At 72.3% G+C, this 114,072-nt stretch carries 103 protein-coding genes, 1 pseudogene and 1 riboswitch (1 of these 105 only partly in view); of the genes and pseudogenes, 67 read left to right on the top strand and 37 right to left on the bottom strand.

What is annotated here, in order from left to right:
- The 27 genes from BCL76_RS19675 to BCL76_RS19545 form a co-directional block, all read left to right on the top strand.
- Positions 1-577: the 3' portion of a thiamine pyrophosphate-binding protein gene (locus tag BCL76_RS19675; RefSeq protein WP_109780806.1), read on the top strand. The gene continues 1,070 nt to the left of window position 1, outside the view; the window shows 577 of its 1,647 coding nt (coding positions 1,071-1,647); its start codon lies off the left edge, out of view; the stop codon is at positions 575-577.
- Positions 578-624: 47 nt separating this feature from the next.
- Positions 625-1,059: a nuclear transport factor 2 family protein gene (locus BCL76_RS19670; protein ID WP_109780805.1), complete on the top strand. Its 435-nt coding sequence runs from the start codon at positions 625-627 to the stop codon at positions 1,057-1,059.
- 29 nt (positions 1,060-1,088) lie between these two features.
- The gene (locus tag BCL76_RS19665; protein ID WP_109780804.1) at positions 1,089-1,544 is read left to right on the top strand and encodes a nuclear transport factor 2 family protein; all 456 of its coding nucleotides are present in this window, start codon (positions 1,089-1,091) and stop codon (positions 1,542-1,544) included.
- Between the two features lie 21 nt (positions 1,545-1,565).
- Entirely contained in the window at positions 1,566-1,949 is a 384-nt protein-coding gene (locus BCL76_RS19660) for a nuclear transport factor 2 family protein (protein WP_309136856.1), read from the top strand.
- Positions 1,950-1,962: 13 nt separating this feature from the next.
- On the top strand, positions 1,963-3,588 hold the full coding sequence (locus BCL76_RS19655; RefSeq protein WP_109780802.1) for a GMC family oxidoreductase: 1,626 nt from the start codon (positions 1,963-1,965) through the stop codon (positions 3,586-3,588).
- Positions 3,581-4,192 (top strand): DJ-1/PfpI family protein, encoded by a 612-nt coding sequence (locus tag BCL76_RS19650; protein WP_109780801.1) that lies wholly within the window; start codon positions 3,581-3,583, stop codon positions 4,190-4,192. Before BCL76_RS19655 ends, BCL76_RS19650 begins: the two co-directional genes overlap by 8 nt.
- Positions 4,192-4,629, top strand: coding sequence for a VOC family protein (locus tag BCL76_RS19645; protein ID WP_109780800.1), 438 nt, complete (start codon positions 4,192-4,194; stop codon positions 4,627-4,629). The genes BCL76_RS19650 and BCL76_RS19645 overlap by 1 nt, the downstream gene beginning before the upstream one ends.
- 3 nt (positions 4,630-4,632) lie before the next feature.
- Positions 4,633-6,450, top strand: a complete 1,818-nt coding sequence (locus BCL76_RS19640) for an AGE family epimerase/isomerase (protein WP_109780799.1) — start codon at positions 4,633-4,635, stop codon at positions 6,448-6,450.
- Positions 6,451-6,487: 37 nt separating this feature from the next.
- Entirely contained in the window at positions 6,488-6,838 is a 351-nt protein-coding gene (locus BCL76_RS19635; protein ID WP_030008823.1) for an STAS domain-containing protein, read from the top strand.
- Positions 6,835-8,973 (top strand): glycogen debranching protein GlgX, encoded by a 2,139-nt coding sequence (gene glgX / locus BCL76_RS19630; protein WP_258309804.1) that lies wholly within the window; start codon positions 6,835-6,837, stop codon positions 8,971-8,973. The genes BCL76_RS19635 and glgX overlap by 4 nt, the downstream gene beginning before the upstream one ends.
- 16 nt (positions 8,974-8,989) lie before the next feature.
- Entirely contained in the window at positions 8,990-9,301 is a 312-nt protein-coding gene (locus tag BCL76_RS19625) for an STAS domain-containing protein (RefSeq protein WP_030769266.1), read from the top strand.
- Between the two features lie 14 nt (positions 9,302-9,315).
- Positions 9,316-9,771 (top strand): ATP-binding protein, encoded by a 456-nt coding sequence (locus tag BCL76_RS19620; RefSeq protein WP_109781035.1) that lies wholly within the window; start codon positions 9,316-9,318, stop codon positions 9,769-9,771.
- A complete protein-coding gene (locus tag BCL76_RS19615) occupies positions 9,753-11,012 on the top strand; it encodes a PP2C family protein-serine/threonine phosphatase (RefSeq protein ID WP_109780798.1) in 1,260 nt (419 codons plus the stop codon). The genes BCL76_RS19620 and BCL76_RS19615 overlap by 19 nt, the downstream gene beginning before the upstream one ends.
- Positions 11,013-11,768, top strand: coding sequence for a MinD/ParA family ATP-binding protein (locus tag BCL76_RS19610; RefSeq protein ID WP_109780797.1), 756 nt, complete (start codon positions 11,013-11,015; stop codon positions 11,766-11,768).
- A gap of 70 nt (positions 11,769-11,838) precedes the next feature.
- Positions 11,839-12,579: a type 1 glutamine amidotransferase domain-containing protein gene (locus BCL76_RS19605; RefSeq protein ID WP_109780796.1), complete on the top strand. Its 741-nt coding sequence runs from the start codon at positions 11,839-11,841 to the stop codon at positions 12,577-12,579.
- A 33-nt stretch (positions 12,580-12,612) separates the two neighbouring features.
- A complete protein-coding gene (locus BCL76_RS19600; protein WP_109780795.1) occupies positions 12,613-14,097 on the top strand; it encodes an aldehyde dehydrogenase family protein in 1,485 nt (494 codons plus the stop codon).
- On the top strand, positions 14,034-14,792 hold the full coding sequence (locus BCL76_RS19595) for an NADPH-dependent F420 reductase (RefSeq protein ID WP_219933966.1): 759 nt from the start codon (positions 14,034-14,036) through the stop codon (positions 14,790-14,792). Before BCL76_RS19600 ends, BCL76_RS19595 begins: the two co-directional genes overlap by 64 nt.
- Positions 14,777-15,307: a (2Fe-2S)-binding protein gene (locus BCL76_RS19590; RefSeq protein WP_109780793.1), complete on the top strand. Its 531-nt coding sequence runs from the start codon at positions 14,777-14,779 to the stop codon at positions 15,305-15,307. Before BCL76_RS19595 ends, BCL76_RS19590 begins: the two co-directional genes overlap by 16 nt.
- Before the next feature lie 5 nt (positions 15,308-15,312).
- Positions 15,313-17,718 carry a xanthine dehydrogenase family protein molybdopterin-binding subunit gene (locus BCL76_RS19585; protein ID WP_109780792.1) on the top strand — a complete coding sequence of 802 codons (2,406 nt, stop codon included), beginning with the start codon at positions 15,313-15,315 and terminating at the stop codon, positions 17,716-17,718.
- Positions 17,715-18,548 carry an FAD binding domain-containing protein gene (locus BCL76_RS19580; RefSeq protein WP_109780791.1) on the top strand — a complete coding sequence of 278 codons (834 nt, stop codon included), beginning with the start codon at positions 17,715-17,717 and terminating at the stop codon, positions 18,546-18,548. The genes BCL76_RS19585 and BCL76_RS19580 overlap by 4 nt, the downstream gene beginning before the upstream one ends.
- A gap of 74 nt (positions 18,549-18,622) precedes the next feature.
- Entirely contained in the window at positions 18,623-19,879 is a 1,257-nt protein-coding gene (locus BCL76_RS19575; protein WP_109780790.1) for an MFS transporter, read from the top strand.
- The gene (locus BCL76_RS19570; protein ID WP_109780789.1) at positions 19,876-21,402 is read left to right on the top strand and encodes an ATP-binding protein; all 1,527 of its coding nucleotides are present in this window, start codon (positions 19,876-19,878) and stop codon (positions 21,400-21,402) included. Before BCL76_RS19575 ends, BCL76_RS19570 begins: the two co-directional genes overlap by 4 nt.
- 12 nt (positions 21,403-21,414) lie before the next feature.
- The gene (locus tag BCL76_RS19565) at positions 21,415-21,756 is read left to right on the top strand and encodes a nuclear transport factor 2 family protein (protein WP_109780788.1); all 342 of its coding nucleotides are present in this window, start codon (positions 21,415-21,417) and stop codon (positions 21,754-21,756) included.
- A gap of 115 nt (positions 21,757-21,871) precedes the next feature.
- Positions 21,872-22,519 (top strand): TMEM175 family protein, encoded by a 648-nt coding sequence (locus BCL76_RS19560; protein WP_258309803.1) that lies wholly within the window; start codon positions 21,872-21,874, stop codon positions 22,517-22,519.
- 72 nt (positions 22,520-22,591) lie between these two features.
- Entirely contained in the window at positions 22,592-23,902 is a 1,311-nt protein-coding gene (locus BCL76_RS19555) for an IS701 family transposase (protein ID WP_109780787.1), read from the top strand.
- Positions 23,902-25,053 (top strand): XdhC family protein, encoded by a 1,152-nt coding sequence (locus BCL76_RS19550; protein ID WP_109780786.1) that lies wholly within the window; start codon positions 23,902-23,904, stop codon positions 25,051-25,053. Before BCL76_RS19555 ends, BCL76_RS19550 begins: the two co-directional genes overlap by 1 nt.
- 145 nt (positions 25,054-25,198) lie before the next feature.
- Positions 25,199-26,641 carry a GuaB1 family IMP dehydrogenase-related protein gene (locus BCL76_RS19545; protein ID WP_181382629.1) on the top strand — a complete coding sequence of 481 codons (1,443 nt, stop codon included), beginning with the start codon at positions 25,199-25,201 and terminating at the stop codon, positions 26,639-26,641.
- Positions 26,642-26,716: 75 nt separating this feature from the next.
- Here BCL76_RS19545 and BCL76_RS19540 read toward each other — a convergent pair whose 3' ends face one another.
- The 6 genes from BCL76_RS19540 to BCL76_RS19515 form a co-directional block, all read right to left on the bottom strand.
- The gene (locus tag BCL76_RS19540; RefSeq protein ID WP_109780784.1) at positions 26,717-27,958 is read right to left on the bottom strand and encodes a sensor histidine kinase; all 1,242 of its coding nucleotides are present in this window, start codon (positions 27,956-27,958) and stop codon (positions 26,717-26,719) included.
- On the bottom strand, positions 27,955-29,685 hold the full coding sequence (locus tag BCL76_RS19535) for a sodium/solute symporter (RefSeq protein WP_109780783.1): 1,731 nt from the start codon (positions 29,683-29,685) through the stop codon (positions 27,955-27,957). The genes BCL76_RS19540 and BCL76_RS19535 overlap by 4 nt, the downstream gene beginning before the upstream one ends.
- A 117-nt stretch (positions 29,686-29,802) precedes the next feature.
- Positions 29,803-30,078, bottom strand: coding sequence for a hypothetical protein (locus tag BCL76_RS19530; protein WP_109780782.1), 276 nt, complete (start codon positions 30,076-30,078; stop codon positions 29,803-29,805).
- Between the two features lie 205 nt (positions 30,079-30,283).
- Complete coding sequence (locus BCL76_RS19525) at positions 30,284-31,132, bottom strand: LytR/AlgR family response regulator transcription factor (RefSeq protein WP_109780781.1); 849 nt, start codon at positions 31,130-31,132, stop codon at positions 30,284-30,286.
- A gap of 139 nt (positions 31,133-31,271) precedes the next feature.
- On the bottom strand, positions 31,272-32,300 hold the full coding sequence (locus tag BCL76_RS19520) for an SCO0930 family lipoprotein (protein WP_109781033.1): 1,029 nt from the start codon (positions 32,298-32,300) through the stop codon (positions 31,272-31,274).
- Between the two features lie 116 nt (positions 32,301-32,416).
- Entirely contained in the window at positions 32,417-33,442 is a 1,026-nt protein-coding gene (locus BCL76_RS19515) for a GDSL-type esterase/lipase family protein (RefSeq protein ID WP_258309822.1), read from the bottom strand.
- Positions 33,443-34,045: 603 nt separating this feature from the next.
- On the opposite strand from BCL76_RS19515, the gene BCL76_RS19510 reads away from it, so the two are divergent.
- A complete protein-coding gene (locus tag BCL76_RS19510) occupies positions 34,046-35,536 on the top strand; it encodes an amino acid permease (RefSeq protein WP_109780780.1) in 1,491 nt (496 codons plus the stop codon).
- A gap of 10 nt (positions 35,537-35,546) precedes the next feature.
- Entirely contained in the window at positions 35,547-36,002 is a 456-nt protein-coding gene (locus BCL76_RS19505) for an Lrp/AsnC family transcriptional regulator (RefSeq protein WP_007262967.1), read from the top strand.
- Positions 36,003-36,038: 36 nt separating this feature from the next.
- On the opposite strand, the gene BCL76_RS19500 is transcribed toward BCL76_RS19505, so the two are convergent.
- Complete coding sequence (locus BCL76_RS19500) at positions 36,039-36,749, bottom strand: GNAT family N-acetyltransferase (RefSeq protein ID WP_109780779.1); 711 nt, start codon at positions 36,747-36,749, stop codon at positions 36,039-36,041.
- 397 nt (positions 36,750-37,146) lie between these two features.
- Between BCL76_RS19500 and BCL76_RS19495 the strand changes: the two genes are divergently transcribed.
- From BCL76_RS19495 to BCL76_RS19485, 3 genes are all read left to right on the top strand, one after another.
- Positions 37,147-37,560 carry a hypothetical protein gene (locus BCL76_RS19495; protein ID WP_109780778.1) on the top strand — a complete coding sequence of 138 codons (414 nt, stop codon included), beginning with the start codon at positions 37,147-37,149 and terminating at the stop codon, positions 37,558-37,560.
- A 213-nt stretch (positions 37,561-37,773) separates the two neighbouring features.
- Entirely contained in the window at positions 37,774-38,574 is an 801-nt protein-coding gene (locus BCL76_RS19490; RefSeq protein ID WP_109780777.1) for a carbon-nitrogen hydrolase family protein, read from the top strand.
- Between the two features lie 43 nt (positions 38,575-38,617).
- The gene (locus tag BCL76_RS19485; protein ID WP_030769331.1) at positions 38,618-40,315 is read left to right on the top strand and encodes a flavin monoamine oxidase family protein; all 1,698 of its coding nucleotides are present in this window, start codon (positions 38,618-38,620) and stop codon (positions 40,313-40,315) included.
- 67 nt (positions 40,316-40,382) lie between these two features.
- Here the strand turns inward: BCL76_RS19485 and BCL76_RS19480 are convergent, their stop codons facing one another.
- The 5 genes from BCL76_RS19480 to BCL76_RS19460 form a co-directional block, all read right to left on the bottom strand.
- The gene (locus BCL76_RS19480) at positions 40,383-40,964 is read right to left on the bottom strand and encodes a hypothetical protein (RefSeq protein ID WP_109780776.1); all 582 of its coding nucleotides are present in this window, start codon (positions 40,962-40,964) and stop codon (positions 40,383-40,385) included.
- Between the two features lie 64 nt (positions 40,965-41,028).
- A complete protein-coding gene (locus tag BCL76_RS19475) occupies positions 41,029-41,301 on the bottom strand; it encodes a hypothetical protein (protein ID WP_109780775.1) in 273 nt (90 codons plus the stop codon).
- Positions 41,302-41,397: 96 nt separating this feature from the next.
- Positions 41,398-42,039 (bottom strand): DUF5995 family protein, encoded by a 642-nt coding sequence (locus tag BCL76_RS19470; RefSeq protein ID WP_030769338.1) that lies wholly within the window; start codon positions 42,037-42,039, stop codon positions 41,398-41,400.
- Between the two features lie 75 nt (positions 42,040-42,114).
- Entirely contained in the window at positions 42,115-43,518 is a 1,404-nt protein-coding gene (locus BCL76_RS19465; protein WP_109780774.1) for a uracil-xanthine permease family protein, read from the bottom strand.
- Between the two features lie 95 nt (positions 43,519-43,613).
- Entirely contained in the window at positions 43,614-44,861 is a 1,248-nt protein-coding gene (locus BCL76_RS19460) for an MFS transporter (protein WP_109780773.1), read from the bottom strand.
- 55 nt (positions 44,862-44,916) lie between these two features.
- Between BCL76_RS19460 and BCL76_RS19455 the strand changes: the two genes are divergently transcribed.
- Entirely contained in the window at positions 44,917-46,074 is a 1,158-nt protein-coding gene (locus BCL76_RS19455) for an ROK family transcriptional regulator (protein WP_109780772.1), read from the top strand.
- 37 nt (positions 46,075-46,111) lie between these two features.
- Here the strand turns inward: BCL76_RS19455 and BCL76_RS19450 are convergent, their stop codons facing one another.
- The 3 genes from BCL76_RS19450 to BCL76_RS19440 all read right to left on the bottom strand — a co-directional run bounded on the left by BCL76_RS19450 (position 46,112) and on the right by BCL76_RS19440 (position 50,322).
- Positions 46,112-46,876: an SDR family oxidoreductase gene (locus tag BCL76_RS19450; protein WP_109780771.1), complete on the bottom strand. Its 765-nt coding sequence runs from the start codon at positions 46,874-46,876 to the stop codon at positions 46,112-46,114.
- Positions 46,877-46,930: 54 nt separating this feature from the next.
- Entirely contained in the window at positions 46,931-47,833 is a 903-nt protein-coding gene (locus BCL76_RS19445; RefSeq protein WP_258309800.1) for an RNA polymerase sigma-70 factor, read from the bottom strand.
- A gap of 101 nt (positions 47,834-47,934) precedes the next feature.
- On the bottom strand, positions 47,935-50,322 hold the full coding sequence (locus BCL76_RS19440) for a chitinase C-terminal domain-containing protein (protein ID WP_109780769.1): 2,388 nt from the start codon (positions 50,320-50,322) through the stop codon (positions 47,935-47,937).
- Positions 50,323-50,609: 287 nt separating this feature from the next.
- Positions 50,610-50,740: riboswitch (FMN riboswitch) on the top strand.
- 149 nt (positions 50,741-50,889) lie between these two features.
- On the opposite strand from BCL76_RS19440, the gene ribD reads away from it, so the two are divergent.
- From ribD to BCL76_RS39020, 11 genes are all read left to right on the top strand, one after another.
- Entirely contained in the window at positions 50,890-52,038 is a 1,149-nt protein-coding gene (gene ribD / locus BCL76_RS19435) for a bifunctional diaminohydroxyphosphoribosylaminopyrimidine deaminase/5-amino-6-(5-phosphoribosylamino)uracil reductase RibD (RefSeq protein WP_109780768.1), read from the top strand.
- Entirely contained in the window at positions 52,039-52,662 is a 624-nt protein-coding gene (locus BCL76_RS19430) for a riboflavin synthase (RefSeq protein WP_109780767.1), read from the top strand.
- Positions 52,659-53,315 carry a nicotinamide mononucleotide transporter family protein gene (locus tag BCL76_RS19425; RefSeq protein ID WP_109780766.1) on the top strand — a complete coding sequence of 219 codons (657 nt, stop codon included), beginning with the start codon at positions 52,659-52,661 and terminating at the stop codon, positions 53,313-53,315. Before BCL76_RS19430 ends, BCL76_RS19425 begins: the two co-directional genes overlap by 4 nt.
- Positions 53,312-54,601 (top strand): bifunctional 3,4-dihydroxy-2-butanone-4-phosphate synthase/GTP cyclohydrolase II, encoded by a 1,290-nt coding sequence (locus BCL76_RS19420; protein ID WP_109780765.1) that lies wholly within the window; start codon positions 53,312-53,314, stop codon positions 54,599-54,601. The genes BCL76_RS19425 and BCL76_RS19420 overlap by 4 nt, the downstream gene beginning before the upstream one ends.
- Positions 54,602-54,663: 62 nt before the next feature.
- Positions 54,664-55,149: a 6,7-dimethyl-8-ribityllumazine synthase gene (gene ribH, locus BCL76_RS19415; protein ID WP_007262951.1), complete on the top strand. Its 486-nt coding sequence runs from the start codon at positions 54,664-54,666 to the stop codon at positions 55,147-55,149.
- Between the two features lie 35 nt (positions 55,150-55,184).
- Positions 55,185-55,466, top strand: a complete 282-nt coding sequence (locus tag BCL76_RS19410; RefSeq protein ID WP_030774590.1) for a phosphoribosyl-ATP diphosphatase — start codon at positions 55,185-55,187, stop codon at positions 55,464-55,466.
- 55 nt (positions 55,467-55,521) lie between these two features.
- Positions 55,522-56,370 (top strand): ATP phosphoribosyltransferase, encoded by an 849-nt coding sequence (gene hisG, locus BCL76_RS19405; protein WP_109780764.1) that lies wholly within the window; start codon positions 55,522-55,524, stop codon positions 56,368-56,370.
- Positions 56,371-56,439: 69 nt separating this feature from the next.
- Positions 56,440-56,904, top strand: a complete 465-nt coding sequence (locus BCL76_RS19400) for a PH domain-containing protein (RefSeq protein ID WP_109780763.1) — start codon at positions 56,440-56,442, stop codon at positions 56,902-56,904.
- Positions 56,905-57,103: 199 nt separating this feature from the next.
- Positions 57,104-58,498 (top strand): hemolysin family protein, encoded by a 1,395-nt coding sequence (locus tag BCL76_RS19395; RefSeq protein ID WP_109780762.1) that lies wholly within the window; start codon positions 57,104-57,106, stop codon positions 58,496-58,498.
- Positions 58,495-59,535: a hemolysin family protein gene (locus BCL76_RS19390; RefSeq protein ID WP_109780761.1), complete on the top strand. Its 1,041-nt coding sequence runs from the start codon at positions 58,495-58,497 to the stop codon at positions 59,533-59,535. The genes BCL76_RS19395 and BCL76_RS19390 overlap by 4 nt, the downstream gene beginning before the upstream one ends.
- 57 nt (positions 59,536-59,592) lie before the next feature.
- Positions 59,593-59,733: a hypothetical protein gene (locus BCL76_RS39020; protein WP_181382628.1), complete on the top strand. Its 141-nt coding sequence runs from the start codon at positions 59,593-59,595 to the stop codon at positions 59,731-59,733.
- Positions 59,734-59,800: 67 nt separating this feature from the next.
- Here the strand turns inward: BCL76_RS39020 and BCL76_RS19380 are convergent, their stop codons facing one another.
- On the bottom strand, positions 59,801-61,720 hold the full coding sequence (locus tag BCL76_RS19380; RefSeq protein ID WP_109781031.1) for an AAA family ATPase: 1,920 nt from the start codon (positions 61,718-61,720) through the stop codon (positions 59,801-59,803).
- A gap of 378 nt (positions 61,721-62,098) precedes the next feature.
- Positions 62,099-62,731 (bottom strand): uridine kinase family protein, encoded by a 633-nt coding sequence (locus BCL76_RS19375; RefSeq protein ID WP_109780759.1) that lies wholly within the window; start codon positions 62,729-62,731, stop codon positions 62,099-62,101.
- Positions 62,732-62,857: 126 nt separating this feature from the next.
- Between BCL76_RS19375 and BCL76_RS19370 the strand changes: the two genes are divergently transcribed.
- The 6 genes from BCL76_RS19370 (at position 62,858) to BCL76_RS19335 (ending at position 71,474) form a co-directional block, all read left to right on the top strand.
- Positions 62,858-64,240, top strand: coding sequence for a peptidase C39 family protein (locus BCL76_RS19370; RefSeq protein WP_109780758.1), 1,383 nt, complete (start codon positions 62,858-62,860; stop codon positions 64,238-64,240).
- Between the two features lie 107 nt (positions 64,241-64,347).
- A complete protein-coding gene (locus BCL76_RS19365; protein ID WP_109780757.1) occupies positions 64,348-64,776 on the top strand; it encodes an SPW repeat protein in 429 nt (142 codons plus the stop codon).
- A 204-nt stretch (positions 64,777-64,980) separates the two neighbouring features.
- A complete protein-coding gene (locus tag BCL76_RS19360; protein WP_106982965.1) occupies positions 64,981-65,133 on the top strand; it encodes an SCO1431 family membrane protein in 153 nt (50 codons plus the stop codon).
- Positions 65,134-65,651: 518 nt separating this feature from the next.
- The gene (locus BCL76_RS19355) at positions 65,652-66,824 is read left to right on the top strand and encodes an acyl-CoA dehydrogenase (protein WP_109780756.1); all 1,173 of its coding nucleotides are present in this window, start codon (positions 65,652-65,654) and stop codon (positions 66,822-66,824) included.
- A 2,379-nt stretch (positions 66,825-69,203) separates the two neighbouring features.
- The gene (locus BCL76_RS19340; RefSeq protein ID WP_109780754.1) at positions 69,204-70,337 is read left to right on the top strand and encodes a hypothetical protein; all 1,134 of its coding nucleotides are present in this window, start codon (positions 69,204-69,206) and stop codon (positions 70,335-70,337) included.
- Positions 70,338-70,382: 45 nt separating this feature from the next.
- Positions 70,383-71,474 carry a phosphotransferase family protein gene (locus BCL76_RS19335; RefSeq protein ID WP_109780753.1) on the top strand — a complete coding sequence of 364 codons (1,092 nt, stop codon included), beginning with the start codon at positions 70,383-70,385 and terminating at the stop codon, positions 71,472-71,474.
- Positions 71,475-71,490: 16 nt separating this feature from the next.
- Here BCL76_RS19335 and BCL76_RS19330 read toward each other — a convergent pair whose 3' ends face one another.
- Positions 71,491-71,970 carry a hypothetical protein gene (locus tag BCL76_RS19330; RefSeq protein ID WP_109780752.1) on the bottom strand — a complete coding sequence of 160 codons (480 nt, stop codon included), beginning with the start codon at positions 71,968-71,970 and terminating at the stop codon, positions 71,491-71,493.
- 217 nt (positions 71,971-72,187) lie between these two features.
- Between BCL76_RS19330 and BCL76_RS19325 the strand changes: the two genes are divergently transcribed.
- The 4 genes from BCL76_RS19325 (at position 72,188) to fxsA (ending at position 76,067) form a co-directional block, all read left to right on the top strand.
- A complete protein-coding gene (locus tag BCL76_RS19325) occupies positions 72,188-72,628 on the top strand; it encodes an Lrp/AsnC family transcriptional regulator (RefSeq protein WP_030011705.1) in 441 nt (146 codons plus the stop codon).
- Positions 72,629-72,689: 61 nt separating this feature from the next.
- Positions 72,690-74,315, top strand: coding sequence for an amidohydrolase (locus BCL76_RS19320; RefSeq protein WP_109780751.1), 1,626 nt, complete (start codon positions 72,690-72,692; stop codon positions 74,313-74,315).
- Positions 74,316-74,591: 276 nt separating this feature from the next.
- Positions 74,592-75,425, top strand: coding sequence for a polyprenol monophosphomannose synthase (locus BCL76_RS19315; RefSeq protein ID WP_109780750.1), 834 nt, complete (start codon positions 74,592-74,594; stop codon positions 75,423-75,425).
- A gap of 69 nt (positions 75,426-75,494) precedes the next feature.
- A complete protein-coding gene (fxsA, locus tag BCL76_RS19310) occupies positions 75,495-76,067 on the top strand; it encodes an FxsA family membrane protein (RefSeq protein WP_109780749.1) in 573 nt (190 codons plus the stop codon).
- 102 nt (positions 76,068-76,169) lie between these two features.
- Here the strand turns inward: fxsA and BCL76_RS19305 are convergent, their stop codons facing one another.
- The 3 genes from BCL76_RS19305 to BCL76_RS19295 form a co-directional block, all read right to left on the bottom strand.
- Positions 76,170-76,544 carry an RNA polymerase-binding protein RbpA gene (locus BCL76_RS19305; protein ID WP_007262928.1) on the bottom strand — a complete coding sequence of 125 codons (375 nt, stop codon included), beginning with the start codon at positions 76,542-76,544 and terminating at the stop codon, positions 76,170-76,172.
- A gap of 313 nt (positions 76,545-76,857) precedes the next feature.
- The gene (locus BCL76_RS19300; RefSeq protein ID WP_109780748.1) at positions 76,858-78,258 is read right to left on the bottom strand and encodes an MFS transporter; all 1,401 of its coding nucleotides are present in this window, start codon (positions 78,256-78,258) and stop codon (positions 76,858-76,860) included.
- 67 nt (positions 78,259-78,325) lie between these two features.
- Positions 78,326-79,096 (bottom strand): glycerophosphodiester phosphodiesterase family protein, encoded by a 771-nt coding sequence (locus BCL76_RS19295; RefSeq protein WP_109780747.1) that lies wholly within the window; start codon positions 79,094-79,096, stop codon positions 78,326-78,328.
- Between the two features lie 226 nt (positions 79,097-79,322).
- Between BCL76_RS19295 and BCL76_RS19290 the strand changes: the two genes are divergently transcribed.
- Complete coding sequence (locus tag BCL76_RS19290; RefSeq protein ID WP_109780746.1) at positions 79,323-80,825, top strand: SCO1417 family MocR-like transcription factor; 1,503 nt, start codon at positions 79,323-79,325, stop codon at positions 80,823-80,825.
- A gap of 34 nt (positions 80,826-80,859) precedes the next feature.
- Here the strand turns inward: BCL76_RS19290 and BCL76_RS19285 are convergent, their stop codons facing one another.
- Entirely contained in the window at positions 80,860-82,449 is a 1,590-nt protein-coding gene (locus BCL76_RS19285) for an ATP-binding protein (RefSeq protein WP_109780745.1), read from the bottom strand.
- A 69-nt stretch (positions 82,450-82,518) separates the two neighbouring features.
- Positions 82,519-82,713 carry a hypothetical protein gene (locus tag BCL76_RS19280; protein WP_030031218.1) on the bottom strand — a complete coding sequence of 65 codons (195 nt, stop codon included), beginning with the start codon at positions 82,711-82,713 and terminating at the stop codon, positions 82,519-82,521.
- A gap of 329 nt (positions 82,714-83,042) precedes the next feature.
- On the opposite strand from BCL76_RS19280, the gene BCL76_RS19275 reads away from it, so the two are divergent.
- Both BCL76_RS19275 and BCL76_RS19270 read left to right on the top strand, forming a co-directional pair.
- Complete coding sequence (locus BCL76_RS19275) at positions 83,043-83,465, top strand: ankyrin repeat domain-containing protein (protein WP_109780744.1); 423 nt, start codon at positions 83,043-83,045, stop codon at positions 83,463-83,465.
- Between the two features lie 332 nt (positions 83,466-83,797).
- On the top strand, positions 83,798-85,195 hold the full coding sequence (locus BCL76_RS19270) for a hypothetical protein (RefSeq protein ID WP_109780743.1): 1,398 nt from the start codon (positions 83,798-83,800) through the stop codon (positions 85,193-85,195).
- Positions 85,196-85,390: 195 nt separating this feature from the next.
- Here BCL76_RS19270 and BCL76_RS19265 read toward each other — a convergent pair whose 3' ends face one another.
- Genes BCL76_RS19265 through BCL76_RS19255 form a run of 3 tightly spaced genes read right to left on the bottom strand, consistent with a single transcriptional unit; the run spans position 85,391 to position 87,715 of the window.
- A complete protein-coding gene (locus BCL76_RS19265; protein ID WP_258309799.1) occupies positions 85,391-86,278 on the bottom strand; it encodes a biotin-dependent carboxyltransferase family protein in 888 nt (295 codons plus the stop codon).
- Positions 86,271-86,951: a 5-oxoprolinase subunit B family protein gene (locus tag BCL76_RS19260; RefSeq protein WP_109780742.1), complete on the bottom strand. Its 681-nt coding sequence runs from the start codon at positions 86,949-86,951 to the stop codon at positions 86,271-86,273. The genes BCL76_RS19265 and BCL76_RS19260 overlap by 8 nt, the downstream gene beginning before the upstream one ends.
- Complete coding sequence (locus BCL76_RS19255) at positions 86,948-87,715, bottom strand: LamB/YcsF family protein (RefSeq protein WP_109781029.1); 768 nt, start codon at positions 87,713-87,715, stop codon at positions 86,948-86,950. The genes BCL76_RS19260 and BCL76_RS19255 overlap by 4 nt, the downstream gene beginning before the upstream one ends.
- 126 nt (positions 87,716-87,841) lie before the next feature.
- On the opposite strand from BCL76_RS19255, the gene BCL76_RS19250 reads away from it, so the two are divergent.
- The 3 genes from BCL76_RS19250 to BCL76_RS19240 all read left to right on the top strand — a co-directional run bounded on the left by BCL76_RS19250 (position 87,842) and on the right by BCL76_RS19240 (position 95,336).
- On the top strand, positions 87,842-89,347 hold the full coding sequence (locus BCL76_RS19250; protein ID WP_258309798.1) for a hypothetical protein: 1,506 nt from the start codon (positions 87,842-87,844) through the stop codon (positions 89,345-89,347).
- A gap of 295 nt (positions 89,348-89,642) precedes the next feature.
- Entirely contained in the window at positions 89,643-90,545 is a 903-nt protein-coding gene (locus BCL76_RS19245; RefSeq protein WP_109780740.1) for a hypothetical protein, read from the top strand.
- 75 nt (positions 90,546-90,620) lie between these two features.
- The gene (locus BCL76_RS19240) at positions 90,621-95,336 is read left to right on the top strand and encodes a hypothetical protein (protein ID WP_109780739.1); all 4,716 of its coding nucleotides are present in this window, start codon (positions 90,621-90,623) and stop codon (positions 95,334-95,336) included.
- 538 nt (positions 95,337-95,874) lie between these two features.
- Here the strand turns inward: BCL76_RS19240 and BCL76_RS39015 are convergent.
- On the bottom strand, positions 95,875-96,324 hold the full coding sequence (locus BCL76_RS39015; protein ID WP_181382627.1) for a hypothetical protein: 450 nt from the start codon (positions 96,322-96,324) through the stop codon (positions 95,875-95,877).
- A gap of 432 nt (positions 96,325-96,756) precedes the next feature.
- On the opposite strand from BCL76_RS39015, the gene BCL76_RS19230 reads away from it, so the two are divergent.
- Genes BCL76_RS19230 through BCL76_RS19215 form a run of 4 tightly spaced genes read left to right on the top strand, consistent with a single transcriptional unit; the run spans position 96,757 to position 101,125 of the window.
- A complete protein-coding gene (locus tag BCL76_RS19230) occupies positions 96,757-99,579 on the top strand; it encodes a nitrate- and nitrite sensing domain-containing protein (protein ID WP_109780738.1) in 2,823 nt (940 codons plus the stop codon).
- On the top strand, positions 99,576-100,013 hold the full coding sequence (locus tag BCL76_RS19225) for a roadblock/LC7 domain-containing protein (RefSeq protein ID WP_030016314.1): 438 nt from the start codon (positions 99,576-99,578) through the stop codon (positions 100,011-100,013). Before BCL76_RS19230 ends, BCL76_RS19225 begins: the two co-directional genes overlap by 4 nt.
- Before the next feature lie 10 nt (positions 100,014-100,023).
- Positions 100,024-100,518 carry a DUF742 domain-containing protein gene (locus BCL76_RS19220; RefSeq protein ID WP_258309797.1) on the top strand — a complete coding sequence of 165 codons (495 nt, stop codon included), beginning with the start codon at positions 100,024-100,026 and terminating at the stop codon, positions 100,516-100,518.
- On the top strand, positions 100,499-101,125 hold the full coding sequence (locus tag BCL76_RS19215) for a GTP-binding protein (RefSeq protein WP_030016310.1): 627 nt from the start codon (positions 100,499-100,501) through the stop codon (positions 101,123-101,125). The genes BCL76_RS19220 and BCL76_RS19215 overlap by 20 nt, the downstream gene beginning before the upstream one ends.
- A gap of 145 nt (positions 101,126-101,270) precedes the next feature.
- On the opposite strand, the gene BCL76_RS19210 is transcribed toward BCL76_RS19215, so the two are convergent.
- From BCL76_RS19210 to BCL76_RS19200, 3 genes and pseudogenes are all read right to left on the bottom strand, one after another.
- Positions 101,271-102,467, bottom strand: coding sequence for a lipid-transfer protein (locus BCL76_RS19210; RefSeq protein ID WP_109780737.1), 1,197 nt, complete (start codon positions 102,465-102,467; stop codon positions 101,271-101,273).
- Positions 102,468-102,643: 176 nt separating this feature from the next.
- A pseudogene (locus BCL76_RS19205) lies at positions 102,644-103,048 on the bottom strand (Zn-ribbon domain-containing OB-fold protein); the annotation flags it as partial.
- 35 nt (positions 103,049-103,083) lie between these two features.
- Entirely contained in the window at positions 103,084-103,452 is a 369-nt protein-coding gene (locus BCL76_RS19200) for a DUF962 domain-containing protein (protein WP_109780735.1), read from the bottom strand.
- A gap of 109 nt (positions 103,453-103,561) precedes the next feature.
- Between BCL76_RS19200 and BCL76_RS19195 the strand changes: the two genes are divergently transcribed.
- Positions 103,562-104,071, top strand: a complete 510-nt coding sequence (locus BCL76_RS19195) for an NUDIX domain-containing protein (protein WP_109780734.1) — start codon at positions 103,562-103,564, stop codon at positions 104,069-104,071.
- A 77-nt stretch (positions 104,072-104,148) separates the two neighbouring features.
- Here the strand turns inward: BCL76_RS19195 and BCL76_RS19190 are convergent, their stop codons facing one another.
- The 4 genes from BCL76_RS19190 to BCL76_RS19175 form a co-directional block, all read right to left on the bottom strand.
- Positions 104,149-104,586 carry an SRPBCC family protein gene (locus tag BCL76_RS19190; RefSeq protein WP_109780733.1) on the bottom strand — a complete coding sequence of 146 codons (438 nt, stop codon included), beginning with the start codon at positions 104,584-104,586 and terminating at the stop codon, positions 104,149-104,151.
- A gap of 22 nt (positions 104,587-104,608) precedes the next feature.
- Positions 104,609-104,953 carry an ArsR/SmtB family transcription factor gene (locus BCL76_RS19185; RefSeq protein ID WP_109780732.1) on the bottom strand — a complete coding sequence of 115 codons (345 nt, stop codon included), beginning with the start codon at positions 104,951-104,953 and terminating at the stop codon, positions 104,609-104,611.
- Positions 104,950-105,432 (bottom strand): SRPBCC domain-containing protein, encoded by a 483-nt coding sequence (locus tag BCL76_RS19180; RefSeq protein ID WP_109780731.1) that lies wholly within the window; start codon positions 105,430-105,432, stop codon positions 104,950-104,952. The genes BCL76_RS19185 and BCL76_RS19180 overlap by 4 nt, the downstream gene beginning before the upstream one ends.
- A 162-nt stretch (positions 105,433-105,594) precedes the next feature.
- Positions 105,595-107,943 (bottom strand): glycoside hydrolase family 31 protein, encoded by a 2,349-nt coding sequence (locus BCL76_RS19175; protein WP_109780730.1) that lies wholly within the window; start codon positions 107,941-107,943, stop codon positions 105,595-105,597.
- Between the two features lie 221 nt (positions 107,944-108,164).
- On the opposite strand from BCL76_RS19175, the gene BCL76_RS19170 reads away from it, so the two are divergent.
- Together BCL76_RS19170 and BCL76_RS19165 are read left to right on the top strand one after the other, a co-directional pair.
- Positions 108,165-110,153, top strand: a complete 1,989-nt coding sequence (locus BCL76_RS19170) for an acetoacetate--CoA ligase (RefSeq protein WP_109780729.1) — start codon at positions 108,165-108,167, stop codon at positions 110,151-110,153.
- Positions 110,154-110,216: 63 nt separating this feature from the next.
- Positions 110,217-111,188, top strand: a complete 972-nt coding sequence (locus BCL76_RS19165; protein ID WP_258309796.1) for a hypothetical protein — start codon at positions 110,217-110,219, stop codon at positions 111,186-111,188.
- Positions 111,189-111,278: 90 nt separating this feature from the next.
- On the opposite strand, the gene ptsP is transcribed toward BCL76_RS19165, so the two are convergent.
- The 3 genes from ptsP to BCL76_RS39410 form a co-directional block, all read right to left on the bottom strand.
- Positions 111,279-112,949 (bottom strand): phosphoenolpyruvate--protein phosphotransferase, encoded by a 1,671-nt coding sequence (gene ptsP, locus BCL76_RS19160; RefSeq protein ID WP_109780728.1) that lies wholly within the window; start codon positions 112,947-112,949, stop codon positions 111,279-111,281.
- A 74-nt stretch (positions 112,950-113,023) separates the two neighbouring features.
- The gene (locus tag BCL76_RS19155) at positions 113,024-113,473 is read right to left on the bottom strand and encodes a PTS sugar transporter subunit IIA (protein ID WP_109780727.1); all 450 of its coding nucleotides are present in this window, start codon (positions 113,471-113,473) and stop codon (positions 113,024-113,026) included.
- A 341-nt stretch (positions 113,474-113,814) separates the two neighbouring features.
- Positions 113,815-114,072 (bottom strand): hypothetical protein (locus BCL76_RS39410; RefSeq protein ID WP_219933965.1); only part of this gene is annotated, 258 nt, incomplete at its 5' end.

The raw sequence follows: 114,072 nt of genomic DNA, 5'->3' as shown, positions 1-114,072 counted from the left end.
GGCGCGCTCGGCGGGGTCGGCGCCGGACGACGGCACGCCGATGGCCGTCTTCCTCAAGACCCTGGCCGAGCGCACCGGCGGGGACCTGATCGTCTTCGACGAGGCGCTGACCACCTCGCCGCTGGTCACCCGGTACCTGCCGGCGGAGCGCCCCGGCGACTACCACCTCACGCGGGGCGGCTCGCTCGGCGTGGGCTTCCCGGGCGCGGTCGGGGCCAAGCTGGCCCGGCCGGAGCGTCTGGTGGTCGGCTTCGCGGGCGACGGCGGGTCCATGTACACCTACCAGGCGCTGTGGACGGCGGCCCGGCACGGCATCGACGCCAAGTTCGTGGTGTGCAACAACCGCAAGTACCGGCTGCTGGACGACAACATCGCCCAGTACTGGCGGGAGCGGGACATCCCGGAGCACGGCTTCCCGGGTTCCTTCGACCTCTCCCACCCCGAGATCGACTTCGCCGGGCTGGCCCGGTCGCTCGGCGCCGGCGGGATGCGGGTGGAGAAGCCGGACGAGGCGGTCGCCGCCGTGGGCCGGATGCTGTCCCACCCCGGGCCGTTCCTCGTCGACATCCAGATCTGATCCGAGAGCCATCCGACGCAAGCCCCGTACGGACAGGAGGAGACCGCATGCCCGCCGAGCGGCAGCTGACCGAGGAAGCGATCCGCAGTTTCGCCGAGAACTGGTACGTGGCGCTGGACCAGCACGTGGGGCTGGACGACGTCCTCGCCCTGATCACCGAGGACCTGGAGTTCAAGGTCCCCGAGGACACCTTCCTCGGGCACGCGGGATTCGGCCGCTGGTACGAGGCCGTCACCCACCGCTTCTTCGACGAGGTGCACACCGTCACGAAGGTGGAGCCCGTCATCGAGGGCGACCGGGCGGTCGTCCGGGTCCTCGTCAACTGGCAGGCCAAGATCTGGGACCCGCCGGGCGCCCGCAGTCAGTGGCTCGGCTTCGACGCCGACCAGACCTGGACGGTCGTGGCCGGTCCCGACGGACCGCTGATCAAGCAGTACACCGTCAACGACCTGGCGCCGATGCCCGGTTCCGGCTCGCTCTGAGCACGGGCGCCGACGAAGGAGAAGCGACGATGACCGAAGTGACACGGGAGCGGGTCGAGGCGGCCTACGCCGCCCTCGGCTCCGGCGACCGGACGCGCATCCTGCGGTACTACTCCGAGGACCTGCGGTGGCTGGTGCCGGGCAACCACCCGCTGGCCGGCTGGTACGAGAGCCTGGACGCCTTCCTGGAGCTGATGGGGCAGACCCACAAGCTCACGGGCGGCACCTTCCGGATGGACATCCAGGCGGTCCTCGTCGGCGAGGACTGCAGCGCCGACGTGTGCCGCAACGTGGCCCTGCGGGACGGCGCGGACGAGACCAGCACCTCCCCGTACGAGCGGATGGACTACCCGGTCTTCCACTTCATGCGGTGGCGCGGCGGCCGGATCGTCGAGGGCCGGGACGGTCTCTTCGGGGACTCGGCGACCGCCTTCAGCCAGTTCTGGGCGCCGTTCGCGCCGGACGGAACCCGTAGGGACCGATAGACCGACAGGGGGATGAGCGCGATGGACCGACACGAGAGCCACACCGAGATCCTTCGGAAGTACTACGAGTACGCCAACGCCGGTGACTGGGACCGCTGGTGCGACCTGTTCGCCGACGACCAGGTGATGGACGAGCAGCTGGCCGGCCACATCGAGGGCCTGGAGGTCCTGCGCTCGATGATGAAGGGCATGGGCACGATGTACCGGGTCTTCCGCAACGAGCCCCTGCACTTCGTCGTCGACGGGGAGAAGGCCGCGGCCGTCTCGCACCTGACCGCCGTCAGCGCCTCCGGCGAGCCCATCGAGGCCGAGGTCATGAACTTCTTCCGGATCGTCGACGGAAAGATCGCCTACATGGCGAACTACCACGACACGGTCCCCTTCCAGGTGCTGAGCCAGGACTGAGGGGAGCGCGGTCATGGCTGCAGAACAAGCAGAGGAATACGACTACGTCATCGTGGGCTCCGGCACCGCTGGCAGCGTGCTGGCGGACCGGCTCTCCGAGGACCCGGACGTCTCCGTCCTCGTCCTGGAGGCCGGCGGCTCCCGCATCCCGCCCGAGGTGGACGACCCGTCCTCCTGGTACAAGCTCCTCGGCGGGCCGGTGGACTGGGGCTACACCAGCACCCCGCAGCCCGGGCTCGACGGCCGCCGTACCTACGAACCGCGCGGCAAGGCCCCCGGCGGCAGCAGCAACCTCTACATCATGATGCACATCCGGGGCCACGCCTCGGACTTCGACAACTGGGCCTACCAGGGCGCCGCCGGCTGGTCCTACGAGGACGTGCTGCCCTACTTCGCCCTGCTGGAGGGCCAGGAGGACGTCACCGCCACCACCACCGGCACCCGCGGTCCGCAGCGGATCACCAACGCTGGGCGGCACGGCCCCAACCCGGTCTCCCGGGCCTTCATCGACGCCGCCGTCGAGCTGGGCCACCAGGAGATCGAGGACTTCAACACCGACGGACCGCGGCGCGGCCTCTTCGGCACCGGCTGGCACCACCTCGACGTGGCCGACGGCCGCCGCCAAGGCGTCCTCGCCGCCTACCTGGAGCCGGCCCTGCGGCGCCCCAACCTGACCCTGCGGACCGACGCGCAGAGCACCCGGCTGCTCCTCGACGGCGACACCTGCACGGGCGTCGAGTACGTCCAGCTCCGGGCTCCCGCCACGCTTTCGGACGACGCCCCGGGCCGGACCGTCCGGGACGGCCACAGCAGCGTCGCGGCGCCCGGGCCGCACACCGTACGGGCCCGCCGCGAGGTGATCGTGGCGGCCGGGGCGATCGAGTCCCCGAAGCTGCTGCTGCTGTCCGGCATCGGCCACCCCGAGCAGCTGCGCGAGCACGGCATCGAGGTCACCGCGGCCCTGCCCGGGGTCGGCGAGAACTTCCACAACCACGTCCTGACCGGGCTGATGGCCGAGGTCACCCAGGAGCTCCCGCCGCCGGCGCAGAACCTGTCGGAGAGCGCTCTATTCCTGTCCTCGCAGCCCGGACTGCCGGCGCCCGACCTGCAGATCGCCTTCGTCCACGTGCCGTTCGACGTGATCGTCGGTCAGGACCACCCCAACACGGTGTCCATCCTGCCGGGTGTCGTACGGCCGGTCTCGCGCGGCTGGATCAAGCTGGCGAGCGCCGACCCGCTGGCCCACCCGCTGATCAACCCGAACTACCTGGGTGACCGGTGGGACCTGGAACGGATGGTGCAGGGCGTCAGGATCGCCCGGGAGATCTTCGCGACCTCCGCCTTCTCCCCCTGGTACAAGCAGGAGCTCCAGCCCGGTCCGGGCCACGTGAGCGACGACGACCTGCGGACCTTCGTCCGGCAGAAGGCCGAGAGCTACCACCACCAGGCCGGCTCCTGCCGCATGGGCGTCGACGACCTCGCCGTCGTCGACCCCGAGCTGCGGGTGCACGGCGTACGGAACCTGCGCGTGGTCGACGCGAGCGTGATGCCCGCGGTCCCGTCCGGCAACTGCCACACCGCCATCGCGATGATCGCCGAGCGCGCGGCGGACTTCCTGAAGGGGGCCTCCCGTGTCTGACGCGGTCCTGCGCGAGGGCGCGCTGTCCGGGACCCGGATCGCGGTCCTGGTCGAGAGCGACTACTACGAGCCGGAGATCTTCTACTACCAGCGCCGCTTCGCCGAGGAGGGCGCCGAGGTCGACTTCCTGACCCGGCTGTGGGGCAACGACTCCATCACCTTCACCGGGCACGAGTACCGGGCCCCCTTCACCGCCACGCAGTCCCTGGAGGGGCTGAGCGACGACGAGCTGCGCCGGTACGCGGCGATCATCGTGCCCTCCGGCATGGTGGCCGACCGGCTGCGCTACACCGAGGACGTGGACGTCCTCGCCCCGGCGACCGAGCTGCTGCGCCGGGCCTTCGAGCAGCCGACGGTCCTCAAGGGGATCATCTGCCACGGCATGTGGCTGGCCTCCTCGATCCCGGACAAGATCCGCGGCCGCAAGGTGGTCTGCCACAACAACCTCATCGGCGACGTCCGGAACATGGGCGGGGAGTACGTCGACGAGGACGTGGTGGTCGACGGGGACCTGGTCACCGGCCGCACCGGAGCCCACCACCACCTCTTCGCCCGCCGGATCATCGAACTGGTCGCGGCCGGCCGGGGCCGGGGGGCCGGCTGATGCCCGCCGGGCTGCGGTGGTCCCACGTGGGCCTGAACTGCACCGACCAGAAGACCACCGAGGACTTCTACACCCGGTACTTCGGCTTCACCCGGGCCCGGGTGGTCGACCTCGGGGAGTCCCGGATCGTGTTCCTGCGCAAGGGGGACGCGTATCTGGAGCTCTTCGCGGCCGGCGACACCGATCCGGCCCGCCCGGCGAAGGACGACGGTCCGCAGGCCCCCGGCCGGATGCGCCACCTGGCCTTCCAGACCGACAGCGTGGACGCGTTCCTGGCCGAGCTGGGCGACGCGGCGGAAGTGACCCTGGGACCACTGGACTTCGACGACTTCATCTGCGGCTGGCGGACCGTGTGGGTCCGCGACCCCGACGGGGTCGTCGTCGAGGTCAGCCAGGGATACGAGGACGACGGCTCTCACGACAAGGACGGTGCGTGACCCATGGCTGACGCCGTGACCTTCTCCTTCTCCGACACGATCGCGGGCTACGTCGTCCGCTTCGACTCCGGGACCCGGCTGCTGAAGCTGAAGACCTCCGACGGGCGGGAGTTCGACGTCTCCCTCGCCGGGGACCCCAGCGCCGAGCTGGTCCGCAACCTGGACGAGCCCTACATCGACGCCTCCGGGCACATCGACGAGATGCTCTCGCCCGGCCGGTTCCTCTTCGTCTACGGGGTCCACTACCCGGAGCGCGGCGGCTTCGACGCCAAGCGCCTGGTCTTCCTGGGCCGCGGGGCCGAGGACTACCGCTTCGAGGAGCCCAGCTGGTGGATCAAGCAGATCGAATCCCTGGCCGACTTCTACAAGCGGGCGCAGTTCGGCGACGGGCCGGTGGACTTCACCGAGTACCGCACCGAGATCCGGCTCGGCGGTGACAAGACCGCCAGCCACGTCCAGGAGACCGACACGATCTCCCGCCTGGTCTACGGCATGGCCTCGGCCTACCTGCTGACCGGCAAGGACGAGTACCTGGAGGTCGCCGAGCGCGGCACCGAGTACCTGCGCAAGCACATGCGGGTCGTGGACAGCGAGGAGGACGTGGTCTTCTGGTACCACGGCATCAGCGTCGACGGGGACAGTGAGCGCAAGCTCTTCACCTCGGAGTTCTCCGACGACTACGACGCGATCCCGATGTACGAGCAGATCTACGCGCTGGCCGGCCCCATCCAGACGTACCGGGTCACCGGCGACGTCCGGATCAAGAACGACGCGGACGCCACCATCCGGCTGTTCGACAAGTTCTTCTTCGACCCGGAGCAGGGCGGCTACTACTCCCACATCGACCCGATCCTCTTCAGCGCCGACCACGAGTCCCTGGGTGAGAACGCCGAGCGCAAGAACTGGAACTCGGTCGGCGACCACGCGCCCGCCTACCTGATCAACCTGTACCTGGCGACCGGCGACCAGAAGTACGCCGACTTCCTCGAGTACACCTTCGACACCATCGCGGACAAGTTCCCTGACTACAAGAACAGCCCCTTCGTCCAGGAGCGCTTCTTCCGCGACTGGTCGCACGACACCGCGCACAGCTGGCAGCAGAACCGCGCGGTGGTCGGCCACAACCTCAAGATCGCCTGGAACCTGATGCGGATGAACTCGCTGAAGGCCAAGCCGGAGTACGAGCAGCTCGCCAAGAAGATCGGCGAGATCATGCCGGCCGTCGGCAGCGACGTGCAGCGCGGCGGCTGGTACGACGTCGTCGAGCGGCTCAAGGGCGGCGACCAGGAGGCGTACCGGTTCGCCTGGCACGACCGCAAGGCCTGGTGGCAGCAGGAGCAGGCGATCCTCGCCTACCTCATCCTGAACGGCACGGTCGGCGGCGACGCGAACCTGCGCGAGGCCCGGCAGGCCCAGGCCTTCTACAACACCTTCTTCCTCGACCACGACGAGGGAGCCGTCTACTTCAACGTGCTCGCCAGCGGTACGCCGTACCTGCTCGGCACCGAGCGCCTCAAGGGCAGTCACTCGATGTCCATGTACCACTCGGCGGAGCTCTGCTACCTCTCCGCCGTCTACAACAACCTGCTCATCAACGGCCGGGAGATGGACTTCCACTTCCAGCCCGACCCGACGAACCTGCCCGACCGCGTCCTGCGCGTCTCGCCCGACCTGCTTCCTGCCGGTTCGGTGCGGATCGCGTCCGTGGAGATCGACGAGAAGCCGTACACCGACTTCGACGCCGACGCACTCACCGTACGGCTGCCCGATGTCCAGAGCCGGGTGAAGGTCAAGGTCCGGCTGCGTCCGGTGGCCAAGTAGCGCTCAACGGGGGGCGCCCCAATCAGAGGGGAACGCAATGACTCTCAACGTCAAGGAACGCCGGAACAAGACGGGCACCGTGCTCGTCGCCACCGGCGAGATCAACAGCGAGACATCCGGCTCGCTGCTCCAGGCACTGCTGCCGCTGGTCCGCGAGGGCAAGCCGCTGAAGATCGACCTCACGGCGGTCACCTACGTCTCCAGCGCGGGCCTGCGCACCCTGCTCGTGGTCTACCGCGAGGCGCAGCACGCCGGCGTCGCGGTCACCCTCTACGGGGTGAGCGAGGAAGTCCGGTTCGTCATGTCGGCGACCGGGTTCCTCGACTTCTTCGAGACCGGCGAGGCCGTCGCGGCGGCGGCCAAGGCCAAGGCCAAGGCAGCGCGATGACCGAGACCCGGTCCGAGCAGGTGCTGCGCGTCGACGCGTACCCGACCCACGAGGTGGGCGGGTACCGCGTCCGCGCCGGCAAACCGTTCCCCTTCGGGGCCAACGTGGTCCCCGGCGGGGTCAGCTTCTCCGTCTTCTCCGACCAGGCCACCTCCATGACCCTGGTCATCTTCAAGCGCGGAGAACCCGAGCCGATGGCCGAACTGGAGTTCCCCGAGGAATTCCGCACCGGCAGCGTCTTCGCCATGACCGTCTTCGGCCTCGACCACGAGAACATCGAGTACGGGTACCGGGCCGACGGCCCCTACGACCCCGTCACCGGCCATCGCTTCGACGCCCGGCAGGTGCTCTCCGACCCGTACGCCCGGCTGATCGCCGGCCGGGACGTGTGGGGCGTGGAGCCGGACCGCAGCCGCGGCTACCAGTACCGATCCCGCGTCTGCCTCCAGGACTTCGACTGGGGCGACGACACCCCGCTGGGCATCCCCGCCGAGGACCTCGTCGTCTACGAGACCCACGTGCGCGGCTTCACCCGACACCCCTCCTCGCAGGTCACCGCACCCGGCACCTTCGCGGGGCTGCGCGAGAAGATCCCGTACCTGAAGGGACTCGGGATCAACTGCATCGAACTGCTGCCGGTGTTCGAGTTCGACGAGAGCGACAACCCGCGCACCAACCCGGAGACGGGCGAGCAGCTCTTCGACTACTGGGGCTACAACACCGTCTCGTTCTTCGCCCCCAAGGCCGGCTACGCGGCCACCGGACGCTACGGCATGCAAGGCGACGAGTTCCGCACCCTGATCAAGGACCTGCACGCGGCCGGCATCGAGGTCATCCTCGACGTCGTCTTCAACCACACCGCGGAGGGCAACGAGCAGGGCCCGACGATCTCCTTCAAGGGGCTCGACAACGCCACGTACTACATGCTCACGCCCGACGGGTACTACTTCAACTTCAGCGGCACCGGCAACACGGTCAACTGCAACCACCCCGTCGTGCGCAACTACGTGCTCGACTGCCTGCGCCACTGGGTCGCCGACTACCACATCGACGGCTTCCGCTTCGACCTGGCGGCCATCCTCGGCCGGGCCCTGGACGGCACCCCGCTGCCCAACCCGCCGCTGCTGGAACTGCTCGCCTACGACCCGGTCCTGCGGCACACCAAACTCATCGCCGAGGCCTGGGACGCCGGCGGCCTCTACGAGGTCGGCAACTTCCCGGCGTACGGCCGCTGGGCCGAGTGGAACGGCAAGTACCGCGACACCGTACGCAGCTTCCTCAAGGGCGACCCCGGCGTCACCGGCGAACTGGCCACCCGGATCGCCGGATCACCCGACCTGTACGCCACCCGCGGCACCGCGGCCTCGGTCAACTTCCTGACCGCGCACGACGGTTTCACCCTCGCCGACCTGGTCTCCTACAACGACAAGCACAACGAGGCCAACGGCGAGCACAACAACGACGGCGCCAACGACAACAACAGCTGGAACTGCGGCGCCGAGGGTCCCACCGACGACCCGGAGATCAACGCGCTGCGCACCCGGCAGATGAAGAACGCCCTCGCGATCCTCTTCACCAGCCAGGGCATCCCGATGCTGCTGGCCGGCGACGAGGTCGCCCGCACCCAGCAGGGCAACAACAACACCTACTGCCAGGACAACGAGCTCTCCTGGTTCGACTGGGACCAGGTCGCCGACAACGCCGAACTGCTCCGGTTCACGCGGGAGATGATCGACTTCCGCAAGCACCACCGCGAGCTGCGCTCCACCGCCCACCCCACCGGCCAGGTCCGCGAGCACCTGGGCCTGCCGGACATCAGCTGGCACGGGGAACGGGCCTGGCAGCCCGACTGGTCGGCCGAGAGCCGGCTGCTGGCGGTCGCCCGCTGCGGCACCGGTGACGACGACGTGGTGTACGTGGCCATGAACGCGCACTGGGAGTCGCACGACCTGGAATTGCCCGCCCTGCCGGGCGGCCGCAGCTGGCACCTGTTCGCCGACACCGGGGCCGAGGCACCGTACGACATCCGCACCCCCGGAGCCGAGCAGGAGCTGGACAACGCCGGGAAGTACCTGATCGGCCCGCGCTCGGTGGTGATCCTGGTGGGCCGCACGAACGACCTCGACACGCCCTGACCGAAGGAGACCTGACATGCCGCTTTCCGTGTCCCTGAGCATCGAGGGCGACACCACCGTGATCGAACTGACGGGCGAGCTGGACGCCAAGACCGCGCCGGACTTCCACCGGACGATCGAGAAGGCCGCCGGGCACGGCACCACCACCGTCGAGATCAGGATGGCCGGCGTCGGCTACATGGCCAGCGCCGGACTGCGCTCCCTGGTCTTCGCCCAGCAGAAGGTCGCGAACGACGTCACCATCAAGGTGGTCGGTGCCATCGAGCCGGTGTCCCGGACCATCCGGACCGCGGGGCTGGACCGGAGCATCGTCCTCACCGATGAGTGACCACCGTGACTGACATGGTCGAACTGGCGAGGACGTCCTGCGTACTGGAAGTGCCCGCGACGGTGGGGGCACTGGGCGAAATCGCCTCGCTCGTCCTACGGCTGGCAGGAACGGCGGGCCTGGGCAAGGGTGCCACCTACCGGCTCCGGCTGGCCGTGGACGAGCTGGCCACGAACGTCGTGATGCACGGGTACCGGGGCGGCGACGGACGGATCACCGTCCGCGGCCGCTCCGGCCCGGGCGGGGTGCAGATCGTCATCGAGGACTGCGCACCCCCCTTCGACCCCGTCGAAGGCCGCCTGCCGCCCGCCCCCGGGGTCCCACCCGAGGAGCGGCGGATCGGCGGCCTCGGCATCCACCTGGCACTCACCAGCGTGGACGAGTTCGGCTACGCGCACAGGGACGGCCGCAACATCAGCACCCTGACTGTGAAGGCTGAGGGGACGGACCCATGCCCTCCACGACCGTGATCATCCTCGACGCGTACCCGCCACCGCCGCCCGAGCTGCTCGACGCTCTGCGGACGATGGACGCGGCACTCGTCACCCGCTCCCTCGCGGAGCTGCGCGAAGGCGCCCTCGAACTGCTGCCCGTGGCGGACGTGCTGCTCGCCCCGGCCGAGTCCGACGGGGAGGCCGTACGGATGGCCGTACGCCGGCTGCGCCGCTGGGCCGGGGCCCCCATCGTGGTCGTCTGGACCGTGACGGAGTTCGCCGCCCTGGAGGAGCACGTCCGGATCGGGCACGACTACCTCGTACCGCCCTTCCTGCCCGCCCTCGTCGGGGCCCGGCTGCACAGCTGCTCGGAGCGCGCCGGACTCGGCCGCACCCTGCGGGAGGCCGACGCCCGCGCCGAACTCATGGGCTACGAGAAGGAACTGGAGATCGGCCGGGAGATCCAGGCGGGCTTCCTGCCCGAATCGATGCCCGTCCCCGACGGCTGGGAGATCGACGTGCGGTTCCGTCCCGCCCGGCAGGTCGCCGGCGACTTCTACGACGTCTTCGAGATCTCCCGCGGTCGCCGGCTCGCCTTCGTCGTCGCCGACGTCTGCGACAAGGGGGTCGGAGCCGCGCTGTTCATGGCACTCATCCGCTCCCTGCTGCGGCACACCGCCCAGAACAGCGGTCTGCAGCACCTGGTCGCCGCCGGACGCGCCGGCGGCAGCCGGCGGATCCCGGTCGTCGGCGCCACCCCGCTGCTCAACGCGGTCACCGCCACCAACGGCTACCTCACCCGCAACCACCTGCGGCAGGGCTACTTCGCCACCCTGTTCTTCGGGGTGCTCGACCCGCTCACCGGCAGCCTCGTCTACATCAACGGCGGCCACAACCCGCCCCTGCTGCTGCCCGCCGACGGCAGCCCGCCCGTCGCCCTGCACATCACCGGACCGGCGGTCGGGATCCAGCCCGACTGCGTCTACACCCTCGGCTACGCCCAGCTCGACCCGGGCGACACCCTCTTCGCGTTCACCGACGGAGTCCCCGAGGCCCGCTGTCCGAACGGCAGCTTCCTCGGCGACGACCGGATGCTGGAACTGCTCGCCGGCCCACCGGCCAGCGGCAAGGACGTGGTCGACCGGATGGACTGGGCGGTACGCGAGCACACCGGCACCGCCGAACAGCACGACGACGTCACCATGCTGGCCCTGCACCGGCCACGCGCGGCGCGGGGGCCGCGCGCGGACGGCGCCGGCACCCGGGTGGTGGCCTAGATGACCCGCACCATCGTCGTGCACTCGCACCGCGGTGGGACGGGCAAGTCCTCGGTACTGGCGAACCTCGCGCTGCTCCTCGCCGCCGAGGGACGCCGGGTGGGGGTGGTCGACACCGATATCCAGTCACCCACCCTGGACCTGCTGTTCCGCCTGGGGCCCGGCCCGTCCCTGACCGACTACCTGCTCGGCCGCTGCGAGATCGAGGCCACCGCCCAGCAGGTGGGCGCCGTTCCCGGTCGGGGGAGCCTGTACGTCGTACCGGCCCGGACCGGGACGGCCGCCCTGCGCGAGATCATGGGCGGGGGCTACGACGTGGGGCTGCTGCCGGAGGGTTTCGACCGGCTGGCCACGCACCACGCCCTCGATGTGCTGCTGCTCGACACCCACGCCGGGCTCAACAACGAGTCGGTGACCGCCATGGCGAGCGCCGACGTACTGATGATCATGGCGCGGGCCGACCGGATCGACCTCTCCGGCGTCGAGGAGACCATCGCCCTCGCCGGGCGCCTGACCTGCCGGCGGAACCTCGTACTGAGCATGGCCCCCGAGGGCATCGACCGCGACGCGGCCCGCAGGCGCTCCGAGGCGGTCTACGGGGCGCCCCTGGCCGGAATCCTTCCCTACTCGCCGGAAATGGCGGCTCTGTACGGCGAACGCATATTTGCCGAAGCCCATCCCGACCACCCCCTGGTCGGTGAATTCCGCACCATCATCTCGGCGTTGGACGCACGTGACGAAGTATCGCGGGCCTGACGTCGTCCCCCTTACGCCCCCCGCGGGTGGCGTGTTGAATCGGCAGCGAATCCAGAACAAGGAGAGAATCATGAAGATTCTCGTCGTCATGACGGCCAAAGCCACACTGCATCTGCTCGACGGTGAACAGCATCCCTCGGGATTCTGGGCCGAGGAATTCGTCGTGCCCTTCTCGCTCTTCAAGGCGGCCGGCCACGACGTGGACGTGGCGACGATCGGAGGCCGGGCGCCGACCGTCGACCAGACGAGCATCGACCCCCAGTTCCTCCGGTGGGTCCGCCCCCAGGGTTCGCCGGACGAGGACGCGGCCAACGCCGCCGAGTACGTCCGGGTCATCGCGGACACCCCCCAACTGAGAGCCCCCATCGCACTGGAGGCCCTCACCGAGAAGGACATCACCGACTACGACGGCGTGTACGTCAGCGGCGGCCACGGCGCCATCGGCGACCTCCCCAAGTCCGACGAGCTCGCCCAGATCCTGCGCTGGGTCATCGCGCAGGACAAACCGCTCGCCACCGTGTGCCACGGCCACACCTCGCTGCTCGCCCTGCGCGACGGCGAAGGCCGCTGGCCTTTCGAGGGCTACCGGATGACGGCCTTCTCGCACGACGAGGAACTGGTCACCAACATGGCCGGCCGGCTCCCGCTGATCCTGGAGGTCGAACTCACCCGGCTCGGCGCCCGCTACGAGAAGGCCCAGGCCATCTGGGACTCGCACGTGGTCGTCGACCGAAAGCTGACGACCGGCCAGAACCCCTACTCCTCCAAGGCCCTCGCCGAGACCTTCTTGACCCAGCTCGCGAAGGGCTAGAACCGCCCCCGCACCCGAAACCGGAAGGCAGCCATGACCAAGCGTGAGCTGAGCGGCCAGCCCCTCGCCAACCCCGGGAAACTGTTCATCGGCGGCGCCTGGGTCCCGGCCCAGGACGGCCGTACCGAACCGGACATCAGCCCCGTGGACGGGCAGGAGATCGTACCGGTGGCCCAGGCCGCCGCCGCCGACGCGGACGCGGCCGTCGCCGCCGCCCGCACGGCGTACGAGGAGGGCCCCTGGAGCAGACTGTCCGCCCAGGAGCGCGCGTTGCGGCTGAACCGGGTCGGTGAGCTCATCGAGCGCGACCTTGAGGAGATCGCCCTGCTGGAGACCGTGGACATGGGCAAGCCGTTCGCGTTCTCCAGCACGGTCGACGCCCCCATGGCCGCCCAGCTCATGCACTACTACGCCGGGGCCGTGACCCGCGTCGACGGCTCCTCGCGCGCCCCGGCCGGTGGCCAGCTCGCCTACACCCTGCGCGAACCGCTGGGCGTGGTCTGCGCCATCACCCCGTTCAACTTCCCGCTGCTGCTGTCGATGACGAAGATCGCACCGGCGCTCGCGGCGGGCAACACGGTGGTCCACAAGCCCTCCCCGGCCACCCCGCTGACCGCCCTGAAGATCGCCGAGCTCTTCCAGGAGGCGGAGATCCCCGACGGGGTGCTGAACGTCATCACCGGTCCGGGCGTGGAACTGGGGGAGACCCTCACCGGCCACCCCGACATCGACAAGATCGCCTTCACCGGCTCCACCTCGGTCGGCCAGACGATCATCCGCAAGGCGGCCGGCACCCTGAAGAAGGTGACGATGGAACTCGGCGGCAAGTCCGCCAACATCGTCTTCGCCGACGCCGACCTCGACGCCGCCGAGGAACTGGCCTTCTTCGGCATCTACTACAACAAGGGCGAGATCTGCACCGCCGGCTCCCGGCTGCTGCTGCAGCGCCCCATCCACGACGAGATGGTCGAACGCCTGGTCCGCCGGGCCGCCGACCTCAAGCCCGGCGACCCGCGCGACCCGGCCACCCTCTTCGGACCGCTGGCCCACCGCGGCCAGTTCGACAAGGTCAGCTCCTACATCGAGGTCGGCGAGAAGGAAGGCGCGATCCTGCGCACCGGTGGCAGCGGCTGGACCCCCGAGGGCGCCTCCAGCCAGGGCCTGTACTTCCTGCCGACGATCTTCACCGGCGTCGACAACAGCATGCGGATCGCCCAGGAGGAGATCTTCGGCCCGGTCCTGTCGATCATCCCCTTCGACAGCGAGGAGGACGCCGTACGCATCGCCAACGACAGCGCGTACGGCCTCGCCGCCGGCGTCCACACCAAGGACCTGCGGCGCGCCCACCGGGTCGCCTCGCAGATCAAGGCAGGCACGGTCTGGGTCAATTGCTACAACCAGTACGACCCCGCCGTGCCCTACGGCGGCTACAAGGCCTCGGGCTACGGCCGCGAGTGCGGCCCCGAATCGCTGGAGAGCTACACCCAGACCAAGTCGGTCTGGATCGGCATGGACTGAGAGCGCTACCGAGACCGACGGCGAGCGCCACCGGGACCCACCGAGAGCGCGACCGAGACCTCCATTCCCGAGGAGCGGCAATGCGGACAGGCATCATCGGCACCGGGCGGATCGGCTCGACCCTGGCCAGGATCCTCGTGGCGGCAGGCCACCAGGTCGTCCTCGCCAACGCCCGGGGCCCACAGACCCTCGACCCGCTCGTGGCCGAGCTGGGACGGGCCGCCTCGGCGGCGCACCCCGCCGAGGCGGCCGACCGGGCCGAACTCCTGGTGCTGATGGTGCCCTTCGAACGCGTCCGCGGGCTGCTCCCGCCGTACGCCGTGCAGGACAAGGTGCTGGTGGACGCCACGAACGCGTTCGGCGGCCCCGGCACCCCCGCCGACCTCGGCGGGCGCGGCTCCAGCGACCTGGTCGCCGAGTGGTATCCGGGCGCCCAGGTCGTCAAATCCCTGAACACCATGCATTTCGAAACCCTCGCCGTCGCCGGCACCGCACCCGGAGAGCGCCTGGCACATTTCACGGCGGGCGACGACATGAAATCGAAGGAAATCGTCGCGGGAATCATCACGGATCTGGGATTCGCACCCGTGGACACCGGCCCGTTGCACTCCGGAGGAATTCTCCAACAGCCCGGCGGGCCCCTTTTCAATCGGCCGCTCACGGAAGCGCAGGCGCTGGCATGGATATCACACTGAAGGTGAACGGAAGACCCGAGCAGTTCTCGGCGCAGCCGAACGAACTGCTCGTGGAACGGCTCCGCGACGGCCTCGGGCTGACCGGCACCAAGGTCGGCTGCGACACCGGCCAGTGCGGCACCTGCGTCGTCCGCCTCGACGGCAGATCCGTCAAGAGCTGCCTGGTCCTCACCGCCTCCGCCGCCGGTGGCGAGGTGGCCACCATCGAGGGCGAGACCACCCGCGGCGGCGAACTGTCCGGCCTCCAGGAGGCACTGCGCCAGGAGCACGGCACCCAGTGCGGCTTCTGCACCCCCGGCATGGTCATGGCCCTGGGCGAACTCGTCGACGCCACCGCCGGCGGCGAGGCCCCCACCGAGCCCGAGATCCGCGAATGGCTCACCGGCAACCTGTGCCGGTGCACCGGCTACCACAGCGTCGTACGGGGCGTGCAGCGCGCCTGCGCGGCCGCCCGCGCCCAGGCGCCCGCCGCCGAGCCGGCCGCCGCGTCCGCCGCTGCCGGACAGGAGGTGTGAGGGACATGACCACAGTGACGGGGGAGGACCGGGCCACGGGGAACGGAGTCCTCGGGCAGCCGCTGGACAGCCGCGAGGATCCGCAGCTGCTGCGCGGCGAGGCCACGTACGTGGCGGACATCGACCTGCCGGGCACCGCCCACATGGCCATCCTGGGCAGCCCGGTGGCGCACGCGAAGATCCTCTCCATCGAGACCAAGGCCGCCGAGCAGCTGCCCGGCGTGCTCAAGGTGGCCACCGCCGCCGACTTCACCGACGTCATGCCGCTGCCCTGCATCTGGATCCCCGGCGGCGTCGAGAGCCACTTTCCGCCCCATCCCTACGGACTGCCCGGCGCCCGCCCGGTCCTCACCGGCGACACCGTCCGGCACGTGGGCGACCCCATCGCCGTGGTCGTCGCCGAGACCCCGCGCCAAGCCACCGCGGCGCTCGCCGCCATCGCCGTCGAGTACGAGCCGCTGCCCGTGGTCACCCGCGCCGACGAGGCGCTCGCCGAGGGCGCGCCCCAGCTGCACGAGGCCGTCCCGGGCAACCTGAACGCGTACTGGACCTGCGGCGACAAGGACCGCACCGACGCGGCCATCGCCGCGGCCGAGGTCACCGTCGAGCTCGACCTGGTCAACCAGCGCACCATCAACAGCCCCATCGAGCCGCGCGGCGCGGTCGGCGACTACGACGCGGCCACCGGCGAGTACACCCTCTACGCCTCAACCCAGGGCCCGCACAACCACCGCTTCCTGCTCTCCGCACTGGTCCTCGGCATCCCCTTCAACAAGCTCCGGGTGATCGCCCCGACCGTCGGCGGCAGCTTCGGCACCAAGGGCTACCTGTACCCCGACATGCCGCTGGTGCTGCTGCTGTCCAAGGCGCTGGGCCGGCCCGTGAAGTGGGTGGACACCCGCACCGGGTTGATGAACTCCACCGTCCAGGGTCGCGACCACCGCCAGCACGTGACGCTCGCCGGCACCCGCGACGGCCGGATCACCGCCGTCCGCTGCACCAGCTACGCCAACCTCGGCGCGTACCCCTCCACGATCGGCCCCGGTGTCGCCACCGCCCTGATGGGCCGCTCCATCAGCGGCATGTACGACATCGACGCCGCCTTCTGCGAGGTGTACGCCGCCTTCACCAACACCGTCTCGCTCGGCGCCCAGCGCGGCAGCGGACGCGCCGAGGCCGCCTTCCTCATGGAGCGCCTCGTCGACCGGTACGCCTCCGAGATCGGCATGGACCCGGCGGCCGTCCGCCGCAAGAACCTGGTGCCGAAGGAGAAGTTCCCGTACGACAACGGCCTCGGCTGGACCTACGACTCCGGGAACTACCAGCTGAACTTCGACAAGGCCATCGAGCTGTCGGGCTACGCCGACATGCCCGCCCGCAAGGCCGAGGCCCGGACCCGCGGCAAGCGGCTCGGCGTGGGCCTCGCCACCTACGTCGCCATCTGCGGGGTCGGCCCCTCCACCCGGATGTCCCAGGAGGGGATGCTCGGCGGCACCTGGGAGAGCGCGAACATCCGCGTCCACCCGACCGGCGAGGTCACCGTCATGGTGGGCTCCGCCTCCACCGGCCAGAGCCACGGCACGGTCTTCGCCCAGGTCGCCGCCGACGAGCTCGGCATCGACCCGGACACCGTGCAGGTCCTGGAGGGCGACACCCAGAAGGCCCCGTACGGGCAGGGCACCTACGGGTCCCGCTCCTACAGCATGGCCGCGCCCGCCGTCGCCCTCACCGCCCGCAAGATCAAGAGCAAGCTGATCCGGGCCGGCGCCGTCTTCCTCGGGATTCCCGAGGACAAGGTGGTCTACGAGGGCGGCGGGGTCCACGAAGAAGGCAACGAGCAGAACGCCAAGACCTTCGCCGAGCTGGCGATGGCCATGTGGTACGGCTGGGGGCTGCCCGCGGAGATCGAACCCGCCCTCGACGAGACCACCCACTTCGACCCGCCGGACTTCAACTACCCCTTCGGGACGCACGTCGCGGTCGTCGAGATCGACGAACTGACCGGCGAGAGCGAGGTGGTGTCCTACACCGCCGTCGACGACGCCGGCCACATCGGCAACCCCAAGATCGTCCTCGGGCAGATCGAGGGCAGCATCACGCACGGGCTCGGCCAGGCCCTGATGGAGGCCGCCGTCTACGACGAACAGGGCCTGCTCATCAGCTCCGACCTGACCACCTACGCTCTGCCGCGCGCCGCCGACGTGCCGTTCTTCACGCTCGACAAGACCGTCACGCCCAGCCCGCACAACCCGCTCGGCGCCAAGGGCGCCGGTGAGATCGCCACCGTCCCGCCCGCCGCCGCCGTCGTCAACGCCGTCGTCGACGCCCTGGCCGACCTGGGCGTCCAGCACATCGACATGCCCCTCACCCCCGAGAAGGTCTGGCGCCGCATGAGAGGGGAAGCCCAGTGATCCTCACCGAGTTCGACTACGTCCGGCCCGCCGACCTCGACGAGGCGCTGACCCTGCTGTCCGGGACGCGCGGCGCCCGGGTCCTGGCCGGCGGCCAGAGCCTGCTGCCCGATCTGCGCTCCGGAGCCGACCGGGCCGCGCTGCTGGTCGACATCCGCCGGCTGGAGGAGTTGCGCGGCGTCACGCGCACCGCCGACGGCACCCGGCTGCGGATCGGGGCCCTCACCACGCTCGCCGAGCTCGCCGGCGACCCGCTGGTGCTCGCCGAGGCTCCCGAACTGGCCGCCGCGGCCCGCGCCAACGGCGACCCCCAGGTCCGCAACCTCGGTACCGTCGGTGGCAACCTCGTCGCCGTCGGGCGGGCCACCGACCTACCGGTCGCCGCCATGGCGGCCGACGCCGTGGTCGAACTGGCCGGACCCGGCGGGCGCTCCACCCTCGCGGCGGAGGAGCTCGCGGCCGGCCCCGCGCCCGCCGACGCGGTCCTCACCGCCCTGCTGGTGCCCGCCGCCGGCCCGGCCGCCGCCTTCGAGAAGACCGCCGACCGCGCCACCCGCTACCCGGTGTGCGCCACCGCCGTACGGATCACCCCCGGCGGGCCGCGCATCGCCGTGACCGGGGCCACCTCCCGGCCCTTGCGGCTGCGCGGGGTCGAGGACCGGCTGCGCGGGGGCCCGTACGACACCGAGGCCGTGCTCGCGGCCTTCCGCGCCGAACCCAGGGAGCTGTTCGTCCCCGGGCGCGGCACCTCGGCCGAGTACCTCGGTCATCTCGTGGGGGTCCTCACGGCCCGAGCCTTGCAGAGGGCCGAGCAGGCTCTCGCCCGATAGCCCGCCAGGGCACACCGAGGGGCACATCGAGGGGCCCGCCACGGGCCCCGTCACGGGGGAGTGGAGTTGACGCAGTGGCCGACACGTCCGAGACGACCACGGGGGTATCCGTGCACCCAGCCGCGCACGCGGCCGGAACGCCCAGAGGCTCCGGCTTCTGGGTGGTGGGAGCGGTCCTCGTCCTGCTGATGCTCTCCTCCTCCGTACCCTCCGCCCTCTATGTGCTCTACCAGCAGGAGTGGGGGCTGTCCTCCGGCACGATCACGGTGGTCTTCGCCCTGTACGCGGTCACCGTGCTGGCCGGGCTCCTGCTGTTCGGCTCCCTCTCCGACACCCTGGGCCGGCGCCCGGTCCTGGGCGGCGCCCTGATCCTGGCCATGGTCTCCATGGTCCTGTTCGCCGGGGCCCAGGGGCTCGGCCTGCTGCTGGCCGCCCGCGCCGTCCAGGGGCTCGCCGTAGGACTGGCCACCGGGGCGATGGGCGCGGCCCTGCTGGAACTCAGCCCGGCGGCCAGACCCGCGCTCGGCGCGCAGGTCAACAGCGCCGGCCCCACCGTGGGCATCGGGCTCGGCGGGATCGGTGCCGGACTCCTCGTCCAGTTCGCGCCCGCCCCGACCGTGCTGAGCTACCTGCTGCTGGTCGGCGCCTTCGCCGTCACCCTGGTGGGGGTGGTCCGGATGCGGGAGAGCGCTCCCGGCGCCGGCGGCCGCTTCCGGGTGGTCCCGCACCGGATCCGGGTACCGGCGAACGCCCGGGGCCGCTTCGCCGTCCTCGTCCTGACCATCGTCGCCGTCTGGTCGGTGGGCGGCTTCTACCTCTCGCTCGGCCCGCACCTGGCGCTGTCGCTGCTGGAGTCCACCAACTACCTCGTCGGCGGAGCCACGGTCGCCCTGCTCGCGGGCGCCGCCACCGCCGCCCAGCTGATGCTCGGCCGCACCGAGGCACTGCGCACCGCCGTACTCGGCCTGCTCGGCCTCCTCGCCGGACTCGGCCTGGTGCTGCTCGCGCTGGGGATCCGCTCGGCCGCCGTGTTCCTCGTGGCCACCGCCGTCCTCGGCAGCGGCTGGGGGGCGGCCTTCCTCGGCTCCTTCCGCGCACTGAGCACCCTGGCGCAGCCGGCGCACCGCGGTGAACTGACCGCCGCCGTATACGTCTTCGCGTACCTCGCGATGAGTGTCCCGGCGGTCCTCGCCGGGATGCTCACCAACATCCACGGGCTGCACCGCACCTCGGTCGGCTTCATGGCCGCCGTGGCCGGCGTGTGCGCGCTGGCCCTGCTGGCCACCCTGCGACTGGCCGCCCGTACCCGGGCCGAGGGGAGAACGGCGTGAGCGCGGCGGACATGAAGGGCCCGGAGCTACGGTCGGCCCTGCGCGACCTGGAGATCTTCGCCGGGATCACCGACGAGCAACTGGACTGGCTGGTCTCGGTGTCCGAGCCCCGGATCCTGGCCGACGGCGACGTCCTGTTCCGGGACGGCGAGGAGGCCACCGGCTTCCACGTCCTGCTCTCCGGCGGGCTCGTCGTCACCAAGGTCGTCGACGGCCGGGAGGAGGTGCTCACCCGGCACTCCACCGAGGAGGAGAGCGCCGCCGCCGAGGAGCACGACGGCAAGCCGTCGGCCGCCCACCGGTTCACCGGCGAACTGCCCCTGCTGACCGACGGCTCCTACGTGGCCACCGCGGCCGCCAGCGGCCCCTCGACCACGGTGGTGGCCTACCCGAAGCCCGTCTTCTTCGAGATGCTGACCCGCTGCCACGGGGTGGCCGCCGTACTGATCCCCGTACTGGCCTGGCGCATCAAGTCCTCCGAGGTGCAGGCCCGCAAGCGGGCCACCGTCGAGGCGCTGGGCACCCTGGCGGCCGGGCTCGCCCACGAGCTGAACAACCCGGCGGCCGCGGTGGCCCGGGCCGCGCAGGAACTGGCTCCCGCCCTGGATCGGCTCACGCGTACCGCCCAGGCGTGGGGCGCGGCCGCCTCCGGCGCGGAGCGCTCGCTCCTCGACCGGCTCGCCGACGAGCTGGACGAGCTGCCGCCGCCGGCGACCACCGACCCGTTCGCCCAGGCCGACGCCGAGGAGGAGATCGCCGACTGGGCCCAGGAGGCGGGCACCGAACGGCCCGGGCTGCTCGGCTCCGGGGTCGCGGACCTCGGACTGGAGCTGGGTTGGCTGCGGGAGCGGCTGGAGGGCGTCGGGGAGTCGGCCCTCGCCCCGGCCCTGGACCACCTGGCGGCGCTGCTGGAGATCCGCTCGCTCGCGGCGGAGCTGCGGGCCGCGGGTCCCAGGATCTCCCAACTCGTCTCCGCCACCCGGGATTACGCCAACCTCGACCGGGCGCCCGAACAACGCTTCCCGGTGACCGCCGGACTGGAGAACACGCTGGTCGTCCTGCGTGCCAAGCTCGCCGGTATCGCCGTCGTGCGTGAGTACGAGTCCGACCTGCCCGAACTGACGGGCTATCCGAGTGAGTTGAATCAGGTGTGGACCAACCTGGTCGACAACGCGGCCGAGGCCATGGAGGGCTCCGGGACACTGACCCTGCGCGCCCGCGCCGAGGGTGTCTGCATGGTCGTGGAGATCGCCGACACCGGCCGCGGCATCCCGGCGCAATCCCTGCCGCGGATCTTCGAACCCTTCTACACCACCAAGGACGTGGGCAAGGGCACGGGCCTGGGGCTGCACCTCAGCTACCGCATCGTGACCCAGCGCCACCACGGGTCGATCGCCGCCCGCTCGCGTCCCGGTGAGACCCGGATGGTGGTCCGACTGCCCTTCGCCGGCAGCGCCCAATCCTGCGCCTCACCTGCGACAACACCCGAAACGGCACCCATCGTGGGCACCTCTCCCAGTTGAAACGGAGTCGACATGGCCAAGTACGACATCTCCAAGCTGCACCCGGTGTTCGTCCGCCAGATGGAGGCGCTGGCCGCCCTGGACATCGAGGCGGTGATGAAGAACTACACCGACGACGCCGTCCTGCTGCGCTTCGAGGGCGTCTCGGTCGGGATCGAAGCGGTTCGCGAGACGTTCACCGGCTATCTCACGGTGAAGCCCTCGCTCGTCGAACTCCAGGAGTACATCGAGACCGAGGACACCATCTTCTACCGGGCGATCATGAGCCTCAACGGTGAACCGGAGCACGCGTTCGGGACACTTGTCGTCCGCGATGGCCGAATCTGGCGCCAGACCGCCGGATTCGGCAGCTGACGGCCGGAATCTGGGTAGCGTGTGCGGGGAGGGCGCCGCAGCGCCCTCCCCGTATGTGTGGACCGGCCGCGGACGGCACAGTCGCATATATGCGAGGCGTGGTGAAGGGGAGGTCATGGAAAGCGAAACCGGTCGTATCGAGGCATTCAGTGACGGCGTATTCGCCGTCATCATCACGATCCTCGTTCTGGAATTGAAGGTTCCGGAAGAAACCGGCTCGGACTTCTGGCACGGAGTACGGGAACAGTGGCCGCATTACGCCGCCTATGTGGTGAGTTTCCTCATCATCGGTGTCATGTGGGTGAATCACCACACCATCTTCAGTCACCTCAAGCGGGTCGACCGCCCGCTGTTGTTCCTGAATCTCCTGGTGCTGATGGTGGTATCGGTGGTCCCGTACACCACCAACGTCCTCGCCGAGCACCTCATGGAGGAAGGCGGCTCCGCCAACGCGGCAGCGGTCCTCTACAGCGGCGTCACCGTGGCCTACGCCCTGGCGTTCCTGGCCTTCTGGTGGTACGTCACCCGGGTCGGCCACCTCTTCCACGAGCAGGTCGACAAGGAGGGCGCACGCGCCACACGAGTGCGCTTCGGCCTCGGTGCCATCGCCTACCCCCTCACCGTCCTGCTGGCCTTCTACTCCGCACCACTCACACTTGTCGCCCACTTCCTGATCGCGATCTACTATGCGGCGAACCAGATCCCCATCCCCCTCGTGGTAGAGGAAGAGCGGCTCGAAACTGCCAGCGACCTCAGGAAGTAGCCGCCGGGGCCTACGGCCGTTCTATGCGGTCAAGTAGGGTATTGGATCTAGCTGGTCGCGGGGGAGGCCCAGATGGCTCGCGTAGTCCTGCCGGAGGATTCCACGACGGAAATCTCCGAATTGATCGACGTCCTGATCTCTCTTCTCTTCGAATCATTACCCCGGCGGGACCAGCGAAACTGGGCCCGCGTTTATCTGAACGGCCTGGTGCGGACCACCGGGAAGAAAACAATTCGTAACATCGCCGGAACAGGGGCCAGTTCCGTCGAGCAGAGCCTCCAGCAGTTCATCAGCAAGTCCCCGTGGGACTGGACCCCGGTCCGCCGCTCCCTCGCCCAGCACCTCGAACGCACCGCACAGCGCCCCCTGGCCTGGGTGCTCCAGCCCATGGTCATAGAGAAGGCGGGGGACCGCTCCGTCGGCGTCGGCCGGCAGTTCGTCCCCCAGCTCGGCCGCACCGCCAACTGTCAGCAGGCGAGCGGGATCTGGCTCGCCTCCAGCGAGGCCAGCTTCCCGGTCGAATGGACCCTCACCCTCCCCGGGCCCTGGACCAACGAACTCCTGCGCCGCCGCCGGGCCGGCATCCCCGACACGGCACGCTCCCTCACCCCCGCCCAGGACGCCGTACACGCCGTCCAGCGGATGGCCGCCAACTGGCAACTCCAGCGCCGGCCCGTGGTGATGGAGGTCGCCAACTGCGATCTCCCGCAGAGCATCGAGTCCTTCACCCTCCAGGACATCCCCTTCGTCTTCAAGGTCGACGGCTCGCTGCCCGTCTCCTTCGGCGGCGCCGGCCGCTACAAACCCGGACCGCACACCGCCCCCGCCCGCGAACTCATCGACTCCCTGCGCTCCCAGCGCCGCGTCGTCGAATGGACCCGCCACGGCCGCGCCGAGGGCGCCGTGACCCTGCTGACCTCGGCCTCGATCTTCGCCACCCCCTGCGAGGACCGCCCCGTGCCCGCGCCGCCCACCCCGCTGCTGCTGGTCGGAGCCTGGACCGAAGCCGCCCTGCTGCCCTCCGAGTTCTGGATCACCAACATCGGAGACCGGCCGCTCGCCCAGCTGTTCCTGCTCGCCAAACTCACCGACCGCGTCTCCCTCGACTTCGCCGAGACCTGCGAACCCGTGGGCATCCGGGACTTCGAGGGCCGCTCCTTCCGCGGCTGGCACCACCACGCCACCCTCGCCAGCGTCGCCCACGCCGCGAAACTGCTCGGCGCGCGCCCGCGGCTGCCCGACGGATACCCCGGCCCCACCCGGTCGGCCGCCGCCACGGTCGCGGCGCCCCGGCAAGCCACGGCCCGGCCGGTGACCCCGGCCGTCCTGCCGCCGCGCCCGCACCTGCCCGGACAGACCCCCCGCCGCGAATACATCCGCTGATGCTCGACATCGCCGAGCAGCTACGCGCGTGGTGCGCCGCGCAGCGGGAATTCGCACTGGCCACCGTCGTCGCCGTCAGTGGGAGCGCTCCCCGCGGCCCCGGCGCCTCCCTCGCCGTCGACGACAAGGGCACCGCGCTCGGCTCCATCTCCGGAGGCTGCGTGGAATCCGCCGTGCACGAGCTGTGCCTCGACGCCATCGCCTCCGGCGAAGGCGGCCTGCACCGCTTCGGCTACAGCGACGACGACGCCTTCGCCGTGGGCCTGACCTGCGGCGGGGTCCTCGACGTCCTGGTCACCCCGGTACGTGGGCTCGACCCGGTCCGCCCCGTGCTCGGCTCGGTGCTCGACGCCGCCGCCGGGGGCACCCGGGCCGCGCTCGCCCGGGTGGTCTCCGGACCGCCGCCCCAACTGGGTCGGGCGCTCGCCGTCCACGCCGACGGCTCCTACGAGGGCGGGCTCGCCGGCGGCCCCGACCTGGACCGGGCCGCCGCCCGGCAGGTACGGGCGCTGCTGCTGGCCGGACGCACCGGTACCGCCGAGCTGGGCACCGCCGGCGGGCTCTGCGGCCAGCCCCTGACCCTGCTCGTGGAATCGGCCGCCGAACCGCCCCGGCTGCTGGTCTACGGGGCCATCGACTTCGCCGCGGCCCTCGCCCGGATCGGCGCCTTCCTCGGCCACCGGGTCACCGTGTGCGACGCCCGGCCCGTCTTCGCGACCCCGGACCGCTTCCCCGACGCCGACGAGGTGATCGTCGACTGGCCGCACCGGCACCTGGCCGCGGAATGGGCCGCGGGCCGCCTGGACTCCCGTACCGCGGTCTGCGTCCTCACCCACGACGCCAAATTCGACATACCGCTGCTGGAGCTGGCCCTGCGGCTGCCCCTGGGCTACGTGGGCGCCATGGGATCGCGGCGCACCCACGCCGAACGCGAGAGACGGTTGCGGGCCGAGGGCGTCACCGACGCCGCCCTGGCCCGCCTGCGCTCACCCATCGGACTCGACCTCGGCGGCGCCACCCCGGAGGAGACCGCGCTGGCCATAGCCGCCGAGTTCACGGCCGTCCGGCACGGGGGATCGGTGCTCCCGCTGGCCCGGCGCCACGGCCCGGTCCACCGTCGGACACAGCCCGTCGGGACCAAGGTCCCGTAGGAAACGACCACCCGGCCCGGTATGTCCTGGACGATCGGCCCGGGCGGCGTGAACGCCAGGTCGTGGGAGAATGAAGTACGTGCGTTTCCTCGGCTGTCCTGCCGGGGCGTAGACGGATCCTTCGATCGACTGGGATGTTCAGCACGTGCGTTTTCTCAATGACCTGAAGCCGCCGTACGACCTGACGTACGACGATGTGTTCATGGTGCCGAGCCGCTCCGCGGTCGGTTCCCGTCAGGGTGTCGACCTGTCCTCGCCCGACGGTACCGGCACCACCATTCCCCTCGTCGTGGCCAACATGACCGCCATCGCCGGTCGCCGGATGGCCGAGACGGTCGCCCGCCGCGGCGGCATCGTCGTCATCCCGCAGGACATCCCGATCGAGATCGTCACCGACGTGATCTCCTGGGTGAAGACCCGCCACCACGTGCTCGACACCCCGATCACGCTGGCGCCCACCCAGACGGTCGCCGACGCCCTGTCCCTGCTGCCCAAGCGCGCCCACGGCGCCGGTGTCGTCGTCGACGCCGAGGGCCGCCCGGTCGGCGTCGTCACCGACCACGACCTGACCGGTGTGGACCGCTTCACCCAGCTCTCCGAGGTCATGTCGAAGGAGCTGCTGCTCATCGACGCCGACATGGACCCCCGCGAGGCCTTCAACCAGCTCGACGCCGGCCACCGCAAGCTGGCCCCGGCCGTCGACAAGGACGGCAGGCTCGTCGGCATCCTCACCCGTAAGGGCGCCCTGCGCGCGACCCTCTACACCCCCGCCACCGACGCGAACGGCAAGCTGCGCATCGCGGCCGCCGTCGGCATCAACGGTGACTTCGTGGCCAAGGCCAAGCAACTGCTCGACGCGGGCGTGGACACGCTCGTCATCGACACGGCGCACGGCCACCAGGAGTCGATGATCAACGCGATCAAGGCCATCCGCGCACTGGACCCGCAGGTCCCGATCGTGGCCGGCAACATCGTCGCCGCCGAGGGCGTCAAGGACCTCATCGACGCCGGCGCGGACATCATCAAGGTCGGTGTGGGCCCCGGCGCCATGTGCACCACCCGCATGATGACCGGCGTGGGCCGCCCGCAGTTCTCCGCGGTGCTGGAGTGCGCGGCCGAAGCCAAGAAGTACGGCAAGCACGTGTGGGCCGACGGCGGCGTCCGTCACCCGCGCGACGTGGCGATGGCGCTGGCCGCCGGCGCGTCCAACGTCATGATCGGCTCCTGGTTCGCCGGTACGTACGAGTCCCCGGGCGACCTCCAGCAGTCCGCCGACGGGCGCCTCTACAAGGAGTCCTTCGGCATGGCCTCCGCCCGCGCGGTGCAGAACCGCACGAGCGAGGAGTCGGCCTACGACCGCGCCCGCAAGGGCCTGTTCGAGGAGGGCATCTCCACCTCGCGCATGTTCCTCGACCCGGCCCGCCCGGGCGTCGAGGACCTGATCGACTCGATCATCGCGGGCGTCCGCTCCTCCTGCACCTACGCCGGTGCCGGCTCCCTCGCGGAGTTCGAGGAGAAGGCCGTGGTCGGCATCCAGTCCGCCGCCGGCTACGCCGAGGGCAAGCCGCTGCACGCCAGCTGGAGCTAGTCCGCTCCCGTCCCGTGGCCCCGGCCGTCCCTGGTGGACGGTCCGGGGCCACGGGCGTATGCGGGCCCCCACCCCTCAGGGCCGGGGAGGGCGGTGTCCCGAGGGTGAACTGTGCACACCCACCCGGTACTTGGGGATGCGCAAGGTGACCTTCATGCCGGCCCCGACACCCGTCTCCATCACCGGACCGTAGGCGTCCCCGTACACCTGCCGGATCCGCTCGTCGACATTGGGCAACCCGATCCCGGAGGAACCCCCGAGCTCCCCGGCCAGGATCCGGCGCAGCAGGGCCGGATCCATCCCGACCCCGTTGTCCTCCACCGTGATCACCGCCTCCGCGCCCGCGTCCCGCGCGGTGATCGTGATCCGGCACTCCTCGGTGGAGTCCTCCAGCCCGTGCTTGACGGCGTTCTCCACCAAGGGCTGCAGGCACAGGAAGGGCAGCGCCACCGGCAGCACCTCCGGCGCCACCTGCAGCGTCACCTTCAGCCGATCGCCGAACCGGGCACCGGCCAGCGCCAGATACTGCTGCACGGATCGCAACTCGTCGGCGAGCGTGGTGAAATCACCGTGCCGCCGGAAGGAGTACCGGGTGAAGTCCGCGAACTCCAGCAGCAGCTCCCGGGCCCGCTCCGGATCGGTGCGCACGAACGAGGCGATCGCGGCCAGCGAGTTGAAGATGAAATGCGGGGAGATCTGCGCCCGCAGCGCCTTGATCTCCGCCTCCATCAGCCGGGTCCGCGACCGGTCCAGCTCGGACAGCTCCAACTGCACGGACACCCACCGCGCGACCTCCGTCGCGGCCCGCACCAGCACCGCCGACTCCCGCGAGCCGTACGCCACCAGCGCGCCCAGCACCCCGTCCTCGCCGGTGAGCGGGGCCACCACCGCCCACTTCAGCGGACAGTCCGGCCGCTGGCACTCGGTCCGCACGCTCTGGCTGCGCCCCGATGCCAACATCACCGCCACCCGGGCCATCGCCCGCCGCTGATGGTGGTCGGCGCCCGGACCGTCCCAGGCCAGCACCGACTCCCGGTCGGTCAGGCACAACGCCTCCGTGCCCAACAGCGACCGCAGCCGCCGGGCCGCCTTGCGGGCGGCGTCCTCGGTCAGCCCGGCGCGCAGCGGAGGAGCGGCCAGCGAAGCCGTGTGCAGGGTATGGAAGGTCGCCCGCTCCACCGGGGTCCCCAGGTCCATGCCGGCCGCCCGCTCCCCGTGCCGGGCGTGCCGGCGGCCCGCCACCCAGCCCGCGCCCAGCAGCAGCACCGCGCCCGCCACCGCCGGCACGGCCACGAGCGCCGGTGCCACCCCGGTCACCGCGCACCTCCCGCCCGCTCACCGGCCACGACCTCCGGCAGGTGCAGCCGGGCCAAGGTCGCCGCCGTCCCGGCCGGTATCCGCGACCGCGTCGCCAGCGACACCGCCACCATCGTCAGGAACCCGAGCGGCACCGACCACGCCGCCGGCCACGCCAACAGCGTGTGCGTCCAGCCCGGCGGCGCCAACTCGGCTCGGGTCGCCAGCACCGCGCCCAACGCCGCCCCGCCGCCGGTGACCAGCCCGGCCACCGCACCCGGCGCGGTCAGCCCGCGCCACCAGATGCCCAGCACCAGCAGCGGACAGAACGACGACGCCGACACCGCGAAGGCCAGGCCCACCGCGTCCGCCACCGGCACCTCCGTCGCGGCCACGCTCCCGGCCAGCGGCACCAGGATCGCCACCACCGCCGCCGAACGGAAGCTGCGTATCCCGCGCGCCGGCAGCACGTCCTGGTGCAGCACCCCCGCCACCGCCATGGTCAGCCCCGAAGCCGTCGACAGGAACGCCGCGAAGGCACCCCCGGCCAGCAGCGCGCCCAGCAGCTCGCCGAGCACCCCGCCGAGCATCCGGCCGGGCAGCACCAGCACCGCCGCGTCCGCGTCACCGGTCAGGGCGAGCTCGGGCGTGTAGATCCGGCCCAGTGCCCCGTACACCGGCGGCAGCAGGTAGAAGGCGCCGACCAGCGCGAGCACGACCAGCGTGGTGCGTCGCGCGGTCCGCCCATCAGGGCTGGTGTAGAAACGCACCGCGACGTGCGGCAGGCCCATCGTGCCGAGGAAGGTCGCCAGGATCAGCCCGTACGTGGCGTACAGCCGGTACTCGCCCAGCCCGCCGGACGTCGGCACCGACCAGGTGGCCACACCGGGCCGCGCCTCGGCCCGGGCGGCCGGAACGGGCGTCTTCGGGGCGAACTCCAGCCGCGCATGGGCCCGTACGACATGCTCACCGGCGGTCAGGGTCAGCGGCGCGGACACATAGCCGCGCCCGTCCACCTGCCCGGTCACCGTCACCGACAGCGGATCGGCCACCGACAGCCGCACGTCCTGCGCGACCGTCACCGCGGTGTGCTCGCGGAAGACGGCCGGAGCGTCGAAGGTGGCCCGCGGCGCCCCGTCCCCGACCCAGGCCGCGATCAGGAAGAAGGCCGGCACCAGCAGGGCCGTGAGCTTCAGCCAGTACTGGAAGGCCTGGACGAAGGTCACCGACCGCATCCCGCCGCACGCCACCGCCACCGTCACCACGAACGCCACGACCAGCCCGCCGACCCAGTGCGGGGCCCCGGTCAGGATCTCCAGCGTCAGCCCGGCCCCCTGCAACTGCGGCAGCAGGTACAGCCAGCCGACCCCGACCACGAACAGCACCGCGATCCGGCGCACCACCGGCGACTCCAGCCGGGCCTCGGCGAAGTCGGGCAGCGTGTACGCCCCGGAGCGGCGCAGCGGGGCCGCCACCAGCACGAGCAGCACCACGTACCCGGCGGTGTAGCCCACCGGGTACCAGAGCATCTCGGGCCCCTGCAGCAGCACCAGCCCGGCCACCCCGAGGAAGGACGCGGCGGACAGGTACTCGCCGCTGATGGCGGCCGCGTTCAGGCGGGGCCCCACCGTGCGCGAGGCGACGTAGAAGTCGGACGTGGTCCGGGACATCCGCAGACCCAGCGCGCCGACCAGGATCGTCACCAGGACGACGACGGCGACCGCGGTCAGCGCGTACGTCTGGTTCACCGGGCGGTCCTTCGGCAGGGGAGGGGGTGCCCGGAGTCTACGCACGCCCCTGACCGGGCGACAGACGCGATTCGGACCCACCGGAGTCGCCGGATCCGCCCGCCCGGACCACCCCCGTCAGACGGCCGGGTCGCGGTGGTCCGCGCAGTCGCGCAGGGCGATCTCCAGCTCCACGTACGACTCCTCCGCGCGCCGGAACGCCAGCGTCAGGGCCGCCTCCGCGCGCGGCGGGACCTGCTCGCGGACCCCCTCGCGGGCCTCGTACAGGATGTCGGCCCAGCGGGCGGCCGCACTGCGCAGCCGCGCCAGCAGCACCTCGGCCTCGGCGGGCCCCGCCGGCCGGGCCCGGGGCAGCCCGCTCAGGGCGTCGACCAGCGCCTGGATCTCGGACATCTCGCTCCTCCCGCGCCGGAAGATCCACGATACGAGAGGGGCGACGGCGCCGAGGGGCGATCGGTGCGGCGGTGCGGCCGACGGTTCCGGCGGATCGCCGTACGTCCTTCCCGGCGCGACGAACGGCACCGTCGAGCGCCGGACGGTCAGGAGCGAACGGCCCGAACGGTCCGAACGGTCCGACGGCGCCCGGGAGCGGCCGATTTCAGCCGGTCGCCTGCCGCATCAGCAGATCCCGCAACTCCCGCGCGTGCCTTCGGCTCACCTGGAGCTCCGCGGATCCCACCCGGACACTGGTGGTCCCGGCCTCCAGGCGGAGCTCGTCGATCCGGGCCAGCGCCACCAGATGACGGCGGTGGATCCGTACGAACCCGCGCGCCGCCCAGCGCTCCTCCAGCGTGGACACCGGGATCCGGACCAGGTGGCTGCCCTCGTCGGTGTGCAGGCGGGCGTAGTCGCCCTGCGCCTCCACGTAGGAGATGTCCGCGATCGCCACGAAGCGGGTGACACCGCCCAGTTCGACGGCGATCTGGTCGGCGCCGCGGTCGGCTCCGGTGACCTCGGCGAGCGGGCGGCGCGGCGCGGGCACGGCCGGGCCGCCCGCCCCGAAGGCGTCGCCGGTCACCAGGCCCGCCGCCGCGGCCGCCGCGCCCTCCTCGGAGCGGCCCAGCTGCTCGCAGGCCCGCCGGACGGCCTCGGCCAGCCGCTCCGGGCGCACGGGCTTGAGTACGTAGTCCACGGCTTTCAGGTCGAAGGCCTGTACGGCGAACCCCTCGTGGGCGGTGACGAACACGATCAGCGGGGGCCGCGCGAACCCGGCCAGCAGCCGGGCGATGTCCAGCCCGGTCAGCCCGGCCATGTGGATGTCCAGGAATACCACGTCGATGGCCTCGGCCCCGTCCGGGCCGGACTCCAGTGCCCGGGTGACCCGGCGCAGGGCCTCGGTGGCGTCCGAGGCGCCCTCCGCGCGGCGCACGCGGGGGTCCGAGCGCAGCAGGTAGAGGAGTTCCTCCAGGAGCGGCTTCTCGTCGTCGACGGCCAGTACGCGCAACATGAGGCCGAGTCTAGAGAGGACTTGGCGAGGGTGGAACGGGCGGAGCGGGCACGGGCGCGGCCCCCGCCCAGGGGGGATGTGGGCGAGGGCCGCGCGAACGGGGTGGGGGGAGGGGAGGGGACGTGAGCGGAGGCGCCGGCTACTGGACGGTGATGAGCTTGCCGTTCGGGGACACGGCGTACCAGGTGCCGCCCACGCCCTGGCCGTTGACGTCGCCGGGCTTCTTGTCACCGGTGAAGGTGTAGACGGGCCAGCAGTCGACGCTCTGCTGCTTCTGGCCGTCCGGGCGGTTGAGGACCGTGTAGTTCTTCTCGACGATCCCCTTGTCCGCGGCCTTCTCCACCGGCGCGACGACCGGCCACTTGGCCACGCAGTCGCCCACGCACTTGGAGGTCATCGGCCACTGGGTGTCCGGCTTGAACCGGTAGACGGTCATGCCCTTGCCGTCGACGATGTGCTCGCCCAGCTTGGGGTCCTTGGCCACCGACAGCTTCCCGTCGGCCTCGGCGGCGCCGCCCGCGGCCGGAGGCGCCGCCTCGGCGGGCGGCGCGGCCTCGGCGGGCGGTGCGGCCTCGGCCGGGGCACCCTTCGCGGCCTTCTTGCCGTCCGCCGCGAGGGCGAACCACACCCCGCCGACGCCCTGGCCGTTGACGTCGCCCGCCTTGGCGTCCTTGCTGTAGCGGTACGCGGGCCAGCCGCCCACCGTCAGCTGCTTGCTGCCGTCGGTGCGCACGACCTCGCCCAGCACGGCCGGGTCCATGCCCGCGGCGGCGGTGACATCACCGGCGGCGACCACCGGCCAGGTCTTCTCGCAGTCCCCGTCGCAGTTGGACTTCGGCGGCTTGGCCGTGTCCTTGTCGAAGCGGTAGAGGGTGAAGCCGGCGCTGTCGGTCAGGACCGGCCCGACCTTGTCGTTGGAGGCCATCGCGAGCTGCCCGGCCGGCTTGGCGTCCGTGGCGGGCGCGGCTCCCTCGCCTCCCGCCGCGCCGTCGGAGCCGTAGGCGCCGTCCGCGGCGGCCGGGGCCTTCCCGTAGTCCTGAGCTGCTGCGGCGGCCCCGACCGGCTTGGTCGTGTCCGCGGCCTTGTCGTCCGTGGGGCCGCAGGCCGTCGCCGCGAGGACGACGACGATCGCGGCCGCGGCCAGGGTGGTTCCGCGCTTGATGCCCATCTTGATCTCTCCCACGTGTGGTGTCCGGTGTCCGCCACCGTGGTGGCGTCAACTGTGCTCAGGACACGCTGCGATGGGAGAGATCTGTTCACCTCGCCCGGTGTGGGGTGTTTCACTCACCCGACATCGAACCCGGTGCGCCGTAGAGCCGTGGCCACAGCGAGGCCGAGAACCTGATGTCCGCTGTCGTTGGGGTGCAGCCCGTCCGCCAGGTGCTCGGGACCGAGCAGGTCACGGCCCGGGAGCACGGCCAACCGGTCGTCCCCGGCGGCGATCCGGTCGCGGGCGGCCCGCTCCATCGCGTCCCGCAGGGCGCCGAGGGTGGCGCCGAGCTTGTTCGGGGTGCGTTCCGCGTCGGGCCGTAGGACGGGGGAGACCAGCAGGATCGGGGTCCGCGGGTGTCCCTGACGGACCAGTTCGAGGAACGCGCGCGTGGTCTCGTACAGCAGAGGCGCCGAAAAGGGCACCCGGGACCAGCAGTTGGTGCCGAAGGCGAGGGTGAGGACGTCGGCGGGCAGGCCCGCGAGCTGTTCGGCGGTGGTCAGCTCTCCGCGCGCGGCTCCCGCGTAGCCGAGGTTGACGGTGTCCCAGCCGAGCGCCCGGCCGGTGACGGCGGGCCAGCCGTGCGCGGGGCGGGTGGACCACCAGCCCTCGGTGATGGAGTCGCCGTGCACCACCCAGCGCGGCCGCAGCGGCGCCGGCGTGAGCGTGCCGCCGATCCCGCGCAGCTCGAGGACCAGCGGGGACTGGGTCTCGGGCGGGTGGATGGTGAAGGGGCCGGTGCCGCCGCCCAGGCCGATCCGTACGACGGCTTCCGCGGCCGGGTCGGTGAACACCTCGGTGACCACCCCGTGCCGGTCCCACAGCGCGAAGCCGTGCGCGAGGTCGCGCAGCGCGTCGGTGGGGCCGGGCACGGTCGCCCGGTAGCGGACCTCGACCGCCCGCGCGGTCTCGGTGGTGAACTCCAGCCGGACGCCGATGGGCAGGGTGGAGCGCTCCCCGGTGTCCCAGGGCAGCCGCATGGTGTCGGCCGGATCGGCGCGGACCGGCCGCCCCCGGTCCAGCCAGGCGACCCCGCGCAGGAAGGGCAGCGCGTCCTGCCAGGGCGCCGGCTCCTCGGGATGCCGCTGCAGCCCGAGCACGGGCTCCGTCGGCAGTCCTGTTCCTGACGGTCCGGCCGGTCCTGCCGGTCCTGCCGGTCCTGCGGGCCCCGCGGGTCCCGGTGGTATCACTCGCCGCCTCCGATCGTCGGGTACGGGAACCTCACGCCCACCCCGTCGTCCACCACGGGCCGCTGCCCTGTGACGTCGTTCACCCGTACCCCGCTCGGACCCGTTCCACCGCGGCGGAGCGCACCGATCGACCACGCGCCGACCTTCGGGCGCGCGGGACGTCGATCCGGTGGTGCACGTCCGGCTCCATGGCGGCACGCTGCGACAGATCTGACGAAGTGTCAAGAAAAGGGGTCCGCGGCGGTCTGCGCAGCGATCGATCATCCCTACGCAACAAACGACTGTCCGTGACCGATCCGCGCAACGATCGTGCGCCAATGTGCAAGGATGGTGCATTACGGGCGGTATCACTCAGCTCGTAGGCTCACTCGCTGTACGTGGAGTGGCGCGGATCGCCTGCTCGGCGGTCCCCCATGAGCAGACCCTTCTTCCGACGGGCCCTGCCCTGCTCCGGATCGTCGCGGTCGACGCCTCCCCTGACCTCCCCGATCCGCAGTGACAAGGAGTCCCCTCGTGCTCGACCACGGCCAGGCGCCACCGCTCGCCTCCGAGGCCCGTAGGCCCGTCAACCCGCTGCTCCGCCGTAAGCCGGTGGAACAGTTGGTCTCCGAGGGCGGCCAGGGTGAGGGCGGCGCGCTGAAGCGTTCGCTCACGATGTGGCAGCTGACCATGATCAGCATCGGCGCGACCCTGGGCACCGGCATCTTCGTCGTCCTCGGCGAAGCCACCCCGATCGCCGGCCCGGCCGTCTTCATCGCCTTCATCCTCGCGGGCCTGACCGCGCTGTTCTCGGCGCTCTCCTACGCCGAGCTCGCGGGCTCCATCCCCGTCTCCGGCTCCTCGTACTCCTACGCCTACGCCACCATGGGTGAGCTCATAGCCTGGATCTGCGGCTGGTGCCTGGTCCTGGAGTACGGCGTCTCCGTCGCGGCCGTCGCCGTCGGCTGGGGCCAGTACCTCAACGAGCTGCTCGACGGCACCCTCGGCATCACCATCCCCGAGGGCTTCTCCGCCCCGCTGGGCGAGGGCGGCTACATCAACATGCCGGCCCTGGTCGTGGTCCTGCTCTGCATGGTCTTCCTGCTCCGCGGGGCCAAGGAGAGCGCCCGGATCAACACGATCATGGTCGCCGTCAAGATCGTGACGCTGGTCCTCTTCTGCGTCATCGGCTTCATGGGCATCAAGGCCGGCAACTACACCCCGCTGGCCCCGCTCGGCGTCACCGCCATCAGCACCGCCGCCTCCATGCTGTTCTTCTCGTACATCGGCTTCGACGCCGCCTCCACCGCCGGTGAGGAAGCCAAGAACCCGAAGAAGGACCTGCCGCGCGCGATCATGCTCTCGCTCGCCATCGTCACCGCGATCTACTGCCTCGTCGCCCTGGTCGCCGTCGGCGCCATGCCGTGGCAGGAGTTCGAGGGCAGCGAGGCCGCCCTGGCCCAGATCATGGAAGACGTCACCGGACACTCCTTCTGGAGCGTCATCCTCGCCGCGGGCGCCGTCGTCGCCATCGCCAGCGTCGTCTTCGCCGTCCTCTACGGCCAGACCCGCATCCTCTTCGCGATGTCCCGCGACGGCCTGATGCCGAAGGCCTTCGCCAAGGTCGACCCGAAGTCCGGCACCCCCCGCGTCAACACGATCATTGTCTGCCTCTTCTGCGGACTGCTCGCCGCCTTCATCCCGCTGGGCGAGCTGGCGAACGCCACCAGCATCGGCACGCTCTTCGCGTTCGCCCTGGTCAACGTCGCCGTCATCATCCTGCGCAAGACCCGCCCGGAGATGAACCGCACCTTCAAGGTCGCGCTCTTCCCGGTCACCCCGATCGTGGGCTTCCTGCTCTGCGCCTACCTGATGACCGAGCTTCCGGGAATCACCTGGCTGGTCTTCGGTGGCTGGATGGCCGTCGGGCTCGTGATCTACTTCTTCTACGGCATGCGCCGCTCCAGCCTGGCCACTGTGGCCGCCCCGGCCGCCCCGGCCGAGGAGGCCGCTGAACAGAAGTGATTCACCCCCCGTGCGACTGAACGATCTCGACGAACGCATCGTGCACGCCCTCGCCGAGGACGCCCGCCGCTCCTACGCGGACATCGGCTCCGAGGTCGGGCTCTCCGCGCCCGCCGTCAAGCGGCGCGTGGACCGGCTGCGCGCCGAAGGCGCCATCACCGGCTTCACCGTGCGCGTGGACCCGGCCGCCATGGGCTGGGAGACCGAGGGCTTCATCGAGATCTACTGTCGGCACAACACCTCGCCGGACGACATCCGGCGAGGACTGGAGCGATACCCCGAGGTGGTGTCCGCGTCGACCGTCACCGGCGACGCGGACGCCCTCGTCCAGGTCTTCGCCTCCGACATGCGCCACTTCGAGCGGGTCCTGGAACGCATCGCCGGTGAGCCCTTCGTGGAACGCACCAAGTCGGTCCTGGTCCTCTCCCCGCTCCTGCGCCGCTTCACCTCCGGCGCCCCGGCCTAGGCCGGCTCCCTCGCCCCCCGCACCGCGGCCCCGGAGTCAGGCCCGCGGGGTCCGCACGCCCAGGAAGAGGGGGCTGCGGCGCAGGGTGAAGCCCATCGCCTCGTAGAGCCGCACCGCCCCGGTGTTGGCCGCCGCCGCGTGCAGGAACGGGCGGTCCCCGCGCTCACGGACCTCCGCCGCGACCGCGCGTATCAGCCGGCCCGCCAGGCCCCGGCCCTGATGGTCCGGGTGGGTGCACACCGCGCTGATCTCCAACCAGCCCGTCGGCCGCATCCGCTCCCCGGCCATCGCGACCAGCCGGCCCTCGTGGCGGATCCCGAGGTACGTGCCCAGCTCCACCGTGCGGTCCAGGAACGGTCCGGGCCGGGTCAGCTCCACCAGCTCCAGCATCTCCCGCACGTCGCCCGGCCCCAGCGGCACCGCCTCCGGCTCGGCCTCCACCCGTACCGCCCGGCCGTCCAGCTGCACACCCGGAACGCTCACCAGCGTCTCCCACCCCGGCGGCGGGGTCAGCAGTCCGGTCACCCAAACCTCCTCCCCGGGCCCCGCCAGCGCGGCCAGATCCGCCCACGCCCGCGGGTCCAGCGGATCGGAGAGCGCCGCGAACGGCGACGTGTCCCGCGTGTAGCGGGCCGCCAGACCCGCGGGCGCGAACTCGGCGAAGTCGCGGTGCGGCCCGGTCAAAGCGGCCCAGACCGGATTGTCGAGTACCTCACTGCCGCACAGCGTGCCGCTCTCGGGGGACATGGGTGCGGGACTCCTTCCGAAAGGCGACGGCGTCCGGGTCGTGACCGTCTTCTTGACGGCCCCCGGCGCCGCCACGAAACTGCGGGGGACGACCATGACGGACGACGCCCGCCACCGGAAGCCTAACCAGGCACCGGACGGCGGCTTGCGAGGACGAAGGGCGGGGGTGGGCGGCGGTGGACACGGCCTGGACGGCGGACGCGGACCGGGACACCCGCACGCGGGCCCGCACCCTCCGACGCCGATGGCTCACCCGACGCCTGCACATCGACCTCCTGCGGGTGTGCAGCGCATTCGGCCCGCGCGGCTGACCACCTCAGAGACGAGTGGCCCGGACCGGGCGCGCGCACCGCGCCGCCCGGGGGCCGGCCGTGTTGTCCTCCACCCCGGGAGAGTCATGTCGCACACCGTCCTGCCCCGCACCCTGCTGCCCCGCACCCCGCTGCCCCGTACCGGCCCGGCGCCCGCCCCGCGCGGCCGTATCGGAGCGGGCTTCTCCCCGGTACCGCACCGCTACCACCTCTACCTCCGCGTCGACTGTCCGCATTCCCGGCGGGTCACCGACACCCTCACCGACCTGGGCCTGGCCGCTTCGATCACCGCCACCGTTCTCGGCGCGGACCCCCGGGCGGCCGAGTACACCGCGCTGCGCCTCGCCTACGAGGCCGCCGGCCACCACTTCGACGGCACCCTGACCGCCCCGGCCCTCGTCGACGGCTGGAGCGGCCGCGTCGTCTCCGACCACACCCCCGACATCGTCGACGACCTGCGCTTCCTGGCCGCCCACCCGGCCTTCCGCGCGGGCGCGTAGCAGGGGGTCGTGGCAGCAGGCCGCGCAGGGGCCACGCAGGGGTCGTAGCGGGCCGACGAGGGGGCTCAGGGGCGCCCGCGCAACGAATCGCCGCCTCGGCCGTGGAACACGCAACGAATCGATGCGCGGAGCGCAACGCTCACGGCTTGTCCGGGTCGAACGCGCGAACGTACCGTTTTATGACCCCCTCCCCGCCTGTCACAGAGGTAGCCCATGCCCCCGCTGCGCACCGCCCTCCTCCAGAGCTCCGGAGTTCTCGGCGACACCGCCGAGAACCTCAAGGCGCTCGACGAGGCAGCGGCGCGCGCCGCACAGAGCGGGGCCGGGCTCCTCGTGACCTCGGAGATGTTCCTGACCGGCTACGCGCTGGACCTCCAGGACATCCCCGGGCTCGCCGAACCGGCCGACGGTCCGTCCGCCCAGGCCATCGGCGAGATCGCCCGCCGCCACGGGGTCGCCGTCCTGTACGGCTACCCGGAGGGCGCGGACGGCATGGTCTACAACGCCGCCCAGCTCATCGGCCCCGACGGCGCGGCGCTGGCGAACTACCGCAAGACCCACCTCTTCGGCTGCTTCGAACAGGACGCCTTCACCCCCGGCGACACCCCCGTCGTCCAGGCGGACCTGAACGGCCTCCGCATCGGCATCATGATCTGCTACGACGTGGAGTTCCCCGAGAACGTCCGGGCGCACGCGCTCGCCGGCACCGACCTCCTCCTGGTGCCGACCGCGCAGATGCACCCGTTCCAGTTCGTCGCCGAACAGCTGGTCCCCGTAAGGGCCTTCGAGAACCAGATGTACATCGCGTACGTCAACCGCACCGGCCCGGAAGGCGAGTTCGAGTTCGTCGGACTCAGCTGCCTGGCGAGCCCCGACGGGGTCACCCGGACCCGGGCCGGACGCGGCGAGGAGCTGGTGTTCGGCGAGGCCGACCCCGAGCTGCTGTCCGCCTCGCGCGAGAACAACCCGTACCTGCGCGACCGCCGACCGGGGCTCTACGCCTCCCTCGTCTGAGCCCTCTTCCTCCCCCAGCCCTGCCGCAAGGAGACGTACCCCCATGACGTCCACGGTGCCCACCACCGCCGTCCCGCACAGCGACGGACAGCCGCCGATCACCATGTTCGGTCCGGACTTCCCGTACGCGTACGACGACTTCCTCGCCCACCCGGCGGGCCTCGGCCAGATACCGGCGACCGAGCTCGGCACCGAGGTCGCCGTCATCGGCGGCGGACTGTCCGGCATCATCTCCGCGTACGAGCTGATGAAGATGGGCCTGAAGCCCGTCGTCTACGAGGCCGACCAGATCGGCGGCCGGCTGCGCACCGTCGGCTTCGAGGGCGCCGAGACCGAGGGCCTCACGGCGGAGATGGGCGCCATGCGCTTCCCGCCGTCCTCCACGGCCCTGCAGCACTACATCGACCTCGTCGGCCTGGTCACGGAGCCCTTCCCGAACCCGCTCGCCGAGTCCACCCCCTCGACGGTCGTCGACCTCAAGGGCGAGACGCACTACGCCGAGACGATCGCGGACCTCCCGCAGATCTACCGCGACGTGTCCGCCGCGTGGAACGCCTGCCTCGACGAGGGCGCCGACTTCTCCGACATGAACACCGCGATGCGCGAGCGGGACGTCCCGCGCATCCGCGAGATCTGGGCCAAGCTCGTCGAGAAGCTCGACGACGAGACCTTCTACGGCTTCCTCTGCAAGTCCGAGGCCTTCAAGTCCTTCCGCAAGCGCGAGATCTTCGGCCAGGTCGGCTTCGGCACGGGCGGCTGGGACACCGACTTCCCGAACTCCATCCTGGAGATCCTGCGCGTCGTCTACACCGAGGCCGACGACCACCACCGCGGCATCGTGGGCGGCTCCCAGCAGCTGCCGCTGCGCCTGTGGGAGCGCGAGCCGGAGAAGATCGTCCACTGGGCCCAGGGCACCTCGCTGTCCTCCCTGCACGACGGCACCCCGCGCCCGGCGGTCACCCGCCTGCACCGCACGGCCGGCAACCGCATCACGGTCACCGACTCCTCCGGCGACATCCGCACGTACCGCGCCGCGATCTTCACGGCCCAGTCCTGGATGCTGCTCTCGAAGATCGCGTGCGACGACACGCTGTTCCCGATCGACCACTGGACGGCGATCGAGCGCACCCACTACATGGAGTCGTCCAAGCTGTTCGTCCCCGTGGACCGGCCGTTCTGGCTGGACAAGGACGAGGAGACCGGCCGCGACGTCATGTCGATGACGCTGACCGACCGGATGACCCGCGGTACGTACCTGCTGGACAACGGCCCGGACAAGCCCGCCGTCATCTGCCTCTCGTACACCTGGTGCGACGACAGCCTCAAGTGGCTGCCGCTGTCCGCGAACGAGCGGATGGAGGTCATGCTGAAGTCCCTCGGCGAGATCTACCCCAAGGTCGACATCCGCCGGCACATCATCGGCAACCCGGTCACCGTGTCCTGGGAGGACGAGCCCTACTTCATGGGCGCGTTCAAGGCCAACCTCCCGGGCCACTACCGCTACCAGCGCCGCCTGTTCACCCACTTCATGCAGGACCGCCTCCCCGAGGACAAGCGCGGCATCTTCCTCGCGGGCGACGACATCTCCTGGACGGCCGGCTGGGCCGAGGGTGCGGTCCAGACCGCCCTCAACGCCGTCTGGGGCGTCATGCACCACCTCGGTGGCACCACGGACTCCACCAACCCGGGCCCGGGCGACGTCTACGACGACATCGCCCCGGTCGAACTCCCCGAGGACTGATCCTCCGGGTACCCAGGCCACGGGCCGCCGCTCCGCGAACGTCAGCACGCGGGACGGCGGCCCGTTCTCATACCCGCCGCCCCCAGACCAGCCGCCACCGCTCCGCACGAGCGGCCACGCGGCCGGGGTCGGGCTCGGACGGGCGGCCGAAGAGGCTCACCCCGCACCCGGCACAGAGCGTGTGCTCCGTGCACCCGTCGTGCCAGACCTTCACACCGCGGTCCTCCCCGCACACCGGACACCGCGCCAGGTCCCCGGCCGGGGCGCGCACGATCTGCCGCATCACCACCGGGAGCGGCCCGGCCGGGTGGAACTCGGGGTCGGGGCACCAGAGGCGGCGCCTCGGTTCCGGCGGATCCGGGACCCGGACCCCGGCCGCCTTCTGCGCGCGCCGCGCGACCACCCAGCGGGCGTGCGTGGCCCGCCAGACCTCCCGAGCGGCGTGCAGTTCCTCCACCGCCCGGACCAGCGCGTCCGGATCCTGGTCCAGGTCCACCGGGATCCGGGCACTGCGGACCAGGTGGTGGTACGTCGCACGGACGCCGTACGGCGCGAACTCGGCCACGCAGGTCCGGAAGCCGCAGAACCGCTGCACCGGTGCGAGCGAGGTGTCGTGCGCCCGGAGCCGGTTCGTGGCGAAGCTGGTCACTGCGTAGGCCCGGGTGGTCTGCGCCGGCGTGTTACCGGACGGGGCGCCTTCCGCGCCGATGTCGTCATCGGCGCTGTGCGATCGTGTGGAACACGTCGATCAGGTCCTCGATGTCCTGCCCGTGCGACGTCACCGACCAGTCGTCCGTGTACCCGCTCCGCATGAGCTCCTGGGACAGGAATTCCACCATCGTGTCCGCGGCGAAGTCGTCCGGCGCCCTGGGGGACATGGCGATCTCGGTCGCCTCCGGATGCCACGCCGCCAGGTCCAGCAGGGACCGGTAGAGCCTCGGGCCGCCGCGGAACCAGCGGGGGACGGTGCGGTTCTGCTCGCTCATTCTTCCTACCATTGAGCAGAGCGTAGTGATGACGACCGCGGCGGCCCCGAGGGGGTACCGGCGGAACCGCGCCGACGGCGCGTGGCGGCGGGCGGCTCAGCCCCGCGGGGTCAGCAGGCAGCGGCCCACCAGGCCCACGCCCGCGTCCAGGGAATCCGTGAACTCCTCGGCCAGTTCCGGCGCCCGGCGCAGCGTCCACAGCAGCCGGGCCGCAGACCAGGCCCCGGCGCGGGCCCGCTCCAGGCTCCACGAGCCGACCAGATGGGTCAGCGGGTCGGCGATCTCCAGCAGGTCCGGGCCCGGCATCAGGTCCTCCCGGATGTGCTCCTCCAGGGAGACCAGGGTGTCGCCGACCCGGTCGAAGTCCGCCTCCAGGGCCCGTGGTTCGCAGTTCAGCTCACCGCACGTGGCCACCACCGCCAGCGCCAGGTCATGGCCGATGTGCGCGTTGATCCCGGCCAGCGCGTGCTGGAGCGGACGGATCCCGGGGTGCCGGCGGTACTGCAGCAGAGGGCGCCAGCAGGCCGGGGCCCGGTCCGCCTCGACCGCCGTCAGGTACCGCTCCGCGAACCGCACGCTGAGCGTCTGCGCCCGCCGGGGCGCCGGGAAGGCGCCGTGCTCGATCCGCCGGTGCAGGGTCTCCGTCACGGTCAGGTAGACCCGGTTGAAGACGGCGACACCGTCCTGCGGCGGGAGCCGCTCCTCCAGGGCGCGCATCCGCGCCAGCACCGCTTCCATGGGGGCAGAGTCGCAGGCGCCGACGCGGATCCGGGGAACTTGGCCGTACGCTTCCCCGGTTCGGGCGAAACCCCGTCAACGGGGCTTGTCCTGGCCGCCCCCGAGGCCGTCGCCGGCGTCGTAGCCCGAGGTGCCCTCGTCGAGCAGCGGCTCCTGCTTGAGGTGCGCCGGCGCCATGAACCGCAGCGCGTGGTAACCCGTGATCACCACGATCGTGCCCAGCGCGATGCCGCCCAGCTCGAAGGTGTCGGTGATCTGCAGCTTCACACCGCCGATGCCGATGATGATGCCCGCCGCGGCCGGCACCAGGTTCAGCGGATTGCGCAGGTCCACCCCGCCGTTGATCCAGATCTGGGCGCCGAGCAGGCCGATCATCCCGTAGAGGATGACCGTGATGCCGCCGAGCACCCCGCCCGGGATCGCGGCGACGATCGCGCCGAACTTGGGGCACAGCCCGAAGAGCAGCGCGAAGCCCGCGGCCGCCCAGTACGCCGCCGTGGAGTAGACCCGGGTCGCCGCCATGACGCCGATGTTCTCGGAGTACGTGGTGTTCGGCGGGCCGCCGACCGCCGTGGACAGCATGGACGCGGCCCCGTCCGCCGCGATCGCCGTCCCCAGCTTGTCGTCGAGCGGGTCGCCGGTCATCTCGCCGACGGCCTTGATGTGCCCGGCGTTCTCCGCGATCAGCGCGATCACCACCGGCAGGGCGATCAGGATGGCCGACCACTCGAAGGCGGGCGCGTGGAAGGACGGAAGCCCGATCCAGTCCGCCTCGGCCACCGCCGAGAGGTCCAGCCGCCAGTGGTCGACGGCCGCCTCCCCGCCCAGCGTCGAGTGGATCTTCCCGAAGAGCAGGTCGGAGAGCCAGGAGATCCCGTACCCGAACAGCAGCCCGAGGAAGATCGCGATGCGTGACCAGAATCCGCGCAGGCAGACCACGGCCGCCCCGGTGAACAGCATGGTCAGCAGCGCCGTCCACTGGTCCTGCGGCCAGTACGTGCTCGCCGTCACCGGCGCCAGGTTGAAGCCGATCAGCATCACGACCGCGCCCGTCACGATGGGCGGCATCGCCGTGTGGATGACACGGGCGCCGAACCGCTGGACCACCAGGCCCGCCAGGAACAGCGCCACGCCCACGACGAAGACGGCGCCCGTGACCACGGCGCTGTCCCCGCCCGCGGCCCGGATGGCCGCCGCGACACCGACGAAGGAGAGCGAGCAGCCCAGGTACGACGGGACCCGGCCGCGCGTCGCGAGGAGGAAGATCACCGTCGCGACGCCGGACATCATGATGGCCAGGTTCGGGTCCAGGCCCATCAGGACCGGAGCGACGAAACTCGCTCCGAACATGGCCACGACGTGCTGCGCGCCCAGCCCGACGGTCCGCGGCCACGACAGCCGCTCCTCCGGACGGACCACCGCGCCGGGGGCGGGAGTCCGCCCGTCACCGTGCAGGGTCCAGCCCACGCCGAGGCCCATGTTCCACTCCTCTGTTCCGGACGACCGCCGATCCGGCCGCGCATACATCGAGGCCGCAGCGCACGGGGTACGTGCCACTGCGGCCGATCGACATATTACGGCCGGTTTTGGGCTGGTTCGTCGAGGTCGGGGGAGCCGGCCTTCACCGTCTCCCCGCCGAGATCGTCCCCAGCCTGCCCCACCGGTGTCCCCGTGCGCAGTACCGCGGCACCCACGATCAGCGCGAACGCCAGCAGGGTGACCAGCCCGAAGGACACCACCAGCGAGGTCGCGTCCGCCACCGCGCCGATCGCCGACGGCGCGATCAGCCCCGAGGTGTACGTGATCGTCGCGACGCCGGCGATGGCCTGCGCCGGGGCCGGGCCGCTGCGTCCCGCCGCCGCGAAGGCCAGCGGGACCACCACCGCGATCCCCAGCCCGATCAGCCCGAACCCGGCCAGCGCACCCGCCGGATGCCGGACCCCGACCACGAGCAGCCCGCCCAGGGTGGCCACCACCCCGCCCGCCCGGACCGTGCGTACCGCCCCGAACCGGTCCACCACCCGGTCGCCGACCAGCCGGGCCACGGCCATCGTCAGCGCGAAGGCGGTGGTGGAGGCCGCCGCCAGACCGGCGTCCGTGTGCAGGACGTCCCGCAGGTAGACCGCCGACCAGTCCAGGCTCGCGCCCTCGGCGAAGACCGCGCAGAACCCGACGGCACCGATCAGCAACGCCGACTTCGGCGGCAGCGCGAAATGCGGCGGCGGCGCCTCCTCCTGGTCGGCCCTCAGGTCCAGCACCCCTTGTACGGCGAGCAGTCCGAACGCCGTGAGGACCAGTGCGGCGAGAAGGTGGTGCAGCCGGGCGTCGGCCCCGGTGTGTGCGGCGACGGTACCCGCGGCCGAACCGACCAGGGCGCCCACGCTCCACATGCCGTGCAGGGAGGACATGATCGAGCGGCCCAGCCGGTTCTCCGTCTCCACGCCCAGTGCGTTCATCGCCACGTCCGACATGCCGGCGGTGGCGCCGTAGACGAAGAGCACGAAGCAGAGGGTGGGCAGGTTCGGCGCGAGGCTCGGCAGGATCAGCGAGAGGGTCCACAGCGAGAGCAGCACCCGCAGCGCGGTCCGGGCGCCGAGCCGGTGGTTGACCCGACCCGCCAGCGGCATCGCGAGGGCCGCGCCCACGGCCGGCGCGGCGAGGGCCAGGCCCAGCGTGCCGGCGCTGAGCTGGGCGTGCTCCTGGATCCAGGGGATGCGCGTGGCGAACGAGCCGGTGACGGCGCCGTGGGTGCAGAAGACGGCGGCGATGGCGTAGCGGGCATGGCGCAGGCGCGCCGGGCTGAGGTCGGTGTCCCCGGTCATGAGGATTAAACTATCAGGGACCCTGCCTGATAGATAACGGGCCCGACTCCCTAGGATGGGCGCCGTGACTCCTGCCCCCACCAGCACCCAGGTACCGGCCCCCGCCTCGCCCAGCACGGCCCGGGCCATCAACGACCGCCTCGCCCTGCAACTCCTCCAGGAATCCGGGCCGCTGACGGCCACCCAGCTCAAGACCATGACCGGCCTCTCCCGCCCCTCGGTCGCCGACCTCGTCGAGCGGCTCACCGAAGCCGGGCTCATCGAGGTCGCCGGGGAATCCGGCGAACAGCGCCGCGGCCCCAACGCCAAGCTGTACGGGATCGTCGCGGACCGCGCCCACCTGGCCGCCCTCGACGTACGCACCGACCGGGTCACCGCCGTCGTCACCGACCTCCTCGGCCGCCCCCTCGCCGAAGCAGCCCTGCCCGTCGGCGCCCCCGAGGACGCGGTGGCCGCGCTGCTGCGCACCGCGCGCGAAGCCGGTGCGAGCGAGCTGCACACCGTCGTCATGGGCGCTCCGGGCCTCGTCGCCCCGGCCACCGGCGAACTCCGCGACACCAGCGGCCTCCCCGCCTGGCACCGGGACCTGGTCACCGCCCTGCAGCGGAGCCTGCCCGCCGTGGTCGTCGTCGAGAACGAGACCAACCTGGCGGCCCTCGCCGAGCAGCGCCTGGGCGTGGCCCGCGACCTGGACTCCTTCGTCCTGCTGTGGCTCGGCGCGGGCGTGGGCGCGGCCGTGGTCCTGGACGGCCGACTGCGCCGGGGCGCCTCCGGCGGGGCGGGCGAGATCGGCTTCCTCCCGGTACCGGGTACCACCGGCCTGCCGTCGGCCGAGGACTGCGCGGGCGGATTCCACGCCCTGGTCGGCCGCGAAGCCGTGACCGCGCTGGCACGCGCGCACGGCTTCGCGGGCCCGGTGGAGGAGGCCGTGGCGGGAGCCGCGGGGGAGCCCTTCCTCGAAGCCCTGGCCGAACGCCTCGCGCTGGGCGCGGCGGCGGCCGCGGCGATCCTGGACCCGGGCTGCGTGGTCCTGGCGGGCGAACTGGGCCGCGCGGGCGGCCCGGCCCTGGCCGCCCGGGTCGCCCACCGGGTGGCGGAACTGACCCCGGTCCCGACGGAGATCCGCGCCACGACCCTGGGCGACCCGGCGGTCCTGGCAGGAGCCGAACTGGCGGCACGCGAGGCCGCGCAGGCGGTGCTGTTCGGGGGATAGACCCCACCCGCCCGAAGGCCCGCCCGAAGTCCCGCCGCTACCGACCCCGCCCCGCCGCCACCTCTGCCGCGAACTGCGCGAACGTTCCGCGGCCCACCGCGTGGGACGGGGCCAGGTGGCCGCCGCGCTTGAAGGCCGCGTAGGTCTTGCCCGCCAGGGGGATCGGGAGCACCGGGCGCTTGCGGCCCGTCGCGGTCAGGTAGGTGCGGGCCAGGTCCGCCAGGGTGTGGGTCTCCGGGCCGCCCATGTCCGTGACCCGGCCCGACGGGGTCGGGACCGCCAGTTCCGCCAGGCGGTCCGCGACCTCGCCGACGGCGATCGGCTGGACCCGTACCCCGCCCGGCACCGGCGCGACGAGCGGCAGCTTCGCCGCCGTCTCCACCAGCTGCGCCACCAGGTCGTGGAACTGCGTGGTGCGCAGGACGGTCAGGCCCAGCCCCGACGCCTCCAGCAGCCGTTCGACCCGCAGCTTCGTCCGGTAGTAGCCGAGCGGGACCACGTCCACCCCGACGATCGAGATGTAGACGATGTTGGTGACGGTCCCGGCCCGCCGGGCCGCGTCGATGAGGTGCCGGGTGGCGCTCTCGTCGTCCTTGCCCCCGCCGCGCGTGTCGCTCGCGCAGTGCACGATCACCTCCGCGCCCGCCGTCGCCGCGTCCAGCCCGCTGCCGTCCGAGAGGTCGACCGGGTACTCCGGGGCGTGCCGGGCCAGTGCGCGGACCTCGTGTCCCGCCTCGCGGAGCCGGTCCACGACCAGTACGCCGAGTGTGCCGGTGCCGCCGGTGACCAGGATGGTGCTCATGAGGTCCGCCTTTTCGTCGATGTGGGTCTTCCGGCAGCGGAGACCGGACGGCCCTCAGGAATGTGACAGCTGCCGCTGGAGGAATTCCAGCTTCTCCGGGTTGAGTACCGTGCTGACCTCGCTGACCAGCCCGTTCTCGAATTCCACCAGAAGAACGGCCGTGTCGCCGAAGAGCAGCGCCGGTACCCCGTTGATCTCCGCGACGCCGACCGGGAGGTCCCCGGCGAACTTCTTGAGCACCCCGATCGCGAAGCGGGCGACCTTCTCCCGGCCCAGGATCGGCCGCAGCGCCGCGCTGACCACGCCGCCGCCGTCCGACACGAACCGGACGTCGGCCGTCAGCAGCCCTTCCAGCCGGGCCAGGTCCCCACCGCGCGCCGCCGTCATGAAGGTCTCCACGAGGCTCCGCCACCGTTCGGGGTCCGGTGCGGAGCGCCGCTCCCGCGCGCCGGCCGCCCGGTCCGCGGCCACCTTGCCCGCCGCCCGCCGGTAGAGCTGTCGGCAGTTCGCCTCGGTGAGGTCCAGTACTTCGGCGATCTCCCGGTGGCTGTAGGCGAAGGCCTCGCGCAGGACGTAGACGGCCCGCTCGACCGGGGTGAGCTGCTCCAGCAGCACCAACAGGGCCATGGACACGGTGTCCCGCTGCTCCGCGGACTCCAACGGGCCGAGCGCGCCGTCCCCGGTCAGGACGGGCTCCGGGAGCCAGGGCCCGACGTACGCCTCACGTCGTACCCGCGCCGAGGTGAGGGTGTTGAGGCACAGGTTCGTGACGACCTTGGCGAGCCAGGCGCCGGGGTGTTCGATCTCCTCGCGGTCCGCGGACGCCCAGCGCAGGTACGCGTCCTGCACGGTGTCCTCGGCCTCCGCCGCGGAGCCGAGCATGCGGTAGGCGATGCCGAACATCCGGGGACGGTTTTCCTCGAAGTCCGCGTCGGACGCGGTGCGGTGTGTGATCACCGCAGCAGCGTACGAGGCCGGGCGCGCGCGGAACGTGCGAGGACCCGGTGGCCGCCGGGCCACCGGGTCCTCACGTTCACCCACGGATCAGGGTGCCGGGGTCAGCAGGCGCCCTGGTCCTTCCAGACGCCCCAGTCACCGGTGGTGCCGGGCTCCTCGTTCTGCGTCCACCACTGGGCCTTCCAGTTGCGGCCCTTGTGGGAGACGACGTTGCCGCTGTTGTAGACGGTGCCCGCCACGTACGCCGGGTTGGTGCAGGTCCCGCCCGGCGGCGTGGTCGGCGGGGTCGTGGGGGGAGTGGTCGGCGGGGTGGTCGGGGGAGTGGTGGGGGGTGTGGTCGGGGGTGTGGTCGGGGGCTGGGTGCCGCCGCCGGGCTGGACCAGGGTCGTGCCGCGGGCCAGGTCGCCGGCGAGGGCGTAGGTGGTGCCGGAGATGGTCACCGTCCAGTTGGAGGGGGTGGACACCGGCAGGTAGTAGTTGAACGCCAGGTCGACGGAGGCGCCGGGGGCCAGGGTCTGCCAGGCCGGGAGCTTCAGGGAGACCCGCTGGAAGTCGCCCTTCAGGCCGCCGACGTTGTTGCCGGTGTGGCCGCTGCTGATCACGGTCGTCCCGAAGCCGGACTGGTCGGAGGCGTTGTTCGGGGCCGAGGTGCCGTAGTCGAACCGGAACTCGGTGCCGCCGGGCAGTGTGGCGTTCGTGTTGTTGGTGATCTTCAGCTTGGGGGTGAGCGGGTAGTTGGAGTCGCCCAGCTTGAACTCGGTGAACTCGGTCTTGATGTCCACGGCCTGGGTGGGCAGGGCGGTGGCGCCCGCCTTCTTCGCACCGTAGGGCGAGGCCGACTTGAACTTCTGGTACATCGTGTCGGTGAGCGTGTCGCCCACCTCGTACTGGCCCTTGGCGGCGTTGTACGCGTAGTCGCCCGCGAGCTCCCAGACCATGGTGCCGCCGATGCCCTTGTTCACCACGTAGTCGGCCTTGGCGGCCACCGACTGCTCGTCCTCGGTGGAGAGGAAGACCTTCTTCTGCGAGTTCCACAGCCACGGCGCCACCAGGGTGGAGTCGTACTTGCGGACGTAGGTGCCGGTCAGGGTGGTGTTCGCCGGGAAGCCGTACTTGGTGACGTAGTCGCCGACGACGCCCTTCTCCAGGTTCTTGGCGTGCCACATCGGGTTGGAGCCCGCCGGGGACTCCACCCCGTTGGTGTCCTTGTCGTGCCACAGGTTGTCGATGCCGACCGCGCCGTCGCCGCACTTGGTCAGGCCCGCGCCGGCCGGGCAGGTGGTCGCGGGGGCCTTGCCCCACAGGCCGTCGGTACCGCCCTGGACGTTCTTGAAGCCGCGGGTGTAGTAGGGCAGGCCGATGTTGATCCGGCCGCCCGGCATCGAGCCGCGGAAGTAGTGGTAGGCCCAGTCGGTGTTGAGGTAGCCGACGCCGCCGTACTGGGAGGTGGAGTAGACGCCGGCGGCGGCGAGTTCGCCGTCCTTGCCGTCGTCGAAGAGCGAGGCGTTGGGGCCGACGTACTCGTTCCAGGCGCCGTGCAGGTCGTAGGACATGATGTTGACGTAGTCCAGGTACTTCTGGACCTGGAACGTCTCCATGCCGCGCAGCAGGTAGCCGGAGGAGGGGGCGGCGACGGAGAGCAGGTAGTGCTTGCCGTCGGCGGCGCCCGCGCGGTCGAGCTTCTCGCGCAGGGACTTCATCAGGGCGGCGTAGCCCTGGACGAGGCCGGGGCGGCGGGCGTTGGCCAACTGCCAGTCGAGCGGGTTGCCGGCGTCCTTCATGGTGGTCGGGTATTCGTAGTCGATGTCGACGCCGTTGAACCCGTACTTCCGGACGAACTCGACGGAGGAGTCGGCGAAGGTGTCGATGCCGGCCTGGTTGACCGAGCCGTCGGCGTTCGTGGCCATCGAGTAGAAGCCGCCGGAGGCGACCCGGTTGCCGTCGTCGCCGAAGTAGCCGCCGGTCTCCGCCCAGCCGCCGACCGAGATCAGCGTCTTGACGTTCGGGTACTGCTTCTTGAACTTCGTCAGCTGGTTGAAGTGGCCCTTGTAGGGGAGGGCCGGGTCCATCTCGGCGCCGGCGACGCCGGGCCAGGTCATCCCGGTGGCGGCGTTGTTCACGCCGTCCGAGCCGACGGAGATCTTGTTGTCGGCGCCCACGTGGGCGAAGGCGTAGTTCAGGTGGGTGACCTTGGACCACGGGATGTTGTTGGCGAGGTAGGCGGGGGTGCCGTCCTTGCCGGTGCGCCAGCCCGTGAAATATCCGATGACGCGGCGCTGGTGGTCGGCGCCCATCTTCTCGCGGCCTTCGGTGTCGTAGACCGAGCAGTACGGGACGTCGACGCCGGCGGTCTTGTACAGCCCGTCGGGGCGACAGCCCTCGTGGTCGGCCGCGTGCGAGACGCCCGCCGAGAGCCCGCCCACCAGGAGTCCGGCGATTGCGGCGCCGGATGCCAGGAGCAGTGCTCTCGTACGTGTGGGGGACAGCATTGTGCCTCCTGGGGAGGGGAGGATGCAGGACACAAATGGACACAACGTGAAGCAACAGGGTTGGTGCACATGCGTGTTGGCCCGTGACGTGCGCACATCTGACGGGCTGTTCCCGGGAAGATGAAGGGAACGTTAAGAGGACTAGACCACCCGGGTCAATAGGTCTGGACCAACCCCGCTCGACTTGACAAAGTCCACCCCGGTACCGATCCCCTGTGAGCCAGGCCACACCACATCACCCGCATGGCATCCGATCACCCGTGGCAAACTGGCTGGAGTACCAGTAGCAGCGCACTCCGGGGTCGGTGTAATTCCGAACCGGCGGTTATAGTCCGCGACCCGTCCGCAGCCAGCGGCCGGTTGACCAGGTGAGATTCCTGGACCGACGGTTAAAGTCCGGATGGGAGGCAGTGCGCGGCGGGCCAGTCACCGGTACGCCGCCGTCGGCGGTTCGTCGGCACACCCCTGCGGATGTGCCCGGTCGAACCGTTTTTCCGGCCTCGGCGTCCCCTGTGCGCTGTACCGCTTCATCTGTCGTATCCCGACAGGCCCCGGAGTCCGTGCCCGATGAGGCAGGAGGACCCGGTGGCGACACACGCCGCGCACGCAGCAGCACCCGACGCGGACACCCGTGCCATGCGCCGAGCCATCGAGCTCGCCGCCCGCAAACTCGGCTCCACCAGCCCCAACCCGGTCGTCGGCTGCGTCATCACCGACGCCACGGGCGCGATCGTCGGCGAAGGTCTGCACGAGCGCGCCGGCGGCCCGCACGCCGAGGTCCACGCCCTGCGCGCGGCAGGAGCGGCCGCCCGCGGCGGCACCGCCTACGTCACCCTCGAACCCTGCAACCACACCGGCCGTACCGGGCCCTGCGCCCAGGCCCTCGTAGCCGCCGGGATCACCCGCGTGGTCTATGCCGTCTCCGACCCGAACCCGCAGGCCGGCGGCGGCGCCACCACCCTGCGCGCGGCCGGGATCGACACCACGGCCGGCCTCCTCGCGGACGAGGCCGAGGCGGGCAACGCCGCCTGGCTGACCTCCGTACGCCTGGGCCGGCCCCACGTCACCTGGAAGTACGCCGCCACCCTCGACGGTCGCAGCGCCGCCGCGGACGGCAGCAGTCGCTGGATCAGCTCCGCCGAGTCCCGGGCCGACGTCCACCGGCTGCGCGCCGAGAGCGACGCCGTCCTCGTCGGCGGCGGCACCCTGCGCGCCGACGACCCGCACCTCGCCGTCCGAGGCGTCGAAGGCGCCACCCAGCCGCTGCGCATCGCCCTCGACACCCGCGCCGCGCTCCGGCCGACCGCCCGCGTCCTCGACGACGCCGCGCCCACGCTGCTCGTCGTAGGAGAGGACGCCGACACCCGGCACCTGCCCGGCGTCGAACTGCTCCGGCTGCCCCTGCACGACGGCCGCGTCGGCGTCCACGACCTGCTCACCCCCCTCTTCCGGCGCGGCGTCCGCTCCGTCCTGCTGGAGGGCGGGCCCACGCTGGCCGGCGCCTTCCTGGAGGCCGGCGCCGTCGACCGCGTCATCGGCTACCTCGCCCCCGCGCTGCTCGGCGCCGGCCCCGCGGCCCTCGCCGACGCCGGGATCAAGAACATCTCCGCCGCGCTGCGCCTCGACATCACCGAGGCCGTCCGCATCGGCCCCGATCTCCGCATCACCGCAGTCCCCGTCCCCGTCACCGCCACCACCGCCACCAAGGAGCACTGAGTGTTCACCGGAATCGTCGAAGAACTGGGCGAGGTCACCGCTGTCGAGCAGCTCGAGGAAGCCTCCCGCTTCCGGCTCCGCGGCCCCCTCGTCACCGAGGACGCCAAGCACGGTGACTCCATCGCGGTCAACGGCGTCTGCCTCACCGTCGTGGAGACCGCGGACGGCGAGTTCACCGCCGACGTCATGCAGGAGACCCTCAACCGCTCCAGCCTCGGCGCCCTGACCGCGGGCTCCCGGGTCAACCTGGAGCGCCCGATGGCCCTCGGCGGCCGGCTCGGCGGCCACCTGGTCCAGGGGCACGTGGACGGCACCGGCGAGATCATCTCCCGGACCCCCTCGGAGCACTGGGAGATCGTCAAGGTCGCCCTCCCGAAGAACCTCTCCCGCTACGTCGTCGAGAAGGGCTCCATCACGGTCGACGGCGTCAGCCTCACCGTGGTCGAGGCCGCCGCAGACTGGTTCACCATCAGCCTCATCCCCACCACCCTCGCGCTGACCACCCTCGGCATCAAGCAGAGCGGCGACCCGGTCAACCTGGAGGTCGACGTCCTCGCGAAGTACGTCGAGCGCCTCCTGGCCGCCGGCGTGGACCCGCTGCACGCGACGGGAGACGCGCAGTGAGCGCCCTGACCTGGCTCAACGCGGAGGCCTTCACCGTCTTCGGCCAGAAGGTCATCTGGTCCGACATGATCGGCAACCTGATGGGCCTGGCCGCGCTCGCCCTCGGCTGGCGCCGCTCCATATGGACCTGGCCCGCCCAGCTCCTCTCCGGCCTGATCCTCATCGCCGCCTACGCCTCCGCCCACCTCGCGGGCGGCGTCGGCAAGCAGCTCCTCGTCATCGGCGTCGCCGTGTGGGGCTGGCGCGCCTGGCAGCTCGGGCGCCAGAAGGCCCAGGACGGCTCGATCGCCGTCCGCACCGCCACCTGGAAGGAGCGCGGGCTCCTGCTGGGCGGCGCGGCGCTCGGCACCCTCGCCGTCGGCGGCCTCTTCACGCTCTTCCCGAACCTCTCGTGGAGCCCGTGGGCCGACGCCTACATCTTCGTCGGCACCATCGTCGCGATGGTGGCCCAGGCCCGCGGCCTCGTCGAGTTCTGGTTCGCCTGGCTCCTCGTCGACCTGGTCGGCGTCCCCCTCGCCTTCAACAACGGCCTGGCCTTCTCCGGCCTCGTCTACGTCGTGTACTTCGCCCTCGTGCTGTGGGGCGCCTACGACTGGTACCAGCGCTCGCGCACCACCACCCCCGCCTCGGCCCCGGAAGGAGCAACGGCATGACCAGCCTCAAGCCCGTGCCCGACATCCCCGAAGAGACCTTCCGCCTCGACCCCGTCGAGCAGGCCATTCGCGACATCGCGGCGGGCCGCCCCGTCGTCGTCGTCGACGACGAGGACCGCGAGAACGAGGGCGACCTCGTCATCGCCGCCGAGAAGGCCACCCCCGAGATCATCGCCTTCATGATGAGCGAGTGCCGCGGCCTGATCTGCGCCCCCATGGAGGGCCCCGAGCTGGAGCGGCTCGAACTCCCGCAGATGGTCCAGAACAACACCGAGTCGATGAAGACCGCCTTCACCGTCTCCGTCGACGCGAGCGCCGCCCACGGCGTCACCACCGGCATCTCGGCCGCCGACCGCGCCACCACCCTGCGCCTGCTCGCCGACGGGGTCAGCGAGCCCGGCGACTTCGTCCGCCCCGGCCACATCTTCCCGCTGCGCGCCAAGCCCGGCGGCGTCCTGGTCCGCAACGGCCACACCGAGGCCGCCGTCGACCTCGCCCGCCTCGCGGGCCTGCGCCCGGCCGGCGCCATCGTGGAGATCGCCGGCGAGGACGGCGTCATGCTGCGCCTGCCCGAGCTGATCCCCTTCGCCCGCAAGCACGGCCTGACGATCATCTCCATCGAGGACCTGATCGCCTACCGCCGCTCCGCCGAGCCCACCGTGCGCCGCGAGGCCGAGGTCAGCCTGCCGACCGCCTTCGGCGAGTTCACCGCCTACGGCTACCGCTCCACCGTCGACGGCGTCGAGCACGTCGCCCTCGTCCACGGCGAGATCGGCGACGGCGCCGACATGCTGGTCCGCGTGCACTCCGAGTGCCTCACCGGCGACATCTTCGCCTCCCAGCGCTGCGACTGCGGCCCCCAGCTGCACGCCTCCATGGAACGCATCAAGGCCGAGGGCCGCGGCATCGTCGTCTACCTGCGCGGACACGAGGGCCGCGGCATCGGACTCCTGTCCAAGCTGCGCGCCTACGAGCTCCAGGAGCGCGGCCGCGACACCCTCGACGCCAACCTGGAACTCGGCCTGCCCGCCGACGCCCGCGACTACGGCGCCGGCGCGCAGATCCTCGCCGACCTCGGCGTGCACAGCGTCCGGCTGATGACCAACAACCCCGAGAAGTCCGACGCCCTCGTCCGGCACGGCATCACGGTCACCAGCCGGGAGTCCATGCCGATGGAGGCAGGCGAGCACAATCTGCGGTACCTGCGCACCAAGCGGGACCGGATGGGCCACGACCTGCCCTGGCTGGACGGGCCCGTGACCACCTCCGCCTGCGGCAACCAGTAGGCACGCACCACCACCCGTACATACATCCACCACCCCATCACGAACCACCGAGGAGCAGAGCTGTGAGCGGCAAGGGCGCACCCGAACTGAGCGTGAAGAACTGCGGAGACCTGCGAGTCGCCGTGATCGCGGCCCAGTGGCACGAGAAGGTCATGGACGGACTGGTCGACGGAGCCCTGCGGGCCCTGCACGAGCTGGGCATCGACGAGCCCACCCTGCTCCGGGTCCCCGGCAGCTTCGAGCTCCCGGTCGTGGCGAAGGTACTGGCCGGTCGCGGTTACGATGCCATCGTCGCCCTCGGAGTGGTCATCCGCGGCGGCACCCCGCACTTCGACTACGTCTGCCAGGGCGTCACCCAGGGCCTGGTACAGGTGTCGATCGACACCGGAGTCCCCGTCGGCTTCGGAGTACTGACCTGCGACAACGACGAGCAGGCGCTGGACCGCGCCGGCCTCGAGGGGTCGAACGAGGACAAGGGGCACGAAGCGGTCACCGCCGCCGTCTCCACCGCCATGACCCTGCGCACCGTCAGCGAACCCTGGCGCTGAGTGGCGACGGGGAACCCCGTATTCTGAGGACCATCATGGCTGACAAGACCCCCAAGACCTTCGAGGAGCTCTTCACCGAGCTCCAGCGCAAGGCCGCCGAAGGCGACCCCAGCACCTCCCGCACCGCCGAGCTCGTCCACAAGGGCGTCCATGCCATCGGCAAGAAGGTCGTCGAGGAGGCCGCCGAGGTCTGGATGGCCGCCGAGTACGAGGGCAAGGAAGCCGCCGCCGAGGAGATCTCCCAGCTGCTCTACCACGTCCAGGTGATGATGGTGGCGCGTGGGATCTCCCTCGACGACGTCTACGCCCACCTCTGAGTCCGGCACGCACACCCGCCCGTAAATCCCGTACCCACGCACCAAAGGAAGCCCCATGCTGCGCATCGCCGTCCCCAACAAGGGTTCACTCTCCGGACCGGCGTCGGCGATGCTCCATGAGGCCGGCTACCGGATGCGCAAGGAGTCCAAGGAGCTCGTGGTCGTCGACCCCGAGAACGAGGTGGAGTTCTTCTACCTCCGCCCCAAGGACATCGCGATCTACGTCTCCTCGGGCAAGCTCGACATCGGCATCACCGGCCGTGACCTGCTGCTCGACTCCGGCGCCAGCGCCGAGGAGATCCTCCCGCTGAACTTCGGGCGCTCCACCTTCCGCTACGCCACCAGGCCCGGCACCGCGACGGGTCCCGAGGACTTCACCGGGATGACGATCGCGACCTCGTACGAGGGAATCGTCGCCAAGCACCTCGCCGAGCAGGGCATCGACGCCTCCGTCGTGCACCTCGACGGCGCGGTCGAGACCGCGATCCAGCTCGGCGTGGCGCAGATCATCGCGGACGTCGTCGAGACCGGCACCAGCCTGCGCAACGCCGGCCTGGAGATCATCGGCGAGCCGATCATGACCTCCGAGGCCGTCGTCATCCGCAGCAACGCCTCCGACCCCGAGGACCCGCGCGCCCAGCAGTTCCTGCGCCGGCTGCAGGGCGTCCTGGTGGCCCGCAGCTACGTGATGATGGACTACGACTGCCGCGCCGAGCACCTGGAGCGCGCCGTCGCCCTCACCCCCGGCCTGGAGTCGCCGACCGTCTCCCCGCTGCACAACGAGGGCTGGGTCGCCGTCCGCGCGATGGTCCCCGCCAAGGAAGCCCAGCGGATCATGGACGACCTGTACGAACTCGGCGCGCGCGCGATCCTCACCACCTCGATCCACGCCTGCCGCCTCTAAGAGGGTGACCGGCGTGCCCACCGGCACGCCCCACCCGACCCGTACGCCACCTCCAGAAGGCACCGCACCATGGCCGAGTCCGCCGCCCAGCCCGCCCCACCCACCCTGCCGGTCACCTTCCGGCCGACCCGCACCCGGGTCGTCCTGCTGGGCGTCGGGCTCGCCATGTTCGCCACCATCACGGCGATCGCGCTGCTGCTGGAGAACCTCGGCCCGGGCGAGCGGATCAGCTTCGTCTTCACCGCCGTCCTGCTGAGCTCCGTACTCGTCCTGCTCAGCCGCCCCAAGGTGGTCGCGGACGAGAGCGGCGTCACGGTCGTCAACCTGACCACCACCCGCCGCCTGGAGTGGGCCCAGATCCTGCGGGTCAACCTCCGCCCCGGCGACCCGTGGGTGTTCCTCGACCTCAGCGACGGCACCAGCCTGCCCGCCCTCGGCATCCAGCCGGGCGTGGCCAAGCAGCAGGCGATCGGCGACGCCCGCGCCCTGCGCGCCCTGGCCGAAGCCCGCGGAACGGGTGCCGGCGACCACTGAGTCGGCCCATCCTCACGGCTGCGTACCGTTGCGGCCTGGACATCAATGACTACCCTGGTGGCGGGGCGCAGCTGTGCGCCCTCCCGCCGGCCCCGGACCTCGTGGCCCGTGGGCACCTGCGACTTGAGGAGTGACTCCCTCCAGCAATGGACGGATCGTCCGGTAGTACCCGCGCCGCCCTCCCCTCGGAGGCGGCGGCATGACCATCCCGCTACTTCTGCTCGCGGCGGCCTTCGCCCTCATCCTCGCCAACGGTTTCTTCGTGGCCGCCGAGTTCGGCCTCGTCACCGTGGAGCGACCCGAGGCCGAACGCGCCGCAGCCGACGGTGACCGCCGTGCCCGCACGGTGGTCAAGGCCCTGGGGGAGCTGTCCTTCCAGCTCTCCGGCACCCAGCTCGGCATCACCATCACCTCCCTCGTGGTCGGCATGCTCGCCGAGCCCGCCCTGGCCGCACTGCTGGCCGGGCCGCTCGCCGCGACCGGCCTGCCGAAGGGAGCCGTCTCCGGCGTCGCCGTCGTCATCGGCATGCTGCTCGCCTCCGCCGTCCAGATGGTCGTCGGCGAGCTCGTCCCGAAGAACTGGGCGGTCTCCCGGCCGCTCCAGGTGGCACGCTTCGTCGCCGGCCCGCAGAACGGCTTCTCCCGCGCCTTCCGGCCGGTGATCGCCGCACTCAACGCCGTGGCCAACCGCCTCGTACGGGCGCTCGGCGTGGAACCGACCGAGGAGATGGCCTCCGCCCGGACCCCCGGCGAACTGCTCTCCCTGGTCCGCCATTCGGCCCAGGCCGGCGCCCTCGAACAGGACACCGCCGACCTCTTCGTCCGCACCCTCTCGCTGGGCGAGCTCACGGCCCAGCACGTCATGACCCCCCGGGTGAAGGTCAGCGCCCTGATGCACACGGCCACCGCGGCCGACGTGCTCAACCTGACCCGCGCCACCGGCCTGTCCCGCTTCCCGGTCTACCGCGACCGCATCGACGAGATCACCGGCGTCGTCCACCTCAAGGACGCCCTCGCCGTGCCCGAGTCGGAACGCGACCGCACGTCCGTGAGCCGGATCTGCGTCGCCCCGCTGCTGGTGCCCGGCTCCCTGCCGGTGCAGCCGCTGCTGGAGCGGCTGCGCAGCGAGCAGCCGATGGCCGTGGTCGTCGACGAGTACGGCGGCACCGCCGGCGTCGTCACGCTGGAGGACATCGTCGAGGAACTCGTCGGCGAGGTCCGCGACGAGCACGACTTCGCCGAGGACGAGACCCCCGAACTGGCCGCCGTACCGGCCGAGGACGGCCGCCCCTCCTGGGAGGCCGACGGCAGTTGCCGGGTACAGACCCTGCGCCGGATAGGCCTGGACGTTCCCGAAGGCCCGTACGAGACCGTCGCCGGCCTCGTCGCCGACCTGCTCGGCCGGATCCCCGCCCCCGGGGACCGGGCGGAACTCCCCGGCTGGAAGCTGTCGGTCCGCCGGGTCGGACGCAACCGCGCCGAGCGGGTCCGGCTGGTCCGGCTCGCGGCGGTACCCGCAGCCGGCTCGTACCGGTCCGCCTCCGCGGCCGTGCTCGAACCCGAGCGCGCCGAGCTGGAAGGCGCCGCCCGATGAACGCGCTCCAACTCCTCTTCGCCCTGCTGCTGGTTCTTGCCAACGGCTTTTTCGTCGGCGCCGAGTTCGCACTCGTCTCCGTACGACGCAGCCAGATCGAGCCCCTCGCGGCCGATTCCGCCCGGGCCCGCCAGGTGCTCCACGGCCTGGAGAACCTGCCCCGCATGATGGCCGCGGCGCAGTTCGGCATCACCATCTGCTCGCTCACCCTCGGCGCGGTCGCCGAGCCCACCGTGGCCCGACTGCTGGAGCCCGTCTTCCACGCCGTCCACGTACCGCAGGGTCTGATCCACCCCCTCGGCTACGTCGTCGCGCTGAGCGCCGTGGTCTTCCTGCACCTGGTGATCGGCGAGATGGTGCCGAAGAACCTGGCGATGGCCGCCCCGGAGCGGACCGCCCTGTGGTTCAGCCCGGGCCTGGTCGCCTTCGCCCGCCTGTGCGGGCCGGTCACCACCGCGCTCGGTGCCTGCGCCAAGCTCGTCCTGAAGCTCTTCAAGGTGGAGCCCAAGGACGAGGTCGAGGCCGTCTACACCTCCGCCCAGCTGGGCCGGCTCCTCAAGGACTCCCGGCAGGCCGGGCTCCTGGAGCCGGTCGAGCAGGAGCGGTTGGAGGACGCGCTGGAACTGGGCAGCCGCCCCGTCACCGACGTCCTCCTCGGACCGGACCGCCTGGTCACGGTCGGCCCGGCGGTGACGCCGCGGCAGATCGAGCAGCTGACCGTGCGCACCGGCTACTCCCGATTCCCCGTCCGTGCCGACAGCGGCGCCTTCATGGGCTACCTGCACGTCAAGGACGTACTGGATCTGGAGGACCGGGAGCGTGCCGTCCCGCAGCGGGTCTGGCGCCGGATGACCACGCTGTGCTCCACCGTCCCGCTGGACGACGCCCTCGGCGTCATGCGCCGGGACGCCACGCACCTGGCACAGGTGGCGGACCCGGCCGGCCGGGTCCTCGGCCTGGTCGCCCTGGAGGACGTCCTCGAAATGCTGGTCGGTGAGGTCCGCGACCCGGCCCACCGTGTGGCGTTCGCCCGCTAGGCGATCGGATCACCGCGCCCCGGGCCCGCGAGGGTCCGGGGGCGGAGCGCGCGGGAGATGGCGTCCAGGCCGAAGGCGACATGGCAGCTGGACAACGGCCAGTGCCCCAAGTACTCGCCGGACAAGGGGCGCCTGTGGTGCGCCGACGCGAGCAGCGAGACCCGCGACCTCGTCTGCGGCCGCCGGCCGAAGAACTGACCGCTCAGGACCGCACGCCGCCGGGGCCCGTCACGACGGGCCCCGGCGGCGTATCCGCCGCACATCCTCAGAGGGACCCGGGCTCCGGCCGTTCCTGAGGGCCCCGGCCCGACAGGACCTCCCCGTACGCCTGCATCAGATCCGGCAGCCGGAGCGTCGCCAGATCGTCCCGCGACGGCTCACCCGCGAAGCCCGCCAGCCGCAGATCCCGGTACGCGCAACTCTTCTCGTACAAGGTCCGCAGGAAGCGGCCGTTGCCGAGCTCGTCGATCCAGCCCTGCTCCACCACGTGCGCACTGATGCTGCGCAGCTCCTCCAACGCCTCCTCGTCCCAGTGGTCCCCGTTCCCGTCCGCCAGCACCCCGCCGATCGCGGTCAGTTCCAGCGGCCGGTAGCTGGGGAAGTCCACCCGGGTGGTGAAGCGCGAGGACAACCCCGGATTGGCGGCCAGCAGCCGGTCCATCCCGGCCGGGTACCCCGCCAGGATCACCACCAGACGATCACGGTTGTCCTCGGCCCGCTTCAGCAGCACCTGCAAGGCCTCGTCGCCGTACGCGTCGCCCTTGCTGTAGCCCGAGTTCGACAACGAGTAGGCCTCGTCCACGAACAGCACCCCGCCGATCGCCGAATCGATCAGCTCGTTCGCCTTCACCGCCGTCTGCCCGAGGAACTCGCCCACGAGGTCGGCCCGCTGCGCCTCCACCAGGTGATCGCCACCGAGCAGCCCCAGCGCGTAGAAGACCCGGCCCAGGATCCGGGCCACCGTCGTCTTGCCCGTACCGGAGGGCCCCGAGAACACGAAGTGCCGCTTCGGCGGCTGCACCGGCAGCCCCTGACCCGCCCGCAGCCGCGCCATGTGCAGCTGCGCCGAGAGCGCCTTCACCTGCCGCTTGACCGGCTCCAGACCCACCATCCGCTCCAGCTCCGCCAGCGCCTCGGCGAGCGCCGCCGGGTCCGCGGGCCCGGCCGGCAACCCCTCCGGCGTGCCCTGCGGCGGCACCGGAACCTTGCGCCGCGCCCCCTCCACCCGGCCCGACGGGGGAGTGGGCGCCGCCGGCGGATCGGGCTCCGGCTGGCCCTCCGCCGCGATGTCCTGGACGGGGCCGCCGCCCAGCGCGACCGCCGCGAAGTCCCCGCCGGCCGGGGACGGGCCGTGTCCGCTGTAGCTCCCGTACGCGGCGTACCCCGCCAGACCCGCCAGGTCGGCCACGCCGTCGGTGTCGTCACCGTCCTCGATGGCCGTCAACCGGGCCGCGGTGTCCATGAACGAGGGATCCACCCGGTGCACCGCCCGGTACAGCGGCAGCGCCGCGGCACTGCGCCCGGTGCCCTCCCGCGCCCGCGCCAGCCAGTAGCGCAGCTCCTTGCGCTGGGGCTGCTCGCTGCGACACCGCATCAGCGCCGCCGCCAGCATCGGCTCCGCCTGCCCGTACATCTCCAGCCGGACCCGCGCCATCCCGCCGAAGAGCCCCGCCTCGATGCCCAGCAGCGGATCGTCGACCAGGGGCTCGGTGTGCCGGACCAACTGGTCCCAGTCCTTGACCAGATAGGCCCGGCAGGCGTGCAGGAACCGTACCTGGGCGTCGGTGTCCACCGGCGGCAGTGCGGCCAGCGCCTGGTCCAACTCGGGCACGTGCCGACCGTCCAGCCAGTGCGAGGCATGGGCGAGGAGCAGGTCCCGCCGGCTCTCCAGCACCGGCTGCACCCACCAGCCCAACCAGTACCAGGAGTTCAGCGTGCGCCGGTGCCGGGCGCGCTGCTCGCCGAACCGGTCCCGGTGGGCGTACATCCGAAGTAACGCGTTGCCGGTGTCCACCCGGAGCGCGTGCAGGCCCAGCCAGGCGTCGGCCATGGTGTGGTCGAGTCGTACGGCCGCCCGGAACTCCTCCTCGGCCTGCGGATAGGCGCCCATGGTGCAGGCGTCGACCCCGCGCAGCCAGGCGAGTTCGGCCGGGGCGTGCATGCTGCCCGGCGTGCCGAAATCCATCACGTCCCCCACAAGCCTGCCCCCGTGGTGCGCGGCAACCTCCGTGACGAGCACATGAGTTGCCCACTGCGCCGATGAAATCAGGGCTGCATCGTACCTGCGGTCACGCACCTTACGTAGGGCGCGACAGAGCCGGTTCCGGCGTGCGCCCCTGGGGCTGACGGTGACTCAGGGTGAAGAATCGGGGAGGAACGGCCTCGCGCGACACCGCCGGGGAGGGGGGCGCGGGCAGAACGAAGCCCCCGATCACGGGGGAACAACCGGGGGCTTCGTGTCCGCGGCGGCCTGTGAAGGCCTCGCATTCAGAACGTAAGGCCGCCGCGGGCCCCCGGTCAAGCGGGTCGGCCGGGCCCCGGCGGAGCGGATTTCCGAGGGCCCTCAGGCCCGGGGGAGGTCGTCACTCCCGGTGACGGAAGCGGAGGTTCCCGCCGTCGCACAGGCCCCGGAAGTCCACTCGTATCCCGTACCGCTCTGGCGCACCAAGGTGTCGGCGAAGGGGCGCGAAGGGTCGTTGGAGAAGTGCGCGCGCTCCGCGCGCTCCCATCCGTCCCAGAAGTCGGAAAGTTCACGCCCGTCCCTGTTTCGCCCCCGTTGCCAGGACTGCTCACGAGCCGTCTCCATCCACAGCAGACGCGCCAGCCTCGGCCGCAGCGCGGCCCGCCCCGCCCCGACCCCCTCGACCAGGAGAACCGGCGCCGGGTCCAGCACCCGCTCCGGCCCGAACCGGCGCTCCACCCAGTCGTACGGGGTCCAGTGCGCGGACCGCCCGGCGGCGAGCGGCTCCAGCACCTGCGCGCGCAGCCGCTCCTCCCAGCCGAACAGCTCCTCATGGGTGGCCACGTCGTCCAGGTGCAGCACGGGCGCCCCCAGCACCTCGGCGAGCCGCCCCGCGAAGGTGCTCTTCCCGGATCCGGCGTGCCCGTCGATCCCGATCAGGCGCACCGGCCCGAGGGAGGGCGGCAGGGCGGCGAGCTCCCGGGCGAGTGACTCAAGTGACTGCTGTGGCTCCACCCGACCAGCCTAGACAGGCCCGACACGACCCGTGGCTTCGGGCCGCCACCGCCGGGAACTGGAAGGGTGATGCCGGACGGCGGCCGAAAGCCACCGACGTACCGACCCACCCTGGGGGAACCCGCGATGACCGAACCCACTCCGCGCAGGGCCGTACTCGTCGCCGCACTCGCGGTCGCCACCGCGGCCACCGCCGCCACCGTCCCGGGCGGCAGCGCCTCGGCGGCGCCTCCCACTCCTCCCGCCCCTCCCGCCCCACGGGCCACGGGCCGCACCGTCGACAATCGCTTCTGGCACTCCTACGGCCACTGGCTCGCCGGCGCCCACGAGGGCACCACCGCCGTCGGCGGCGCCCGCCCCGGCCTGGAGATCGCGACGGCCGTCGGACGCACCGAGTACGCCGACCCGCACACCGGCCGCAAGAGCACCTGGGAGTACGCCACCTGGACCTCCCCCGTGCACCGCTCGGCCGTGCCCGCCACCGAGGCCATCGCCTCCTGGAACGCCCGCACCCCGGCCGGCACCTGGATCCGGATCGAACTGCGCGGCACCTACACCGACGGCACCGCCACCCCCTGGTACGTGATGGGCCGCTGGGCCTCCGGCGAGGCGGACATCCGCCGCACCTCCGTGGACGGCCAGAGTGACGGCAGGTCCACCGTCTGGACCGACACCCTCGCCCTCGACGCCCCCACCGCGACCGCCGGCCTGCGGATCGCGGCCTGGCAGCTGCGCCTCACCCTCCACCGCCGGCCCGGCGCCGATCTCGGTCCCACCGTCTGGCTCGCGGGCGCCATGGTCTCCGACGTCCCGGACCGCTTCACCGTCCCGGCCTCCACCCCCTCCCGTACCGCCCACGAGCTGAAGGTCCCGCGCTACTCGCAGGAGGTCCACGCGGGCCGGTATCCCGAGTACGACAACGGCGGCGAGGCCTGGTGCAGCCCCACCTCCTCGCAGATGATCATCGAGTACTGGGGTGGCAAGGTCCCGTCCTCCGCGCTGACCTGGGTGAACCCCACGTACTCCGACCCCCAGGTCTGCCACGCGGCGCGCTCCACCTACGACGCCGCCTACAAGGGCTGCGGCAACTGGCCCTTCAACGCCGCGTACGCCGCCACCTACCCGGGCCTCGCCGGAGTCGTCACCCGCCTCACCTCCCTGACCGACCTGGAAACCCTGGTCCGGGCCGGGATCCCGGCCATCACCTCCCAGTCCTTCCGCCCCGAGGAACTCACGGGCGCGGGCTACGGCACCGCCGGCCACCTGATGACCGTCATCGGTTTCACCGCCGCCGGGGACGTGATCGCGAACGACCCCAACTCGCACGACAACGCCGCCGTGCGCCGCGTCTACAAGCGCGCCGAGTGGGAGAACATCTGGCTCCGGACCAAGCGGGTGGGCGCCTCCGGCAAGGTCACCTCGGGCTCCGGAGGCGTCTGCTACCTCTACGCGCCGGCCCGTCCGAGCCGGGAGCAGTTCCGGGCGCTGCGAGCGGCGGGGGTGCTGTGAGCAGACCGCGACAGGCCGCGAAATTCCCCGTTGACCAAGCGGTACGGATAAGCGGAACATAGTGGGGTAAATGGCACATAAAGGCTTCTCAGTAGAGGCGGCCCGCCATGACCACCCATCCCATCGAGCACCACCCCGACCTCGCCGAGATGCGCACCCGGTTCGAGCGGGTGACCACCACTCCCCGGGCGCAGGCCGTCGAAGCGCTGGCCCTGATCACGGGCCTGTACCTGGCCGCCTCGCCCTGGATCGTAGGATTCAGCGGCCTCACCCCGCTGGCCATCAACAATCTGATCGCCGGCCTCGCCTTCTGCCTGTGCATGAGCGGTCTGGGTTCCGCCTACGAGCGCACCCACGCGATGGCGTGGACGGCGGTCGCCCTCGGTGCGTGGACGATCGTCGCCCCGTGGGCCATCGCCGGCGAGATGGACACGACGCGCACGGTGGTCAGCAATGTGATCGCCGGAGGTGTCGCCCTGTGCCTCGGCCTCGCGATGGCGGCCATGGCGAGCCGCGACCGTGAGTCCCGCGTCTGATCGGGGCTCCGGAGGGAGCGCAGTGGCCGACGCAGTGTCGGATGAAGGAAAAGCACGCCGGGCCCCGGCCGAGGAGGTCGGGGCCCGGTCGTCCGCCACCTGGTTCTGTATGCGCTCCTGTCCGTGTATGTCAGTTTTTGCGTGACGCATGCCACCCATGACGTCCCTACCGCGAAAGCCGCGAACGCCGGCACATTGGACGCCATGACTGCCGACAGCGCCGCCCCTCTCGCCGCCCCCCGGGACCTCGTCCGCACCGGAGGCCCCAAGGACGACTCCAGCTGGCTGGAGCACGTACTCGGCTGGACCCTCGTGGTCGTCGTCGCCATGTTCGTCACCCAGATCGGCTGGCTCTGAGCCCTTCGCCGTCCGGGACCACGAGGCCGTCGGTCCCGGTCCGTCCGCATCGGTGCGCAGAGCTGAACCCGTAGCCGCCGGGCGCCGGTTGTTCGTCGACACCGCGACCGGCGTGCTCCCCGTGGACCGCATCGCCGACCGCGCGGCGTCGCCCAGCGATTGATCCCCCCTGCTCCGACAGCAGGAGCGGCCACCACCTCGCCGTCGCCCCTCCCGTACCTCCCGCGGCTCGCGCCGCTCGCCCGGCCGCGCGCGACACTGAAGACTGAAGGTGGTCGGAGGGGTTCGTCCCGGAGTGTCCGGCACCTCCCGGCCCCGAAGAGCCGCTCGATCGGCTCGGTGATCTTGCCCCGGTGACGGGAAGCCCCTGATCGGGCATACTCAAGCCGCCGCAGCCGCTGAACAGGCCCTTCCGTGACCCGGGAGGGCAACATCGGCTGTGAGAGAACCGAGACCCGGCGTCGCGTCCCACACCTCACGCGTCGCCGCCGTTCCCGACCAGGGAGGAGAGCGCCGCCATGACTGACCGCGCCCCGCAGCCGGTGGACCGACAGCTGCCCACCGAGGAGTCCCGGGACCTCCTCGCCCTCGTACGCGAGATCGCGCAGCGCGAGATCCGCCCCAAGGCAGCCGAGGAGGAGGACTCCGGCCGCTTCCCGCGGGAGGTCTTCACCCTGCTGTCCGAGGCCGGCCTGCTCGGCCTTCCCTACCCCGGGGAATTCGGCGGCGGCGAGCAGCCGTACGAGGTCTACCTCCAGGTCCTGGAGGAGCTGGCCGCGGCCCGCCTGACCGTCGGCCTCGGCGTCAGCGTGCACTCCCTGGCCTGCCATGGCCTCGCCGGCTACGGCACCAAGGAGCAGCAGGGCGCCCACCTGCCCGCGATGCTCGGCGGCGGCCTGCTGGGCGCCTACTGCCTCTCCGAGCCGGCCTCCGGTTCCGACGCCGCCTCGCTCACCACCAAGGCGGTGCGCGACGGCGACGACTGGATCATCACCGGCACCAAGGCCTGGATCACTCACGGCGGCGTCGCCGACTTCTACACGGTCCTCGCGCGCACCGGCGCCCAGGGCCCCAAGGGCATCACGGCCTTCCTGGTGCCCGGGGACGCGGAGGGCCTGACCGCGGCCGTGCCCGAGAAGAAGATGGGCATGAAGGGCTCGCCCACCGCCCAGCTGCACTTCGACGGCGTACGGGTCCCCGACGCCCGCCGCATCGGCGAGGAGGGGCAGGGCTTCACCATCGCCCTGGCCGCGCTGGACGCCGGCCGCCTGGGCATCGCCGCCTGCGCCATCGGCGTCGCCCAGGCCGCGCTGGACGAGGCCTTGGCGTACGCCTTGGACCGCAAGCAGTTCGGGCACCCGATCGCGGACTTCCAGGGGCTGCGCTTCATGCTGGCCGACATGGCCACCAAGATCGAGGCGGGCCGGGCGCTCTACCTGGCGGCCGCGCGACTGCGGGACGCGGGCAAGCCGTTCTCCCGCCAGGCGGCCATGGCCAAGCTGTTCTGCACGGACGCGGCCATGTCCGTCACCACGGACGCGGTGCAGGTCCTCGGCGGATACGGCTACACGGCGGACTTCCCCGTCGAGCGGCTCATGCGCGAGGCCAAGGTGCTCCAGATCGTGGAGGGCACCAACCAGATCCAGCGCATGGTCATCGCCCGCCACCTGGCGGGCCCGGAGACGCGCTGACCGCGGTCAGTACAGCCCGCTGCTGGTGCTGGGCCAGACCGGGGAGGACGCGAGCCGCGACCACTCCGGATCACGCCGGCCCGGCAGCGTCCGGCCGGCATCTGCCCACCGCGCCAGCAGATCCCGGTAGATCGGCGGGTCGGGCACCTGCTGCGCCTGTTCACGCGGACGCTGAACCGATTCTTCGAAACCCGGCGTCGCCGGGCGACGCCTTCGGCCCGTAGAAGACTGAAGCATGGTCATACCCGGCCAACGCGGAACCGAAGGGCCGGGTAATCGCCCCCGGGGTGCGGCTATCCGTTCGAGCTGTCGCCGGGGGCGGGGGCGGGGGCGGTGCCTGGGGCCTCGGCTGCGGCACGCGGAAGCCGGCGGGGCGGGGGCGAGTACGCGCGGCGGGGCTTCGGGGGCGCGGGAGCCTCTCGGGCGGCATCAGAGACGCGTATGGGGGCTTCCCGTCAGTCTCATCGTCTCTCCGTGTCGGGCCGGCCCCTCAAGGGCGCTCCTCCTTCGTCGTCGCGTCGCTACGCGATGGCCTGCGGCCACCCTTGACCGACCGTCCCGCCCCGGACATACGAAGACTGTCGGGAAGCCCCCAAAAGAACGAGCCGGTCGAAGGTCTCAGGGGCGGGGACATCACAGAAGCCCAGGCCCGGTCCCGGTGGGGCGATCCCGAGACGAGGCCATGACAGCCCCCGGCCGGGTCGGGGGAAGCGCCCGGTTCGCTGCGCGCTGCTCACGTCCCAGCGCCCGACGACCGGCCTGGGCTGGACATAAGCCGCCCACCTCGCACACGCTTCTCCCTGACGGCGTCCGGCGGCTGTCTGTGGTTGGGCATAGGTCGCCCACCTCGCACACGCTTCTCCCTGACGGCGTCCGGCGGCTGTCTGTGGTTGGGCATAGGTCGCCCACCTCGCACGCACTTCTCTCTGACGGCGTCCGACGACCGGCCGTGGCTGGACATAAGCCGCCCACCTCGTACGTACGTCTCTCAGACGGCGTCCGGCGGCTGTCTGTGGATGGGCATGGGCCGCCCACCTCGCACGTACGTCTCCCTGACGGCGTCCGACGGCCGTCCGTGGCCGGCCATGAGCCGCTGCAGATCGCTACGTGCTTCACCCGCACGGCGACCGACGGCCGGTTCGGGGTTGATGAGGGGCGCCGAGAGGGGCGGACGGCCGATGGCTCGTCCATTCGGTCGTAGAACCGGGTCAGCGCCTGCACGACACCACAAACCCGCCCCCGAACAGGGGTAATTGGGGCTAATCGCCAGCCTTCCGGACCGCCCACCCGGGCTGACCCGCATCCACCACGAAATAGCCGCAGTCCCACGCCTTTTCGCCCCGGACGAGGGCCGAACGCCCTCGGTTGACGATCCTCCGTGCGACCGGGTGGGTGCACCGACCGCCGACGCCCTCACGGAGAGCTTCCGACAGCCCTGGGCGGCCTATGCCTAGCTGCAGACGGTCGTCGGACGCCGTCCTCGATGAACAGGTAGGCGGTGGGCGGCTCGTGACCGGCCACGGACGGTTGTCGGACGCCGTGAGCGAGAAGTCGCTGGGTCCTGGGCGGCCTGTGCCCAGCGGCAGACGGTCGTCGGTCGCCGTCATGGAGAAGTGCGTGCGAGGTGGGCGGCTTATGTCCAGCCACGGCCGGTCGTCGGACGCATGTCGAGCGTCGGATCGAGGTCGTGGGCGGCTTATGTCCAGCCCAGGCCGGTCGTCGGGCGCTGGGACGTGAGCAGCGCGCAGCGAACCGGGCGCTTCCCCCGACCCGGCCGGGGGCTGTCATGGCCTCGTCTCGGGATCGCCCCACCGGGACCGGGCCTGGGCTTCTGTGATGTCCCCGCCCCTCAGACCTTCGACCGGCTCGTTCTTTTGGGGGCTTCCCGACAGTCTTCGTATGTCCGGGGCGGGACGGTCGGTCAAGGGTGGCCGCAGGCCATCGCGTAGCGACGCGACGACGAAGGAGGAGCGCCCTTGAGGGGCCGGCCCGACACGGAGAGACGATGAGACTGACGGGAAACCCCCATACACGTCTCTGATGCCGCCCGAGAGGCTCCCGCGCCCCCGAAGCCACGCCGCGCGTACTCGCCCCCGCCCCGCCGGCTTCCGCGTGCCGCAGCCGAGGCCCCAGGCACCGACCCCGCCCGTCCGGCTCCCGCCGCCCCGCCCGGCCCCGCCCCCGCCCCGCGCAGCCCCCGGCATTGCGCGCCGGTCTGTCAGAGCGTGCCAGAAGGGTGGCCTCGGGGCTGGTTTCTGACGTACCGTCATATCTGCCGAGCCGCACCTCGGAGCCGTTTCGAAGCCGCCCAGGTACCGCCCGATCACCGCCCCGATACCGCCCCGAAACCCCCGAAGCCGTCCGTCCAGGAGGTTCGCCATGTCCGCCGACCGGCCCGTCGCGCTCGACGAATACCCCATCCATCAGGCGCCCTTGTCGATGAAGCACGTCGTCAGCGGTGACCGCAACGCCTACGACCGCTGTATCTTCCACGTCTTCGACCACGCCGGCCGCGCCGTCCTGATCCTCGGCCTCGGCGTCTACCCCAACGCCGGGGTCATCGACGCCTACGCCACCCTCCGCGTCGGCGACGAACTGCTCGCCGTCCGGGCCTCCGACGCCCTCACCGACGACCGGATGAACCTCTCGGTGGGCCCTCTGTCCATCACCGTCGACGTGCCGCTCAAGCAGCTCACGCTGCGCTGCGCCGCCGATCCCGCAGACCCGAACGGCCTCTCGTACGACATCACCTGGACCGCCGAGTTCCCGGCCGTCTGGGAGCCGCACCATGTCCAGCGGCGCGGTGACCGCCTCATGTTGGAGGGCCGCCGCTTCGTACAGGCCGGTCAGGTCGCCGGCACCATCCGGGCCAAGGGGGAGCGGTTCACCCTCACACCGGGGGAGTGGACCGGGACCCGCGACCGGAGCTGGGGCGTGCGGCCGATCCCCGGAGAGGAAGGGGGGCGCGCGGCCGAGGAGCACCGCCCCGAGGGCTTTCACTGGCTGTGGATCCCGGTCCGTTTCGAGGACCGCTTCCTCATGGTCATCGCCCAGGAGGACGCCGACGGCCACCGCACACTGAACGAGGCCGTGCAGGTCTTCCCCGACGGCAGCGGACGCCATGACGTCCAACTCGGCTGGCCGCACACCGAGATCCGCTACCGACCCGGCAGTCGGCACCCCGAGCGGGCCGTGGTCCACCTGACCGACCCCTCCCGCAAGCCCCTCGAACTGGGCGTGGAGATCCTCAACTCCTCCCCCCTCGCCGTCGGCGCCGGCTATCCGCCCGCCGCCGACTGGCAGCACGGCACCTGGCAGGGCCGCGGCTGGAGCGACCGCCGCGTCTACGACCTCTCCGACCCCGCGGCCCATCCGATGGCCGCCTTCGGGGTGACCGACCACTCCGCCCGCTTCACCCTCGACGGGCGGATCGGCCACGGCATCTTCGAGCACGGCAGCTTCGGGCGCCACGACCCGAGCGGATTCGCCGACTACTCCTCCGTCGCCCAGTAGGACAAGGACCCGTAGGACCAGGACCCGTAGGAAAGGGGCTCAATCATGGCCACCGCACCACGCCCGCGTACCTCCACCCGGGAGCCCGAGGAGCTCGGCCGCCTTCTCGCCGCCTGGCTGGACGTCAGGCTCCCCGGCGCGCGGGTCACGAACGTCTCCGTCCCCGGATCCAACGGGATGTCCAGCGAGACCCTGCTCTTCGACATAGAGCACCCCGACACCCCGCTGCGGGCCTGCGCGCTGCGGCTCGCCGCTGATCCGGCCGCCTACACCGTCTTCCCCACGTACGACATGCCGCGCCAGCACCGCGTGATGAGCCTGGTCGCCGAGCACACGGACCTGCCCGTGCCGCGCGTGCAGTGGCTGGAGGCGGATCCGGGGCCGTTGGGGGCGCCGTTCTTCGTCATGGCCCGTGCGGAGGGGCGGGTCCCGCCCGATGTCATGCCCTACACCTACGAGGGCAACTGGCTGCACGCCGCCACCGACGCCCAGCGCGCCACCCTCCAGGAGGAGAGCATCTCGCTGCTGGCCCGGCTGCACGACCAGTTCCCCGCCAAGGAGGCCGAGTTCCTCCTTCCCGACGGCGAGGGCACACCCCTTCGCCGGCACGTGGACGCCCAACGTGCCTACTACGCGTGGGTGGTGGGCGGGCTCGCCCCGTCCCCGCTCATCGAGCGGGCGTTCGCCCGGCTGGAGGAGCTGTGGCCCGAGGACGAGGGGCCCGCCGTCCTCAACTGGGGCGACGCCCGGATCGGCAACGTCATCTACGACGGATTCACGCCCGTGGCCGTCCTGGACTGGGAGATGGCGGCGTACGCCCCCCGCGAGGTGGACCTCGGCTGGACCGTCTACCTGCACCGGTTCTTCCAGGACCTCACGGTCGGTTTCGGCCAGCCCGGCCTGCCGGACTTCCTGCGCCGCGAGGACCTGGAGCGCCGCTACGCCGAGCTCACCGGCCACACCCCGCGGGACATGGAGTTCCACACCCTCTACGCGGCCCTGCGGCACGGCATCGTGATGCTGCGCATCGCCTACCGGCAGGCCCACTTCGGCGAGGTCGAGGTCCCGGCGGACCCGGACAGCCTGATCCTGCACCATGCCGCTCTGGCCGCCATGGTGCAGGGAACGTACTGGTAGAGGAGCGGGGCGGCCGTCAGGCCGCCTGCGCGTGCTGCTGCCGCGTCTGCGCCTGCGGCCGCGGCAGCACCGGGCTCACCACACGCACCGGTCGCGAGCCCGGGCCGCCGACGTGCGAGAAGGGCTGCGTCCGCCAGTCCAGTCCCTGGGGCAGGGCCGACAGGACGACGGATTCGAGCTCCTGCACCTCCACCGGCTGGATCATGCCGACGGTGGGCAGCGCGTCGCTCGCGGGCCGACCGGTGCCCGCGCACACGGTGAGGCCGAAGGGGTTCCACGGGGTCAGGCAGAGGGCGTGCTGCGGCAGGTACTCCTCGTCCGCGACGAGGGCGATCGACTGGCCGCAGTCGGGGCAGATCGCGTGGTGGATCTCGAAGCCCTCGATCTCGTCGAGGAAGTCTCCGTCCCCGCCGTCGATCGGATACGTACCGTTCCCTGGATCGAGCGGTTCCAGGGGCTCCGGTTCGGTGCGACCGGCGCGCTTGGTGTTCAGCATGGATGTACTCCCCCTTGGGTGGGCCGGGCGGGCAGGTTCTTCGGCCTCGGCCACAGCAACCAATTCCCGTCGAGCGTCACGAGTAACCACAACAGACAGGCCTCCACCTGCATACCCCTGTGGCCTTGGTCACATGCCCGCCGCAGATGCCTCCAGTGGGCGGACAGCACTGGGCCTGGAGTGCCCTTGGGCCTTAAGTTGAGCGGCTATGAGCGCAATGGAGGAGCTGGACCGCCAGATCGTTGATCTGCTCGTGCGGGACGGGCGGATGAGCTACACGGATCTGGGCAAGGCCACGGGACTGTCCACGTCGGCAGTCCATCAGCGAGTACGACGTCTGGAGCAGCGCGGGGTCATCCGCGGCTATGCGGCCGTGGTCGATCCGGAGGCCGTCGGCCTGCCGCTGACCGCGTTCATCTCGGTCAAGCCCTTCGACCCGAGCGCTCCGGACGACATCGCCGACCGGCTGGCCGGTGTCCCCGAGATCGAGGCCTGCCACAGCGTCGCGGGCGACGAGAACTACATCCTGAAGGTGCGCGTCGCCACCCCCCTGGAGCTGGAAGACCTCCTGGGCCGCCTGCGCGCCCTCGCCCACGTCTCGACGCGCACGACGGTCGTCCTGTCCACCCCCTACGAGGCGCGCCCGCCCCGCGTCTGAACCGGGCCCGAGCGGGACCCGGTGGTGGGGCCGGGGTGGGCGACGCGGGACACTGGTCGGCATGACTGACCGCACCGCCCACTCCGCCGCCGCCGGAGCACCGACCAGGACCGTTCTTCTCCGCGGGGGCGAGGTGCACAGCCCCGCCGACCCCTTCGCCACCGCGATGGTCGTCGAGCGCGGGCGCGTCGCCTGGGTCGGTTCCGAGGGCGCCGCCGACGCCTTCGCGCAGGGCGTGGACGAGGTCGTCGACCTCGGCGGCGCGCTCGTCACGCCGGCCTTCACCGACGCCCACGTCCACACCACCTCCGCGGGCCTGGCCCTGACCGGGCTGGACCTCTCCGGGGCGCGCACCCTGCCCGCCGCGCTGGACCTCGTACGCGCGTACGCCGCGAGCCGCCCGGCCGATCGGGTGCTCCTCGGCCACGGCTGGGACGCCGCCCGGTGGCCCGAGCGCCGGGCCCCCTACCGCGCCGAGCTCGACGAGGCCACCGGCGGCCGCCCCCTCTACCTCAGCCGCGTCGACGTGCACTCGGCCGTGGTCACCACGGCCCTCCTCGCCCTCGTGCCGGGGGTACGGCCCGACGGCGACCGTCCGCTGACCGCCGACGATCACCACGCCGTACGGCGGGCCGCGCTGGCCGCCGTCACCCCCGCCCAGCGTGCCGAGGCGCAGCGGGCCGCCCTGGAGCGGGCCGCCTCCCTCGGCATCGGATCCGTCCACGAGTGCGGCGGGCCCGAGATCTCCTCCGCCGAGGACTTCACCGGCCTGCTCGCCCTGGCCGCCGAGCGGCCCGGGCCGCGCGTCTTCGGGTACTGGGCCGACCGGGACCTCGCCCTGGCCAAGGAGCTGGGGGCCGTCGGGGCCGCCGGAGACCTGTTCGTCGACGGAGCCCTCGGCTCGCACACCGCCTGCCTGCACGCCCCGTACGCGGACGCCGCGCACACCGGCACCGAGTACCTCGACGTGCACGCCGTCACCGAACACGTGGCCGCCTGCACCGAGGAGGGCCTCCAGGCCGGGTTCCACGCCATCGGGGACGCCGCGATCACCGCCGTCGTCGACGGCGTACGGGCGGCCGCCGAGAAGGTCGGCCTGGCCCGGGTCCGGGCCGCCCGGCACCGGGTGGAGCACGCGGAGATGATGACGCCCGCAACCATCGCCGCCTTCGCGGAGCTGGGGCTCACCGCCTCGGTGCAGCCGGCGTTCGACGCGGCCTGGGGTGGCGAGGACGGTATGTACGTCGACCGGCTCGGCGCCGCGCGGGCCCGCACCCTCAACCCGTACGCGGCCCTGCTGAAGGCCGGTGTCCCGCTGGCCTTCGGCTCGGACGCGCCGGTCACCCCGCTCGACCCGTGGGGCACCGTGCGGGCGGCGGCCTTCCACCGGACCCCCGAGCACCGGATCTCCGTACGGGCCGCGTTCACGGCCCACACCCGGGGCGGCTGGCGGGCGCTGGGTCGCGACGACGCGGGCGTCCTGGTCCCGGGCGCGCCGGCCGACTACGCGGTCTGGCAGACGGGTGACCTGGTGGTCCAGGCCCCCGACGACCGGGTCGCCCGCTGGTCCACCGACCCCCGTTCGGGAACCCCCGGACTGCCCGACCTGACCCCCGGATCCGACCTGCCGGTGTGCCTCGCCACCGTCGTCGGCGGGCGGGAGGTATTCGTACGCCCACAGGGGTGATCCGGCGGGCCTCGGTTCGGTACGGGCGGTCGGACCCGGATAGGTTCGGCCGGGTCCACCACAGGATGTCCGTGCCGGACGACTCCGTCTGCGCAGCGCGCCCGCGCCTCGGGGGCGAGGGAAGGTTTCGCCGGGCGGCGGTGGCCCCGGGTCGGGGTCCGCGGTCCAGTAGACAACGGTCACGGCGGCCCGCAGCCAGCGGGCGTCCGACCGGCCCGAAGGACCGCGGGCCCCGGCCACTGTTCTAAAGTCGTCCTCTGCGACCGGACGTACAGGATGTGCGAGAGCACAAAAGGGGACTCAGTGAGCGACGGCGGAAAGCGGACCTACGGACCGCTCGGTACGGCCTTGGTGATCATTCCGACCTACAACGAGGCGGAGAACATCGGGCTGATCGTCGGGCGTGTGCGCGCGGCCGTGCCCGAGGCCCACATTCTCGTCGCGGACGACAACAGCCCGGACGGCACCGGCAAGCTCGCCGACGAGCTGGCGGCCGGCGACGACCACGTCCACGTGCTGCACCGCAAGGGCAAGGAGGGGCTGGGCGCCGCCTACCTGGCGGGCTTCGTCCGGGCCCTGGAGCAGGGCTACGGGGTGATCGTCGAGATGGACGCCGACGGCTCCCACCAGCCTGAGGAACTGCCCCGCCTGCTGACCGCGCTGGCCGGCGCCGACCTGGTCCTGGGCTCCCGCTGGGTGCCGGGCGGCCGGGTGGTGAACTGGCCCAAGAGCCGCGAGTTCATCTCGCGCGGCGGTTCGACGTACTCGCGGCTGATGCTGAACCTCCCGCTGCGGGACGTGACCGGCGGCTACCGGGCCTTCCGCCGGGAGACCCTGGAGGGGCTGGGCCTGGACGAGGTGGCCTCGGCGGGCTACTGCTTCCAGGTCGACCTGGCGCGCAGGGCCGTGGAGAAGGGCTTCCGCGTGGTCGAGGTCCCCATCACGTTCGTCGAGCGTGAGCTCGGCGACAGCAAGATGAGCAAGGACATCCTGGTCGAGGCGCTGTGGCGGGTCACCCAGTGGGGCCTCAAGGCCCAGGCCTCGAAGCTGCTCGGCAAGGACGGCGGCAAGGGCGGCACCAAGGGCGGCACCAAGGACGGCGGGGCCTGACTCCCCTAGGGGATGTCCGGTACCTCCGGCTGAGGTCGCTTTTATGCGACCCCAGGCACACTGGACGGTATGACGACCGGCATGTCCACGGCCCCTCGGCGGCGCTCGCCCGCCCGTACGTTCCTTCCTCTGGCGATCGCCGCCTGGCTGATCCTGGAGATCTGGCTGCTCACCGTGGTGGCGGACGTGGCCGGCGGGCTCGCCGTGGCCGCGCTGCTCGCGGGCGGCATCGTGCTGGGCGCGGTGGTGATCAAGCGGGCCGGGCGGCGTGCGTTCCAGAACCTGGCGAGCACCTTCCAGCAGGCGCAGCAGGGGCAGCAGCCCACTTCGCAGCAGCCCGGTCAGGGCAACGGCCTCATGATGCTGGCGGGCCTGCTGCTGATGCTTCCCGGCCTGCTCTCCGACGCGGCGGGCCTGGTCCTGCTGCTCCCGCCCGTCCGGGCCTGGATCGGCCGCAGGGCGACCCGCTCGCTGGAGCGGAAGATGGCCTCGTCCCCGGCCGGCAGCTTCGGTGACGCCTTCCAGCAGGCCCGGATCCACCAGCCCGACGGCAAGATCGTCCAGGGCGAGGTCATCCGCGAGGACCGCCCGGGGCGGCAGGACGGCCCGGATGCCGCCTACCGCCCGCCGCTGACCCCGTAGGGCCCGCCGGCCCCCTAGGACACGGATAGGACACGGAAAAGCCGAGGGGCCCCGCCACACGGTGTGTGGCGGGGCCCCTCGGCTTGTGTATCCGTCCGGGTGTCAGGCGGACTTGCGGCTGTCCCGCGGATGCACGGCAATGTTCATGGCGCCGGAACGCAGGACTGCAAGCCTTTCGGCCAGCACTTCCTCCAGCTCCTCGCGGGTGCGTCGCTCCATGAGCATGTCCCAGTGCGTTCGCGCAGGCTTGCCCTTCTTCTCTTCGGGCCCATCCCCGTCCACCAGGAGTGCCATGGCGCCGCACGCCTTGCACTCCCACTCCGGCGGAATTTCTGCCTCAACCGAGAACGGCATCTCAAATCGATGTCCGTTCTGGCATGCGTACTCCACCGCCTGGCGCGGGGCCAGATCGATGCCGCGGTCCGTCTCGTAGCTGGTAACCACGAGGCGCGTACCGCGGAGAGCTCGCTCACTCATGAATCGTGCCTCCCGGGCTTGTCGCCCACAGGACAGGTGTCGCTGTCGTCGTCATCCGGTCAACGTCCGGTCGGCGGTATAGATTCCCGCTCCGGGTCGTGCGTCGCCCGTCGTGCCGCCCCTTGTTGTACCCACCAGTGCCCGTTTTGTCACATCTGGCAGCAGATGTCACCCAACGTCCACGCTTATCGAGCGCGCAGTAACGGTCCGCCTGGCAGGCCAAAGGCGTACACTACCGGCCCTTTGCTTCAACGTCTAAATTCGTTCGGAATTCGTTCGTAGATCCGGGCGGGGCGCACTCGCGGACCCACTCTCAGATCCGCTCCGGTACAGGATTGCCTGCCGCCTCGACCGCGCGCCGCACCGGCACTCGGGCCAGGAGCACGAATCCCAGTGCGAAGAAGACCACCAGCGAGATGATCGCGTCCCGGTAGCTGCCCGTGAGCTGGTAGGTCAGGCCGAACACCAGGGGTCCCACCCAGCTCAGGCCGCGGTCGCTCATCTCGTACGCCGAGAAGTACTCGGCCTCCTTGCCCGCCGGCACCAGGTGCGAGAACAGCGAGCGCGACAGCGCCTGGCTGCCTCCCAGGACCAGTCCGATCATCGCGGCGAGCGCGAAGAACCACACCGGCGTCCGGGCCGGCAGGAAGTAGCCGGCCGCCAGTGTCACCGCCCACGCGGCCAGCGAACCCAGGATCGTCCGCTTGGCTCCGTAGATCCGGGCGAGACGCCCCATGCCCAGGGCCCCCGCCACCGCCAGGATCTGCACCAGCAGCACCGCCCCGATCAGGGTGGACTGCTCCAGCTGCAGCTCCTCCGAGCCGTAGATGGAGGCCTGGGAGATCACGGTCTGCACGCCGTCGTTGTAGATCAGGTACGCCAGCAGGAACGAGAGGGTCAGCGGGTAGCGCCGCATGTCCTTCAGGGTGGCGACCAACTGCTTCCAACCGCTGACGGCCGGAGCCGCCCCCGGCTCCCGCACCACCGCCCGGTCCCGCAGCCGGCGCAGCGGGATCAGCGCGAACGCCCCCCACCACAGACCCGCGGAGGCGAGGCAGATCCGGATCGCCATGCCCTCGGAGAGGCCGAACGAGTCGTGCCCCATGTAGAGCACCAGGTTCACCACCAGCATCACCGAGCCGGCGGTGTAGCCGAAGGCCCAGCCCCGCGAGGAGACGGTGTCCCGCTCGTCGGGGGTGGAGATCTGCGGCAGATAGGCGTTGTAGAGCACCATCGAGACCGACAGGGAGGCGTTCGCCACGATGAGCAGGAGGCCGCCGAGCAGATAGCGCTCGCCGCCCAGGAAGAACATCCCGGCGGTCGCCGCGGCGCCCGTGTAAGCGGCCGCCGCCAGCATCGGCTTCTTGCGCCCGGTCCGGTCGGCGACAGCTCCCACCAGCGGCATCAGCAGGACGGCCAGGATCACCGAGGCCGACACGGCGTAGGCGAAGAAGGATCCGGCGCGCACCGGGATGCCCAGCGGGTGCACGAAGCCCTCGGCGTCCGCGGCGGACTTGGCCACGGCGGTCAGGTACGGCCCGAGGAACACGGTCAGCACGCTCGCCGAGTAGACCGAGACGGCGAAGTCGTAGAAGTACCAGCCCCGCTGCTCGCGCTTGCGCTCGGCGGTCGCGGCGGAAGCGGCGGTCGCGGCTCTGCCGTCCTCCGCCCCGGGTTCCGCTTCCTCGGTCCTGCTGCTCTCTTCCGCACTCATGCGGTGTCCCCCTCGCTGGTCCCGTGCCGCAGCGGCGTCCCGGCCCGGGCAGGGGGCGAAGGGCGAGTCAGGCCCAGGCCCCACGCCGGTCCAGCACCGTGCGCAAGATGTCGATCCGGTCGGTCATGATGCCATCGACACCCAGGTCCAGGAGAGCCTCCATACGTTCCGGTTCGTTCACGGTCCAGACGTGTACCTGGAGTCCCCGCTCGTGCGCGGTCCGTACGAATCGGCGGTCGACCACGCGGATGCCGGCCTGGGTCTCCGGAACCTGCGCCGCCACCGCGCCCACGCGCAGCGCCGCGGGAATCGCGTACGAGCGCAGCCGCAGGCCGAGCACCCCGCGGACGCCGTAGGAGGTCGCCAGCCGGGGCCCGGCGATCTTCTGGGCGCGGGCCACCCGGCTCTCCGAGAAGGAGCTCACGCAGACCCGGTCCCAGACGCCGGCCCGGGCGATCAGGTTGACCAGCGGGTGCAGCGCCGACTCGGCCTTGATGTCGATGTTCCAGCGGGCGTCCGGGAACTCCTCCAGCAACTCCTCGAAGAGCGACAGCGGCTCGGTGCCCCCCACGCGGGCCTCGCGAACCCGCTTCCAGGGCAGCTCGGCGATCCGACCCCGGCCGTCGGTGACCCGGTCCAGCGTGGAGTCGTGGAAGGCGACGAGTTTCCCGTCCACCGTGGCGTGCACATCGGTCTCGAAGTACCGGTATCCCGCGTCGGCGGCCCGGCGGAAGGCGGCGGCGGTGTTCTCCAGCCCGTCCGCGGCACCGCCCCGGTGCGCGAAGGGAATCGGAGCCGGGTGGTCCAGATATGGATGGCGAAGGCGTACGTGCGTCACGGCGGCAGTATGCCCCTTGTTACCCGTGGGGAGGGTGCGGCCCGGTGGCTGCGTGATGAACGGCGCGCCGCCGCGACCGTCCGGCTCGCACCATCGAGCACGCGGGTACCCCGCGCCCCTGGTCCGAGTGGACCTCGGCGTGACAGGGTGTAGGGGCGGAAGCAAGCCAATACGGGCCGCGCCCGAGGTCGGGCGAGGCCAATTCGACGAAGGTGGACCGGACAGCATGGCCGAATGGACCTCAGCGGTCGGTGCCGCACAGCTCGCCCGTCTCATCACCTCCCAGCAGGAGCGGCCGAGCGTTCCCGGGGCCCGCAAGTTGCCGGCCTACCGGACCCTCGCCGACGGCGTCCGCCTGCTCGTCCTCGAAGGCCGCGTCCCCGTCGCCGCCCGGCTGCCCGCCGAGCGGGAACTGGCCGTCGCCCTGTCCCTCAGCCGCACCACCGTCGCGGCCGCCTACGAGGCCCTGCGCGGCGAGGGCTTCCTGGAGTCCCGGCGCGGCGCCGGCAGCTGGACCTCCGTACCGGCCGGGAACCCGCTGCCCGCCCGGGGCCTCGAACCGCTGCCGCCCGAGTCCCTCGGCTCGATGATCGACCTCGGCTGCGCAGCGCTGCCGGCCCCCGAGCCCTGGCTCACCAAGGCCGTCCAAGGCGCCCTGGAGGAACTGCCGCCGTACGCGCACACCCACGGGGACTACCCGGCCGGGCTGCCCGCGCTGCGCCGGATGCTCGCGGACCGCTACACCGAGCAGGGCATCCCGACCATGCCCGAGCAGATCATGGTGACCACCGGGGCGATGGGCGCCATCGACGCCATCTGCAGCCTCTTCGCCGGCCGTGGGGAGCGGATCGCCGTCGAGTCCCCCTCCTACGCCAACATCCTCCAACTGATGCGCGCCGCCGGGGTCCGCCTCGTACCCGTCGCCATGGCCGACGGCCTCAGCGGCTGGGACATGGACGTCTGGCGGCAGGTGCTCCGCGATTCGGCGCCCCGCCTCGCCTACGTGGTCGCCGACTTCCACAACCCGACCGGAGCCCTGGCCTCCGAGGACCAGCGCCGCGCCATGGTGGAGGCCGCCCGCTCGGCCGGCACCGTCCTGGTGGCCGACGAGACCATGCAGGAGCTCCAGCTGGACCCGGACCTGGAGATGCCCCGCCCGGTGTGCTCCTTCGACCCGGCGGGCAGCACGGTCGTCACCGTCGGCTCCGCCAGCAAGGCGTTCTGGGCGGGCATGCGGATCGGCTGGGTCCGCGCCGCCCCCGACGTGATCCGCAGCCTGGTCGCCGCCCGCGCCTACGCCGACCTGGGCACGCCGGTGCTGGAACAGCTCGCGGTCAACTGGCTGATGCGGACCGGCGGCTGGCAGGAGGCCGTCGGGATCCGCCGCGAGCAGGCCCGGGAGAACCGTGACGCGCTGGTCGCGGCGGTCCACCGGGAGCTGCCGGACTGGGAGTTCGAGGTGCCCCGGGGCGGGCTGACCCTGTGGGCCCGTGCGGGCGGGCTCTCCGGCTCGCGGCTGGCCGAGGTGGGGGAGCGGGTCGGCGTACGGGTTCCCTCGGGCCCGAGGTTCGGTGTGGACGGGGCGTTCGAGGGCTACGTCCGGCTGCCGTTCACCGTGGGCGGCCCGGTGGCCGACGAGGCCGCCTCCCGTCTGGCGGCGGCGGCCCGGCTGGTCGGTACGGGCGCGGGCGGCAGCGGCGCGGAGCCGCCGCGCACGTTCGTGGCGTAGCCGGCCCCGCCCCGGCGCGATCCGCAGGAACGGCCTACGGCGCCTCCGCCGCCACCTCCGGCGCGTCGACGGCCGGTGCCTGGAGCGACTTGGCCGACAGGAGGCGGTCCGGGCCCGGCTGCCGCTCCGGCAGCAGTTCCAGCACGGCCTGGCGGTACGCCGGGTGCGTGGCCTCGTCGTACGGGTCCGGGGTGGCGGGCACCTGGAGCCGGTGCACGGGCCCGGTGCCGAGCCGGGCGTACCCGCGTCCCGGCGGCACCTGGGCCGTCGGGGTGGTGTGCGGCGGCAGTCCCAGCACGTCCGCGACCTGCTGGACGGCGGCGGGCCCGAGCACGACGCGGGCGCGGGTGTGCTGCCAGACGGCGTCGTTCAGCAGCTCCAGGTGCCCGAACTGTTCGGCCACCACCACCGTGACGTGCGCGGGCCGGCCGTGCCGCAGCGGCACCTGCAGCTGTGCCAGCGGGTCGGGGCCGCCTTCGGCGACGGCGAGGTGGGCCAGCACGCTCGGCTGGTCGAGCAGGATCCACAGGGGCCGCCGGGTGTCCTCGGGCGCGGGCCGCCCGACCTCCCGGGCCCGATGGGTGGCGATGAGCCGGCGTTCGGTCTCCTGCGCGGCCCATTCCAGGGTGGCCTGCGCCCCGGTGGGCCCGCATTCCACGGCGAGGACGCCGCGCCGGCCCGACAGGCAGGAGTACTCGCCGCTGCCGCCGCCGTCCACGATCAGTACGTCACCGCCCTGCCGCAGGGCCTGCAGGGCGACGGAGCGCAGCAGGGTGGAGGTGCCGCTGCCGGGTTGGCCGACGGCCAGCAGATGGGGCTCGGTGGAGCGGGGCCCGGTGCGCCAGATCACCGGCGGTACGTCGCGGGGCTCGTCGCCCTCCAGGACGGGCAGGGTGCGCTGCACGCCGCCGGCGTCGGTGAAGCCGAGCACGGTCTCGCCGGGGGAGGTGACGAACGGCTGGGCGGCGATGCCCGTCGGCAGCGCCGCCAGCACCCTCAGGTCGAGCTGGTTGCCCTCCTCGTCCCAGTCGAAGAGATACTCCCGTCCGCGCCCGGACTTGGCGTGCAGCAGTGCCTCGATCCGGGCCCGTGAGGTGGCCTCGCCGTCGGTGAAGTAGGCCGGGTAGCGGATGTGGAGCCGGGTGATGCGGCCCGCCTCGTCGAACTCGTAGCCGCTGAGGGCCTTGTCCCAGTCCCCGCCGTGGGCGAAGAGCGGGCTCGGGTCCTCAGGGATGGAGAAGTACGGCACGAGGGCTTCGTAGAGGGAGCCGAGTCGTTCGGTCTCGGCATCGCTGGGTCCGGTCTTCGCCGGGGTGCGGTCGCGTCCGTGCCAGGCCGCCGCCGCCATGAGGGTGATCATGGCGAGGAGGGGGCCGTAGGGGACGAGTGCGACCACGAGGACGCAGGCCGCTCCGAGGAAGAGCGCGGGACCACGCTTGTCCTTGGGGGTCTGCGACCACCGGCGCCGTCCGGCCGCGGCCAGGATGCGCAGGCCGCGTCCGATGACGAGGAGCGGATGGAGGACGTCCGTGGCACTGTCGGCGGCCGTGCGAGCGAGGTCGCGGCCCCGGTTCAGCGACATGGTGCCGCTGCTGAGGATGCGGGGAAGTGGGCGCCGGGCCACGGGCGTCTCCTGGAGTTGTGGGTGTGACGGTGTTCCGGGTGCTGCTGGTGTCGTCGGGTGACGGCCGGGCTAGAGCTTGATCCCGCCGAGCAGGCTCGCGAGGCTCGCCGTGCTCGCCGTGATGCTCGGCGCGATGGCGGAACCGGCGAGGAAGAAACCGAAGAGCGAGCAGACGAACGCGTGCGTCAGCTTCATCCCGTCCTTCTTGAAGAACAGGAAGCAGATGATGCCGAGCAGGACCACGCCTGAGATGGACAGGACCATGAGGTTTTCTCCTGGTTGGTGGGGACAGTCACCATCAGTTGTTCCAGGCTCACAGGAAGTATCAATGCGACAAAAGGTGCATACGGGTGAATTCGCGGGTTTTTCACTTGACCGGCTCAGCCTGGGTGGCGTGCTCGGCGCGCGGTGCTTCGAGGGTGATCATTGCCTCGGCCCGACCCGGACATGTGCAGGCCAGGGCGCTACTCTGGCGATTCACCCGTACGGACGCAGCGCCGTGCACCCCCCTGCCCGCCCGGCCCCGGCCGGGTCTGCGACGCCGTGACGGGCGGGCGGACCATGTCAGCAACGAGTGAAAGGCGGTACGAACCATGAGCGAGCACGCAGCGGAGGGCTCCGGTTCCCAGGACGTCCCCGACGAGGACGTCATCGAGCTGGCCACCAAGATCTTCGACCTCGCCCGCCAGGGTGAGACCGAGACGCTCACCGCCTACCTGGACGCCGGCGTCCCGGCGAACCTCACCAACGACCGCGGCGACACCCTGGTCATGCTCGCCGCCTACCACGGCCACGCCGACGCCGTGTCGGCCCTGCTGGCCCGCGGCGCCGAGGCCGACCGCGCCAACGACCGCGGCCAGACCCCGCTCGCCGGAGCGGTCTTCAAGGGCGAGGAGGCCGTCATCCGCGCGCTGCTCGCCGGCGGCGCCGACCCGAAGGCCGGAACCCCCTCCGCCGTGGACACGGCGCGCATGTTCGCCAAGGCCGACCTGCTGGAACTTTTCGGAGCTGAGTAGTCCGGTTTTGCCGGGCATCTGGCGCGGCCTGGACACATCCGGACCTCACAGGTTGGTCACGGCGGCCATAAATGTGGTCGCGGCGCACAAACCGCCTGGGTCATCATGGCGTCGGATTCGATTCGCGAGCACGGGGGACGGGCAGAAGCGGGCAGGACACGAAGGGTGTGCCGGCCCGGCCCGGCCTCCATGGTCACGAAGCACCGACGAGAGTGAGAAGGCAATGGTCTACATCGAGCGGAACATGACGGCGGACGTCCTCACATGCTGTTACGCGGCCCTGTGAATCCCGATTCCCGGTTGCGTCCCCAGCTTGATTTGAGGCCATTCCCATGTTCGAACCAGTCATAGCGCCGAGCGGTACCCTGCTCGGGCTCCTCCAGCGGGGCCGTGGCGACGGCACGCTGCACGCACTCGCGGCACCCAGGGCGGAGGCCCTCGAGGCCGTCAACCAGTGCGTGCTCCGCGACCCGCGCCAGGACTGGCAGGTCGAGAACCGCTCCTTGTACTACGCCCGGCTCTACCTGGACCTCGCCGGTCCGCTGGGCGAGATCGAGGCCCACCTCTTCAGCGCCGACGACCTCGTCGACGAGGAGGACCACCGCACGGGCCTCGCCCTGTCCGTCCTCGGACACCTGGCCTCCTACGGCCGCGACGACGCGCTCATGCTGCTGCGCCGCTACGCCGCCACCGGGGCGAACTGGGCCTGGGCACTCGACGAGCTGGCCCTGCGCGACGACGACGAAGGCCTGCGGTCACTGGCCGCCGCCGTCCTCGCCCGCTTCCCCGCCACGGCGGAGGGCGAGGCGCGGCTGGCCGCCGCCGTCCGCGACGCCTACGAGCCCCGCCCGTGGAGCCTGTGGGAGGAGATCCCCCAGTACGGCGAGCGCCTGCGCGCCGCCCGTCAGCAGGGCTCCTTCGACCGCTGGCAGCGCCAGATGACCCCGAGCGGGCCCCGGCCCGGCTGGGGCGTCCAGGCCGTCTTCGACTGGGCCGCCGACGGGCTGCGCCGCGGTACCCCGCTGCACGTCCCCGCAGCCCGCTGCCTCGCCGCCGTGGCCCAGCCCGAGGACCGCTCCGCCATCCTCGCGGCCGCCGCCGGCGCCGACGGCGAGGCCGCCCGGGCCACCGCCCTGCACCACCTGGTCCTCGCCGAACCGGACAACCCGGCCGTGCTGGACCTCATCGAAGCCGCCGCCGACGAGCCCGCCGTCGCCGCCTACGAGCGCATGTGCGGCCCCGAGGCCGTCGAACGGGCCCGACGCTGGGTCCACCGCCCCGACGCCCTCGGCGAGGCCGCCGCGGCCATCCTGGCCGCCCGCGGCGCGGCCGAGGACGCCACCCTGGTACTGGGCGCCCTGCGCTCCACCGTGCGCGGTGCGGGCCCGGACACCCGGCGCCTGTTCGCCCTGGTGGACGGGGCCGGTCGACTCGCCATCGGCTGCGCGGCCCCCGTGCTGCGCCACATCTACCGCGAGACCGCCTCGTCCCACCTGCGCGGCCGGGCCGCACGGGCCCTGGCCAGCACCGACCCCTCCTTCGCGGCGGGCTTCGCCGTCGAATGCCTGTGGGACTGCGAGGAGACCACCCGCGAGGTGGCCGCCCACCACGCCGAAACGGCCGACGCCCGCGTCGCCCCGCGTCTGCGCCGCCTGGCCGCCGATCCGGCGGAGGAGGAGGACGTCCAGTCCGCCGTCCGCAGCCGCATCACCCCCGAGTCGGCCGTGTAGCCGGCACCGCGCCGCCTTCGCGCAGCACGCACGGCGCCCCCGGTCCGGGGAACGGACCGGGGGCGCCGTGCGTGTGCCCGCCGGGCCACGGCTTCGGCCGTGCCGCGGTGCTCGGCTGCGGGGAAGGCGTGGCGCCGCCGCCCGACCTGGCCTCCTCCTCCCGACCCGCCCGCTGCTCGGCCTCGTACTCCCGTGTCAGCGGCCGCGTACGAACCTGACCGGAGTCCCCGGCCGGGCCTGCGCCGCCGCGTCCAGGGCCGGGCCCGGCGGGACCACCCCCACCACCGGGTAGCCGCCCGTCACCGGGTGATCGGCCAGGAACACCACCGGCAGCCCGTCCGGCGGCACCTGGACCGCGCCCAGCACCATGCCCTCGCTCGGCAGCTCCCCGGCCCGGGCACGGACCAGCGCGCGACCGCCCTCGGTGCGCAGCCCGATCCGGTTCGAACGGGGCGAGACCCGGAACACCGCCCCCCACAGCCCGGCCAGCGAAGCTTCCGTGAACCAGTCCGCCCGCGGCCCGAGCGCCAGCGGGAGCAGCAGCTCCGAAGGCGGCCCGGGCAGGCCGCAGACATCCGCCGCGAGAGCCGGGTCCGGGCCCGGCGGGCCCACCGGCAGCAACATCCCGGCCGCCAGGACCGGCGGCCCCAGCCCCGACAGCAGGTCCGTGGAGCGACTGCCCAGGACCGGCGGGCCGGCCAGGCCTCCCCGCACCGCGACGTAGCCGCGCACCCCCGACTCCGCCCGGCCCACCTCCAGCTCCGCCCCCGCCGGGAGCCGGACCGGCGCTCCCCAGGCCACCGGGCGACCGGAGACCCGTACCGGACAGGGCGCGCCGGTGACCGCCACGACGGTCGAAGCCAGGGCCCGCAGCCCGACCCCGTCCAGGGTCGTCTCCAGCGCCGCCGCGCCCGCCGCGTTGCCGACCAGCCGGTTGGCCAGCGCGTACGCCGCCGTGTCGAGCGCCCCCGAGCGCGGGACCCCCAGGTGCGCGTACCCGGGGCGGCCCCGGTCCTGGACCGTGGTCAGCGCGCCCGGCCGCACCACGAGCAACCCCGACGGCTCCGGCAGTTCCTCAGCCACGTCCGTCGTCCTCCTGCGTGAGGTCGCGCCCGTGCGTGAGGTCGGTCTCTTGCGTGAGGTCGCTCTCGTGGGTGAACCGGACCCGGACGCCGGGTGCGAACAGCGCCGCAGGTTCCCGCCGCGGGTCCCACAGCACCGCGTCCGTGGAGCCGATCAGCTGCCAGCCGCCGGGGGAGGAGCGCGGGTACACCCCCGCGTACTCCCCGGCCAGCGCCAGCGAGCCCGCCGGGACGGCCGTACGGGGAGACGCGCGGCGAGGGACGTGGAACCGCTCCGGCAGCCCCGTCAGATAGCCGAAGCCCGGCGCGAACCCGCAGAACGCCACCCGGAAGTCGACGGCGCCGACGATCCCCGGGACCTCGCGCGGGGCGACCCCCCACAACCGGGCCACCTCCACCAGGTCCGGGCCGTCGAACCGCACCGGGACGCTGACCTGCGGCCCCTGCGTCGGTGCGAGCGCCGGCACCTCCCACCGCGCGATCCGGGCGCCCAGCGCGGCCGGGTCCCGTACGCCGTCCAGCAGCACGGTCCGCGCGGCCGGCACCAGCTCCCGTACCGGCCCCAGCTCACCCGCGTCCCGGCGGCGCAGCAGCTCGGCGTGGAGCGCGGCGACCTCCTGCGCCGAGTCCAGCTCGATCAGCAGCGCCGCGGCGCCCACCACGAGAGGCCTCACGCGAAGGCCTCCACCCGGACCCCGGCCGCACCCAACGCCTCCCGGACCCGGCCGGCGAGCCCGGCCGCGCCCGGGGTGTCCCCGTGCAGGCACAACGAGCGCGCGGCCACCCGGACCGGCGAGCCGTCGGCCGCCGTCACCGCCCCCACGGCCGCCATCCGGACGGCCCGCGCGACGACCGCGTCCGGGTCGTGCAGCACGGCATCGGGCTCGCCGCGCGGGACCAGCGTCCCGGCCGGCGTGTACGCGCGGTCGGCGAAGGCCTCCGGTACGGGAGCCAGCCCGGCCTCCACGGCGGCGGCGAGCAGCAGCGACCCGGGCAGGCCCAGCACCGGCAGACCCCCGGTGGCCCCGGACCCGGCCGCCAGCCGCACACCGGCGACCACGGCGGCGGCCTGGCCCGCGTCGTGCACCGTGCGGTTGTAGAGCGCGCCGTGCGGTTTCACGTAGGACACCCGGGAGCCGGCCGCCCGCGCGAACACCTCCAGGGCCCCGATCTGGTAGGCCACCTCGTCGGCGAGCTCGCCGGGCGGCACGTCCATCGAGCGCCGCCCGAAGCCGGCCAGATCGCGGTAGGACACCTGCGCGCCGATCCGTACGCCCCGCTCCGCGGCCAGCTCGCAGACCCGGCGCATGATGGAGGGGTCACCGGCATGGAAGCCGCAGGCCACGTTGGCGCTCGTGACGACGGAGAGCAGAGCCTCGTCATCGGTGAGGGTCCAGCGCCCGAAGCCCTCGCCGAGGTCGGCGTTGAGGTCGATCACAGCGGTGGATGCGATCATGGAATCCATGCGCCGAGCGTAGAGCAGGCGACCGGAGCGCATGCGGGGACGATCCGGCCGAACCATGCCGTTTGGGATGTTGTCAGCAACAGGACCTAGTCTTTGTCCGTGACTCTCCCTGCCCCGGCGAAGACCCTTCCGTCCCCGGCGCCGGGCCCGGCCGCCGACGAGGGCCTGGCCCGGCGGCTGCGCGCCCTCGCCTGCACCGCCCCGCTGCACGACCTCGACGTCCGCAAGGCCAATCTGGCCGGCGAGTACGGGGTCTACGCGATGGCGGAGGTCGCGCTGGCCGCGATCGACCTGGTCACGCTCAACATGGACTTCGACACGGGCGCCGACCACGAGCAGATAGTGGCCAGGCTGCTGCCGCGCGTCGCGGCCCAGGCACCGTCCCGCCCGGCGGCCGAGCACGAGCGGGTGGCCCGCTGGGTGCTGGAGAACCTGATCAACGTCGGCAGCGTGGACCGCGGATTCCGTGCCATCTACGGCACCTTCGGCCCCGACGGCGTCTATGTGCGCCGGGACTACGACTTCAAGCTGATCGAAGAGGTCCCCGGCCACGGCGGCGTGGTCTACCTGCGCACCACCGACGAGGCCGTCAACGTCCTCGTCGGCGCCCTCGACACCGACGTCACCAGCGCCCAGATCGCCGCCGAGGTCAAGCTGGAGGTGCTGATCAGCCGCGGGCGGCTGGCCGACGCCCAGCTCGCCGCCGAGCAGGCCCGCTACCGGACCGTCCAGTACGCCGAGACGCTGCGCCGCACCCTGGACGCGACGCGGCGCAACGTGCGGGCGGTGGACTGGCTGCAGGCCGTGCCCGACATGATCGCCGAGGCCCTGGACCACGTCGCCGACCGCTACCGGCACGAGAACGCGATCCTCACCAACATCCGCAAGGCGCGCGACGAGGCGGAGGAGCCGGAGAACAAGCGGCGCGCGGCCGAGCTCGTCGACATCGTCAAGGACTGCATCCGCCGGCACACCCAGCTGCAGTCCCGGCTGCTGGACGCCGGCCCGCTGTTCCGCGCCGAACAGGACCGCCAGGCCTTCGCGGCCCCGGCGCCCCGCTCCGGCATCGACCTCTACGGCCAACTCGTCGCGCCGCTGCTGCCGCTGCCCCTGGAGCAGGCGAGCCGGGTCACCGCCGCCTTCTTCGCCTCCGGCGCCGGGCTGCGCACCCCCGTCTCGGTGCGGGTGTCCGACCTGGTCGAGATCCTCCTCACCCCGCCGGTGGAGCGGGAGCACCTCGGCGCGGAGATGCCGGAGCCGGACCTCATCGCCACCCCGGACGACAGCCGCTTCAGCGAGGAGCAGCTGGCCGCGGCGACGGCACTCCTGGACCTCCCGCACGACGCCCCGCGCCGGCTGTCCGGAATCCTCGCCGAGGCCCGCCGCAGCGATCCGGAACTGCCGTACCTGGTGGCCCTGCTCGCCGTCCACGCGGCGAGCCCGGCCGTCGGCACGGCCTATCGGCAGGGCGAGGAGCGGCTGCTCTTCGCCGTGGACGACGGCACGCAGCTCGACGACCCCGAGTTCGGCGGCGCCGACCTCATCGTCGGCACCGCCCTTCTGGACGCCGCCGGCATGGCGGCCGACCGCGCGGAGGCCTCATGACCACCGCTCCGGCCCCGATGGCGCCCACTCAGGCCTCGCTCGGGCGGCGCCCGGCCGTTTCAGCCTCGCCGGCGTTTGAGCAGGGGGTACCTCCCAGCGGTAGCTGGGGGAGGGTCCGGGCAGAGCCCGGTGCCCGGCGGAGCCGGGTTTCCTGGGGCTCCGCCCCGGACCCCGCGCCTCAAACGCCGGCGAGGCTGAAACGGCCGACCGCCTCCGCATCGTCACGCGGCACCACACATCCCGCCCCTCTCACCCGTACGACCCGTACAGCCCGCACCGCCGAGGAGACGCACCCGTGAGCGACCACCACGCCGAAACCCCCGCGTGGAGCGAGCCCGACGCGCCGTCGGCTCCCGTCGCGCCCGCCACCACAGGCTCCGTGACCCCCGCCGACGCCGCCGACGCGGCCCGGCTCGTCGCGTTCGGGCTCCAGCCCAAGCTGCTCCCGGCCCGCGACGCCGAGTACGCGGAACTGCTCCGCCGCTACCGCGAGGAGCCCGCCTTCGGCCGGCTCGCCGACGCCGTCGCCACCGGCCTCGGCCTCGTCGTCCTGGAGGTGTCCCCCCGCGCCGGCATGGCCGTGGCCGCCGGCGAGGACTCCGTCTTCGCCGTCCGGATGGGCGACTACGCCCGCCGCACCGCCGCCGACTCCGCCGACCGCTTCCTGCACGGCCTCGCCCACCTCGCCGTGGCCGCCCTCGCCTTCCCCCGCCCCGAGGACCTCGCCGACGACGGCTACATCGGCCGCATCACCGTCAACGGCGTCGACGCCTTCGTCCGGCAGACCTGCCGCCGCCTGGAGGAGCGCGCCGAGGAGCTCGGCGAGAACACCGACCCGGCCTCCGACGCCCCCGGCCTGGAGGCCGCCTGGCGCGTCTACGCCCGCCGCAGCGCGACCGGCGCCACCAAGGACGCCCGCCGCCTCGCCGGCTCCACCACCGGCATCGTCGGCAAGGCGGCCGCCTTCCTCACCGACTCGGGCTTCCTCCAGCGCACCGCGGACGAGGCCGGCGGCACCTACCGCACCACCCCCCGCTACCAACTCCAGGTCCGTGACATGGCGGGCAGCGCGGCGATGGCCGAGCTCCTGGAGCTCGGCGTGGTCCCCGTCAGCGACGGCTCCGCCACCCTGCTGCCGCCGCCCGAGGGCGACGACCTGGATCTGGCCGCCGACGCCGGCCTCCCGTTCCACGCCTGAGCCCCCGGGCCCCGCGGCCCGCGCCCCGATCCCCGTACGTCCTGCCTCACCAAGACACCACGAGAGTCCGCCGCCATGTACGAGCTGTCCCGGATCCGCCTCTACTCCATCGGGCCCGCCGGCGCGCGCTACGCCGACACCGTGCTCGACCTGCGCGGAGTCGGCGAGCCGGTGCCCCACCCGGCGCCGACCCAGGCGGAGTTCTTCGAGGACGAGCCCACCGGCCCGCCGCGCCGGCCCGCGCCCGCCGGCGTGCTCTTCCTGGAGAACGGCGGCGGCAAGTCCGTCCTCCTCAAGCTGATCTTCTCGGTGATGCTCCCGGGCCACCGCAACACCCTCGGCGGCGCCAGCTCCGGCGTGCTGCGCAAGTTCCTGCTCGCCGACGACTGCGGCCACGTCGCCCTGGAGTGGCAGCACACCCAGACCGGCGAGTGCGTGGTCGTCGGCAAGGTCAGCGAATGGCGCGGCCGCCAGGTCTCCAACGACCCGCGGAAGTTCGCCGAGGCCTGGTACTCCTTCCGCCCCGGCCCCGGCCTGAGCCTGGACAGCCTGCCCGTCGCCGAGGCCACCTCCGTGCGCCCGCCCGTCGAGGGCGCCTCCGGGGCCCAGGGCCGCCGCCGCACGATGAAGGGCTTCCGCGACTCCCTCACCGAGGCGGGCAAGACGTACCCGCACCTGGAGGTGTACTTCGAGGAGATCCACGACCGCTGGAACGAGCACCTCACCGACCTCGGCCTCGACCCCGAACTCTTCCGCTACCAGCGCGAGATGAACGCCGACGAGGGTGAGGCCGCCGGCCTCTTCGCGGTCAAGAAGGACTCCGACTTCACCGACCTCCTGCTGCGCGCCGTCACCGACACCCGCGACACGGACGGCCTCGCCGACCTCGTCCACGGCTTCGGCAACAAGCTCGGCCGTCGCGCCGAGCTCATGGCCGAACGGGACTTCACCGCCGGCTCGGTCGACCTGCTCACCCGCATCGTCGAGGCCGCCGGCGCCCGCTCCCGGCTGCGCGACGTGCACGCGGGCGCGGAACGGCGTACGCGCACCCTCGCCCGGCGGCTGTCCGCCCGCGCCACCGAGGAACGTGGCCGCGCCGCCGACCTCGCCCAGCGGGTCACCGGCGCCGCCCACCAGGTCACCGCGGCGGAATCCGCCCGCACCCGTAGCGCCGCCGTCTCCGCCGAACTCGCCTACCGGCACGCCTCGCTGGCGCTGACCGTCGCCGACAAGGCCGCCGCCGCCCAGCGCCGCGAACTCCTCGAAGCCCGCACGCTGCACTCCGCCTGGCAGGCCGCCGAGAACGTGCTGCGCCACCGGGCCGCCGCCGACCGCTCCGCGCGCGTCGCCGCCGCGATCCTGGAGGCCGAGCGGGACGCCGCCCCGGCACTGGCCGCCCGCGCCACGGCCGCCGGTGAGCTGGTCCGGGCCCTGCACACCGCCGCCGAGCACGGCGAGCGGCTCGCCAACGAGGAGGAGGAGCGCTCCGCCGCCCTCCAGGCCGCCGGCGAGGCCTCGCACCGCGACGCCACCGCCGCCGCCACGGCGGCCCAGCGGGCCCGCAGCGAGGCCGAGCACCTGCGCTCCCGGCTGGCCGAGGTCCAGCAGGAGACCGCCGAGGCCGTGCGCGCAGGCTGGCTCGACGACACCGCCCCCGACGCCGACCCGGCCCGTGCGGCCCTCGCCGCCAGCGACGCCGAGAAGACGGCCGTGGCCGCCTGGGACGAGTCCCGGGAGGCCGCGCGTGCCGCCGCCGAGGCCGCCCGCGAGGCCGCCGCGACGGAATCCCGCGCCGAGCTCACCGCCGCCCGTGCGGCGGACGCCGCCGACGCGGCCGAGGGCGCCCACGACGCGGAGTACCGGGCCGCGGCCTCCCTCGCCACCGCCCCGCGGCTGGCGGAGCTGCTGGGGCTGCCGTCGGTCCCCGACGCCTTCCTCCCGCACCCGCGTGCGGGTGCGCAGGCCCACGCCGCCGTCGCGGCCACCGCCGCCGGCGCCGTCGGCCGCCCGGGAGCCACCGGCCCCACCGCCCTCATCGGGTCCGCCGGGTCCGCCGGGGGCGAGAGCCTGACCGTGGCCGACCTCGACCGGAACGCCGACGACCTGCGCACCCTGCTGACGGACGGGGTCGCCGCGGCCGAGCGCCAGCTCTTCGAGCTGCGCACCGCCGCCGCCGACGACGCCCGCATCCTCGGCGCGCTCGGCGACGGCGGGCTGCTGCCGCCCGGCCCGGACGTCCTGGCCACCGTGGAATACCTCGGCGAGCACGGCATCCCCGCCCTGCCGGGCTGGCGCTACCTCGCCCAGTCCGTGGACCCCGCCGACCACGCCGCCGTCCTCGCCGCCCGACCCGAACTCGTCGACGGCGTCGTCATCACCGACCCCGACACCCACGGCCGGGCCCGCGAGGTGCTGTCCGGCGCCGCCTTGCTGCCCCGCTCCACCGTCGCCGTCGGCACGGCCGCCGCCCTGCTGGCCCCGCTGCCGCCGGCCGGCGACGCGGCCGACTCCGGGGTGTTCCTCGTACCGCCGAACCCGGCCATGCACGACGAGGGCGCCGCCGACGAGGAACGCCAGGCGCTGCGCGAGCGCGCCGCCGCCCGTGACACCGAGATCCGTGACCTCGCGGCCCGCCTCGGCGGTGACCGCGAACTCGCCGCCCGCCTCGGCTCCTGGCGCACCGGCTGCCCGCCCGGCCGCCTGACCGAACTCGCGGAAGCGGCCGCCGCCGCCCGGATGTTCGCCGAGGAGGCCGACGCCGAGCTCGCGGAGGCCCGTACCGTACGCGCCGAGGCCGACGAGGCCGCGGCCGACGCCTCCCGGGTCCGCGAGGAGCGCCAGGACACCGCCCAGCGAGCCCGCCGCGTCGCCGACGCCCTCGCCGGGCTCGCCTTCCGGCTGCGCGAACGTGCCGGCTGGCAGGCCAAGCTCCGCGAACTCGCCGACGAAGCCGCCGAGTCCGAGGCCCGCGCCGAGGTGTGCCTGGACCGCGCCCGCGCCGCCGACGAGGACCGCCGAGCCGCCCAGCGCGCCGCCGACGACGCCCGCCGCACCGCCCGCGCGCTGCGCGCGGAGCGCGCCGAGATCGCCGGCGCCCCCGACCAACTGCCCGACGGCGAGGGTGACGCCCCCCGGGCGCCGCTGCCCGACCTGCGCGAGGCCTACCGCGCGGCCTCCCAGCTCTACGAGAAGGTCGGCGTCGGCGCCGACCTGCGCGCCGAACAGGCCCGCGCCGAGAGCGACGAGAGCGCCGCCCTGGCCGAACTCGACCGCCTCACCAACAAGGTCCGTACCCGGGCCGCGCAGCTCCTCGAAGGCACCGACGGCGCCGACGGCCCCTCCCGGCAGGCCGCGGCCGCCCGGGCCGAGTCCCTCGTGCAGATGCTGGAGACCCGCGCGTCCACCGCGAGCGAGCAGCTCGGCCGACTGCGCGGCGAGGCCGAACGGCACGCTCCCACCGAGGGGGAGGCGCACACCGAACTCCCCGAGGAGCTCGTCCCCGAGGACGTCGACCAGGCCCAGGCCCTGCTGCGTACGGCCACGGCCCAACTCGCGGCCCACACCGCGGCCGTGGAGGGCGCCCGGGCCGCCCACACGGACCTGCTGCGCGCCCACCGCACGGCCGAGGACGGCGCCGGTGGCTTCGACGAGACCGCGGCGATGCTCCGGGACCTGCTGCGCGACCACACCCACCAGGACGACGAGCAGGAGCCGGTACCCCACGCGGGCACCCTGGAGGAAGCCCGCCAGTCCGCCGCCGAGGCCCGCCGCTCCCTGCGCGGCTGCTCCGCCGACCTGTCGGCCGCGGAGGCCGCGGTGCGCGAGGCGAGCGACATCCTGGTCCGGCACGCCAACGCCACCCGCTACGAGCAGGTACGCACCCCCGCGCGCCAGCAGATCCGCGAACTGCCCGCCTCCGCGCTGCCCGAGCACGCGGCGGCCTGGGCCGCGGCCTTCGCGCCCCGGCTGCGCGTCCTCACCGACGAACTCGCGCAGCTGGAGCGCAACCGCGACAGCATCGTCGACCGCCTGCGCGGCCTCGTCGAATCGGCCCTGGCCACGCTCCGCTCCGCGCAGCGACTCTCGCAGCTCCCCGAGGGCCTCGGCGAGTGGTCGGGGCAGGAGTTCCTGCGGATCCGCTTCGAGGAGCCGGACCAGGCCACGCTCACCGAGCGGCTCGGCGAGGTCATCGACGAGGCGACCCGCGCGGCCGTGAAGAAGAACAGCAGTGCCTCCTTCGGAGAGGGCCGCCGTGACGGCATGTCCCTGCTGCTGAGGGGTGTCCAGGCGGCCCTGGAGCCCAAGGGCATCTCCGTGGAGATCCTCAAGCCGGACGCGGTGCTGCGCGCCGAGCGGGTGCCGGTGGGGCAGATGGGCGACGTGTTCTCCGGCGGGCAGCTGCTGACCGCCGCGATCGCGCTGTACTGCACGATGGCGGCGCTGCGCAGCAACGACCGAGGCCGCGACAAGCACCGGCACGCGGGCACGTTGTTCCTCGACAACCCGATCGGCCGCGCCAACGCGACGTACCTGCTGGAGCTCCAGCGGGCCGTCTCCGACGCCCTCGGCGTCCAACTCCTTTACACGACAGGCCTGTTCGACACCACGGCTCTCGCCGAGTTCCCGCTGGTGATCCGCCTGCGCAACGACGCGGACCTGCGGGCGGGCCTGAAGTACATCAGCGTCGAGGAACACCTGCGCCCGGGTCTGCCGCAGCAGTCCGCGGAGGCGGAGACCATCCACGGCGAGATCACGGCCACCCGCATGTTCCGCCGCAGCGGCGTCTCCTGACGCGAGAGCACGGCAGACACGCGCACGCGGACCCGAGACATCGTCGCGGGGCCGCATGCGCGCGCCGACGCGAGGCGTCCTCGCGGGGCGCACGCGCGCTCGCCGGGCGTGAGGGCGTCGGCGCGCGGAACAGTGCCCGGAGGCCGCCGGAGGGGCGTCCTCGCGGGGACCAGGCAGACGTGCCGAAGCCAGGCGGCCTCGGGGGCACCCGGGCGTGCGCGTCGACGTGAGACATCGTCGCGGGGACGCACGCACGCGGGGCGCGAGGGCGACCGGCGCGCCGAATAGCGCCCGGAGGGCCGTCCTCATGGGGACCAAGTGGGCCGCCGACGCCAGGCCGCCTCGGGCACCCGGGCGCGCACGTCGACGCGAGGCCGCCTCGGGGCACCGAGGCGTGCACGCCGGGCGAGAGGGTGGCTGGCGCGCGGAACAGTGCCCGGAGACCGTCGGAGGGTCCTCCTCGGGGGCACCCGGGCGCGCACGTCGGCGTGAGGCGGCCTTGTGGGGCGTACGCGCGCACGGCCGGGGGCGCGGGCGGTCAGCGCGTCGAATAGCGCCCGGAGGCCGCCAGAGGGCCGTCCTCGCGGGGTATTCGGCCCGCCGCGGCCTCCCGGGCCGCTCGGGAGGCCCGCCGGGCCGCCCGGCGGCGGCCGCGCGCCGTGCTGCTCGGCTCCGACAGGACCCCGTACCGCTGGTTCCAGGTCTGTCGGGTGATCAACACGTCCAGCACGCCCCAGGTGGCCACGATCGTCCCGGCTATCGCCCCGAGCCCCATGGGGAGGGCCAGCCAGGACCCGGTCAGGGTCAGGAAGAACGTGATCGTCGCCTGCGTCAGGGTCACGGACACGATCAGCACCGCCCGCACCGCGGACGTCCGCACCGAATCCGGCATCCGGCGCCGCCGCGCCGGCTCCTCGACCCACAGTCCCCGCCCGGCCGAGTCGGCACCCAGGCCCGCACCCACACCGCCGCCCTCGTCACTGCTCATGGTCCGCTCACTCCCCACCGCGCGGTCCGTCATGCCTGCCGGCCCTGCCCACTTGCCACGTGACGCGTCTGCCCCGCCACAGCCGTCCCTCACGTCCGTTCCGGCACGCCCCTCGAACTGACAGACGTTCGGCGGCGCCGGGAGATTCCCGGATCGCGGATACGTTCTCGCACCGGAATGATCGCGGAACGAATAATTCCAGCCATCCATCGGGTTGCGGGAACTGACGCCCCACCAAGTGTCATCTGCCACATATCGGGCCGGTCTTGACCGGAAGTGTCGGACAACTGGTGATCTTCCTCCCGGGGTCAGGCCGAAAACGTCCGGACACGCCTTCGAAGCTGCCCCGCAGCAGTAGTAGGCTCACGCCGTTTAAATGACGGAACACCGACCCCCGGTAACGGGGTTGACCTGGGGGAGGCTGGGGAGGCCATGCGCTTTCGCGGGAAGTCCATCCGCCGGAAGATCGTGGCGTTGCTCCTTGTGCCGCTCGTCTCCCTGACCGCCCTCTGGGGCTTCGCGACAGTCATCACCGGCCGAGAGGCCGTCCAACTCTTCGACGTGGCCTACATCATCGACAAGGTGGGCTACCCCGTGGAGGACGTCGTCCGCGTCATCCAGAAGGAACGGCGCCAGACCCTGGTCGTCCTCGGCGACCCCCGGGCCGCCGCCGCCACGGCCGAACTCACCAAGCGCCGCGCCGAAACCGACCAGGCCGTCGAGCAGATCAGCGTCAGCGCCCGCGACTCCAAGGTCATCGACGAGCTGAGCCCGCAGAGCGCCCAGCGCCTGCGGTCGATCGTCGCGGCCTTCCAAGGCATCGGCACCATGCGCCGATCCGTCGACCAGAACGCCCTGGATCCCACCCAGGCCCTGGATCTCTACAACCGACTGGTCGACCCCTGCTACGACTTCCTCATGAACCTCCACGGCCTGGACAACGTGGAGGTGGACAAGGAAGGCCGCGCCCTCGTCGGCATCAGCCGCGCCCGCGAACTGCTCTCCCGCGAGGACGCCGTCATCGCCTCCGCCCTCGCCGCGCGCAACATCACCGCTCCCGACGTCCGCCACGTCTCCGACTTCGCGGCCAACCGCTCCCTGCTCTACGAGTTCAACCTCGTGACCCTCCCCGCCGAGGACCGGCAGAGCTTCGAGCAGTACTGGAAGAACCCCGAGACCCAGCCGCTGCGCGACGCCGAGGAGCGCTTCATATCCGGCGGCGCGGTCAACAAGCCGCGCAACCTCACCGCCGCCCAGTGGGACGAGGCCTCCATCAAGGTCCTCGACGAACTGGCGGCCATGAACACCGCCGCCGGCAACCGCTACCAGGAGCGCATCGAGCCCGTGGCCACGGACGTCATGGTCCAGGCCGCCGCCGCCGGCATCCTCGGCTTCCTCGCACTGGTCTTCTCCCTGGTCCTGTCCGTGCGCATCGGCCGCGACCTCGTCCGTGACCTGTCCCGGCTGCGCAAGGAGGCCCACGAGGCCTCCGGCGTCCGGCTGCCCAGCGTGATGCGCCGCCTCGCCGCGGGCGAACACGTGGACGTGGAGACCGAGGCACCCCACCTCGAATACGAGAAGGACGAGGTCGGCCAGGTAGGCCAGGCCCTCAACACCCTCCAGCGCGCCGCCGTCGAGGCCGCCGTCAAGCAGGCCGACCTGCGCCGCGGCGTCTCCGAGGTGTTCGTCAACCTGGCCCGCCGCAACCAGGTGCTGCTGCACCGCCAGTTGACCCTCCTCGACACGATGGAACGCCGTACCGAGGACACCGAGGAACTGGCCGACCTCTTCCGCCTCGATCACATGACCACCCGCATGCGCCGGCATGCCGAGGGCCTCGTGATCCTCTCCGGCGCCGCGCCCTCCCGCCAGTGGCGCAAGCCCGTCCAGCTGATGGACGTCGTACGCGCCGCCGTCGCCGAGGTCGAGGACTACGAGCGCATCGAGGTACGCCGGCTCACCCGCCTCGGCATCGTCGGCCCGGCCGTCGCCGACGTCACCCACCTCATCGCCGAACTCCTGGAGAACGCAACCGTGTTCTCTCCGCCGCACACCGCGGTCCAGGTGCACGGCGAGCGCGTCGCCAACGGCTTCACCCTGGAGATCCACGACCGCGGCCTCGGCATGACCCCCGAAGCGCTGCTCGACGCGAACCTCCGGCTCGCCGAGACCCCCGAGTTCGAGCTCTCCGACACCGACCGCCTCGGCCTGTTCGTCGTCAGCCGCCTCGCACAGCGCCACAGCGTCAAGGTCGTCCTCCAGCCCAGCCCGTACGGGGGCACCACCGCGGTGCTGTTCCTGCCCGCGGCCCTGCTGACCGAAGCCCCCGAGACCAACGGCGCGGGCGCCCGGTTCGACGGCGCCCGGGCCGCGGCCAAGCCCCTGAGGTCCGACAAGGCCGGCCGCGCCGGCTCCGAGCGGCCCACGGCCGCCGCCATGCAGCGCGCGACGTCCGGCCGCCAGCTGCCCGTCGGCGACCTGCGCGGCCCGGTCGAGCTGGAGGCCCCGCTTCCGGCCGGCGGCCTGAACGGCCGGGACCGGCTGGACGGCCTCGACGACCCCGCCGTGCACGACGACGCCCCCACGGCGATCACGAGCCGTACCGGCGCCGCCGCCCGCCCGGTCATGGCGACGCTCGACGACGAGACCCCGCCGAACGGCATCCCGCGCAGCGCCCTCCTGGGCCTGCGCCCGGCGGACCGGCCGCACACCGACCGGCACGCGGACCGCGGCGGCCCCCGCAAGGGCGACCGCGACCGCGAGTCGCACGCGCCCACCGGCCCCGTCCGGCTGGACACCCAGCGCGTGGAGGCCCCGCGTCCGGACGGCTCCCGCTCCCAGGGCGCCGTACCGCTGCCGCGCCGCCGCCCGACCCCGACTCTGGTCGCCGACCACGGCCGCCGGGTGGAACCCCGCCCGGTGTCCATGGTCCCGCAGCCCTCCCCGGCCGGATCCGAAGCCGGATCCGACGCGGGGACCGCCGCACCCGGCCCCGGCATCGGCGGGCTGCCCCGCCGGGTCCGCCAGGCGAGCCTGGCGCCCCAGCTCAAGAAGTCCCCGTCCGCCGCACCCGCCGAAGCCGCCCCCGACCAGGCGGCCGACCGTGACGCGGAAGACGTACGTACGCGCATGTCCGCACTCCAGCGTGGCTGGACGGCGGGCCGCAACCAGCACGCACAGCAGAAGTCCGAGACCGAGGCAGGCACATCCGCCGCCGGCGGTCCCGCGAACGAGAACGAAGGGGACGGTCGATGACCGCACCGCAGACCGGCAACGACACCAGGGGCCGCGGCTCCGGCCCGCTCAACTGGCTCCTCGACGAGCTCGTCGACCGGGTCGGCTCCATCCGCAAGGCGGTGGTCCTCTCCGGCGACGGCCTGCCCACCGGCAGCTCCAAGGACCTGACCCGCGAGGACAGCGAGCACCTGGCCGCGGTCGCCTCCGGCTTCCACAGCCTGGCCAAGGGCGTCGGCCGGCACTTCGACTCCGGCCGGGTCCGCCAGACCGTCGTCGAGCTCGACGAGGCCTTCCTCTTCGTCATGGCCGCGGGCGACGGCAGCTGCCTGGCCGTCCTGGCCGACGCCGACTCCGACGTCGGTCAGGTGGCGTACGAGATGACGCTGATGGTCAAGCGCGTCGGCGACCACCTGGCGACCGCCCCGCGCACCGGGCTGCCAGCCGGAGGGTGAGTCGTAGGGCATGAGTGATTCAGGCCAGGGCCACCCCACGGACATCTCCGCCGGTCTCCCCGTCGACCCGTCCTACCCCCACCACGACCCCGACCAGCTGGACCCCGACCCCGACCAGCTGGACCCCGACCACGCGCACTGGTTCGACGACGACGCGGGACCGGTCGTCCGCCCGTACGCCATGACCCGTGGCCGGACCAGCCACGCGGGTCAGCACAGACTCGACCTGATCGCGCTCGTCGTCGCCGAACCGGCGGCCGACGATCCGGTCTGGGACATGACCCTCTCCCCGGAACACGCCCACATCCTCGGGCTGTGCCGGGGCCGACCGCAGTCGGTCGCCGAACTCGCGGCCGATCTCGACCTCGCCGTCGGGGTCGTCCGCGTCCTGATCGGCGACCTGGTCGATGAGGAACTGGTCCACGTGACCAGGCCGGTACCACCGGCAGAACTGCCTGATGAATCCATTCTGCGTGAGGTGATCGATGGCCTTCGGGCGCTTTAGCCGCACCGGTGCCATGCACGCGGTGTCGCCGGTCGAGCCGCTGACCTTGAAGATCCTGGTCGCGGGCGGCTTCGGGGTGGGCAAGACCACCCTGGTCAGCGCGGTGAGCGAAATCAGACCCCTGCGCACCGAGGAACGGCTCTCCGAGCCGGGCGTCGGTGTCGACGACACCGGGGGAGTGGAGGGCAAGAGCACCACCACCGTGGCCATGGACTTCGGGCGCATCACGCTCCGCGAGGACCTGGTGCTGTACCTGTTCGGCACGCCCGGGCAGGACCGCTTCTGGTTCCTGTGGGACGAGTTGGCGCAGGGTTCGCTCGGCGCCGTCGTCCTCGCGGACACCCGTCGCCTCGCCGACTGCTTCGCCGCCATCGACTACTTCGAGCGGCGCGCGATCCCGTTCGTCGTCGCGGTCAACTGCTTCGACGGAGCCGACCGGCACCCCGTGGTGACCGTACGGACGGCGCTGGACCTCGATCCCGGGGTACCGGTGCTGCTGTGCGACGCACGGGACCGGGAATCGGTGAAGGACGTGCTGGTGGGGGTCGTGGAACACGCGATGTCCCTGGCACGCGAACGCCGCCGGAGCCTCTCCGCGGGAGCCTGACACCGAGGCGGCCCGTACCCCCGCCGACTGGGGTACGGGCCGCAGCTCTCACGGGGGGACCGGGGTCCCGGTCGCGGCGCGGGACTGTGGAGCGAGTGTGAACCCGCTGCCGGGGGCCGTCAAGCGTTCGGACGACACCGGCGGTTCAGCGCACGGCGACAATGGCCGACCCGTGCCCGAACAGCCCCTGGTTCGCGGTGATCCCCGCCCGCGCACCCGGCACCTGCCGCTCCCCGGCCGTGCCCCGCAACTGCCAGGTCAGCTCACACACCTGGGCGATCGCCTGCGCCGGTACCGCCTCCCCGAAGGAGGCCAGCCCGCCACTGGTGTTGACCGGGATCCGGCCGCCCAGCGCCGTCGCCCCCTCGCGTACGAGCTTCGCCCCCTCACCCTCGCCGCACAGCCCGATGTCCTCGTACCACTCCAACTCCAGGGCGGTGGAGAGGTCGTACACCTCGGCGAGCGAGAGGTCGTCCGGTCCGAGCCCCGCCTCCTCGTAGGCGGCGCGCGCGATCGAGGACCTGAAGGACCCGCCCGCCGGAGCCACCGCCACCGCCACCGTCGAGTCGGTCGCGATGTCCGGCAGGTCCAGCACCGTACGCGGATAGGTGGGCGTCACCGTCGAGACGGCCCGGATCCGCACCGGATCGGCCACCCCGCGCGAACGCGCGAAGTCCATGCTGGTGAGAACCAGGGCCGCGCCCCCGTCCGAGGTGGCGCAGATGTCGAGCAGTCGGAGCGGATCCGCGACCACCGCCGAGGCCGCGACCTCCTCCGCGGTGACCGTCTTGCGGTAGCGGGCATACGGATTGAGCAGCCCGGCGGCCGCGTTCTTCACCTTGACCTGCGCGAAGTCCTCCAGCGTGTCCCCGTGGAGGGCCATCCGGCGCCGGGCGTAGAGCGCGAAGTAGGCCGGGTTGGTGGCGCCGAGCACGCGGAACCGCAGCCAGTCCGGATCGTCGGGCCGGTCGCCGCCGGCCGGTGCGAAGAACCCCTTGGGCGCGGCGTCCGCTCCGACCACGAGCACCACGTCGGCCAGGCCCGCCAGGATCTGCGCCCGGGCGGCTCCGACCGCCTGGGCGCCGGACGCGCAGGCCGCGTACACGCTGGTGACCCGGGCACCCTGCCAGCCGAGGGCCTGGGCGAAGGTGGCACCCGCCACATAGCCCGGGTATCCGGAGCGCACGGTGTCGGCGCCCACGATCGACTGCACCTGCGTCCAGTCCAGACCGGCGTCGTCCAGCGCCGCCCGCGCGGCGGCCCGCCCGTACTCGACGAAACTGCGGCCCCATTTGCCCCAGGGGTGCATACCCGCCCCGAGGACGGCGATGTCGGCGCTCACGCGGCGCCTCCCACCGGCCGGAACCGCCAGGTGGTCCAGACGGTCCCGGTGGCGTCGGTGGCGTCGGTGGCGTCGGTGGCGTCGGTGGCGTCGGTGGCGTCGGTGGCGTCGGTGGCGCCGGTGGCCGCGTTGGTCCCCGTGGCCCCAGCAGCCCCGGAGACCCCAGTGAGCCCACCCTCCTCGTTCAGCACGCCCCCGACCACCTCGACCTCCATCCCGACGGCCAGATCGGCGACCCCCACCCCGGGCGCGGCCTGCCCCAGGACCACCATCCCCTCGGCCTCCAGCTCCACCGCGACCAGCGTGTACGGCTCCCAGGGCACGGCCGGGTCGGACACGTACGGCGCGGGGGGCCGGTAGCGCCCGTCGGTGTAGGACCAGATCCGGCCCCGCGAGGACAGCGGCACCTCGGCGAGGTCGCCGCCCCCGGGACAGTGCGGATTGCGGCAGTACGCGTCCTCGCGCGGGAAGAACACCGCGGTGCAGGCCGAGCACCGGGTGCCGAGCAGCCGGAAGCCCCCGCCGTCCGGCGCGTCCTCGGTGAACCACCCGCTCACGACGGGTGTGCGTGTGCGTGCCACGATGCCCCTCCCTGGTCAGCAAATCTGACGGATCGTCAGGAGTCTGCCACGGGGGGACGGCCCTGACACGGGTTCTCGGCAAGCCACTTCTGCGCGATCTCACCCAGCTCCGCGTCGCGGCCGGTCAGCATCATCGCGATCATCTGCGCGTCCCCGCGCAGCGACCACGCGGGATGGCCGAAGGTGGCGGGGTTGTTCCCCTCGACCAGGAAGTGCGCGGGCCAGGCGGTCCCGTACCCGATCAGGGGGAGTGCGGCGAGGTAACGCCGCCGGCCGCGCGCCAGCCCGTAGGCGGTCACGGCCAGTCCGGTGAGGGTGCCGGTGAGATGGATCCAGCGGGTGGCTGCGCGCGAGTGCATCGCGACGTAGTACGGCCAGAATTCCTCGTACGAGGTGAAAGTCATGCGGGCACGGTACTCACGGCGGGACGACGGCGACAGGGACGAGAAGCTCGCCGTCCCAGGGGTCCCACAACCACCGCCGGCCGCACCCCCCTTGGCATACGATCGCCGGATGTCGGCACACCTGAAGGACTCGCACTGCTCCACCTGCGGAGCGCCGTACCCCACCCCCGAGTGGCCCCGTACCTGCGCGGCCTGTGGGGCGACCGCCTACCGCAACCCGCTCCCGGTGGCCGTCACCCTCCTCCCCGTCGAGGACGCGGACGGCACCGGCCTCGTGGTCATCACCCGCACCATCGAACCGGCCCTCGGCGGCGTCGCCCTCCCCGGCGGGTTCATCGACTTCGGCGAGGACTGGCGCGACGCGGTCGTCCGCGAGCTCTTCGAGGAGACCGGCATCACCGCTCCCGCCTCGGAGGTGGTCCTGGCCGACGCCCTGAGCTCCCCGGCGGGCCATCTCCTGCTCTTCGGGCTCCTCCCGCCCCGCCCGGCCGCGGACCTCCCCGCCTCGAAGCCGACGGACGAGACCACGGGCTGGCACGTCCTGCGCACCCCGTCGACGCTGGCCTTCCCCCTCCACACCCAGGCTGCGGCGTCCTGGTTCGCGGGCACGTACGCCTGAGCCCGGCCCACCGTGGCACGGACGCGGCGGGCCGGGCCCGGGCCGGTCTGCCGCGTCCAGGACTCATGGAGCGGGCGTCAGTGCCAGTTGCTGATCTGCACGTCGCGCGGGTGCGGTGCGCCGGAGCCCGTCTCCACCAGGGACTTCAAGCTCATCAGGAAGATCGCCCACTTGGTGCTGCAGTGGTTCATGAACTCGACCGGTTCGCGCCAGCCCGCGTGCGCGAACATGAGGATCGTCCACTCGCCTTCCTGGGTCAGCTCGAAGCTCACCGTCGTCCCGACCCACTCGGCCGGACCGTCGACGACCTCCCACAGCACCCGTGCGTTCGGCCGCAGGTCGAGCACCTTCATGTCGAAGCCGCCGACGTCGCCGAACCGGAACTCCAGGACCCCGTCGCCGGACCCGCTCGTGTCCGTCGTCCACCAGGCGGCCAGGCCTTCGACCGTGGTGAGCGCTTCGTAGACCTTCTCCGGGTTCGCGGTGATCCCTACCCGGTGCAGGATGTCCACCATCTCGCTCGCCTCCTTCTCACTGTCACTGCTGCGCGTTCTTGGCACGTTGGATCGCTTCGGCGAGGCTCTTGACGCGCCGCAGGCGGGCGTCCCACATCTCGCCGACGGAGTTCAGCTGCGCCACGGCTCGGGCCAGCTGCGCCTCGTCCACCTGGTAGCGCTTCTCCCGTCCGGCCGGCGCCGACCGGACCAGCCCGACCCGGTCGAGCACGGCCAGGTGCTTGGTCACGGCCTGTCGGGTCACGGGCAGGTGCGCGCTGAGGGTCGTCGCCGTCCCTTGGCCGTCGACCAGCAGGAGGTCGATCATGCGGCGTCGGGTCGGGTCGCCTATCGCGGACCAGAGGTCGTCGTCCACGGCGGTGCTCATCGCGCGGCCGCCAACCGGTCGGCCGTCGCGACCAGGCGCGGGAGGTAGAAGTCCCAGCCCTGCCGGTGGTCGTTGTAGTGGGCTTCGAGCACGGCGGCCTCCCAGCCCCGCTCGCGGTAGCCGCTCTCGCGGAAGTGGACCGTGGTCCCTTTGTCCGTGGGCACGAGCTCGAAGGTCACCAGGAGCGAATTGCCCGGCCCCGCCGTCTCCGTGTCCGTCCCGGTCTCGGTTTCGTCGTAGGTCCAGCGGAACGAGAACATCCGCGGCGGGTCGGCCTCCACGACCGTGAACGGCGTGGACTGCTGCCGCCCGGTGTCCGCGTCGGTCCACGTGAGGCGGGCCGTCGCGCCCGCGGTCGGCTCGAACGCGGTGTCGGCGCTCCACCACTCCCGGATGTGCTCGGGGCTGCTGAGCACCTCGAACACCACCTCGGGCGAGGCGTCGATGTGCAGCTCGCGCTCGATGCTCCCGTACTCCATGGCCGCCTCCATCTTTCGCAACCTTCGGTTGCATATAAAGCTAACCCACCTCCGACAGACACGCAACCGATGGTTGCACGTCGGCCGCAGACAGGCCCTGGCACCGATAGCCGGCAAGACCACCCCGCGCCCGCCTGCCCGGGCTCCCGCCAGTGCCCGCGCCTACAGCCCCCGTACGGTGACCCCCTCCACCCGGAGCCCCGCCTCGTCCTCCACCACCACCGCGTCCCCCACCCACCGCACCGTGTACCGCTCCACCTCACCCGGCTCGAAGCCCGGTCCCGGATCCCGGATCACCACCCCGCCCCCCGTACGCCCCCGCGCCGGCGCCCACACCTCCAGTTCCACCCCGCCGCCGGAGGCACCCCGCACCGGCAGCACCGACCCCGCCCGCGCCAGCACCGGGATGCGGCCCTGCGGGGCGTCCAGCAGGATCTGCCCCGGGCCCTCGTACGCCGTCCCCGTCGCCGTGTCGTACCAGCGCCCCCGCGGCAGCCGTACCGCCCGCCGGTCCGCCCCGCACTCCAACACCGGCGCCACCAACAGCGCGTCGCCCAGCAGGAAGGTGTCCTCGCAGTCCCGCAACTGCCGCTCCTCCGGCGTCCCCCACCACACCGGCCGGACATACGGCGCGCCCGTCCGCCGCGCCAGATGCGCCAGCGTCACGAAGTACGGCCGCAACCGCTCCCGCTCCGCCATCACCGCCGCGGCCTGCTCCGCCACCTCCGGCCCGAACTCCCACGGCTCCCGACGCCCCGCCCAGATCGCCGAATGGGTCCGGAACAGCGGCAGATACGCCCCCAGTTGCAGCCACCGCACGTACAACTCCGGGGACGGCGAGCCCCCGAACCCGCCGACGTCCGGACCCGAGTACGGCACCCCGCACAGCCCGAGCCCCAGCACCAGCGCCAGCGAGGACCGCAACCCCTCCCAACTGGACTCCACATCCCCCGACCACGTGCCCCCGTACCGCTGCATCCCCGCCCACCCCGACCGCGAGAACAGGAACGGCCGCTCGGCCGGCCGCAGCCGCACCAGCCCCTCCCACCCCGCCCGCGCCATCCCGAGCGCGTACACGTTGTGCCCCTCGCGATGGTCACCGCCCGCCCCGTCCAACGCGTGCCGCGCCGACCTCGGCAGCGTCGTGTCCCCGAACGGCGCGAACGACACCGGCTCGTTCATGTCGTGCCAGAAACCGGCGAAGCCCCGCGCGAGCCGCTCCTCGTACAGCCCGCCCCACCACTCCCGCACCGCCGGATCCGTGAAATCCGGGTAAGCGCACTCACCCGGCCACACCTCACCGCGCACCTCCCCGCCCCGGGCGTCCCGCACGAAGGCCCCGCCCGCCCCCACCGTCAGCCCCGACGCGTGCACCCCGTCGCCCGCCTTCACCGCCGGGTCCACGATCGACACGAGCCGCACCCCCAGCTCCTCCAACTCCCGCGACAGCTCCGGAAGATCCGGGAACCGCCCCTCGTCCACCGTGAACACCCGGTGCCCGTCGTAGTGATCGATGTCCAGGTGTACGGCCGACAGCGCGAGCCCGCGCGACGCATACCCCGCCACCACCCGCCGCACCTCCTCCGCGCTCCCGAACCCCCACCGCGCGTGCTGGTACCCCAGCGCCCACTCCGGCGGCACCGCCGCCGCACCCGTCAGCCCCGACCACCCCTGCAACACCCGCGCCGGCGTCCCCACCAACACCCAGCACCGCAGCGGCCCGCCCTCCATCCGCAACTCACTCGCCCCCGGCCGGTCCGGCCCCGAACCCGCGCCCTCCTCACCCTCGCGCAGCACCACCCGCCCGTCCCACGAGTTGTCGTGGAACACCAGATGCGTCCCCGCGTCCGCGACCACCATCTGCACCGGCATCGTCAGGTACAGCGGATCGACCCCCGGCCCGAAGCCCCCCTTCGGATCCGTGTTCCACAACCGGTACGCCCCGTCCCGCAACCGAGGCCCCGCGGCCCGCCCACCCAGCCCGAAGAACCGCGCGTCCGCCGGTACCTCGCTCCGCTGCAGCCACCGCGCCGCGCCCATCCGCGGATCCACCGGCTCCCACCACCGCGGCGGCGCCTCCCGCCGCAGCACCGTCCCGCCCGGCGTACGCACCTCCAGCGCCCCGTGCCGAGACACCGCCACCGTCACCCGCTCCGACACCACCCGCCAGCCACCCCCGGTGTCCGGCTCCAGCACGGCCCGCGGATCCGGTTCCGGGCCGTCGCCCACCACCGCGTACGAGGGCGTCGGCCCGGCCCCGTCCCAGCTCCAGAACACCGCGCCGCCCACCGCCACCCGTACCAGCAGCTCGGAGCGCGCGAACCGCAGCACACCGCCGCCCGGCCGGGCCTCCGTACCGGTCAGCAGCCCCGGCACGCGCGCCCGCTCCGCGCCCCGGCGCGGCAGCCCCACCGCGTCCGAGCGCCGATGGCGCCAGGCCGCACGCCAGGCGCGCCGACCGCGCTCCGTACCGATGTCTTTCACCGCACGTACCAGATCACGACCGTTCATGCCGCTCACCCTGCCACCGGCCCCCGGCCGAGGGGACGGCGTTCAACTGTCGTTCACCCGGCAGCGGCACCCCGGTGCCGATCACCCGACCCGCCAGGGCAACCCTGGTGCAGCGGACGATCACATGGCATGGTCCCTGTGAGCCGCCGCGCCCACACCCCCGCGCGACGGCACCGAACGCACACGAAGCGCGAGCCGCAGACTTGACCGGGAGCCGACCCATGACCTCAGCCACGCAGCCGGAACCCCTCTGGGCGCCGGGCCCCGACCGGATCGCCGCGGCCCGGATCACCGCCTTCCAGGCCTGGGCCGCCGAGCGCCACGGAGCCCCGGCCGACGGTGGCTACCCCGCCCTGCACCGCTGGTCCGTCGACGAGCTCGACACCTTTTGGCAGGCCGTCGCCGAGTGGTTCGACGTCCGCTTCACCACCCCGTACGCAGCCGTCCTCGCCGACCGCTCCATGCCCGGCGCACGCTGGTTCGACGGCGCCACCCTCAACTACGCGGAGCACGCCCTGCGCGCCGGCGAGGACCCGGCGCGCTCCGGCGACGCCGCCCTGCTGTACGTCGACGAGACCCACGAGGTGGTCCCCGTCAGCTGGGCCGAGCTCCGCCGCCAGGTCGGCTCGCTCGCCGCCGAACTGCGCGCCCTCGGCGTCCGCCCCGGCGACCGGATCAGCGGCTACCTCCCCAACATCCCCGAGGCCGCGGTCGCCCTCCTCGCCACCGCCGCCGTCGGCGGGGTCTGGACCTCCTGCGCCCCCGACTTCGGCGCCCGCAGCGTCCTCGACCGCTTCCAGCAGGTCGAGCCGGTCGTCCTGTTCACCGTGGACGGCTACCGCTACGGCGGCAAGGAGCACGACCGCCGCGAGACCGTCGCCGAACTCCGCGCGGAGCTCCCGTCCCTGCGCGCCGTCGTCCACATCCCGCTCCTCGGCACGCCCGCCCCCGAAGGCGCTCTCGCATGGTCCGCCCTGACCTCGGGCGACTCCGAGCCCGTGTTCGAGCCGGTCCCCTTCGACCACCCGCTCTGGGTGCTGTACTCCTCCGGTACGACCGGCCTCCCGAAGGCCATCGTCCAGTCCCAGGGCGGCATCCTCCTCGAACACCTCAAGCAGCTCGGCCTGCACTGCGACCTCGGCCCCGAGGACCGGTTCTTCTGGTACACCTCCACCGGCTGGATGATGTGGAACTTCCTCATCTCCGGCCTGCTCACCGGGACGACCGTCGTCCTCTACGACGGCAGCCCCGGCTACCCCGACACGGGTGCCCAGTGGCGCATCGCCGAGCGGACGAAGGCCACCCTCTACGGCACCTCCGCCGCCTACGTCATGGCTTGCCGCAAGGCCGAGGTCCACCCGTCCCGCGACTTCGACCTCTCCGCCGTGAAGTGTGTGGCCACCACCGGCTCCCCGCTCCCGCCCGACGGCTTCCGCTGGCTCCACGACGAGGTCGCCGAAGACCTCTGGATCGCCTCCGTCAGTGGCGGCACCGACGTGTGCAGCTGCTTCGCGGGCGCCGTGCCCACCCTCCCGGTCCACATCGGCGAACTCCAGGCCGCCTGCCTCGGCACGGACCTCCAGGCCTGGGACCCGTCCGGCAAGCCCGTCATCGGCGAGGTCGGCGAGCTCGTCGTGACCAACCCCATGCCGTCCATGCCGATCCACTTCTGGAACGACCCCGACGGCAGCCGCTACCGCGACAGCTACTTCGAGATGTTCCCGGGCGTCTGGCGCCACGGTGACTGGATCACCCTCACCGACCACGGCTCGGTGATCATCCACGGCCGCTCCGACTCCACCCTCAACCGGCAGGGCGTCCGGATGGGATCCGCCGACATCTACGAGGCCGTCGAACGCCTCCCCGAGATCAAGGAATCCCTGGTCATCGGCCTGGAGGAGCCGAACGGCGGCTACTGGATGCCGCTCTTCGTCCACCTCGTCCCCGGCGCGACGCTCGACGACGACCTGCGCGCCCGGATCAAGGCGACCATCCGCGAGGAACTCTCCCCGCGCCACGTCCCGGACGAGATCATGGAAGTTCCCGGCATCCCGCACACCCTCACCGGCAAGCGCATCGAGGTCCCGGTCAAGCGCCTCCTGCAGGGCGCCCCCCTGGCCAAGGCGGTCAACCCGGGCTCCGTCGACAACCTCGACCTCCTCCACTTCTACGAGGAGCTGGCCCGCACCCGCACCGGCACCCGCGGCTGAGGCCACTGTCAGTGGCGATGATTACTCTGAGTGAGCAAGTGATTGCGATACTCAGGGGGAGCCATGCCACGCAAGCACGACACGGGTACGAACAACCCGAACCCGAACCCGGACGCGAGCACGGTCACGGGCGCCGGCAGGCGCACGGGCACGCACCGGACCCGCACCACCGACCGGCGCCGCCTGCTGCGCCGTGAGGTCCCCGGCACCGTCGGCCTCCTGGCCGACGCCGGGGACTTCGCGGCCATGCGCGGCTACCGCAGCTTCGCCTTCGACGACCACCAGGACTACCTCCACCACGTGGACGCCCTGCTCAGGTCCCTCGCGGCCCAAGGAATCCACACCACCGTCGCCCTCTTCGATCCCGAGGAGTACGCCGAGTTCTGCGGAGAGACCGGCCTCGACCCGGACACCGTCGATGCCCGAGCCCGCTTCACCGCCGAACTCGCCGGCAGCGGCGCTCTCCTGCCCTACGGCGGCCAGCCGATCGACGAGCTCGTCCCACTCCTCGTCGACGAGGCCGTCCGCCAGGCCACCTGGGAGTACGCCACCGGGGTCCTCGCCGAGGTCGGTCACTGCGCGGACTGCGGCGAGGACATCGGCCACGCCTCCTTCGACCGGGCCACCGACGCGCTCAAACGCCTCGTGGCAGGCGCCGGACCGGGCCACCACCACTTCGTCTGCAGCATCCCGACCGAGGCGCATCAGCTCGTCGCCGTCCTGCACGCCGACACCACCGACGATCCCGACGCACCGCCCCGCATCGAGGCCCGGGAAGGCCTCGACTTCGTGACGGTCCTCGCCGCCGGGCTCGCTCTCGGCGGCCCCGGGGGACTGGTGGTACGCACGACGGGGCAGGGCCGGGACCGGGTCCACGGCTGGCGCCTGGACCGCGGCCGGCTGACCGTCCTGTCCGCCGCCGCCGTCTTCAACGCCTACTGCACCGACGCCGACACCGGAGACCCGGTCGCCCCCGAATCGGGCGTCGAATACTGCCCGGGCTACGAGGTCGACGCACCCGGACCGCACCACTGACCCCACCACCGACCGGTCCGGGACGGACCGAGGGGCCCTCGCCACCGGCGAGGACCCCTCGGAACGAACACCGCACCATCCGGCTACCGGCTACTCGCCGGACAGCACCGCCTGAGCGGCCACCCGGGCCTCCTCGGCACTGTCCGACGCACGAGCCGCCGCCGCGGCACGCTCGCACTGGGCCAGCGTGTACTTGGCGAGCGTCGCCCGCACGTAAGGAATCGAAGCGGCACCCATCGAGAGAGAGGTGACACCCAGACCGGTCAGCACACAGGCCAGCAGCGGATCGGAAGCCGCCTCGCCACAGACACCGCAGCTCTTGCCCTCCGCCTTGGCGGCGTCCGCCGACATGGCGATCAGGTCGAGCAGCGCCGGCTGCCACGGGTCCTGGAGCCGCGAGACGGCGCCGACCTGCCGGTCGGCCGCGAAGGCGTACTGGGCCAGATCGTTCGTGCCCAGCGACAGGAACTCGACCTCCTGGAGGATCGAGCGCGCCCGCAGCGCGGCGGAGGGGATCTCCACCATCGCGCCGAACTTCGCCTTCAGACCGGCCTCCCGGCAGGCGTCCGCGAAGGCCTTGGCGTCGATCCGGTCGGCGACCATCGGCGCCATGACCTCGAGGTAGACCGGCAGCCCCTCGGCCGCCTTGGCCAGCGCGGTGAGCTGCGTGCGCAGCACGTCCGGGTGGTCCAGCAGAGAACGCAGCCCGCGCACACCCAGCGCCGGGTTGGGTTCGTCGCCCGGCGTCAGGAAGTCCAGCGGCTTGTCGGCGCCGGCATCGAGCACCCGCACCACGACACGGCCCTCGGGGAAGGCTTCGAGCACCTTGCGGTAGGACTCGACCTGCTTCTCCTCGGACGGCGCCTTCTTGCTGTCGTCCAGGAACAGGAACTCGGTGCGGAACAGCCCCACACCCTCCGCCCCGGCCTCCACGGCCGCCGGCACGTCCGCGGGACCGCCGACATTGGCCAGCAGCGGCACCTTGTGACCGTCGGAGGTCGCGCCCGGACCGGACGAGGCGGCCAGAGCCGCCCTGCGCTCGGCGGCCGAGGCCTCCAGCTCGGCCCGCTTCTGCGGCGACGGGTCCACGAACAGGTCACCGGTGCTGCCGTCCACCGCGATCATGGTGCCCTCGGCGATCTCACCGGCACCCGGCAGCGCCACGATCGCCGGCACGCCGAGCGCCCGCGCGAGGATGGCGCTGTGGCTGGTCGGCCCGCCCTCCTCGGTCACGAACCCGAGGACGAGCGCCGGGTCGAGCAGCGCCGTGTCGGCCGGCGCCAGGTCCCGCGCGATCAGCACGTACGGCTCGTCGCTGTCGGGTACACCCGGCATCGGCACACCCAGCAGCCGCGCCACGATGCGGTTGCGTACGTCGTCCAGGTCGGCCACCCGGCCGGCCATGTACTCGCCGGCCCCCGCGAGCAGGTCGCGGTACGCGGCGAACGCGTCGTACACACCGCGCTCCGCGGTGCTGCCGACGGCGATCCGCCGGTCGACGTCCGCCATCAGCTCGGGGTCCTCGGCGATCATCGCCTGTGCCTCGAGCACGTGCTGGGCCTCGCCACCGGCCAGCTGGCCACGCGCCATCAGATCGGCCGCCACTGCGCTCACGGCCTGACGGGCGCGCCCCTGTTCGCGCGCCGCCTCATCCGCGGTGATCTGCCGGGCCGGCGGCTCCAGAACCGCCGTGCCCATGTGCCGCACCTCGCCGATCGCCACCCCGTGGCTCACGCCGACGCCTCGCAGCGTTGTCTCCATTTCACCCGTCTCCGATTGAGCGGCGGGCCGTGCCGCCGCGGTGGATATCCGACTCGCCCGTACCGGCGGACGACTCACTGCCAGCTGAAGAGAGCGTCGTCAGCCTTCACGTCGCCGGATTCGACGACGTCGGAGAGGGATTCGACGGTTGCCTCGAGCGCCACGACCGGGCAGATCGGCGACTTGCCGGCTGCCTCGACAGCGGCGGGGTTCCAGCGGATCACGGCCTGGCCACGGGTCACGGTGTCGCCCTTGTTCACGAGGAGCTCGAAGCCCTCGCCGTTGAGCTGGACCGTGTCGATCCCGAGGTGCGTGAGGACACCGTGACCCTCGCCGTCGACGACCACGTACGCGTGCGGGTGCAGGGAGACGACCACACCGTCGACGGGGGACACCGCCTCGGAAGCCTCACGCACGGGGTCAATAGCGGTGCCCGGTCCCACCATCGCGCCGGAGAACACCGGATCGGGCACTGCCGCGAGTCCGATGGCGCGTCCGGCAAGTGGGGACGTCACGCTGGTCATGGGGGCCTCCCAGGGGTGGGGCTCTTCGTGTCGCCGTCACTGACTGTCGCGAACGGCGTACTCTTCTGAAGGATATGGCACAAGATGTTCGGGTTCGCCCGATGTTGGTCCTGGTCCGAGCGTCTCCGTTGGCAGGGAGACTAGTGGACTAGACCGGTGGACTAGACCATACGCCTGAATCGATTTGCTTGGGCACCCCCGGAGCTGTACTGTCGTGACTCCCGCCAGGACGCCTCGTGTGAACTTCTCGCGAACGGCCGATGGACGGGACTCCTCCTCTTCAGCATCGATCTTGATCCCACCCTTCTTTTCGTATGCCTTTTCGGTAATACGGCGAGTGGTCAGGGAGAAGGAAAACCACTGATAGAGTCGGAACCGCCGGAAAGGGAAAACGCGAAAGCGAATACCTGGAAAGCGCCGAGGAAGTCGGACACGAAAGAGTCTGATAGAGTCGGAAACGCAAGAACAGAACGAAAGCCCGGAGGAAAGCCCAGCGGATGCGCGGGGTGAGTACAAAGGAAGCGTCCGTTCCTTGAGAACTCAACAGCGTGCCAAAAATCAACGCCAGAAGTTGATACCCCGTCCACTTCGGTGGATGA

Origin of the sequence: Streptomyces sp. CG 926 (assembly GCF_003148825.1) — a bacterium.
GTDB lineage: Bacteria > Actinomycetota > Actinomycetes > Streptomycetales > Streptomycetaceae > Streptomyces.
The sequence above is the reverse complement of the archived record's forward strand: the minus strand, read 5'-3'. Positions and strand labels throughout refer to the sequence as shown.

Coding starts and splice junctions, on each gene's coding strand:
- BCL76_RS19180 (WP_109780731.1), bottom strand. CDS start 105,432: ATGGAGTACGGGAGCATCGAGCGCGAGCTGCACATCGACGCCTCGCCC.
- BCL76_RS19390 (WP_109780761.1), top strand. CDS start 58,495: ATGAACGCGCTCCAACTCCTCTTCGCCCTGCTGCTGGTTCTTGCCAAC.
- BCL76_RS39020 (WP_181382628.1), top strand. CDS start 59,593: ATGGCGTCCAGGCCGAAGGCGACATGGCAGCTGGACAACGGCCAGTGC.
- BCL76_RS19465 (WP_109780774.1), bottom strand. CDS start 43,518: ATGGGCCTCGGCGTGGGCTGGACCCTGCACGGTGACGGGCGGACTCCC.
- BCL76_RS19395 (WP_109780762.1), top strand. CDS start 57,104: ATGACCATCCCGCTACTTCTGCTCGCGGCGGCCTTCGCCCTCATCCTC.
- BCL76_RS19635 (WP_030008823.1), top strand. CDS start 6,488: ATGACTCTCAACGTCAAGGAACGCCGGAACAAGACGGGCACCGTGCTC.
- BCL76_RS19565 (WP_109780788.1), top strand. CDS start 21,415: ATGGCCAAGTACGACATCTCCAAGCTGCACCCGGTGTTCGTCCGCCAG.
- BCL76_RS19670 (WP_109780805.1), top strand. CDS start 625: ATGCCCGCCGAGCGGCAGCTGACCGAGGAAGCGATCCGCAGTTTCGCC.
- BCL76_RS19615 (WP_109780798.1), top strand. CDS start 9,753: ATGCCCTCCACGACCGTGATCATCCTCGACGCGTACCCGCCACCGCCG.
- BCL76_RS19605 (WP_109780796.1), top strand. CDS start 11,839: ATGAAGATTCTCGTCGTCATGACGGCCAAAGCCACACTGCATCTGCTC.
- BCL76_RS19410 (WP_030774590.1), top strand. CDS start 55,185: ATGGCTGACAAGACCCCCAAGACCTTCGAGGAGCTCTTCACCGAGCTC.
- BCL76_RS19485 (WP_030769331.1), top strand. CDS start 38,618: ATGACGTCCACGGTGCCCACCACCGCCGTCCCGCACAGCGACGGACAG.
- BCL76_RS19655 (WP_109780802.1), top strand. CDS start 1,963: ATGGCTGCAGAACAAGCAGAGGAATACGACTACGTCATCGTGGGCTCC.
- BCL76_RS39015 (WP_181382627.1), bottom strand. CDS start 96,324: ATGAGCAGTGACGAGGGCGGCGGTGTGGGTGCGGGCCTGGGTGCCGAC.
- BCL76_RS19170 (WP_109780729.1), top strand. CDS start 108,165: ATGACCTCAGCCACGCAGCCGGAACCCCTCTGGGCGCCGGGCCCCGAC.
- BCL76_RS19525 (WP_109780781.1), bottom strand. CDS start 31,132: ATGTTGCGCGTACTGGCCGTCGACGACGAGAAGCCGCTCCTGGAGGAA.
- BCL76_RS19555 (WP_109780787.1), top strand. CDS start 22,592: ATGGCTCGCGTAGTCCTGCCGGAGGATTCCACGACGGAAATCTCCGAA.
- BCL76_RS19455 (WP_109780772.1), top strand. CDS start 44,917: ATGGGCGCCGTGACTCCTGCCCCCACCAGCACCCAGGTACCGGCCCCC.
- BCL76_RS19500 (WP_109780779.1), bottom strand. CDS start 36,749: ATGTCCCCCGAGAGCGGCACGCTGTGCGGCAGTGAGGTACTCGACAAT.
- BCL76_RS19475 (WP_109780775.1), bottom strand. CDS start 41,301: ATGAGCGAGCAGAACCGCACCGTCCCCCGCTGGTTCCGCGGCGGCCCG.
- BCL76_RS19340 (WP_109780754.1), top strand. CDS start 69,204: ATGTCCGCCGACCGGCCCGTCGCGCTCGACGAATACCCCATCCATCAG.
- BCL76_RS19360 (WP_106982965.1), top strand. CDS start 64,981: ATGACTGCCGACAGCGCCGCCCCTCTCGCCGCCCCCCGGGACCTCGTC.
- BCL76_RS19320 (WP_109780751.1), top strand. CDS start 72,690: ATGACTGACCGCACCGCCCACTCCGCCGCCGCCGGAGCACCGACCAGG.
- ribD (WP_109780768.1), top strand. CDS start 50,890: ATGAGGCAGGAGGACCCGGTGGCGACACACGCCGCGCACGCAGCAGCA.
- BCL76_RS19370 (WP_109780758.1), top strand. CDS start 62,858: ATGACCGAACCCACTCCGCGCAGGGCCGTACTCGTCGCCGCACTCGCG.
- BCL76_RS19665 (WP_109780804.1), top strand. CDS start 1,089: ATGACCGAAGTGACACGGGAGCGGGTCGAGGCGGCCTACGCCGCCCTC.
- BCL76_RS19590 (WP_109780793.1), top strand. CDS start 14,777: ATGGATATCACACTGAAGGTGAACGGAAGACCCGAGCAGTTCTCGGCG.
- BCL76_RS19325 (WP_030011705.1), top strand. CDS start 72,188: ATGGAGGAGCTGGACCGCCAGATCGTTGATCTGCTCGTGCGGGACGGG.
- BCL76_RS19220 (WP_258309797.1), top strand. CDS start 100,024: ATGAGTGATTCAGGCCAGGGCCACCCCACGGACATCTCCGCCGGTCTC.
- BCL76_RS19470 (WP_030769338.1), bottom strand. CDS start 42,039: ATGGAAGCGGTGCTGGCGCGGATGCGCGCCCTGGAGGAGCGGCTCCCG.
- BCL76_RS19355 (WP_109780756.1), top strand. CDS start 65,652: ATGACTGACCGCGCCCCGCAGCCGGTGGACCGACAGCTGCCCACCGAG.
- BCL76_RS19215 (WP_030016310.1), top strand. CDS start 100,499: ATGGCCTTCGGGCGCTTTAGCCGCACCGGTGCCATGCACGCGGTGTCG.
- BCL76_RS19195 (WP_109780734.1), top strand. CDS start 103,562: ATGTCGGCACACCTGAAGGACTCGCACTGCTCCACCTGCGGAGCGCCG.
- BCL76_RS19585 (WP_109780792.1), top strand. CDS start 15,313: ATGACCACAGTGACGGGGGAGGACCGGGCCACGGGGAACGGAGTCCTC.
- fxsA (WP_109780749.1), top strand. CDS start 75,495: ATGACGACCGGCATGTCCACGGCCCCTCGGCGGCGCTCGCCCGCCCGT.
- BCL76_RS19530 (WP_109780782.1), bottom strand. CDS start 30,078: ATGTCCGAGATCCAGGCGCTGGTCGACGCCCTGAGCGGGCTGCCCCGG.
- BCL76_RS19400 (WP_109780763.1), top strand. CDS start 56,440: ATGGCCGAGTCCGCCGCCCAGCCCGCCCCACCCACCCTGCCGGTCACC.
- BCL76_RS19175 (WP_109780730.1), bottom strand. CDS start 107,943: ATGAACGGTCGTGATCTGGTACGTGCGGTGAAAGACATCGGTACGGAG.
- BCL76_RS19560 (WP_258309803.1), top strand. CDS start 21,872: ATGGAAAGCGAAACCGGTCGTATCGAGGCATTCAGTGACGGCGTATTC.
- ptsP (WP_109780728.1), bottom strand. CDS start 112,949: ATGGAGACAACGCTGCGAGGCGTCGGCGTGAGCCACGGGGTGGCGATC.
- BCL76_RS19450 (WP_109780771.1), bottom strand. CDS start 46,876: ATGAGCACCATCCTGGTCACCGGCGGCACCGGCACACTCGGCGTACTG.
- glgX (WP_258309804.1), top strand. CDS start 6,835: ATGACCGAGACCCGGTCCGAGCAGGTGCTGCGCGTCGACGCGTACCCG.
- BCL76_RS19305 (WP_007262928.1), bottom strand. CDS start 76,544: ATGAGTGAGCGAGCTCTCCGCGGTACGCGCCTCGTGGTTACCAGCTAC.
- BCL76_RS19165 (WP_258309796.1), top strand. CDS start 110,217: ATGCCACGCAAGCACGACACGGGTACGAACAACCCGAACCCGAACCCG.
- BCL76_RS19600 (WP_109780795.1), top strand. CDS start 12,613: ATGACCAAGCGTGAGCTGAGCGGCCAGCCCCTCGCCAACCCCGGGAAA.
- BCL76_RS19200 (WP_109780735.1), bottom strand. CDS start 103,452: ATGACTTTCACCTCGTACGAGGAATTCTGGCCGTACTACGTCGCGATG.
- BCL76_RS19610 (WP_109780797.1), top strand. CDS start 11,013: ATGACCCGCACCATCGTCGTGCACTCGCACCGCGGTGGGACGGGCAAG.
- BCL76_RS19660 (WP_309136856.1), top strand. CDS start 1,566: ATGGACCGACACGAGAGCCACACCGAGATCCTTCGGAAGTACTACGAG.
- hisG (WP_109780764.1), top strand. CDS start 55,522: ATGCTGCGCATCGCCGTCCCCAACAAGGGTTCACTCTCCGGACCGGCG.
- BCL76_RS19185 (WP_109780732.1), bottom strand. CDS start 104,953: ATGAGCACCGCCGTGGACGACGACCTCTGGTCCGCGATAGGCGACCCG.
- BCL76_RS19280 (WP_030031218.1), bottom strand. CDS start 82,713: ATGGTCCTGTCCATCTCAGGCGTGGTCCTGCTCGGCATCATCTGCTTC.
- BCL76_RS19225 (WP_030016314.1), top strand. CDS start 99,576: ATGACCGCACCGCAGACCGGCAACGACACCAGGGGCCGCGGCTCCGGC.
- BCL76_RS19190 (WP_109780733.1), bottom strand. CDS start 104,586: ATGGTGGACATCCTGCACCGGGTAGGGATCACCGCGAACCCGGAGAAG.
- BCL76_RS19335 (WP_109780753.1), top strand. CDS start 70,383: ATGGCCACCGCACCACGCCCGCGTACCTCCACCCGGGAGCCCGAGGAG.
- BCL76_RS19230 (WP_109780738.1), top strand. CDS start 96,757: ATGCGCTTTCGCGGGAAGTCCATCCGCCGGAAGATCGTGGCGTTGCTC.
- BCL76_RS19625 (WP_030769266.1), top strand. CDS start 8,990: ATGCCGCTTTCCGTGTCCCTGAGCATCGAGGGCGACACCACCGTGATC.
- BCL76_RS19460 (WP_109780773.1), bottom strand. CDS start 44,861: ATGACCGGGGACACCGACCTCAGCCCGGCGCGCCTGCGCCATGCCCGC.
- BCL76_RS19330 (WP_109780752.1), bottom strand. CDS start 71,970: ATGCTGAACACCAAGCGCGCCGGTCGCACCGAACCGGAGCCCCTGGAA.
- BCL76_RS19240 (WP_109780739.1), top strand. CDS start 90,621: ATGTACGAGCTGTCCCGGATCCGCCTCTACTCCATCGGGCCCGCCGGC.
- BCL76_RS19620 (WP_109781035.1), top strand. CDS start 9,316: ATGGTCGAACTGGCGAGGACGTCCTGCGTACTGGAAGTGCCCGCGACG.
- BCL76_RS19365 (WP_109780757.1), top strand. CDS start 64,348: ATGACCACCCATCCCATCGAGCACCACCCCGACCTCGCCGAGATGCGC.
- BCL76_RS19155 (WP_109780727.1), bottom strand. CDS start 113,473: ATGACCAGCGTGACGTCCCCACTTGCCGGACGCGCCATCGGACTCGCG.
- BCL76_RS19520 (WP_109781033.1), bottom strand. CDS start 32,300: ATGGGCATCAAGCGCGGAACCACCCTGGCCGCGGCCGCGATCGTCGTC.
- BCL76_RS19270 (WP_109780743.1), top strand. CDS start 83,798: ATGTTCGAACCAGTCATAGCGCCGAGCGGTACCCTGCTCGGGCTCCTC.
- BCL76_RS19315 (WP_109780750.1), top strand. CDS start 74,592: ATGTGCGAGAGCACAAAAGGGGACTCAGTGAGCGACGGCGGAAAGCGG.
- BCL76_RS19640 (WP_109780799.1), top strand. CDS start 4,633: ATGGCTGACGCCGTGACCTTCTCCTTCTCCGACACGATCGCGGGCTAC.
- BCL76_RS19275 (WP_109780744.1), top strand. CDS start 83,043: ATGAGCGAGCACGCAGCGGAGGGCTCCGGTTCCCAGGACGTCCCCGAC.
- BCL76_RS19300 (WP_109780748.1), bottom strand. CDS start 78,258: ATGAGTGCGGAAGAGAGCAGCAGGACCGAGGAAGCGGAACCCGGGGCG.
- BCL76_RS19550 (WP_109780786.1), top strand. CDS start 23,902: ATGCTCGACATCGCCGAGCAGCTACGCGCGTGGTGCGCCGCGCAGCGG.
- BCL76_RS19440 (WP_109780769.1), bottom strand. CDS start 50,322: ATGCTGTCCCCCACACGTACGAGAGCACTGCTCCTGGCATCCGGCGCC.
- BCL76_RS19645 (WP_109780800.1), top strand. CDS start 4,192: ATGCCCGCCGGGCTGCGGTGGTCCCACGTGGGCCTGAACTGCACCGAC.
- BCL76_RS19490 (WP_109780777.1), top strand. CDS start 37,774: ATGCCCCCGCTGCGCACCGCCCTCCTCCAGAGCTCCGGAGTTCTCGGC.
- BCL76_RS19420 (WP_109780765.1), top strand. CDS start 53,312: ATGACCAGCCTCAAGCCCGTGCCCGACATCCCCGAAGAGACCTTCCGC.
- BCL76_RS19380 (WP_109781031.1), bottom strand. CDS start 61,720: ATGGATTTCGGCACGCCGGGCAGCATGCACGCCCCGGCCGAACTCGCC.
- BCL76_RS19290 (WP_109780746.1), top strand. CDS start 79,323: ATGGCCGAATGGACCTCAGCGGTCGGTGCCGCACAGCTCGCCCGTCTC.
- BCL76_RS19495 (WP_109780778.1), top strand. CDS start 37,147: ATGTCGCACACCGTCCTGCCCCGCACCCTGCTGCCCCGCACCCCGCTG.